The sequence below is a fragment of the Vibrio sp. Y2-5 genome, from assembly GCF_014596725.1.
Lineage (GTDB): Bacteria > Pseudomonadota > Gammaproteobacteria > Enterobacterales > Vibrionaceae > Vibrio.
In genome coordinates this window covers 57,672-172,159 of record NZ_JACVEG010000006.1, presented here as the reverse complement: position 1 = coordinate 172,159, position 114,488 = coordinate 57,672, and the positions used below count along the sequence as shown (strand labels likewise).

Below are 114,488 nucleotides of genomic sequence, written 5' to 3'. Positions count from 1 at the left end.
GATACGGTGCTGTGCCTGCTGGCTTTTGCGGCAGTGGCGTAGGTTCGACAGCGATATCCATGTACTCATCAATTTGAGCCACTCGGTACATCTCTTTGTCACTAAAGAAGCTAAATGCCAAACCTTTACTTCCCGCTCTACCAGTACGACCAATACGGTGTACGTGGACTTCTGGGTCGCGAGACAGCTCAAAGTTGAACACAGCGTCTAAGTTATCAACGTCTAAACCACGTGCCGCCACATCCGTTGCAACCAGAATTGAGATACTCTTGTTGGCAAACTGAACCAAAGCTTGGTCACGTTCACGCTGCTCCATATCACCGTGTAGTTCAATCACACTAAAACCACGATGATGAAGCTCATCAGCCACATGCTGCACTTCACGTTTGGTATTACAGAACACCACTGAAGATTCAGGCTGGTACTTTAGTAACAAGGTTTCTAACGCATCGTCACGAGCATCGCTGCCTTCGACTTTATAGAAATACTGCTTGATGCTTGATGTGTCGTGAGTTGCCGCCACTTTAATCATCAGCGCATCATGCGTCACTTTCTGCGCGATCTGCTGAATTGAATCCGGATAGGTCGCACTAAACAATAGAGTCTGACGCTTAGCCGGAGCTTGATCAATGATCGCTTCTAGCGCATCTTGGAAACCCATATCGAGCATACGATCCGCTTCATCCAACACGAGAGTATTCAACTCACTGAGATCAATTCGATCTTTGCTTAGGTGATCAAGAATACGTCCTGGTGTTCCCACCAAAATGTGCGCGCCATGCTCCAGAGAACCAATTTGCGGCCCCATTGGCATGCCGCCACAAAGCGTCAACACTTTGATATTGTGAATAGTACGAGCAAGGGTACGAATATCGGTTGCCACTTGATCAGCCAATTCGCGAGTTGGACACAGTACCAATGCCTGAACTCGAAAGCGTTTTACGTCTAAGTTCGACAGAACACCCAGTCCAAACGCGGCGGTTTTACCAGATCCTGTTTTTCCTTGGCCAATGACATCCTGTCCTTTTAGAATCGCTGGCAACGATTGTGCTTGTATCGGCGTCATTTTTGTAAAGCCGATAGTTTCTAGGTTAGAAAGCAATTCTGGCTTTAGGTTTAAAGCCGAAAATGAAGTATCACTCAAGGGGACGTCCTTTGGTTATACGAAAAATTAAGGCGCCTATTATCAATGTTTTTGTGACAAGCACCAATGAATATTCGATTAATTTCAATTAGCGAGCTGGCACATCTGTAATGCTTTCTCCGCTTCTAACTGATAGATTGTCAAACACCAATCATAACAAGGAGTTTGTTGTAGATGCTTACTTGGCAATGCCTTCCATTTTCACAACTAACAACACAACAACTATACGAATTATTAAAGTTAAGAGTTGATGTCTTCGTCGTAGAACAAAATTGCCCTTATCCTGAGCTGGACAACAAAGATCATCTTGACGGTGTATTTCATCTTCTGGGCTACGACAACGATGAAATCGTTGCCTGTGCACGACTGCTAGCAAAAGGCGTCAGTTACCCGAGTATCAGTATCGGGCGAGTGGCGACCAAATCAGGGAAGCGGGGTTCAGGGTTAGGTCATAAGCTACTAGAGGAAGCATTGTTTCAATGTCAGCAAATATGGCCAAATGAAGAAATAGAAATCGGCGCGCAAGAACATTTGGCGGAGTTCTATCAACGACATGGGTTTGTAAAAACATCAGATATGTATTTGGAAGATGGGATCCCACATATCGATATGAAACGCACAGTTATCCCATCATAGAGAACAAATGCCGCAGTGGGCTTTATTTACTGCGGCCGAATCCACCTTCAGAGAGCTTAAAGAACATCACTGACTGACCATTACGCTCAAGCTGCAATATATCCAGATTGCCATCTTCCGCCAGCTTAAAACGGATAAGTTGACCTTGTTGAATATGGCTTAACGGTTTATCTGAACCTTCAATTTTAACTAGTGAATTCAAGTCACTCATCGGCAACTCGTTGATACGGAACACCTGAGAAAGCGTATCTCCTTTCTGTACCGTGTATTCGCGCCAAGCATTCGATTCCAACGGAGAACTGTTCGATGCCTTCTGTTCGCTTAATCCACGAGTATTGATATCCAGTTCCACACGCTTGTTAACCGGCTCAGCAGAATCTGAACTAGCGTTATCTGGGAATGGAATAAAACCAATAACTATCACTAAAGGTATCAACACCATCAGTGCCTTTTGATGAAACTTCGGTAATAGCGACCAAAAACGCTTCAAATTGTCGAGATAAGCCTGCCAATCAATAGCGTTCCACTTATCTTGAGCCAATGCAATGTAATCTGTCTGCTGCTTTTTCTTATGTCGACGGTTCATTTTTATCCGTTCCTTTACTTCGTAGACTCAGTATAAAAACTCAAGAGCCATGAGTATAGAGCCTCACCCGGTTATCTAATAAAGCTTTACACAATCTTGAAGATTTTTCTTTGGGATCTGCGCTTAGTCACACCTTATATGCACAAGTCACCGCAACACAACCGTTCAGTTAGAGTTTATCAAACGAATTGGGTTCTGGCGTTTCATCACTAGCTCGAAACTGGTATCCTTTGGACTTTGTTTATCTTAAAAAGAGTGACATTTATGTCTGAAGTTAAATTTGAAACCGTTGAGCAGAAAGCTAGCTACGGTATCGGTCTACAAATGGGCCAGCAACTAGCAGGTAGTGGCCTAGAAGGTCTTAACGTTGACGCTATTGCTGCTGGTATCGCAACTGCGCTAGTTGGCGACATGCCAGCTATCGAAGTAGACGAAATCAACAAAGCTCTACAAGCAATGCACACTCGTGCAGAAGAAGCTCGTCAAGAAGCAGCAAAAGTAGCTGCAGCTGAAGGCGAAACTTTCCTTCAAGATAACGCGCTACGTTCAGAAGTGACTGTTCTAGACTCAGGTCTACAGTACGAAGTAATTACTGAAGGTACTGGTGAAATTCCATCAGCGGACAAACAAGTACGTGTTCACTACCACGGTGAGCTAGTAGACGGTACTGTATTTGATAGCTCAGTATCTCGCGGTCAACCTGCTGAATTCCCAGTAACTGGCGTAATCAAAGGCTGGGTAGAAGCTCTACAAATGATGCCTGTTGGCTCTAAATGGAAACTGTACATCCCTCACGACCTTGCATACGGCGAGCGTGGTGCAGGTGCAGCGATTCCTCCATTCGCAGCTCTAGTATTCGAAGTAGAACTACTTGCTATTCTGTAATTCAGAATGTTGCGAAATATGATTGTTAAAGCGACGCTCAGCGTCGCTTTTTTTATCTAGACTTAAGATATTCAACTTTATTCGTCCGCGAGAATCAGAATGAAAAAATCCATCATCATCACAGTGCTTGCTAGCACTATTTTCACATCCCCTAGCTACGCATTCTTGGGCAAACTCAGTGAAAGTAACGATCTCTCAAGTATGGTTAGCAGTACTTTATCTCAAACTGAATCTAACTCGGCTTTACTGACACAAATTACCAGTCAGCTACCGGTTTCTGAGACACAAGCCGCAGGAGGTGTTGGTAGCTTATTGGCTCTTGCTCAAAACCAACTTTCAGACTCTAACAGCTCTGAACTGGAATCGTTGTTGCCAGGGCTAAGTCAACTAACCAGCCTGTCAGAATCGAGCAATGCATTTGCCAAAATTGCCGATATGGAAGCAGTGAATAAAGTGTTCAATAAACTCGGATTAGATTCGAGCATGGTTTCTCAATTTGCCCCACTGGTCTTGCAATACTTAACCAGCCAAGGCGCATCTTCAGATTTGTTGGGTTCACTAGGCTCTCTGTGGCAATAACTCTATCCGCTAGCGCGTCACATAAACACATTTGTGACGCGTTTATTACTGCATAGAAAACAAACAAACTTCTTCTTGTCTGTTGCCTAATCTGTGTGCAATTCTTTTATTTTCCCCAAGGACGAGTAAAAGAGTAATGAAAGACGAGACTTTAGCTATCCACTTCGGTTACGAGACCGATCCCACGACTAAATCAGTGGCAACACCTATCTATCAAACTGTCGCCTACGAATTTGATAACGCTCAGCACGGCGCTGACCTGTTCAACCTAGCCGTCGCTGGCAATATCTACACTCGCATCATGAACCCAACCAATGATGTACTAGAAAAACGTATGGCAGCTTTGGAAGGCGGTATTGCAGGTCTGGCTGTTAGCGCGGGAAGTGCAGCGATTCATTATGCAATTCTGACCTTGGCTCAAGCAGGCGATAACATTGTTTCCACACCGCAACTCTATGGCGGTACTTACACTCTGTTTGCCCACATGTTCCCTAGCATGGGGATTGAAGTTCGTTTTGCCAAAGATGATAGTCCTGAAAGCCTAGCTGCATTGATCGATGAAAAAACCAAAGCCGTTTATTGTGAATCTATTGGTAACCCAGCAGGGAATATTGTTGATTTAGAACGAGTAGCGGAGCTCGCACACGCGCAAGGAGTTCCAGTTATTGTAGACAACACCGTTGCTTCACCTGCCGTATGTAAACCAATTGAGTTTGGTGCAGATATCGTGGTGCATTCATTAACCAAGTATGTAGGTGGTCACGGCACTACACTCGGCGGAATGATCATTGACTCGGGTAAGTTCCCTTGGACTGAACATAAAGAACGCTTTCCGACCTTAAATAACCCTGAACCGTCATACCATGATGTGGTGTATACCGAAGCTTTCGGACCAGCAGCATTTATTGGTCGTGCTCGTACCGTACCACTTCGCAACACTGGCTCTGCCATGTCACCTATGAACGCGTTTATGTTGATGCAGGGCTTGGAAACGCTGTCACTGCGCATGGAGCGTCATTGCGAAAACGCACTAAAAGTGGCTCAGTATCTGCAAAACCACGACAAAGTGAGCTGGGTGAGCTACGCAGGGTTAGAAGATTCAAAATTCTACCCACTTGCTCAGAAATACATGAAAGGCAAACCTTCCGGAATTTTATCTTTCGGCTTAAAGGATGGATACGATGCCGGTGTTCGCTTCTACGATGCTCTGAAGATCTTTAAACGTCTAGTGAATATCGGTGATGCAAAGTCACTGGCTTGTCATCCTGCCTCAACGACACACCGTCAGTTATCGGAAGCCGAGCAGAAACAAGCTGGCGTTTCTCCAGAAATGATTCGTCTGTCTGTCGGCATTGAGCATATTGATGACATTATCGAAGATTTAGAACAAGCGTTGAATGCTTAACGAAGACTACACAAGATAACAGTGTTCCCTGTGAAAGCAGGGATATTGTTCACTTCTACATATTGGTTTATTGGATTCTGGCCTTTACAGCAATGACCAAATCTAAACGTGTAGGCAGGAGAATGGCGGTTATTCTTATTCGTAAAACAAAGAACAATCATCTCAAATTTCAGGCACAAAAAAGCCGAGCATAAATGCTCGGCTTTCTGTTTAGCGAACTTACTGATTACTCAGCAGCAGCTTCTGCTTCTGGACGATCTACAAGCTCAATGTAAGCCATTGGAGCTTTATCGCCAGCACGGAAGCCAGCTTTTAGGATACGAGTGTAACCGCCCTGACGAGCAGCAAAACGTGGACCTAGTTCGTTAAATAATTTTGCTACAACTTCGTTATCACGAGTGCGAGCAAATGCAAGACGACGGTTAGCAACGCTGTCAGTCTTAGCTAGTGTAATCAATGGCTCAACTACGCGACGTAGCTCTTTTGCTTTTGGCAATGTAGTCTTGATAACTTCATGACGTACAAGAGAGCTAGCCATATTGCTGAACATCGCTTTACGATGTGAGCTGTTGCGGTTGAGTTGACGACCACTCTTACGATGGCGCATGACCTAATCCTTCTAACTATTATCGATTAATCTTCAGCGATAGACGCTGGCGGCCAGTTTTCTAGGCGCATGCCCAGAGAAAGACCACGTGATGCAAGCACGTCTTTAATCTCAGTAAGAGATTTTTTACCAAGGTTAGGCGTTTTAAGTAGCTCAACCTCAGTGCGCTGTACTAGATCACCGATGTAGTGAATCGCTTCTGCTTTCAGACAGTTAGCAGAGCGAACTGTTAGTTCAAGATCGTCTACAGGACGGAGTAGGATCGGATCGAATTCCGGCTTCTCTTCTTTCTCTTCAGGTACACGTACATCACGTAGATCTACGAACGCATCCAATTGTTCAGCAAGAATAGTTGCTGCACGACGGATTGCTTCCTCAGGTTCTAAAGTTCCGTTTGTTTCCATATCGATAACAAGCTTGTCTAAGTCAGTACGCTGTTCAACACGAGCTGCATCAACCGAGTAAGCAATTTTGTCTACTGGGCTGAAAGTCGCATCTACAAGCAAACGACCGATTGGACGCTCATCTTCTTCAGTATGGATACGGGCTGAAGCTGGAACATAACCACGACCACGTTCTACTTTAATACGCATAGCGATTTCAGCATTGCTATCTGTTAGATGGCAAATAACGTGTTCTGGGTTAGCGATCTCTACATCACCATCATGGGTGATGTCACCTGCAACCACAGGGCCCGAGCCTGATTTGTTTAGTGTAATGAACACTTCATCTTTGCCTTCGGCAACGCGAACAGCCAAACCTTTAAGGTTTAGTAGGATTTCAAGAATATCTTCTTGAACGCCTTCTTTAGTGCTGTACTCATGAAGTACGCCTTCAATTTCTACTTCTGTTACGGCACAACCCGGCATAGAAGATAGTAAAATACGGCGAAGTGCATTACCAAGAGTGTGGCCAAAACCACGCTCTAATGGCTCAAGAGTTACTTTTGCGTGTGTCGTGCTGATCTGTTCGATGTCAACAAGACGTGGCTTAAGAAATTCTGTTACAGAACCCTGCATTGTGTCCTCTCTTTAGTTTAAACCTTACTTAGAGTAAAGCTCGACGATCAATTGTTCGTTGATGTCAGCTGATAGATCAGAACGTTCAGGCAAACGCTTGAAAGTACCTTCCATCTTGCTCGCATCTACTTCAATCCAAGTTGGTTTTTCGCGTTGTTCTGCAACTTCTAGAGCAGCAGCGATACGTGATTGCTTTTTAGCTTTTTCACGGATTGTAACAACGTCGTTAGCCGCAACATTGAAAGAAGGAACGTTTACAACTTTACCGTTAACTAGGATAGCTTTGTGGCTAACTAGCTGACGTGCTTCTGCGCGAGTTGCGCCAAAGCCCATGCGGTAAACTACGTTATCTAGACGACCTTCTAGAAGCTGAAGTAGGTTTTCACCCGTGTTGCCTTTAAGGCGAGCAGCTTCTTTGTAGTAGTTACGGAATTGTTTTTCTAGTACGCCGTAGATACGACGAACTTTTTGCTTCTCACGAAGCTGAACGCCGTACTCAGATAGACGACCGCGACGAGCGCCGTGTACACCTGGTGCGTTCTCAATTTTACACTTGGTATCGATCGCGCGTACACCAGACTTAAGAAATAAGTCAGTGCCTTCGCGACGGCTAAGCTTAAGCTTAGGACCCAAATATCTTGCCATGATCTTTCTCCAATGTTCCCAGAAACGTTATACGCGACGTTTCTTAGGTGGACGACAACCGTTATGAGGGATTGGTGTCGCATCAACGATGTTAGTGATACGGAAACCAGCTGCGTTCAGTGCGCGAACAGTAGATTCACGACCTGGACCAGGACCCTTAACCATAACTTCCAAGTTCTTTAGGCCGTATTCTTTAGCCATTTCAGCACAACGTTCTGCAGCAACCTGTGCAGCGAACGGAGTAGACTTACGAGAACCACGGAAACCTGAACCACCTGCAGTAGCCCATGCTAGAGCGTTACCTTGACGGTCAGTAATAGTCACGATTGTGTTGTTGAAAGATGCGTGGATATGCGCTACGCCATCAGCAACTTGCTTGCGTACGCGCTTACGTGCGCGTGTTGGTTGTTTAGCCATTGTACTTACCCTTCCCGATTATTTCTTGATCGGCTTACGCGGACCCTTACGGGTGCGAGCATTGGTTTTAGTACGCTGTCCACGTAGTGGTAGACTGCGACGATGACGAAGACCACGGTAACAACCAAGGTCCATAAGACGCTTGATGTTCATGGAAACTTCACGACGTAGATCACCCTCTACAGTGTATTTAGCTACACCATCACGCAGTTGATCGATCTGCTCTTCAGTTAGTTCACTGATCTTAACATCTTCAGCAATACCCACTTCAGCAAGAATAGCTTGCGAGCGAGTTTTACCGATGCCGTAGATCGCAGTTAATGCGATAACAGCATGCTTTTGATCAGGAATGTTAATGCCTGCTATACGGGCCACTATTCACTCCTAGGTACTTTATATAAAGAATTATCCGCAGCAAAGCCCGTAGAGGATACGCTGCGGCATACTACTTCTTTTGCACGCAAAAGGTAGGCCGAGGAATATACTCGACCAACCTTTAATTTTCAAGTAAAAATTTCTGCTAATTAGCCTTGGCGTTGCTTGTGCTTTGGCTCACTGCAAATCACGCGAACGACACCGTTACGCTTGATAACTTTACAGTTACGGCAGATTTTTTTAACGGAAGCACGAACTTTCATTGCTAAACTCCGTAAATCTAACCTGAAGGATTATAGTCGAATTATCGACCGTAGCCTTTCAGATTCGCTTTTTTCAACACAGACTCATATTGATTGGACATCATATGTGTCTGAACCTGTGCCATAAAGTCCATGATTACAACAACTACGATTAGTAGTGATGTTCCGCCGAAATAGAAACGTACGTTCCATGCGACCATCATGAACTCAGGGATCAGACAGATAAAGGTAATGTATAACGCACCCGCTAAGGTTAAACGTGTCATTACTTTATCGATATATTTCGCTGTCTGTTCTCCTGGGCGGATACCGGGTACGAATGCACCTGACTTCTTCAAATTATCTGCTGTTTCACGTGGGTTAAATACCAACGCTGTATAGAAGAAACAGAAGAATATAATCGCTGCTGCATAAAGCATTACATACAGAGGTTGACCTGGGCTAAGAGCTAAAGACACATCAGTTAACCAACCAAATGTGCTGCTCTCACCGTTCTGACCAAACCACTGAGCCAGTGTTCCTGGGAACAGGATAATACTTGATGCAAAGATCGCAGGTATTACACCAGCCATATTAATTTTCAATGGCAAGTGTGTGCTTTGCGCTGCAAAAACTTTACGACCTTGTTGACGCTTCGCATAGTTAACGACGATTCGACGCTGACCACGCTCCATGAAAACAACGAAGTAAATAACAGCAAAAGCAACTACCGCAATCAACAACAGAAGAAGTACATGCAGTTCACCTTGACGCGCTTGCTCGATAGTATGTCCGATTGCTGAAGGCAATCCAGCAACAATACCTGCAAAGATAAGTAACGAAATACCGTTACCAATTCCGCGCTCTGTAATTTGTTCACCTAACCACATTAGGAACATGGTGCCAGTTACTAAACTCACGGTAGCAATTAGGGTAAACATGGTTTGGTCGATAACGACCAGATTGTTGACCATGTTTGGTAGACCTGTTGCGATACCAATAGCTTGGAATGTTGCAAGTACAAGCGTGCCATAACGCGTATATTGGCTAATCTTACGACGGCCTGCTTCACCCTCTTTCTTGAGTTCCGCTAACGCTGGATGAACTACTGTAAGCAATTGGACAACAATAGATGCCGAAATATACGGCATAATGCCCAATGCAAAGATAGATGCACGCGAAAGAGCACCACCGGAGAACATGTTAAACATTTCAACGATGGTACCTTTTTGCTGTTCGAACAAATCGGCAAGTACAGCTGCGTCAATACCAGGAATCGGCACAAAAGAGCCCGCTCGGAATACTAAAAGTGCACCAATTACGAATAATAAGCGCGATTTTAACTCACCCAAGCCGCCCTGAGCACTACGAAAATCTTGTCCTGGTTTCTTAGCCATCTGTACCTCAATCCTCGAGATTATGCCTCGATTTTACCGCCTGCAGCTTCGATTGCAGCTTGCGCGCCTTTAGTTACACGCAGACCTTTTACAGTCACTGCCTTGCTGATCTCGCCAGAAAGAACAACTTTAACAAACTCGATGTTCTTTGTAACAACGTTTGCAGCTTTCAAGCTGTTTAGATCAACCACGTCACCTGTTACTTTCGCTAGCTCAGCTAGACGAACTTCAGCAGACACTAGGCTCTTACGAGAAGTGAAACCGAATTTAGGTAGACGTTGTTTCAATGGCATCTGACCGCCTTCAAAACCTGGACGAACTTTACCGCCTGAACGCGACTTTTGACCTTTATGGCCACGGCCACCAGTTTTACCTAGGCCTGAACCAATACCACGGCCAACGCGCTTCTTAGAAGGCTTTGAACCAGCAGCTGGTGCTAGAGTATTCAAAAACATTATGATTACTCCTCAACTTTAACCATGTAGTAAACCTTGTTGATCATACCGCGTACACACGGAGTATCTTCAAGTTCTACTGTATGGTTGATTTTACGAAGGCCTAAACCGCGCAAAGTAGCTTTGTGCTTAGGTAGGCGACCAATTGAGCTTTTAGTTTGAGTTACTTTAATAGTTGCCATTGTGTTCTTACTCCGAAATAGATTCAACAGTTAGACCACGCTTAGCAGCAACCATTTCTGGTGACTTAACGCTAGCTAGAGCATCGATCGTTGCACGAACGATGTTGATAGGGTTCGTTGAACCGTATGCTTTAGATAGAACGTTATGTACACCTGCAACTTCAAGTACTGCACGCATCGCACCACCTGCGATAACACCCGTACCTTCTGCAGCTGGCTGCATGTAAACTTTAGAGCCCGAGTGACGACCTTTCACCGGGTGGTGAAGAGTGCCTTCGTTAAGCGCGATCGTAGTCATGTTACGACGTGCTTTTTCCATTGCTTTTTGAATCGCAGCAGGTACTTCACGAGCTTTGCCGTAACCGAAACCTACACGACCATTACCGTCACCAACTACAGTTAGTGCAGTGAAGCTCATGATTCGACCACCTTTAACCGTTTTAGAAACACGGTTAACAGCGATTAATTTTTCTTGCAAATCATTCGCTTGAACTTGTTGTTCTTTAGCCATCTTCCAACCCTACCTTAGAATTTCAGACCAGCTTCGCGAGCAGATTCTGCTAGCGCCGCTACTCGACCGTGGTATTGGAAACCAGAACGATCAAATGCAACAGCTGTTACGCCTTTTTCAAGAGCGCGCTCAGCAACAGCTTTACCAACTGCCTTAGCTGCATCAACGTTACCAGTGTATTTAACTTGCTCACGGATCGCTTTTTCTACAGTAGATGCTGCTGCGATAACCTCAGAGCCGTTAGCTGCAATCACTTGTGCGTACACGTGACGAGGAGTACGGTGTACTACTAGGCGAGTTGCACCCAGTTCTGCAATCTTACGACGTGCACGTGTAGCACGACGGATGCGAGATGCTTTCTTATCCATAGTGTTACCTTACTTCTTCTTAGCTTCTTTAGTACGCACATTTTCATCTGCGTAACGAATACCTTTACCTTTATAAGGCTCAGGCGCGCGGTAAGAACGAATGTCAGCCGCAACTTGACCAACTACTTGCTTATCAGCACCAGTTAGTACAATTTCAGTTTGGCTTGGACACTCGGCTTTAATACCCGCTGGCAACTCGTGCTCAACAGGGTGAGAGAAGCCTAGAGTTAACGCTACAGCGTTGCCTTTCATAGCAGCACGGTAACCAACACCCTTAAGAGTTAGCTTCTTAGTAAAGCCTTCAGTAACACCAACAACCATGTTGTTTACTAGTGCACGAGCAGTACCTGCTTGTGCCCAAGCATTAACGACACCTTCTTTAGGGCCGAATGTTAGGTTGTTTTCAACTTGAGCGATCACAACTGCATCATTAAGAACGCGAGTTAATTCACCCTTAGCGCCCTTCACAGTGATCTCTTGACCGTTCAATTTCACCTCTACGCCAGCTGGAATAGCGACAGGTGCTTTAGCAACACGAGACATGTTCTACTCCTTAATTATGCTACGTAGCAAAGGATTTCGCCGCCTAGACCTGCTTTACGAGCAGCACGGTCAGACATAAGACCCTTTGACGTTGAAACAACAGCAATACCAAGACCACCCATTACAGAAGGTAGTTCGCCTTTCTTCTTGTAAACACGAAGACCAGGACGTGAAACACGTTTGATTTGCTCAATTACTGGTTTAGCTTGGAAATACTTAAGAGTGATTTCTAGCTCAGGTTTTGCTCCGCTTTCTACAGCGAAGTCTGCGATGTAACCTTCAGCTTTAAGTAGTGCAGCAATTGCAACTTTAAGCTTTGAAGAAGGCATTTTTACAGCAACTTTGTTTGCTGCCTGACCGTTACGAACACGGGTCAGCATATCCGAAATCGGATCTTGCATGCTCATAGTCTTTACTCCAAATGATTAAGTGGCAATTACCAGCTAGCCTTACGAAGTCCAGGAATCTCGCCTTTCATGCAAGCTTCACGAACTTTGATACGGCTTAGACCGAATTTACGTAGGTAACCGTGTGGGCGACCAGTTTGGTTGCAACGGTTGCGCTGACGTGATGCACTTGAGTCACGTGGAAGAGTTTGCAGTTTAAGAACCGCATTCCAACGATCTTCTTCTGATGCGTTTACATCGCTGATGATAGCTTTTAGCGCTGCACGCTTTTCAGCGAACTGTGCTACTAGCTTCGCGCGCTTAGCTTCGCGCGCTTTCATTGAATTTTTAGCCATAACAGTAACCCGTCACCTTACTTGCGGAATGGGAAGTTAAAGGCAGCCAGCAGAGCTCGGCCTTCCTCATCGGTAGCAGCAGACGTCGTGATAGTGATATCAAGACCGCGTACTCGATCGACTTTATCATAGTCGATTTCCGGGAAGATGATTTGCTCGCGAACGCCCATGCTGTAGTTACCGCGACCGTCAAAAGACTTAGCGCTAACACCACGGAAATCTCGTACACGTGGAAGAGCGATAGAAATCAAACGCTCCAGAAAATCCCACATGCGCTCGCCACGCAAGGTTACTTTACAACCAATTGGGTAGCCTTCACGGATTTTGAAACCTGCAACAGATTTACGCGCTTTAGTGATTAGTGGCTTTTGACCAGAGATCGTTGCCATATCAGATGCTGCGTTTTCTAGCAGTTTCTTATCGTTGATTGCTTCACCAACGCCCATATTGAGGGTGATTTTCTCAATTCTAGGGACTTGCATGACGCTTGTATAGCTGAACTGTTTGGTCAGATCAGCGACTACAGACGACTTGTAGTAATCATGCAGTTTCGCCATAGTAGAACTCCAAATTACTTCTATTAGTTAGAAACGATTTCGTTGTTAGATTTAAAGAAACGTACTTTCTTACCATCTTCGAAACGGAAACCGATACGGTCAGCTTTACCAGTAGCTGCGTTGAAGATTGCCACGTTAGAAACGTCGATCGCTGCTTCTTGCTCTACAACACCACCTTGGATGCCTAGTGCAGGAACAGGTTTCTGGTGTTTCTTAACAAGGTTAATACCTTCTACGATAACTTTACCAGTTGCTAGTACCTTAGTTACTTTACCTTTCTTGCCTTTATCTTTACCAGCAAGAACGATTACTTCGTCATTACGACGGATTTTAGCTGCCATCTTTTTACGTGCTCCTTACAGAACTTCTGGAGCCAGTGAGACAATTTTCATGAATTTCGCATTACGAAGTTCACGTGTCACTGGACCAAAGATACGTGTACCGATAGGTTGCTCACTGTTGTTGTTTAACAGTACGCAAGCGTTACGGTCGAAGCGAATGACAGAACCGTCTGGACGACGAACGCCTTTACGGGTGCGAACTACCACCGCCTTCAGTACATCACCTTTCTTAACTTTACCGCGAGGAATTGCTTCCTTAACAGTAACTTTAATGATGTCGCCAACGTGGGCGTAACGACGGTGAGAGCCACCCAGAACCTTAATACACATTACGCTGCGAGCGCCTGAGTTATCAGCTGCGTCCAGCATACTTTGCATTTGGATCATGTTAGTGCTCCGCTAAATATTAAAAAACTAGACCCATCTCGGGTCGGGCTGCCTCTTTAAAGGGACGCGAATTGTACCACCCTTTTTTTATATTGGGTAGTCAAAAAATAAACGGCCCCAAAATTATTTTTGGAGCCGTTTATTCAGTCAGAAAAAACTAATTAAATCTTAGCTTTCTCTAGAACTTTTACCAAAGTCCAAGATTTAGTCTTAGACAGTGGACGACACTCTTTGATTTCAACTAAGTCGCCTAGGCCACATTCGTTGTTTTCATCATGTGCGTGTACTTTAGTCGTGCGCTTAACGAATTTACCGTAGATTGGGTGCTTTACGAAACGCTCGATAGCAACAGTGATAGACTTGTCCATCTTGTCGCTAGTAACACGACCTTGTTGGGTACGAATTTTGTCGCTCATTATGCGCCTGCCTTCTCAGTCAAAACAGTTTTCACACGTGCGATATCACGGCGGACAGCTTTCAGAGTATGAGTTTGCTGTAGTTGACCAGTCGCAGCTTGCATACGCAAGTTGAACTGCTCTTTAAGCAACGCTAATAACTCAGTGTTAAGCTCTTCAACGCTCTTTTCGCGTAGATCTTGTGCTTTCATCACATCACCTGCTTAGTTACAAATGTAGTCTTGAATGGCAGTTTACGAGCCGCTAGGCGGAACGCTTCACGTGCCAATTCTTCAGGTACACCATCAACTTCGTACATAACCTTACCAGGTTGGATTTGGGCTACCCAGTACTCAACGTTACCTTTACCCTTACCTTGACGAACTTCAAGTGGTTTTTCAGTGATTGGTTTGTCTGGGAACACACGGATCCAGATTTTACCTTGACGCTTAATGTGACGTGTCATCGCACGACGTGCCGCTTCGATTTGACGAGCAGTTAGGCGACCACGGCCTACAGCTTTCAAACCAAAAGAACCAAAGCTAACTTCAGTACCTTTTGCTAGACCACGGTTACGACCAGTATGAACCTTACGGAACTTAGTACGTTTAGGTTGTAGCATCTGTCGACTCCTTACTTACGGCCTTTACGCGGTTTCTTCGCAGGCTTATCAGCCTTAGGCTCAACAGCGTTTGCAGCTGGCATACCACCAAGGATTTCGCCCTTGAAGATCCAAACTTTAACGCCGATTACACCGTATGTGGTGTGAGCTGAAGAAGTTGCGTAATCAATGTCAGCACGTAGAGTGTGTAGAGGCACACGGCCTTCACGGTACCACTCAGAACGTGCAATTTCAGCACCGCCTAGACGGCCACTTACTTCCACTTTGATACCTTTAGCGCCTAGACGCATAGCATTTTGTACCGCACGCTTCATAGCACGACGGAACATAACGCGACGCTCTAGTTGAGACGCGATGCTATCAGCCACTAATTGACCGTCTAGCTCAGGCTTACGTACTTCAGCGATGTTGATTTGCGCTGGTACACCTGCAATTTTAGCTACAGCTGTGCGTAGCTTCTCAACGTCTTCGCCTTTCTTACCGATAACAACACCAGGACGAGCAGTGTGAATAGTCACACGGATGCTCTTCGCTGGACGCTCGATAACGATACGTGAAAGAGACGCTTTTGACAGTTCTTTAGTTAGGAACTGACGTACCTTGAAGTCGCCGTCTAGGTTGTCAGCGAAATCTTTGGTATTAGCAAACCATGTAGCATTCCAAGGCTTAACGATGCCTAGACGAATACCATTAGGATGTACTTTTTGACCCATTGCTTACTCTCCTAGTCTCTTAGCGATCTGCGACAACCACAGTAATGTGGCTTGAACGCTTCAAGATACGATCCGCACGGCCTTTAGCACGAGGCATAATACGCTTCATGATAGGGCCCTCATCTACGAAGATTTTAGCGACACGTAGATCGTCAATGTCAGCACCTTCGTTATGTTCCGCGTTAGCGATTGCTGACTCAAGAACTTTCTTAACTAGCTCAGCAGCTTTCTTGTTGCTGAATGTTAGAAGTTCTAGAGCTTGGTCAACTTTCTTACCGCGAATTTGATCTGCAACTAAGCGAGCTTTCTGAGGCGAAATGCGAGCAAAGTTATGTTTAGCTAATGCTTCCATCATCTACTCCTTAACGCTTCTTAGCTTTCTTATCCACGACATGGCCGCGGTAAGTGCGAGTTGGTGCAAATTCACCAAGTTTGTGACCGATCATCTCGTCAGTTACGAAAACTGGAACGTGTTGACGACCATTATGGACAGCGATGGTCAAACCGATCATTGTAGGAATGATCATTGAACGACGGGACCAAGTCTTAATAGGCTTTTTGTCTCCGCTTTCCACCGCTTTCTCTACCTTCTTCAGCAAGTGTAGGTCAATAAATGGACCTTTCTTGAGAGAACGTGGCATGGCTTATCCTCTTAAATAGATTACTTATTGCGACGACGTACGATGTACTTGTCAGTGCGTTTGTTGCTACGAGTTTTGTAGCCTTTAGTTGGCATACCCCAAGGAGAAACTGGGTGACGACCACCAGACGTACGGCCTTCACCACCACCATGTGGGTGGTCAACCGGGTTCATTACCACACCGCGAACGGTAGGACGAACACCACGCCAACGGCTTGCACCAGCTTTACCTAATTCACGTAGCATGTGCTCTGCGTTGCCTACTTCACCGATTGTTGCACGGCCTTCAGACAATACTTTGCGCATCTCGCCAGAACGTAGACGGATAGTTACGTATGCACCGTCGCGAGCAACGATTTGAGCATATGCACCAGCCGAACGAGCTAGCTGACCACCTTTACCAGGCTTAAGTTCAACGTTGTGTACAGTTGAACCTACTGGGATGTTACGCATTGGAAGTGCGTTACCAGCTTTGATTGGTGCATCAGCACCAGACTGGATAGCATCACCAGCTTTAACACCTTTAGGTGCAAGGATGTAACGACGCTCACCGTCTGCGTACAGAACTAGAGCGATGTTTGCGCTACGGTTTGGATCGTATTCAAGACGCTCAACTTTCGCTGGAACACCATCTTTAGTACGTTTAAAGTCAATCACACGGTAATGATGTTTGTGACCACCACCGATATGACGAACTGTGATACGACCGTTGTTGTTACGACCACCGTTCTTAGAGTTTTTCTCTAGAAGAGGTGCGTAAGGCTTACCTTTGTGTAGGTCAGCGTTAACAACTTTAACAACGTGACGGCGACCAGCCGAAGTCGGCTTACATTTAACAATAGCCATTTTTCAACTACTCCTGTTATTCCGCGCCGCCAACAAAGTCAAGATCTTGACCTTCGTTCAAAGTAACGTACGCTTTTTTCACGTCTGAACGACGGCCTTGGCGTAGCCCTTGACGCTTGGTCTTACCCTTAGTGATAAGAGTGTTTACAGACTTAACTTCAACTTCAAATAGCTTTTCTACAGCTGCTTTGATCTCTTTTTTAGTAGCATCGATAGATACTTTGAAAACGATAGTGTTCGCTTTCTCAGCAGCCATAGTTGCTTTTTCAGAGATGTGCGGTGCACGTAGAACTTTTAGTAGACGCTCTTCACGGATCATGCCAGCATCTCCTCAACTTGCTTAACTGCATCAGCAGTCATAAGAACCTTGTCAAATGCGATTAGGCTTACTGGGTCGATACCAGAAACGTCACGCACGTCAACTTTGTATAGGTTACGCGCAGCTAAGAATAGATTCTCGTCTACTTCACCAGTAACGATTAGAACATCGTTAAGTTCAAGTTCTTTCAGCTTAGCTGTTAGCTCTTTAGTTTTTGGTGCTTCTACTGAGAAGTTTTCAACAACGATTAAACGCTCTTGACGAACTAGCTCAGAGAAAATGCTCTTCATAGCACCACGGTACATTTTCTTGTTTACTTTTTGGCTGTGATCTTGTGGTTTCGCAGCAAAAGTAACACCACCTGTACGCCAGATTGGGCTACGAATTGTACCAGCACGCGCACGGCCAGTACCTTTTTGACGCCATGGCTTAGCGCCACCGCCAGAAACTTCTGAACGTGTTTTTTGAGCACGAGTACCTTGACGAGCACCTGCTGCGTACGCAACAACTACTTGGTGTACAAGAGCTTCGTTAAACTCACGTCCGAAAGTAGTTTCGGAAACAGTTAGTGCGTTAGCACCTTTAACCATCAATTCCATTACTTACTCCTAGACGTTATGCTTTAACTGCTGGTTTGACGATAACGTTACCGCCAATTGAGCCAGGGACTGCACCTTTAATAAGAAGCAGGTTGCGCTCAGCATCAACACGAACGATCTCAAGGTTTTGAGTCGTTACACGCTCAGCACCCATGTGACCAGACATTTTTTTGCCTTTGAACACGCGACCTGGAGTCTGACATTGACCGATAGAACCAGGAGCACGGTGAGACAAAGAGTTACCGTGAGTCATATCTTGAGTACGGAAGTTCCAACGTTTTACAACGCCTTGGAAGCCCTTACCTTTAGAAGTACCAGTAACGTCTACTTTTTTGATTTCGTTGAAAAGTTCAACAGTTAGTTCAGCACCAACTTCAAACTCTTCGCCGCTTTCTAAGCGGAATTCCCAAAGACCACGACCGGCTTCAACACCTGCTTTCGCAAAGTGACCAGCTTCTGGCTTTGAAACGCGGCTAGCTTTCTTAGCACCAGCAGTTACCTGGATAGCTGTGTAACCATCGTTTTCAAGAGTTTTAACTTGAGAAACGCGGTTCGCTTCAACTTCCACAACTGTTACTGGGATAGAAACGCCTTCTTCAGTAAATACGCGGGTCATACCCACTTTACGTCCGACTAGACCAATCATTCTTCTAATCTCCCTTAACCTAGGCTGATTTGAACATCAACGCCAGCAGCAAGATCAAGACGCATTAGAGCATCAACAGTCTTGTCAGTTGGTTCAACGATGTCGATCAGACGCTTGTGAGTACGAATCTCGTACTGGTCACGTGCATCTTTGTTTACGTGTGGAGAGATAAGAACAGTGAAACGCTCTTTACGAGTAGGTAGTGGAATAGGACCACGAACCTGCGCGCCGGTACGCTTAGCTGTTTCAACGATTTCCGCTGTAGAAGCATCGATTAGTTTGTAATCGAAAGCTTTTAGGCGGATACGGATGCGTTGGTTCTGCATGAGACAGAGCTCCAATAATTAAAAATTACACAAACAATATCGCCACTCAAACTCGTATAAGACGAGAGAATGCCGATTGATTTATGTGAAACCGTAGTACCCTAATTGGGCACATTGTCAGCTAATAGGTGATTAACCTTGGCTATCTAAAAATAGACAGCAACGAGCTAAATTTTTATTAACTGCGAACATAAGCAGAGTATACATTACCCGTTAAATCCTAAGATTCTTCGGCTCCTCGCCGCTCATTGGTTCACAACTGGCTTAACCAGTGCGCTGCATTATACAGATCACAGTTTCACTTGCAAGGGGTGTTTGAAAATTAAACGGAGGAAATTTGAGCAGCTGGATAGGTGGAGAGTTGAAAATAACGTCATCCCCGCGAAAGCTGGAATCTTGTTACAGCACACGTAATCAGCTTAAGTGTGCTTTTCCAGCTCCCAGATAAATGCTTACGCATTTTCTGGGATGACGCTATTTGCATTTCGAGTTATTTCGCTGCCGCAATACGTTGGCGTACGGCTTCAAACAAACAAACTCCCGAAGCGACAGAAACATTTAGACTTGATACCGAACCCGCCATAGGGATTTTAATCAATCCGTCACAGGTTTCACGAGTTAAACGGCGCATACCATCACCCTCAGCTCCCATAACGATAGCCAGCGGTCCCGTTAATTTGCTTTGGTAGATATCGTGAGTTGCTTCACCAGCTGTACCGACAAACCAAACGCCCTTTTCCTGCATCGCACGCATAGTTCGCGCAAGATTGGTTACACGAACTAAAGGCACGGTTTCTGCTGCCCCACAAGCCACTTTACTCACTGTTGCCGTCATTGGTGCTGACTTATCTTTCGGTACGATAACCGCCACCACACCCGCAGCATCAGCATTACGTAGACAAGCACCTAAGTTATGCGGATCGGTAACACCATCAAGTACTAGGAACAGCGGATTTTCATGTTGATCAACTATCAAATCCAAGTCGTGCTCATTTAGCTGCTTCGCTGGTTTCACTTTAGCAATGACACCTTGGTGGTTAGCACCTTGAGCTTTGTCATCAAGAACTTTACGGTTCATTTCTTGAATCGACACGCCTAGACGAGCAAGTTCATTCAGAACTGGCAGTAATCGGTCGTCCTGACGACCTTTCAGTACATAAGCTTCCACAAAACGAGCAGGGTCTCGTTCTAACACCGCTTTTACTGCGTGGATGCCATAAATTAATTCGTTACTCATGAGTTACCTATTTGTTCTTTTTTGCTCTTGCTTTGCCAGCTTGAGCTCGAGCTTTCTGTTTACGAGATTTAGCGGATTTACTCGTTTTATCTTTTTGCTTTCCACTACCGTCATCTGGACGTTTAGTGGGTTCAATCATTGGTACTGCTTTACTACCAAGGTTTGCAGCCGCTTTTTTGCCTTTCGCTTTAGCTTTCGATTCTGTCGCTCGTTTCTTAGCAGTCTTACCAGCGCCGCGTAGCTTACGACTTGTTTCAACGATTTCAAAGTCAATTTGTCTATCATCAAGGTTCACTGACAACACTTTTACTTTGACTGAATCGCCTAAACGGTAAGTATTACCAAACGACTCACCGATAAGTCTTTGACCAATCGGGTCAAATCGGTAGTAGTCATTCGCTAAGGTAGAAATATGGACCAAACCATCAATGTGCAGATCGGCTAAACGAACGAAGAAGCCAAAGCCAGTCACATTCGCAATGACGCCTTCCAATTCTTCGCCTACATGGTCTTGCATGTACTCACATTTGAGCCAATCGGACACTTCACGCGTCGCATCATCTGCACGGCGTTCAGTCATTGAACACTGCTCACCGTAGTAGTTCATATCGTCAAATGAATAGTGGAAGCCACCTGTTGGCGTCCAACGGTCTTGGTTACGCCCTTCATGTTTGGCAATTAGATACTTAATCGCACGATGCAACAATAAATCTGGATAACGACGAATCGGCGAAGTGAAGTGAGCATAACGTTTCAACGCCAAACCGAAGTGACCCGCATTATCTGGGTTGTATATCGCTTGCTTCATCGAGCGCAGCAACATAGTTTGAATCAGCTCTTTGTCTGGTCGCTCGCCGATCTGTTGCATCAAATGTGCGTAATCGGTTGGCGATGGCTCAAGACCACCAGACAGCTCTAAACCTAACTCACCTAGGAAATCTCTGAAGCCCATCAGACGCTCTTCGCCCGGAGTTTCATGAATACGATATAACGCTGGCTCTTTTGCTTTTTCCACCAGAGAGGCAGAAGCAATGTTTGCCATGATCATGCACTCTTCAATCAGCTTATGAGCGTCATTACGGATAAGTGGCTCAATACTGTCAATCTTACGATCTGGAGTGAAAATAAACTTGGTTTCAACCGTTTCAAACTCAATCGCACCACGCTGCTCACGCGCCACTTTCAGCACTTGATACATTTTATGCAGTTCTTCAAGGTGCGGAACCAAATCACGGTAACGCTCGCGTAGCTCTTCATCACCTTCTAAGATCTCGTGAACTTTAGTGTATGTGAGGCGAGCGTGTGAATTCATCACCGCTTCATAGTGCTTATAACCTGATAACTTACCGCTTTCAGAAATGGTCATTTCACACACCATACACAAGCGATCCACTTGCGGGTTCAATGAACATAAGCCATTTGAAAGCACTTCCGGCAGCATAGGCACAACTTGTGACGGGAAGTAAACCGAGTTACCACGGTTAATCGCTTCTTTATCTAACGCGGTATCAGGGCGAACGTAATAGCTTACATCAGCAATCGCTACCCATAAACGCCAACCGCCGCCTTTCTTCGCTTCACAGAAGACCGCATCATCAAAGTCTCGCGCATCTTCACCATCAATAGTAACCAGAGGAAGTTCACGTAGATCTACTCTCCCTATCTTCGCTTCTTCTGGAACCTCTTCACCTAAACTTGCTACCTGTTTTTCAACTTCCTCTGGCCATACATGAGGGATTTGATGGGTACGGATGGCAATTTGTGTTTCCATTCCCGGAGCCATGTTTTCACCCAGAACTTCAACCACAGTGCCCATCATACCGCGACTACGTGAGCCTCGGTCTGTAATCTCAATCACCACAACATTACCCATACGAGCACCGCTTCGCTGCTCATTAGGAATCAAAATATCCTGATGAATACGTGAGTCATCTGGCACAACATAAGAGTAACCATGCTCAAAGAAGAAACGGCCGACGATTTGCGTTTTACGCTCTTCCAATACACGAACTAAGCGCCCCTCTTTTCTTCCGCGCTTATCCGTACCTGCAGGTTGAACCAATACGTAATCACCATGAATGATGGTTCTCATTTGATGATGAGGTAACAAAATGTCATTGTCTTTGTTGGTGTTGCCCTCTGGACGAACCCAACCATAGCCATCTTTGTGACCAATCACATACCCTTTAATTAGCTCTAGTTTTTCAGGCAGTGCGTAACATTGACGACGAGTAAAGATGAGCTGCCCATCTCGCTCCATTGCACGAAGACGACGACGCAGACCTTCATACTGATCTTCGCCGGTGAGTTTTAATGCTTCAAACAAATCGTTGCGATTCATTGGTACATTGGCTTGAGTTAAAAATTCGATGATGAACTCACGACTTGGGATCGGATTTTCGTAATTATCGGCTTCGCGATCCGCAAACGGATCAATATGGGTGGAATCAGACATAGGCAGACCTACTTAAAGTAAGAGGGGAATTAAAGTATATCCTACTGCGTGATTAAGCTTAAGGATAAAAAGTGAGTAATACTAATAAGATAGTTCTGTTGCACTATCTTTGAAGTAATAAAAGTGAAATACGAAGAGAAAGGTATGGAATTCATGCCCCACCTCAGAGGTTGAACATGAACCTATAAATGTGTTTACAGAATGAATTAACGAGCTTTTTACCAGAATGTTTCACGACGCTTTGCGCGCGCAATGATGTTCTCTGGCATACGCATCTCTAAACCCTGTCGTAAGATATTGATGCGGTTGTGCACTCTTTGATCTGCGGTAGCCGAGTTGTAGAGCCAGCGATAAGCATCCTCATAGTCCAGAGGGCTACCGTAATCTCTTAATAGTAATTCCGCCAGCTGAATACGGGCATTCAAATTCCCCATAGATGCAGCTTCACGTAAATATGGTATAGCGCGCTCTTTATCTTGCTGCACTAATGTTCCACGCGAATAGTAACGGCCCAGCTGCTCGAGTGCGGTCGGCAAACCTTGATGGGCAGCATTTTCCATGTAATACAAACCGAGCTCGACATCCTGATCGACACAGACACCCCACGCCAACATATCGCCATACAAAAACTCGTATGACGGTAAATTGATGCGAGTAGCACGTGCAACAATATCTTCCACCAACTGACAATTGTCGGCTTTGACTCGTTCCAGATGCTTGTTTTCTTCAATCAATTTTATGAGTTCAGCTTCTGTATAAATTGGTACAGGCTCCCCCACATCGGTCACAGCTGCGTGACTAAACGAGGAATGCAATGCCAATAACAGAGAAGCTGCCACCGTTCGTAGCTTCATACATGCACTCTTACTTAATTCCGATAGCCACACAACACCGCTTATTGAGTATAGCGTTATTACGCATAATGGCTGGTTTGATTTTTTATCGGCGCTTAAGCGGATCTCTTTAGGTCAATCTTGTAAATAATCGGCAATTAATTGCCATCGACGTACAAAATACCATCACTTGCGGCATAAAAAAACCGGCTCAGTGAGCCGGTTTTTTCAATAATCGTCTAAATTACACGCTGAATGGGTGCACTTTGATGATAGTTTCGTTACGGTCTGGACCTGTAGAAATGATGTCTACTGGAACGCCAGTTAGTTCTTCAATACGCTTGATGTAATCAAGTGCCGCTTGAGGAAGCGCGTCGATAGACTTAGCACCGAACGTTTTTTCAGACCAACCAGGCATGGTTTCGTAGATTGGCGTTACGTTATCGTACGCGTCTGCAGCCATTGGTGATACTTCAAGAACAGAACCGTCAGCCATTTGGTAACCAGTACAGATCTTGATCTCTTCTAGACCGTCTAAGACGTCTAGCTTAGTCATACAGAAACCTGTAATTGAGTTGATTTGAATTGCACGACGCATAGCAACAGCATCGAACCAACCGGTACGACGTAGGCGACCAGTTGTTGCACCAAATTCAGCGCCTACAGTACCCAGATGCTTACCAACAGGATCTTGCTTGTCCTGACCGTCATAAAGTTCAGTTGGGAAAGGACCAGAACCTACACGAGTACAATAAGCTTTAGCGATACCAAGGATGTAACCAAGGTGACGAGGACCGAAACCAGAACCCGCAGCAACACCACCAGCAGTCGTGTTAGAAGACGTTACATATGGGTAAGTACCGTGGTCGATATCAAGTAGCGTACCCTGAGCACCTTCGAACATAATCTTGTCGCCACGCTTACGCGCTGCATCAAGTTCGTCAGTTACGTCGATAACCATTGAAGTTAATAGGTCTGCATAACCCATTGCTTGCTCAAGTACTTCTTCGTAGCTCACAGGTTCAACTTTGTAGAAGTGCTCTAGCTGGAAGTTATGGAAAGACATCACTTCTTTTAGTTTCTCAGCGAATGCTGCACGATCGAATAGGTCACCAACACGTAAACCACGACGAGCAACTTTATCTTCGTAAGCAGGACCGATACCACGACCAGTCGTACCAATTGCTTTATTACCACGAGCAGTTTCACGCGCTTGGTCTAGAGCAATATGGTATGGAAGAATTAGAGGACAAGCTTCAGAAATGAAAAGACGCTCTTGAACAGGAACACCACGGTCTTCTAGACCTGTCATTTCTTTGATTAGTGCATCTGGTGAAAGTACAACACCGTTACCGATAATGCATTTCACGTTATTGCGAAGGATACCTGATGGAATCAAGTGAAGAACTGTTTTCTCGCCATCAATAACTAGAGTATGGCCAGCGTTGTGACCACCTTGGTAGCGAACCACATATTTTGCATCTTCAGTTAAAAGGTCTACGATTTTACCTTTACCTTCATCACCCCATTGGGTGCCAAGAACGACTACGTTATTACCCATCTTTCCAAATCTGATTACTAGTTAAAAATGGATTCTAGCATCGAATTTGATTCGTTGCAGTCATTTTTTAGGCAAAAAATAGTCGAATAAAGTCGTGCGCAGTCATTCTCGTTTTTCAGAGTAAAACTCAATCATCTGCATATATTTTGACGAGTAGATCACCTTTAATATCAATGCTCGCCCGATACATTCCTAAACTATTCATCGCAAAGTGAATTTCACCATTCGCGTCAACAGCAATCAGTCCACCTTCACCGCCCATTGCTTTTAAATCACCCTGAATAATGTGCTCACAGGCGGTGTGAATATCTTCTTGCAAATAGCGCATTCTCGCAGCGACATCTGATGCTACCATTTTGCGAATGAAGAACTCGCCCATTCCCGTGGTCGATACAGCAACATTGCCATTTTCTGCAATAGTACCAGCACCAATGATTGGCGAATCTCCAATACGGCCGTACTTTTTGTTGGTAATGCCACCGGTACTTGTCGCCGCCGCCAAATTGCCTTGCTGATCAAGCGCCACGGCTCCAACCGTTCCAAATTTTTTGTCATCTGGGTATTTAGCTTCAGAGAGAGCAAACAGACCTTTTTCTTTCATAGATTGCAGCTGTTCATAGCGACGGTCAGTAAAGAAATAATCTTGTTCGGTATACTCATAACCTAAACTGAAAGCGAACTCTTCCGCCCCCTCACCCATTAATAGGACATGATTGCTTTTCAACATCACATCACGAGCGAGTTCAATAGGATTTTTTATATGACGAACACCCGTTATAGCGCCCGCATTCATCTCTCGCCCATGCATTACAGAAGCATCCATCTCAACCATTTCTTTATTGGTTAATACCGACCCCTTCCCTGCATTAAACTGAGGCGCATCTTCCAACACTTTAACTGCCGCGACCACAGCATCTAAAGCATCGCCTCCTTGAGCCAGAATGGCATGCCCAGCTTTGACCGATTTTTCTAACGCTGTTTCTATTTCCGCTTTGAGTTCATCACTCATTTGTTCACGCAAAATGGTTCCAGCACCACCGTGAATCGCGATAGAAAAAGGTTGCGGCATAAAGAGTCCTTATAAAAAACGATAATAAAAAAGCGTGAACCGAATACTCGACTCACGCTTTCTTTTATAGAGCTAGGCTGTATTTATAGCAAGCCCACAGCACTGGTTAGTGGCAGTGACCGCCGCCACAACAACCATCTTTGTGGTCGTGGTCATGATCGTGACCATGGCCACCACAGCATTCGTGGTCATCATGATCGTGACCGTGACCACCACAACCACCCGCTTGGTGTACATGGCCGTGCTCAAGTTCTTCAGCAGTTGCTTCGCGAGTAGCGACAACTTCTACATCGAAAGTCAGAGTGTGACCAGCAAGCATATGGTTGCCGTCAACAACAACTTCGTCGCCATCAACTTCTGTAATTTCTACAGGGATTGGACCTTGATCAGTATCCGCTAGGAAACGCATACCTACTTCGATCTCGTCAACACCTTGGAATACGTTTGCAGGAACGCGCTGCACAAGATCTTCGCTGTGCTCACCGTATGCATCTTCAGGTGCGATAGTTGCAGTGAACTTGTCACCTGCTACTTTGCCTTCTAGCTCTTTTTCAAGGCCAGTGATTAGGTTGTTGTGACCATGTAGGTAATCAAGTGGTGCTTCCACTGTGGATTGGTCAACAACGATGCCATCTTCCAGTTTTACTTGGTAAGCAAGGCTTACAACCACGTTCTTTTCAATTTTCATAACGGCTCCAGGGCGGTTTTGGTGCTTCTAGACACATTAAATCATGTCTAAAAATAATCTAATGATGGATATTATGGGGATCGTGAGCAGAAACTCAATTATTCCGGCTTAAAAATACCGATCATTTGCTCTTGACCGTGTTCACTTTTCTCTACAGCTTTCGGTTTACGCTGTTCTGAATAATCACATTCAACGCATTCTACCAGCTCTATGTTGTTCTCTATCCACCAGCGTAAGGTATCTTGAGCTTTACAACTCGGACAGCTTGCCCCTGCAATAAAGCGTTTTTTTATATTCACGTATTGGTTCCTACTACTTACTTGTTCTTTTAGTCTTTTTCCCAATAGCTACGAGACTGCTTATCGCCATCCATCTCGCGGCCAAAAATTTCTTCCAACTCTTTACGAGCTTCTTTGGCTCTTAAATTAAGCTGCTTGCCTTCATTGTGTTGAGGTAGTAGCTCTTTCAGCATTGCCATGTCTAACTTGCGAAAATGGGCTTCCGCTCTTTTTGCCTCATAAGGATGCATACCTAATGAGATTAGCGTTTGTCGGCCAAGGTCTAGTGCACCTAGGAAGGTTTCGCGAGAGTAGCGCTCAACACCGTGATTCATCAGTTGGTAAGCTTCCACCCGGCTACGAGCTCGAGCCAATATTTTTAACTTGGGGAAATGATGCTTACAAAGCTCAACGATTTTCACCACTTCATCAGGGGCATCGGTACAGATAACAATCGCCTCGGCTTCATCGGCTCCCGCCGCTCTCAATAACTCAAGCTGAGTAGCGTCGCCATAGAATACTTTATATCCGTATTTACGGAGTAATTTTATTTGGCTGGCGTCACTCTCTAATACGGTAATTTTGATCTTGTTGGCATACATCAAACGACCAACAATTTGCCCAAAACGACCAAAACCAGCAATGATAACTCTCGGTTCTTTATCGTAAACATCCGACGTTAACGTTTCATCATCGGAGCTATTCAAGTTACGAGCGAACCAGCGGCTTTGAGCAGAAAGTAATAGCGGTGTAGTCACCATAGACAAGCTCACCACGACCAATAAAAAGGCAACTTGCTCAGATTGGAGTAGACCTTGGCCACTCGCCGCAGTAAAGATGACAAAAGCAAATTCGCCGCCTTGACTCAAAATCGCAGCCATGCGACTACGTGCTTTCGCCCGCGCACCAGAGAATCGAGCAAGCACATAAAGAAGCAAACCTTTGACTGTCACCAGAGCGATCACAGCCAGCAATATGCTTAATGGTTCAAGAGCCAACAACCCTAAATCAACCGCCATTCCGACAGAGATAAAGAACAGGCCAAGCAACAAGCCTTTGAAGGGCTCGATAGCAATTTCCAGCTCGTGACGGAACTCACTTTCGGCCAACAGCACCCCAGCTAAGAAGGTACCAAGCGCCATAGACAAACCTAATTGCTGCATCAACAGAGCGATACCAATCACCAGCAGTAGCGCAGCAACGGTAAACAACTCTCGCACACCACTTAATACGATGTAGCGAAACAGAGGGCTCAGAAGGTAATGACCACCCACCAATAAACCGACAATGCCACATAACATCCACACAACATCAAGCCAGCTTCCGCCAGTATTGCCCGCCAGTACGGGTAACAACGCCAGCATAGGAATGACCGCGATATCTTGGAATAGCAGAACAGCAAAACCGGATTGCCCCGTTTCCGTTCGAGTTAAACCTCTTTCTTCTATCACGCGTAATGCAATTGCGGTTGAAGAGAGCGCTAACCCCATGCCAATAACTAAACTGCTTTGCCAGCCGATACCCAGCAACGAAGTCAGGCTGGCAATCACAGCGGTCGTCACCACAACCTGCGCGCCACCCAATCCCAAAATTGGCCCACGCATTTGCCACAGTTTTCTCGGATTTAGCTCTAAACCAATCAGAAACAGCAGCAAAACCACGCCAAACTCAGCAAAGTGCATGATCGCTTCAACATCGCTGATTAAGCCCAATCCCCAAGGTCCGATGATCACACCCGCCAGTAAATACCCCAGAACAGAACCAAGCCCTGCCCTTTGCGCTAAAGGTACTGCCACCACAGCTGCGGTAAGGAAAACGGCTGTGCTTTGTAGAAAATCACTGCTTACTTCAGCCATGATGCTCTCCTTGCTCAGCTAAAGGGTCCAATAACCACTGTCTATAGGCTTCTGCGTGTTGATATCGCTCAATGTCACTAACATTGCGTGACCAATACAGCACCATGGGGTCTATCCATTGCATACGACACAATGCCGCTGTCAGCTCAAATGGTTGTAAAATGTCTTTCAACGGATAACGGTTATAGCCCTTCTCACCAAAAGCATCGATGTTACCGCCAGTGGTGATGACACTACGCCAGACTTTACCCCGCAGCGCACTTTTGTTACCAAAGGCGAATCCTTTTGCCAGTATTCTATCCATCCATTCCTTAAGTAGCGCCGGACAGGAATACATATACAAAGGGTGCTGAAACACAATCACATCATGCTCTAACAAGCGCTGGCGCTCAGCTTGAACATCGATGAAAAAGTCTGGGTATGTGGCATAGAGATCAAGAATAGAGACGTGCTCAAGTGAAGAGATCTTTTTAATCATCACTTGGTTTGCAATGGAGTGATGTGGCTCAGGGTGAGCATAAATCACTAATACTTTAGGCTTTTGTAAAGCAGACGGCGTATCTTGTGTCATTCCTTGACGGCACTCCGTAACGTTATCAAATTGGTAACTGTTGCTATACCCAAACTAGTTGGAGTTGCAGCTAGGCGGCAAGTGAGTGAGTCCCCATGAGCATAGATAACTATGTAATTGGGGTGAACGAACGTAGCCAACACCGCTGCACCTTCAAGTAGGAAGGGCATTAGCATCATAACGTAAATTGCATAATGATCGACATTTATCCTCGTTGCCCCTACTATTCTGGGCGAAATCTCAACGGCAACTCTATTAATAGCTAAAACAAATTTATGATTATCTTCTCGGACATCCAACTACTACGTGGCGGAAAACCTCTGCTCGACCAAGCATCAGCAACCATCAACCCAGGCGACAAGGTGGGTTTAGTGGGTAAAAACGGTTGTGGTAAATCCACCCTGTTTGCCCTCTTGAAAGACGAACTGTCTATTGATGCTGGCTCATTCAGTAAACCTGCTCAGTGGGAACTGGCTTGGGTAGCGCAAGAAACGCTGGCTCTAGAACGCAGTGCTTTGGAATACGTTATCGATGGCGACCGAGAATACCGAGATTTAGAACGTCAGCTTGGTGAAGCAGAAATTGCAGACAACGGCACACTAGTAGCTGAGCTGCATGGCAAAATCGAAACCATTGGCGGTTACAGCATCCGAGCTCGCGCTTCAGAGCTACTGGACGGTTTAGGCTTTAGCCAAGAACAGATGTCATGGAACCTGACTCAGTTTTCAGGTGGCTGGCGTATGCGTCTCAACCTTGCACAAGCACTGATTTGCCGCTCTGATTTGCTATTGCTCGATGAACCAACTAACCACTTAGATTTAGATGCCGTGATGTGGTTAGAGCGCTGGTTACAAAGCTATCCGGGAACTTTGATTCTGATTTCCCACGACCGAGATTTCTTAGACCCGATCATCAACCGTATCATTCACATTGAGAATCAGAAGCTGAATGAATACACGGGCAACTACTCTTCGTTTGAAAATCAACGCGCGCAAAAGATGTTGCAACAACAAGCTATGTATCAGAAGCAACAAAAGCAGATGAGCCACATGCAGAGCTACATCGATCGCTTCCGTTACAAAGCGTCTAAAGCTCGCCAGGCGCAAAGCCGGATTAAAGCTTTAGAACGAATGGAAAAAGTGTTGCCAGCACAGTTTGATAACCCATTCAGTTTTGAGTTTCGCGAACCGTCTGCACTGCCAAACCCAATCTTGATGATGGATGACGTGAGTGCGGGATACGACGATAACCTTATCCTAGAGAAGATTCGTCTTAATCTCGTTCCGGGCAGCCGTATTGGTCTGCTTGGTCGTAACGGTGCGGGTAAATCAACCCTAATTAAGCTGTTATCCAATGAACTGACTCCGCAAGGTGGTGACCTATCCTACTCACAAGGGGTGAAAATTGGTTACTTCGCGCAGCATCAGCTTGAAACGCTTCATCCAGAAGAGACACCTTTGCAACACATGATGCAAATCGCGCCAGAGAAAAACGAACTAGAACTGCGCAACTATCTTGGTAGTTTCGGTTTCAACGGCGATAAAGCGCTAGAGAAAGTTGGACCGTTCTCAGGCGGTGAAAAAGCGCGTCTCGTGTTGGCACTGATTGTATGGCAGAAGCCAAACCTGCTATTACTTGATGAACCAACCAACCACCTAGACTTGGATATGCGCCAAGCTCTCACTCTTGCATTGCAAAGTTTCGAAGGCGCAATGGTTATCGTCAGCCACGACCGCTACCTACTGCGTGCCACAACCGATGATTTGTACTTAGTTCATGACCGTCAAGTGGCACCTTTTGATGGTGATTTAACGGATTACTACAAATGGCTTCAGGATCAGCAAAAAGCAGAACGCAAAGAGCAACAAGCTCAAGCAGCACCAAAAGACAATGCTAACAGTGCTGCAGCGAAGAAAGATCAAAAACGCCGTGAAGCAGAACTGCGCAAGCTTACTGCACCAATTCGCAAAAAGCTGACACAACTCGAAGCGAAAATGGATAAGTTGAATGCCATTGTTGCGGACTCTGAACAACAATTATCGGAGTCCTCACTTTATGATGCAGAAAACAAAGCTAAACTTAATCAAGTTCTCGCAACCCAAGCTAAGGCTAAATCCGAACTCGAACAGATCGAAATGGAGTGGATGAGCGAGCAAGAGACGCTGGAAGAAATGGAACAGGAGTTCAACAGTCAATGAACCAAGAGCACGTCAGAATTTCACTCACGTTGGAACGACTATGGCAATTCAGCTTGCAGTACTACAGCGTTCGAGAAGTCAAAGAGGCGTGCTTACACCTGCAAAACCACTATAACGGCAATGTAAATTTACTCTTGCTGCTCAAATGGCTTGATGAGCAGCAAGTCGCGTTTCTTGAACAAGATTGGCAAACGGTTATTGAATGCATCGGACGCTCGGAAACACTGTTGCATAGCTATCGAGAATTACGCCGAAAATTGAAAACCACTCTGAGCGACACCCTTTATCGCGAAGCGCTGCAATTTGAATTGCAGTTGGAAAAGCAACAACAGTCCGACTTAGTGGACTGTATCAATAGCCTAACATTGATAAATAACGAAGACGCACCGCTTACTCAACGTTACTGTCGACAGTTGGGTGCAGAAAACCTCTCCCAACAGTTTGCCAAACCTGCACCAAAAAACTGAACCTTCCCGCTTGTTTAATTGGGTATATACTCAATATAAACAGACCACTTGAGTTGCAGTCACTATAACTGCAGCATTAACTTGGCAAAAAATGTATTAATTTAATGGTTAGCCGATGACTCAGTTTGTTGCCGCTACAGGCTTGAAGAACCCACATTTACAGACACTAGTTCCGCGCTTTATTCGTAAGAAAGCGCTGTTTGAACCCGTCTGGCAAACACTCGATACACCTGACGGCGATTTTCTCGACTTAGCGTGGAGTGAAGATGCACACAGTAAAAGCGCAGCGAAGAAACCCATTTTCATCCTATTTCATGGTCTGGAAGGTTGCTTCTATAGCCCTTATGCCAATGGCTTGATGCAAGCTTTTGCTCAAGATGGCTGGTTATCGGTCATGATGCACTTCCGTGGTTGCAGTGGTAAGCCTAACAATCTCGCGCGCGCATACCATTCCGGAGAAGTGGAAGATGCCCGTTTTGTTCTGGAATATCTGAGAGAGCAGTTTCCGAATCGCACTGTCGTCGCAACCGGTATTTCACTGGGTGGAAATATGCTGGTGAACTACTTGGCCGATTACAATGAAGACCCAATCGTCACCGCGGCAACCGTCGTTTCTGCACCATTGGATTTAGCAGCCTGTGCGCAACGTATTGAACACGGTTTTTCAAAAATCTATCGCCGTTATTTAGTCTCATCACTTAAAAATAGTGCGATGAAAAAGCATCACCTGCTCAAAGGTGAGCTAGGGCTTTCCTATCAGAGTATTAAACGCGTCACTCACCTCAGTGATTTCGATGACCTAATCACAGCGCCACTGCATGGATTTAAAAACTCGCAAGACTATTACGAGAAGTGCTCTGGCATTAACAAACTACAACAAATTAAAATCCCCACTCAGATCATCCATGCTAAAGACGATCCATTTATGAATGAGTCTGTGATTCCCAAATTTATCCTACCTGACAACATCGACTATCGCTTGTTTGAGCAAGGCGGACACGTTGGTTTTGTATCCGGAAGCATCCTAAAACCAGAATTTTGGTTGGAAAAAGCGCTGCCTGCTTATTATGAAAGCCTAAAAGACGCTCAGGATTAAACATTCGTCAGCAATCAAGACATTCACGCGCCAGTTAACAGACTGGCATGCGTTATATTTATGAAACAACATTAAGTAGAATTACGAGCAAGTTATGATTATACCTTGGCAAGATATTGCACCAGAAACATTGGAAAACCTCATCAGTGAATTTGTGCTCAGAGAAGGCACGGATTATGGTGAAGTTGAAGTTTCTCTGGCGCATAAAATCGACCAAATTAAAGCATTACTGAGGAGCGGTGATGCGGTGATTGTGTATTCTGAACTACACGAAAGTGTTGATATCAAAGTTAATAATCGATAATCAGTGACAATTGAAATTCCATGTTATAGTGGCTTCAACTCGGGCGATGAAGTGATTTCAGCGCCTTATTTTAGGATTTTTGGACAAGGTTAGTCATGTCAGCAAAACACCCAATTATTGCCGTTACCGGTTCATCAGGTGCAGGCACTACTACAACGTCAGAAGCATTCCGTAAAATGTTCAATATGATGAGTGTTAAGCCCGCTTGGGTTGAAGGTGATAGCTTTCACCGCTTCACTCGTCCAGAAATGGATATTGAAATCCGCAAAGCTCGTGAACAAGGTCGCCATATCAGCTATTTCGGCCCTGAAGCCAATGATTTTGGCGCGCTAAGCGAGTTTTTCCGTCAATACGGTAAAGCAGGCACAGGCCAAATCCGACGCTATCTGCACACCTTTGATGAGGCCGTACCTTATAACCAAATGCCCGGAACATTCACTCCGTGGCAGGAGCTTCCAGCCAGTACAGACGTGCTTTTTTATGAAGGGCTACACGGTGGAGTGGTCGATGGCGAGGTTAATGTGGCACAGCATGTCGATTTCCTGATTGGCATGGTACCTATTGTTAACCTTGAGTGGATTCAAAAGTACGTTCGTGACACCCGTGATCGTGGGCACTCACGCGAAGCCGTCATGGATTCGATAGTTCGCTCGATGGATGACTATCTCAACTACATCACACCACAATTTTCGCGCACGCATATTAACTTTCAGCGGGTTCCGACGGTAGACACATCCAATCCACTGAATGCCAAAGGCATCCCTAGTCTGGACGAAAGTTTTGTAGTTATTCGCCTACGTGGCATTAAAAATGTCGACTTCCCATACCTACTTGCAATGATCGATGGCTCATTTATGTCCCGCCATAACACCATTGTGGTTCCGGGCGGAAAAATGAGTTTTGCCATGGAATTGATCGTAAGGCCAATCCTACAGCAGCTCATTGAAACGGGGAAAATCGGCTAATCGAAACAAGGTTTATACGTTTAGTTTCGATACCGTGACCATGTGCACATTTTTGCGTAAAAAATCAAGGTACGGACACGATTAAAATCAAGAAAATGTCGCTGAAAAAGGATACTATTCTTAACCGAAACACAAGATAGCTTGCAGCGACCATAAAGTCCTCTTATTCTAGTAAACCTATTTTAAGCTTTGCTAAATAATATGGATAGCAGCAAGCGTACCCTGCAGAGGAAGTGAGATATTATGGTTCTAGGTAAACCTCAAACCGACCCAACATTAGAGTGGTTTCTTTCACATTGTCACATTCATAAGTACCCTTCAAAAAGCACGCTGATTCACGCGGGCGAGAAAGCAGAAACTTTGTACTACATTGTTAAAGGTTCTGTTGCGGTACTGATTAAAGATGAAGAAGGAAAGGAAATGATCCTTTCTTACCTAAACCAAGGTGATTTCATCGGTGAACTTGGCTTGTTTGAAGAAGGTCAAGAGCGTACAGCATGGGTTCGAGCTAAATCTCCATGTGAAGTTGCAGAAATTTCATTTAAGAAGTTCCGTCAGCTTATCCAAGTTAACCCAGATATTTTAATGCGTCTTTCTGGTCAGATGGCTCGTCGTCTACAAGTAACAAGCCAAAAAGTTGGTGACCTTGCGTTCCTAGACGTAACAGGCCGCATTGCACAAACGCTTCTTAACCTAGCGAAACAGCCTGACGCAATGACTCACCCAGACGGCATGCAGATCAAGATTACTCGTCAAGAAATCGGCCAAATTGTTGGCTGTTCTCGTGAGACAGTAGGTCGTATTCTGAAGATGCTTGAAGAGCAGAACCTAATTTCAGCTCACGGTAAGACTATCGTTGTGTACGGAACTCGTTAATAGCTAACGCTATTACACAAATTCAAAAGCCACCTTCTGGTGGCTTTTCTTTTTTCTGCTCGACTAACACATAAAGCTCGATGATCTACGGCACTCAACTAGGCCAGAGATTTACTATCGGTACTTTCAAAAATCTTATCAGCAGATGCAGCAACAAACCCCGTATACAGTTCACCATTTGCCATCGCATAACGCTTCGCAAACTCGTAGAAACCTCCTGGAACCACTTCTGTACGGTCATTGAAAGTGACAGGCACTTTATCAGCCATGGTGGATGACTGCTCAAGTAGCACTTCTGGCGTACCCTTTACTTCGCCACCCGATTCGTTGATGGTAAAACCAGCACCACGCAAATGGTCATTCACTTGTTTTACTTCAGTAAATGCCTTGAGCTGGTTTACGTTAACCGTAAAGTGGTTAGCACCATAGCCGTGTGCCGCCAACCAAGAAGCGTATTCGCTCTCTTCCGCCAGCAACTGGTAATCTGCAAAACTGATGTCCCACAAACGTCCACCATACAGGAAGGCATCACCTTCGAGCTTGGTCGCATCTACTTGCTCAACCAGCTTCGCAACTATCTCTTGTAGCTGTGGTGAACACTCTTCAACTTTCAGTTCACTAATAAATACTTTTGGCTGAAGCGGATCAGGATGTTCAAAGTGTTTAGCAACCAGTTTTTTGCTTTCAAAAACATAGTCACCGCAATCTTTGTAGCCGAGCGCTAAGAAAGGTTTTGCTAACGTTTCTAGACCAAGAGGAGCAACGTTGAAGGTACGTAGTGCAATATGGTCATTAATTAGCGCTTCGTCTTCTTCTAACAAGCGATGAACTTTATCAGCGGAAGGACAAAGGCGAGTGATGTAATCATTCCACAATGATTGAAACAGAACTTCTGGTGTCATATTGCCTCCTTGGCTTCATGAACACGACGTATTGGATTGGAAAAGAGGCTAACTAGAGCCGGTTACTATTCTTTTATAGATTTAAGTCGTTATTGGTTTTCAGGTTTAAACAAACAGGCTTCACCTTGCGATGAAGCCTGAATAACTTTGTTATAGCTCAACACCTGGGCTTAGTGTCGCTGGAAGCTCGGTTGCAGAACCTTCCATTGACGCCATTGGGTATGCGCAGTAGTCCGCTGCGTAGAATGCGCTTGGGCGTAAGTTACCCGAAGCACCCGGACCACCAAATGGCGCATCACCACTTGCACCCGTTAGCTGACGGTTGCGGTTCACGATACCTGCACGAATATGGTCAACAAAGTATTCCCACTCCGCATCCTCTGTTGTCACTAAGCCAGCAGACAGACCAAAGCGAGTATCGTTAGCCAGCTCAACCGCTTGCTCTAGAGTTTGGTAGCGCACCAATTGCAGTAGTGGGCCGAAGTATTCTTCATCAGGTAGTTGCGCGATTGGCGTAACATCAATGATACCCGGTGATACGAACGCAGCACCTTTACTTTGCGCTTCAACAAGGCTGTTACCGCCCAAAGACTGTAGGTTAGCTTGGGCATTAAGAATGAAGTCCGCTGCCGCTTTGGAGATTTGAGGCCCCATAAATGGTGCCGGCTCAGCAAATGGCTGATCCATGCGCAGCTTCTTCGTTGCTTCTACTAAGCGAGCAACCAACTCATCGCCTTTCGCACCCACAGGAATGTATAGGCGACGCGCACAAGTACAACGTTGACCAGCACTGATAAATGCAGATTGAATAATGGTGTAAACCGTTGCGTTCAAATCACCAAAATTCTCAGAAATCACCATTGGGTTGTTACCACCCATTTCTAGCGCCAGCATCTTGTCTGGTTGACCAGCAAACTGGCGATGGAGAATGTGCCCTGTGTTCGCACTACCCGTAAACAACAAACCATCAATTCCTTTAGACTGAGCCAGAGCAATACCTGTCTCTTTGCCGCCTTGAACTAGGTTGATGACTCCTGTTGGTAAACCAGCAGCTTCCCAGAGTTTCATAGTCACTTCCGCCGTCCACGGCGTTTGCTCGGATGGCTTGAACACCACGGTGTTACCCGCTAGAAGAGCAGGAACAATATGCCCATTAGGCAAGTGGCCAGGGAAATTGTAAGGGCCGAATACCGCCATAACACCCAGAGGGCGGTGACGCAGTACGATTTGGTTGCCCGCAGCTTCACGCACGGTTTCGCCAGTGCGGTCATGGTAGGCACGAATAGAGATAGCAATCTTGCCAGCCATCGCAGCCGCTTCAGTGCGAGTTTCCCAAATTGGTTTACCCGTTTCTTTCGCGATCACTTCTGCAATTTGCTCACTGTTCTCTTTAATTTTTTCCGCAAAAGAGAGAACCACTTTCTCTCGCTCTGCGAAAGGCAGTTTTTTCCAGCGAACAAATGCATTGCGAGCAGAAGCAACAGCATCTTCTACTTGCTCTTGCGTTGCACTTTGACCTTGCCAAATCACTTCATCGTTATATGGGCTTAAAGAAGAAAGCGTTTCACCTTTGCCTTCTAACCACTGTCCTGCGATCCACTGAGTCATAACGTGTTCCTTAAATTCTTTTACTGAGCCAAAATTCGAATAAAGTCGCCATTATCTACTTTCAGTGCATTCGCTACTTTTGGAGAGATAATTGCGCTGCCGTTTTCACGGTTGAATGCTGCTTTTGCGGCGGTCGCTCGAAAGTTTTCAAACGATGTATTACAGATTAAAAAGTCTTGCGAGCTTGAGTGTTCAGCAACGATTACCTTCACTCGAACTGAGTTGCGTACCGAGTCGATATTGTTAATATCACACTCCACGCTTGGGCCCGCATCAAAGATGTCAACATAGTTGCGACAGGTAAACCCTTCTTTTTCCAACAGCTTAAGAGCAGGACGGGTTTTTTCATGCACCTGCCCTATCACCTGCTGTGCTTCTTTGCTGAGCAAGTTGATATATATCGGCAGCTTAGGCATCAAATCGGCAATAAAGCCTTTCTTGCCAATACCAGTCAGATAATCAGCCATAGTGAAATCAATGGAGAAGAAGTGTTCTTGCAGCCATTGCCAAAATGGTGAGCTGCCATCCTCATCCGAGACACCACGCATCTCAGCGAAAATGGTCTTAGAGAATCTATGTGGATGTTCAGCCATCATCAAAAATCGGCATTTAGACATCAGTCTGCCGTTGAGGCCTTGACGAAACTCAGGGCGTAAAAACAATGTGCAGATTTCTGAACAACCCGTGTAGTTATTACCAAAGGTCAGTAACTTAACCACGTTGTTTACATTCAGCTTTGCTGAGGAATGCACTATGGTGCTGATGTGATAGGAATAAAACGGAACATCCCAGCCGACAGCGGCTTCAATCCCTGTTGTCCCAGCCACTTCACCCGTTTCTGAATCAAAACCGACCATCAGGTAGCCTTCATCCGATGGTGAAGTGACATCTGGTTTAGTAAAGCTGTATTCAGAATGTTTAATACGGTTGGTTAACAGTTCTTCGTTAACAGGTAATGAAGTGAAACCATGACCAGATTCAACAGCACAGGTGTGCAACGCGTCGTAATCCGACATAGAGATTGGGCGTACAACTAGCATCAATACTTCCCTCCAGATGCATTTAGGGCCTAATCATTAGGCCCTTATAGGCTCACAAAATAGAGTGAGCCTTATAGCTTAGTTTTTACATAAGAGATGCGATTGCTTTATCCAAGCGCGCTAAGCCTTCTTCAACTTCTTCTTTTTCGATAATTAATGATGGTGTCATACGTACCACGTTTGCACCCGCCATCAGAATCATTAGACCTTGTTTACCAGCGGCAACAAGAATGTCACGAGCACGACCTTGCCACTCTTCAGTCAAAGCAGCACCAAGCAGTAAGCCTTTACCACGAACTTCAGAGAACACGTTATATTTCGCATTGATCTTCTCTAAACCTTCACGGAACAGAGCTTCACGCTCGATAACACCCGCTAGAGTTTCAGGCTGGCTAATGATGTCTACAACCGCTTCTGCTACTGCACAAGCTAATGGGTTACCACCGTAGGTAGAACCGTGAGTACCCGGTTTGAAGTGCTCTGCCAGTTCAGTTGTCGTTAACATTGCACCGATAGGGAAACCACCACCAAGAGACTTAGCGGTACTCAAAATATCAGGAGTAATACCTAGACCTTGATAAGCGAAGAAGTGACCAGTACGGCCATTACCTGTTTGTACTTCATCAAAAATCAGTAGCGCATTGTGCTTATCACATAATTCACGAACAGTTTGAATGAACTCAGGTGTTGGAGACACAATACCGCCTTCACCTTGAAGAGGCTCGATCATCACAGCACAAGTACGGTCTGAGATGTGTGCACGCAGCGCCTCAACATTGTTGTACTCAAGGTGAGTAATATCACCCGGTTTTGGACCAAAACCATCAGAGTAAGCCGCTTGACCACCAACAGTTACTGTAAAGAAAGTACGGCCATGGAAACCTTGTTTAAATGCGATGATTTCAGATTTTTCAGGACCGAATTTGTCAGCAGCATAACGACGAGCTAGCTTCAGTGCCGCTTCGTTTGCTTCTGCACCAGAGTTCGAAAAGAACACTTTTTCTGCAAAGCTGACTTGTGTCAGTTTCTTTGCCAAACGCAGTGCAGGTTCATTTGTCATAACGTTACTTAGATGCCAAAGCTTGTTACCTTGTTCCGTCAACGCTTTAACCAACGCAGGGTGACAATGACCTAAACAACTCACAGCGATACCACCAGCAAAGTCAATGTACTCATTGCCTTGTTGATCCCATACTCGTGAGCCTTGTCCCTTAACCGGGATGAATTCCATCGGGTTGTAACAAGGTACCATTACCTCATCAAACAGACCGCGTTCTACATTAATTTCAGTTGTCATTGTTCGTCCCTTCTCGATACCGCATGCTTTGTAGATCGTCGACCTAACTACAAAAGTATAAGCTTGAAATTTTGTATTGCATTTCAGTTAATGCAGCATTGTATTTACAAATTATTAACCATTTCAATAGTGATTTATCCTTTACCAGCCTTTTTCAGGCTAATAAATGACACCACCGTTGAGTATTTATGCAACAAGCCATCGCTTTTATGAAGTATTTTCTTTATTCCGTCACAAAATAATTGCTAGAAACCTATAGGGGATAAGGAATTAGACTAAATCGAGATGAAATATCACGAATAAAATTTCATCAGAAATAAATCGTGTTTTTGATATTAAGAAAATGAAGAATAGTGATCGCGGTCAGGAAAAGTTTACTTATTTGCTACGGAAATTTGCTGTAACAGCGGTAATTGCTCCAGATACAAAGGTTATTCAGTAATTAGACCTGAAAATACCCTCTACCTCCGACAAACAATTGTATTTGCAGGCCGCTGGTTCTAGCGACGCAGAAAATTGGCTAGCAGCTCGTGACCTTGTTCTGTCTTTATCGACTCAGGATGAAACTGAACAGCATCAATCGGCAAGCTCTTATGTTGATACCCCATGATTTCATCCAAACGACCATCAGGTAGCTCAGTCCATGCGGTTAATTCTAAGCATTCTGGTAAAGAATCTGTTTTCACGACCAAAGAGTGATAACGAGTAACGGTAAGAGGGTTGTTCAAACCGGCGAAGACACTTTTGCCTGTGTGTTTAATCGGCGAGGTTTTCCCATGCATCACTTGACGAGCACGAACCACTTCACCACCAAAGACCTGTGCTATTGCTTGGTGCCCCAGACAAACACCCAGTATCGGTAATTTTCCAGCAAAGTATTCAATCGCTTTTAAAGAGATGCCAGCCTCATTGGGTGTACAAGGACCTGGAGAGATAACAAGATGAGTAGGTTTCAAGGCTTCAATCTGGTCTAAGGTAATCTCATCATTACGGACAACTTTCACGTCAGCACCTAACTCGCAGAAATACTGGTACAAGTTATAGGTAAAAGAGTCATAGTTATCGATGATGAGTAGCATAAGCCCAATTATCTGTTGCAATGAAAACACCCCGCATTCTACGAATCCACTGCTAAGATTCAATCAATAAGTTTACTCCTGTTACATTGACAATCGCTCACTGCGCACACTTTTTGAACAATTTACTCCTATCCAACATTAATTAGCTAACATTAAATTAGATAATTCTAATTAATAAAAAGGACGAGAGCATGAAAAGGACAATAGTTATCGGTGCCGGTTTAGGTGGTATGTCAATCGTGTATGAACTCAGACAAAAGCTGCCCAAAGACCATGAAGTTATGATCATTAATGAAAGTGAAGAGTTTCACTTTATTCCATCAAACCCTTGGGTTGCGTTAGGCGAAAGAAAAAAAGAACAGGTCGTACTCGATCTCAGACCTTATGTGGATAAATTCAATATCCCATTCAATACCTCCGGTGTTGCTGAGATCTTACCGAAGGAAAAACGCTTAATTACTGGAGATGGTAACGAATACCACTATGACTATCTGGCTATTTGTACCGGTCCTAAGCTGGCATTTGAAGCTGTAGCAGGAGCCGGACCGGACAACGGATTTACTCATTCGATCTGTACTGTCGACCACGCGGTCAAATCGCATCAGGCTTTAGAAGAACTGGTTAAAAACCCCGGACCTGTGCTTGTTGGTGCATTGCAAGGCGCAAGCTGTTTCGGCCCGGCTTACGAATACATCCTCTCTCTGGAAACTCATCTGCGTAAGCTTAAAGTAAGAGACAAAATCCCCATTACCTTTGTTACCAGCGAACCTTATATCGGTCACATGGGGTTGGGTGGCGTTGGTGACTCAAAAGCACTTATGGAACATGAGTTCCGTGAACGCGGAATTAAATGGATATGTAATTCTAGGGTCAAAGAGTTTGAATCGGGTATGGCGCATATCGAAGAGTTGAATCGCAAAGGCGAAGTGGATTTTGAGCATAATCTGCCTTTCTCAATGGCAATGTTCTTGCCTCCATTCAAAGGCTCTCCAGCTGTAGCAGCGGTTCCTGAATTGTGTAATCCGAAAGGCTTTGTAATTACAGATCAGTTCCAACGCAGCCCTGTTTATCCAGAGATTTTTGCCGCGGGTGTGTGCGTAGCCATTCCACCATTGGAAGAGACTCCTGTACCTGTTGGTGCACCAAAAACGGGCTTTATGATTGAATCCATGACCACAGCGATTGTGGAAAATATTCTTAGCTTGGAAAAAGGTGAAGAAATGCATACCAAACCTACCTTAAATGCACTGTGTTTGGCAGACATGGGGGATAAAGGCGCTGCGTTTATCGCTCTTCCACAGAACCCTCCGCGTAATACCAACTGGACCTCAATGGGACAATGGGTACACGTTGCGAAAATTGCTTATGAGAAATACTTCCTCTACAAAGTGAAAAAAGGCACCAGTGAACCTATCTATGAGAAGTACATTCTCAAAGCGGCTGGTATTACTCGAACTAAAGAATAAGCTCAATAGGCTAGATAAAACAAAGGCCAGCAAATGCTGGCCTTCTGACTTTTTAAACCGATTATCGGTGCAAAACAAAACTAGTATGGACGAGCTACAAAACCAACTGCGTCATACACTTTCTTCAGTGTTTGCAGTGCTCGAGCCGATGCTTTTTCCGCGCCCTCACGCATAACACTGTTTAAGTATTCGCGATCGTTACGGATACGAGCATATTCCGCCTGTACAGGTTCAAGCATAGCAACCAAAGCTTCGCCAACATCTTTCTTAAACGGACCGTACATTTCAACACCTGCATACTCTGCTTCAATCTCAGCAAAAGTTTTACCTGTTGCTGCAGAGTACAAACCCATTAGGTTAGAAATACCCGCTTTATTCTGCACATCGTGTGCGATACGAGGCGGTGTTTCTGTATCGGTTTGTGCTTTGTTGATCTTCTTGATGATTGACTTAGGATCTTCCAACAAAGTAATTACGTTTTTACGGTTATCATCTGATTTAGACATCTTCTTCGTCGCATCCTGCAAGCTCATCACACGAGCATTCACCGTTGGGATGTACGGCTCTGGAACCGTGAAAATAGGTGCTTCTGGAGAATAGATGTTGTTAAAACGCGTTGCGATATCACGCGCTAACTCTAAGTGTTGCTTCTGGTCACTGCCCACTGGAACTTGGTGCGCACCATAAAGCAGAATATCAGCTGCCATCAGCACCGGATAATTAAATAGACCAGCGTTCACATCATTAGCGTAACGTGCTGATTTGTCTTTAAACTGAGTCATACGGCTCAGCTCACCCATTTGGGTGTAACAGTTCAATACCCAACCCAGTTGAGCATGCTCCGGTACGTGAGACTGAACAAAAAGCGTGCTCTTCTTCGGATCAACACCAACTGCCAAACAAATCGCCAATGCGTCCAAAGTTGCCTCATGCAGAGCTTTAGGATCTTGGCGAACCGTAATTGCATGTAAATCAACAACGCAGTATTGGCAATCATAGTCGTCCTGCATTTGTTGCCATTGACGTAGAGCACCCAAGTAGTTACCGATACTTAGTTCGCCGGATGGCTGAACACCACTCAATACGATGGGTTTGCTCATGGGTATGATTTCCTTGTTACTAATAAGAATAAAGGTCTAACAATCTAATGCGCTGATTCGGTCTATACCTGATTATTTCAGCGCGATTTAGCAGTGTACTCATTAACGAGTATTTTTCTAGTTTAGAAAATGGTTTTTATGCTGAAACTGCAACGATATCGAGTAATTGTGCAATATCATCAGCGACAAAATCGGGCTGCGCATTCGCAATTGGCTCACCGTGGTTGTAACCGTAAGTTAAACCAAACGACGCGCAGCCAGCGTTTTTCGCCGCTAGGATGTCGTTTTTAGAATCTCCAACCATCAGCATTTGACTGGCATCCACCTGATGTTTTTCTAACAGCCAGTTTAAAGCCATAGGATCAGGTTTTTTGTTTGGGAAAGTGTCACCACCAATCACGTCAGTAAAATACTGTGCAATATTGTGTTGTTCTAACACATGAGGAACAAACTTTGATGGTTTGTTGGTGACCAATGCCAAAGTGAATCCGGCTTGATGCAAAGACGCCAAAGTCTCTTTTACATTGCTGTAAAGGTGACTCAGTTTGTGCCCTGTTTTTTCATAAAAATCATCAAACAGCTCACGAGCTTTTGCATGTACATCTTTATCCAATTCAGGATCGATCACTAGGCTGCGGCTTAACGTTCTGCCAATAAGAATATCAGCTCCGTTGCCAACGTAATCTCTCACTTCAACTTCAGTGACACCAGGGTAACCTAACGCTTGTGCAGCTTGGTCAGCTGCAACGGCTAAATCTGGAACGCTATCTAATAAAGTGCCATCTAAATCAAAAGCTATCAGCTTAATTTGGTTCACTATCTACTTCCCTAACTTTCTCTTTCTATTATTAATTATTTTTCAACACGAGCCAGTTCAGCGCGCATGTCATCAATAACCGCTTTGTAATCTGGTTGGTCAAAAATAGCTGAACCCGCAACAAACATATCTGCACCAGCTTCAGCAATTTCACGGATGTTTTCCACTTTAACGCCACCATCTACTTCCAAGCGAATGTCACGACCACTTTCATCAATCAACTTACGTACCGCGCGAAGTTTATCCAAAGTGTGTGGAATGAATGACTGCCCGCCAAAACCTGGGTTTACTGACATAAGCAGAATCATATCCACTTTATCCATCAGGTAATCCAAGTGACTTAATGATGTCGCAGGGTTTAAAACCACGCCCGCTTTACAGCCGTGTTCTTTAATCAGTTGCAGTGTGCGGTCAACGTGCTCTGAAGCTTCCACATGGAAAGTAATCATTGATGCGCCCGCTTTAGCAAAATCAGGGATGATGCGATCGACTGGCTTTACCATCAAATGCACGTCGATTGGAGCGGTAATGCCATAGTCACGCAGAGCTTTACAAATCGGTGCACCAAAAGTCAGGTTAGGTACGTAGTGATTATCCATCACATCAAAGTGCACAACGTCAGCACCCGCTGCGAGTGCTTTTTCGACATCTTCTCCCAGACGAGCTAAATCTGCGGAAAGAATGGATGGAGCAATGAGAAAATCTTTCATACCTGACCTCTTAGGCTTATTGAATGCAAGCTGAACACAATGTGTGCGTCATTCTACCTAAGGGTGGCTGGAGATCCTAGCGTTAAGGTTTTTTCGTTTATCGAAGAAGAGATCTGGTAAGAAGAGACTTAGGGAAGATTTGTAGAACGAAACCTTCCCGTACTTTTAACGGCTAATCGCGATAGTTAACGACCCGCTTTGAACAGAGCCAGCAGTTCATCCACTTTGTTACGTCCAGATCCATTGCGACTAATGGTACGCTTCACTTTAACCACATTTAACTGTGCTCCGTGGTACAAACGGCGAGTCAAAATGGTATCGTGATTAGAAATCAAGACTGGGATATTACGTTCCGTGGCAGTTTTCTCTGCGATATCCGCCAAAGCCGCCTGGTCATCTAATGTAAAACCAGCCCCTGCATACGAAGTGAAGTTCGCCGTGTTTGACAGTGGCGCATACGGTGGATCACAGTAAATCACACTGTTGCTACCCGCTTTACGGAATGTCTCTTCGTAGCCTGCACAGATAAAGGTGGCTCTTTGCGCTTTCTGAGCAAAGAACTCCAGCTCTGATTCAGGGAAGTAAGGTTTTTTGTAAGAACCAAATGGAACGTTGAATCCGCCTTTTTTGTTGTAACGACAAAGACCGTTAAAACCAAAGCGGTTCATATATAAGAATGCCAATGAGCGGTACAGAACATCATCAGTACGATTAAACTGCGAACGCACATCGAGATAGAACTCTTTGCGATTGTTTTCCGCCACAAACCAACGTTTGGCTTCTGAAATGTAGTGCTGTGGATTCTCTTTTAGCAGATTGTAGAGATTGACCAAATCTGGGTTGATATCCGCCAACAGATAGTGCTTATATTCTGTGTTCAAGAATATAGAGCCTGCACCAACAAATGGCTCTACCAACTCTTCAGCAGATGGCAAGTGGCGTTGTATGTCTTCGACTAGGCCATATTTACCACCAGCCCATTTCAGAAAGGCACGCTGCTTTTTCATCTACTGCTCTAATTCTTTACCACAAAAATAAGGCTGCGAAATGTAACACATTTTATGAGCGAGCTCAGGTTTATTTCGCACGATCTATCTCTCTATGCACTTGGCTTAAAGATTTTGCCCAAGGACCCAGTTGTTGCAAAGGTTTCGACAAGGTTTCAACCGCATCTCTTGCCAACTGAATGGTTGGATAGTTGCTGTAAGTAATGATGTACCATTCCACATCATTTCTTAATGTCGGGTAAACATTGACTTTGCCTTGTAGCTGATACTGATTGATAAAGCGCTGCGCATCAGGAAGCGAATTTACCGCAGCCAATTGCAAGGTATAGCTACGAGGAGACATCGCTTTTAACTCTTCACGTGCAAACGAGAAGGTAATTTTCACTTCAGGTGGATTCTCTGCCGCTGGTGCGACTTGAGTCTCAGCTTGTTTAGGTTGTTCGATATCTACCGTCTGCGCTGGTGTAGATGTTTCAGTGGTTTGAGATCCAGAGGTTTGAGGAACCGCACTTTCTTCCACTAGATTATCAATCTTCGAAGTGTCGACGTTTTCTGGTTTACCTTCTAGCAGCGCATCAACAACATCAGACGTGATAACAACGCGTTGTTGTTCGTCATCTGACATACCCACGCCCTGTTTATCCTCAACAACATCTGGAGGAAGCGCACCAGAATCATCAGTAGCACCATTGCTTGTTAGAGTAGACGAGTTACTGTCGGCTTCGTTGTTCGTGTCCACCGTCTGACTATCTTCATTCAGCGTAGGAATAACCGTTTGTTCTTTTGTCAGTGTCAGTTGCTGCGCTTTGTCGTCTGGGGAAGGTTGTGATAACCACCACCAGTAACCACCACCAATCAATAGAATCAGTGCCAGTACCAGTAGCGCGGCTTTCATTGGCGAGCCAATGATTGAACGAATCACAATACGTTTTTCCATTTTCTGTTCTCCCAGCGCCATAATTTCTCCCGGTAAGTTTTTCACTTTTTTATAAGCAGCTCTTACGCGGCGTTCATGTTCATCATCAACATAACGCATAACTCGTTGTTCAAACAAGCGATCTGCTTCATCACGGCTTAAAAGTTCAACTTCTAAATCAACTGGTTTATGTTCCTGTCCGTAGCTTAAACGCGTTAGAACGGCGTCTAAACCGGTAGACTGCGCGAATAAGACTACGTTCACTGTCCATAATGGATTGGTTTGAGATTCTAAGATCCACATCCACAATTCAGAGACCAAAGTCTCAGACAACAAGTGCGCATCATCAATCACAACCACGATGTCGCATTGCGTCTGATCGAACAGGTGTGAAAAACTTTCGACTAGAGAGTCTTTGGGATTGAACAGAGATTCAGAGCTAAGCTGAGAGAGAATGGTGGTACGGCGTTGTTCGTCGTCTTGATTAGGATGACACATGAGCAAAGACTGATTCTTGTCATTTGCCCACGCTTCAAGGTAACGCTGTGCCAGCCAAGACTTACCTGCACCTTGGCTACCACAAACATTGATTAAATTTGAGCTAAAACGAGTAAGAAGCTGCAAACGCTCCAGTAACTCGGTCTGAGAATCTAACTCCAGTACATGTGCCAAATTCATCGTTCATCCTAAAGGAAAACAGCATTACCCTGAAGTAAGCACCCCTATAGGGTGCGGCAATAATCTATCGCCTGCTCAATAATGGTTTCCGGCACACCTTTCACTACGTCAGAAGTACCAATGCTAGTTGGTAATACCAAACGTAACTCACCCGCTAGTACTTTCTTATCGCGCATCATGTGTTTCATGAAGTCTTCGAAAGACATACTTTCTGGGGTTTGTACCGGCAATTTTGCTCTTTTAAATATAGATAAGATTCGTTCAACTTGTTGTTCGGTAATTAAACCTTGTAGTTGGGCAGTTTTCGCCGCCATCATGGTACCGGCAGAAACAGCCTCACCATGTAACCAATTGCCATAACCCAGTTCCGCTTCAATCGCGTGACCGAATGTATGACCTAAATTCAACAATGCACGAATGCCTGACTCTTTTTCATCTTGAGCAACAACTTCTGCTTTAATCTGGCAACAACGAGCAATCGCATACGTCAGAGCTTGTTCATCCAACGCATAGAGTTCATCCATATGTTGTTCTAACCAAACGAAAAAAGCTTCGTCGTAGATGATACCATACTTGATCACTTCAGCCATGCCTGCGGCGAATTCTCGCTCAGGAAGAGTGGCAAGACAGTGGGTATCGATGATAACCGCTTTCGGTTGGTAAAACGCGCCGATCATGTTTTTACCCAGAGGATGGTTAACTGCGGTTTTGCCACCAACAGAAGAGTCCACTTGAGAAAGCAAGGTGGTAGGTATCTGAATAAAATCGACACCACGCTGGTAACAAGACGCAGCAAAACCAACAAGATCGCCAATAACGCCACCGCCTAAAGCAATAATCACCACATCTCGGCTGTAATTATGCTCAAGCAGGAAGCTCAAAACCGTATTGAACGTCTCTAAGGTTTTGTATTTTTCACCATCAGGCAATTCTAAGACAGAACTGATACAGCCTTTCTGGTCGAGTAACGCTGTGATCTTATCCGCATACAATGGCGCCACTGTATGGTTAGTGATAACAACGACTTTTTGTTTTGGGGAAAGAGAAAGAAGAGCCGGATCATTAAATAATCCGGCACCAATTGAGATTGGGTAGCTACGTTCACCTAAGCTGACCGTGATCCGTTCCATGGTCTGCACTCCAATAAAAAGAACAAATTAATGTTCTTCTAGCATTTTTACGATCTGGTTGGCTACCACTTTTGCACTTTGATCATCTGTACGTACGGTAATATCCGCGATTTCTTCATACAGTGGGTTACGATCATCAGCGAGACTTTCTAAAACTTCTCGCGGGCTATCCGTTTGTAGCAAAGGACGCTTTTTGTCGCGGTTTGTGCGAGCAAGTTGCTTTTCAATGGTGGTTTCTAAATATACGACAATACCACGTGCAGATAGGCGGTTACGGTTTTCTTTGCTCAATACAGAGCCACCACCCGTCGCTAAAACGATACCTTGTTGTTCGGTGAGATCGTTAATCACAGTTTCTTCGCGCTTGCGGAAACCTTCTTCACCTTCAACATCAAATACCCATGCGATATCTGCACCAGTGCGCTCTTCGATCACTGTATCAGAGTCTAAAAACTCCATATGCAGTTGTTGAGCAAGATGTCGACCAATTGTACTTTTGCCGGCGCCCATAGGACCGACAAGAAAAATATTGCGTTTCTCAGCCATGTTTAGCAGTAATTTACAACGTTAATTCAATGACATCGCCACAAAATTCGCCGGACATAAGTCAACGATAGGAATGCTTGTGGCACCTATTCCTCACAGATATTTCGTGATAAGACCCGAAATTATCTAGATCTGCTGGCACTAATGCAACTTTAATTTTCTTTGATAATGAATAAACGCGATAAGTTATTGAATAACCACCTTAGGCGTAACAAAGATTAGTAGTTCACTTTTTCCCATTTTTTCGTAGCTTCGACGGAATAAAGCGCCTAATAGAGGGAGATCGCCTAATAAAGGCACTTTCTCAACCGAGCGGGTTAAACTGTGCTGAAAAATACCACCCAATACAACCGTTTCGCCATTATTGACCAATACCTGAGTACCGATTCTTTGAGTATTAATGGCAACCGCTTCACCAGTACCTGTTTTTACGACATCTCCTACACGGTCTTGGGTCACACTGAGATCGAGAACTAACCGATTATCTGGCGTTATTTGTGGTGTTACCATTAAACTCAGCACCGCCTTACGAAACGAAACCGTCGTTGCTCCGCTGGAAGACGCTTCTAAATAAGGCAATTCCGTTCCCTGTTCGATATACGCTGGCTTCTTATTGGTAGTAATCAGTCTCGGGCTGGAAATGATTTCGGCTTTAGACTCTCTTTGCAAAGCAGAAAGCTCTAAGTCTAACAGTGTGTCAGCCCCTAACTTCGCAACTTGGAAAGCAATACTTGATGCGCCAGCGGTCGTTGCAGCTAAATTCACATTCAAAAAATCGTCTAACGGAATCATGCCTTTTCCACTATCACCACCTTCTCCATCACCAGAATCATACATGTCCGAGACAAACAGATTACTTTCAATACTACCGCCAGAAGTATGGCTACCATTGGTTGAAGTGAATCCCCAGCGAACCCCAAGCTCTTCTAAGTCGCCTTCATTAACGGTCACGATACGGGCTTCGATCTGAACCTGTTTTACGGGCACATCCAAAGACTTAACGATGTCTCGAATCACGTCTATGTTTTCTGGTAGTTCGCGAATCAATAACGCATTAGTTCTTTCATCAATACTGATAGAACCTCGCTCAGAAAGCATGGTCAGAGCCCCTTCACCATTAATCATCTCGGCAATATCCGAAGCTTTAGCAAAGCTGATTTTAATGATGTCGGATTGTAAATCACCCAGTGCCTCTTCCATTCGAGCCTTTTCCAGTTCTTGCTGCTCACGCAGATCCAGCTCACTTTTAGGGGCAACTAAAATCACGTTACCATCGATTCGTTTGTCCAAGCCTCTCGCTTCAAGAATAATATTGAGCGCTTTTTGCCAAGGTACCCCATCCAATCGCAACGTCATGTTCCCTGCCACCGAATCAGAAACAACCAAGTTGAAACCGTTATAATCAGCAATAAGCTGTAATACGTTACGAACAGGGATATCTTGAAAGTTAAACGAGATAGGCTTGTTGTCTTGTTCTAACAACAGTTTCTGGTCTTGTTTCGGTTGTGGCTCAGACTTACGGATCACCACCTCTAAAACATTCTTATTTAACTGGTAGTCGTATTGGTAATCCCCTTTCACTTTGACCTCAAGAAGACCATTTGATTGCTGACGAAACACTTCAATCGTATCGACAACCGTTGCGAAATCAGACACATCCAGCACAAAGAGTTTGTCATCTGACACGAGGGTGTTTAACAGCTCAATGTTCAATCCGTTCTTGGTTTTCGCCACATCAACGACTAACGATGCAGAGTCTAGCTCAATGATGATAACCGCCGCTTTATCCGCGTTTATCTTGAAATCAATGTTGTTCAGACGGTTGGGAATCGTATTATCGTCACTTGCCAGTACAAAAGTTGCGAAACAAAAACATGTGGTTACCAAAACACGCCTAAGAGCGTGAAATCCTTTTTGAAGCCATTTATTCATGATCGTTTTCTCCACAATCTACTTCAGAGCCAGCTTGATGCTGCGCTGATTCCAACACCCTAAGCCATCAGGTAAAGTCTCTTTGATTAACAAGTACTGCTTGGTGACCTCAGATACTTTTCCATGATTGATGCCGATGTATTGCCCTTTTGCTACGTACGCCAGCTTTCCTTCCGGAGTCAGAATCAGTGCCGAAGTGCTTTTGCCATTGCTCATTACGCCTTTAAACTTGAGTTGGCTTAGCGCAAAGCTTTCTAGTGGGTCCTTTTGCTTACGCAGTGTTGGTTGCCAACAGTCTTTTTTCGCTTTAGGTTGATTTTGAGTCACCGCTTCTCTTGGCAATTCGAAAGGCTCTCGAACCTTAGTGTTCACATATAAGAAAGCCTCAAAAGGTTCGATTGGCTGCTGTGGAATGATCTCCTTTCGCGCTTGAAGCGTGACTTGTTCGATATAGTCTGAAAGTGAATCTTCATTAGCCTGACACCCCACCAACCCCATACATATCAAGATCCAACAAAAGGATTTATTGCTCATTGCTGACCTCCTGGGGTAGCCGTATCCGGCTGATATTGATAGGTAAAAGCTCGTACATTGACTCTCAATTTCTGACTGTCTTGACTGGCTCGTTGAAAATCGACGTTCTCGAAATAGATAATCCTTGGCAACTGCGCAATGGCTTGTGAAAACTGACCAATATTGTGGTATTCGCCGGTTAGCTCTAGGTTCAAAGGTAGGCGGGACAAAAATGCTTGCTGTTCTTTTTCACCCCAATCCATACGAGTGAAACCCAGTTGATGTTTGATGCCGAGCTCATTCACCGCTGCCAACATACTGGCCAACTCTTTCTGCTCAGGTAATTGCTGAAGTAAATAGTCATAACGCTCTGACAGTTGATCGAGTTGAGCTTTGAGTTGTGGCAGAGTCGCAGCTTTATGAGCTTTTATACGAATGGTGGATTTTAGCGTTTGCTCTTCTTCTATAAGGGCATTCAAATGATCTTGCTTAGGAACAAGATAAAACCAATATCCCGCGCCTTGAATCAGCACCATGATAAGTAACAACAGGACAAACTGTGGAAAACGTGGCCAATCTAATATGTCGTCAAGCTCCAGGCTCTTAAAATCACCCATTCGTCACCTCCTGTAGAGGCGCTATATCTTTCGCTTCCATATGGAACGAAAACGACACTTGAAAGCTCTGAAACTGTTTACCAAATCGATAACTGCCAGACACAATAGAATGCATTTCAACATCAGAGATATAAGAAGAGTTTTCTAGCAAATCCAACATTGTCGCTAGTCGCGCAGTACTATCACTGATCCCTTTAAGTTCAATGTTGTGATCGTTCATACTCATTTGGTCTACGTACACCCCCTGCGGAATAAGGTGCGGAATCAGATCCATAAACTGAGTGGTTTTGTTGCGCTTTTTCTGCAGTGATTCAACCATATCAAAACGTACCATCAGGTCCTGATACGCTTTTTCTACTCGCTTAAGAGAATTGATTTGCCTATCCAGATCGACGATATGTTGGTTTAAAAAATCAACACGGCTTCTTTGCCGAGTAGCTTGATCATCAACATACCATCCGGCCGCCCATTGCATAGCAACAGCGAAACTCACTGCCAGTAACGAGATATGAATGAAACGCTGCCTGTGAGCCTGCTTTTGAGCTTCTCGCCATGGAAGAAGGTTAATGCTATGCAGCATGTTCCACCTCCAACCAATGGATTCCCCGTAAGGCAAGCCCTGCAGCCGTGGCAAAAGCCGTTGCAGGCAATTCTGAACCGTGACGCTTACTCACTTTGTTATGAAATACGCTAAAGGGGTCCAGCACTCCACACATAAGGTTGACCTTCTCAATCAACGCACTTTGTATCGCTGCGATATTGGCGCCACCGCCAGTTAGCCAGATCCCACTAAGGCTTGTTGCACCGTTCACAGATATGAACAGTTGAATTTGTTTAGCAATCTTGTCGGCTAGCTCATGAACCTTATCTTTTAATACAACAGAATCTTCATTTTCTGATTGAGTCGATACCTGAGATATACCCTCGGCAATCTGCTTATAGAAAGGTGCTTTGTTGGCAAAATCTAAACACAAAGTAGTCTGAGTATGACCGACATCCACCAGCAAGCAATCTGTGCGAGCATAAGTTTTACTGAACAGTTGCCACAACTGAACTAAAGCATGAGTCTGCACTTCAGCCAGAATCGGCTTGAAGCCCGCTTTTTCCAAAGCAAGGGTACGGCTTTCTACAACGTCTCGCTTAGTGGCATACACTTGGTAGGCTGCTATATTATTTTTACTGGTCTTTGCCTCAGCCGTTGCATGCTTAATTACCGGCACAAAATCGAGACTGACTTCTTCCATCAAGTATGGCGACTGATGAGAAAATGCTTGATGAATAGCAAACTCGCGTTCATTAGGCTCTAGTTCGCTATCTATTTGTAATACTTTACTAATTACTGTGTTATCGGGGATGGCAACAACAACTTTTCGACTAAATAGAGGTAACCCCTTTTTTAGTTCTTTGAGTTTCTTTACAATTTTCTGATAAACCAAAGCATGGTTATCAGCGAAAATATCGTCAGCAACTCGTATTTCCTTATAACCTAACAGCGTATACTTACTGCCTGCAGGTTTTAGGACCACTGCTTTAATACTATGGTGGCCGATATCGACACCCATAACTAATGATTGAACCATATAGCTCTACTCCAATAAGAAAGCTCCGCTCATTACGCCTATTAAATGGGGAAATAAGCGGTAACTACTTTTGAGAGCTAAATTTTTAGCTTAGAGTACTAGGGTTTGCATTAAGGCAGCCTCTACTAAACAGGGATTCTCCGGTGAAGTTCATAAAGCGTTTAATAATTTTTTCATTGATTTGCACAGCTCTTGGAGTCAGTACAATTTTTGGTTTCTATTTATATGTAAAACCAGAGTTGCCTGATGTCGCCACTTTGCGAGATGTAAAACTCCAAACTCCAATGCAAGTCTTTAGTAAAGATGGCAAGCTCATCGCTCAGTTCGGTGAGAAGCGTCGTATTCCTCTTAAACTGGAGGAGATGCCGAAAGAGTTGATAGAAGCCATCATCGCAACCGAAGACTCTCGTTTCTATGACCACTACGGTTTTGACCCGATTGGTATTACCCGTGCGGCATTTGCGGTTGTCGCATCGGGCAGTGCTTCTCAAGGTGCAAGTACCATAACCCAACAGTTGGCTCGTAACTTCTTCTTGTCTAATGAGAAGAAAGTCATGCGTAAAATCAAAGAGATTTTTATCGCAATCCATATTGAACAGCTACTGTCCAAAGACGAAATCCTTGAGCTATATCTGAACAAAATCTATTTGGGCTATCGTTCATACGGTGTTGGTGCTGCCGCGCAGTCTTACTTTGGTAAAGAAGTAAAAGATTTAAGCTTAGGTGAAATCGCGCTTATCGCGGGTCTGCCAAAAGCGCCGTCAACGATGAACCCGATCTACTCTTTAGAACGCGCAACCAACCGTCGTAACGTGGTTTTGGCGCGTATGCTTTCTGAAAAGTACATCACTCAAGAGCAGTATGAACAAGCTCGTGCCGAGGTTTTACCAACCAAGTATCACGGCGCAGAAATTGAACTAAATGCTCCTTATGTGGCGGAAATCGCACGTGCGTGGATGATTGAACGCTATGGTGAAGATGCTTATACCTCAGGTATGAAAATTTACACTACGGTAGATTCTAAACGCCAACAAGCCGCCAACTTAGCCGCGATTCACAACTTGATTGCGTATGATGAACGCCACGGCTACCGCGGTGCAGAAAAAGAGCTGTGGAAATCAGGCCAAGCGGCTTGGACTGAAGAACAAATTGTTAAACATCTTAAAAACGAACCGACTTATGGTGAACTTTCACCAGCAGTTGTTCTTAACACAGAAGCTAAATCAGCCACGGTTTGGGTTAAGAACCAAGGTGAATTCACTATTGATTGGAATAACTTGAACTGGGCTCGTCGCTTCATTACTGACGATCGCCAAGGTCCTCTGCCAACCAGTACCAAAGAGATCCTAAAAGCGGGTGAACAAATCTGGGTTCGCAACGTTTCTGAAGATGAATCTGAAAATCCGGTTTGGCAGCTAAGCCAAGTTCCGAATGCCAACACAGCTTTTGTTGCAATGGACCCAGAAAACGGTTCAATTGAGGCACTTATCGGCGGCTTTAACTTTGTTCACAACAAATTTAACCGTGCCACTCAATCGGTTCGCCAAGTAGGTTCAAGTATTAAACCGTTTATCTATGCCGCTGCTATAGATAAAGGATTAACACTGGCAACACTTATTAACGATGCGCCGATTAACCAGTGGGATGAAAGCCAAGGTACGGCATGGCGTCCTAAGAACTCGCCACCGACATACGGAGGTCCAACGCGTGTACGTATCGGTTTGGCGCAGTCTAAAAACGTAATGGCCGTTCGCGTACTGCGTGAAGTAGGCTTGGAAGATACTCGTCAATACCTGACTCGCTTTGGTTTTGATATCGACCAACTACCAAAATCTGAAACCATTGCGCTTGGTGCTGGCAGTTTAACACCTGTAAAAATGGCGCAAGGTTATTCTGTATTTGCCAACGGTGGTTACTACGTTGAGCCGTACTACATTCAAAAAGTAGAAGACCCATACGGTAAATTAGAATTTGAGGCCGAGCCTACAATTGTTTGTCGTCAAAACTGTCCAAAAGCTGCAAACGAGTTTGATGAGCAAGACGCTGAAACTCACATTGCTAAACAAGTTATCTCCGAACAAACGGCGTTCCTTGTTCGCGAAATGATGTACAGCAACATTTGGGGTGGCGGTAACTGGGCTGAAAAAACCGGTTGGAACGGTACAGGTTGGCGTGCTCAAGCACTCAAACGCAGAGATATCGGTGGTAAAACAGGTACAACAAACGACTCTAAAGATGCTTGGTATAACGGTTATGCTCCGGGCATTGTCGCTATTGCTTGGGTAGGCTTTGATGAACACAGCCGAAACCTAGGTAAGACCATACCAAATCCAAACATCGAAGATGATGTGTCGGGCGCTGAAGCGGGTGCGAAAACAGCTCAACCAGCATGGATTGAGTTTATGAGCCAAGCTCTAGAAGGTGTACCTGAACAAGAGAAAGCATTGCCGAACAATATTGTTCGTGTACGTATTGACCGCGATACAGGCTTACTGACGAACAAGCAGGATGAAACCTCAATGTTCGAGTATTTCTTAAAAGGTACTGAGCCAAAAGAGTACGTTCAAGAAAGCCTATCTGGTGATATTTACTCAAATAGCGGTGGCGACGAGTTGTTCTAGACAACTCTGCTACATCAAAGAAAAAAGAGGCTTAACAGCCTCTTATTTTTTATGCAAAGTATCCTAGTTAGGCTTGAGCTTCTAAGGTTTCTTTCATTGACTTAGCTAAGGTTTCAAAGCGCTGGCGTAATGGTGAACCCGGTCGATAAGCAACCACAAGCCGACGTGATGGCTCAGGGTTTACTGCTTTTATATAGCAGACACCATCTTTGATTTTTTCTTTAGGTAATGAAAGCTTAGGCAGTAAGGTGATACCCGCGCCTGCGGCAACCATATTGCGTAATGTCTCTAAACTAGTGGCTTTAAAGCGATCATCATCTTTTGCGCCTGCCGCAAAGCAGAAACCTAACGCCTGATCTCGTAAGCAATGCCCATCACCCAGCGCTAACACGGTTTTACCGTTAAGATCCAACATGTCGACTTCATCTCGAACAGCCCAAGGATGATCACAGGGAACGGCGATACTCATAGGTTCGTCGTAAACATCAATCTCTTTGAACTGAGCCGTTTCATCCACTGAAGCCAGAACTAAACAGTCCAACTTTCCATCCTCCAATTGTTGCACCAACTGATGGGTTTGAGCTTCATGTAGAAATAGCTCCAGCTCTGGAAAATGTTCTTTTAGCGATGGCACAATTCTAGGCAACAAATAAGGGCCAAGTGTCGGAATAAAGCCAATATGCATGGGTCCTGTCATTGCACCTGTCTGCTTACTCGCCATGTCTTTGAAGGTTTTTACTTCACTTAAGATTCGCTTGGCCTGATCGACGAGTTGCAAACCTGACTCGGTAAAGAGCACGCGCCGGCTGCTTCGCTCCAGTAAAACAGTGCCCAGTTCATCTTCCAATTTACGAATCTGACCACTTAGTGTTGGCTGACTAACAAAACACGCTTCTGCTGCTTTGCGAAAATGTTTGTGCTCAGCCAACGAAACCAAATATTCAAAGTCACGAATATTCATTATTCACCCCGATAGAATTGAACTATCAAAACCATAACATCAACTGAGTTGGTCTATCAAAGATTTTGTTACAAATTTAATCTATTTAACGATAATGAGGTTAAACTCGAAATGGTGATTTGATTAAGGTAAGAAAGATGGCTTGCAATAACTGCCAACAGAATTGGTTCTGGAAAAAGATAGGTAAATGCCAGCGCTGCATGGACCAACTCACCGTTTTGTCTGTCCTATGCTGGGTGGTGTGGTTTTTCTTCTTTAAGCAAAATCCTCGCAGTATCGAATCCATCACATTGATGATCGCAGGCTTTGCCTTCAACGCATTACTTTTTCTCCACTTATGGATGAAGTTCATCGTTCTTCCTTGGCGCAAACGGCAAGGGAAAGATGATTAAACACTTTTGAAACAACATCAATGAGTCACAGTTTTATGGCGGAGAGAAAAATGGCTGCTGTAGAAAAGAAAAAAGCCCTAAAATCAACAATTGTTTTAGGGCTCTCTTAGATTTTTCTAAGAAAAAGCAGTGGTATTAAAGTAGACCGTGCTTTTTCTAATTGGTTCCGGAAAATTTTGATCTTTTTTCGATCTTATTCTCCGGGCTTAAGATTCAATAGCTTATGCAACTTTCATCTTAGTAATCAGTTGCTCTGAAACATTCACTTCAAGCGCGACTTCATCACAAGCATGTTGACGAGGGCACTTCTCGCAGTCTTTCAGTACTTTCTCAGGCAACAACGTTTTTGACGTTGGAATGAAGTCTAGCTTCATAAAGAATTCAGGAGTACGAGTCAGTACGAACACTTTCTTGATCGCCATTTGACGAGCTTTACTTACCAGGTATTGAACAATCGCCGTACCTTGCCCTTGACCTTGCCAACCCGCTTCAACGCCGAGTGAGCGAATTTCAGCTAAGCCAGAGTCATACACGTAGAGAGAAGCACAGCCTGTGATTTCACCATTGTGTTCTGCCACAGCGAATGAACCAATATCACGCACAATTTCATTACGAGAGCGCGGTAGGTTTTCCCCCATATTCGCCCAGTAAGTCACCATGCCTTCGAGTGCTTCGATGTCTGTTAAACGAGCAGGACGCACCTTAACAGATGTAGCATCTCGTTTAGATAAACGCGACTCTGCTTGTTCTACTGCGTAAGCGACCTGATGCGGTGCTACACCACCCAGAGCGCTACGTTTCTCTAAACAAGACTCAATGGTCAGAATCGCATAAACGTCGTCTTCAATCACTGGAGAGAAGGCTTTTAACTCTTCTAGAGTCAGCTCTTCCAGCGCGCAGCCTTTGGCTATGGCAGCAACCACAGTGACACCTACGATATGGTGCGCTTCACGGAATGGAATGCCTTTCGCAACTAGGTAATCCGCTAGCTCAGTTGAGTTTGCATAGCCTTGTTTCGCCGCTTCCAGTGTACGTTCACCGTTCACTTTGATGCCTTCAAAGCACAGTGCCGCCATTTCCATACAATCATTCCAAGTATCCAAAGCGTCAAACAGACCTTCTTTGTCTTCTTGCATATCTTTGTTGTATGCCAGTGGTAGCGCTTTAACGGTCATCATCATGCCCGCCAACGAACCGTAAACACGGCCGGTTTTACCACGGATAAGCTCTAGCGCATCTGGGTTTTTCTTTTGTGGCATCAGCGACGAACCAGAAGTCACTGTATCCGCTAATTCGATAAAGCCCGACTCACCTGAGTTGTAGAAGATCATGTCTTCAGCCAGACGAGAAAGGTGCAGCATAGAGATAGAAGCGACAGACATCAGTTCCATCACGTGATCACGGTCTGATACGGAATCGAGTGAGTTACGTGTCGCACGACGGAAGCCAAGGTTATGAGCCAGCTTTTCACGATCCATTGGATACGCAGTACCAGCAAGAGCACCCGAACCTAACGGACAAGTATCAAGACGTTTAATCGCATCACTCACACGTGAATAGTCACGCTCAAACATCTCAACATAAGCTAAACACCAGTGAGCAAAAGTCACAGGCTGAGCACGTTGCAAGTGGGTGTAACCCGGCAGCACTGTGCCTTGATGCTCTCTAGCTACAGCAACCATTTTGCTTTGTAGACGGTCAAGTGCGATCAGCAGTTGTTGACCTTGTTGACGACACCAAAGTTTTAGGTCGGTCGCGACTTGGTCGTTACGTGAACGGCCAGTGTGAAGTTTCTTGCCTAAATCACCGACTTTACCGATCAGCTGCTGCTCTACCCATGAGTGGATATCTTCAGCATCTGAACGAAGAATTTGTTCTGGGTCTTCCATCACTTCAAGCTTGAGTTCATTCAATGCTAACTCAAGTTTTTGCTGCTCGTCTTCACTCAGAACGTTGACAGAAAGCAGAGCTTTAGACCACGCAATAGAACCCACAATGTCTTGTTCAGCCAATCGGTAGTCAAAGCGTAATGAATCATTAAACTCTTTGAATCTCGTATCTGCTGCTTGGGTAAATCTTCCGCCCCATAATGCCATTGTGCTTCTCCTGCATCTAATTCCTTGGTTAATTGACCAAAGAATACTTCATTTCTGCCAGTGTTTATAAGTTATAAATAAGGATCGCGCATCTGCGATCCTCATCATTTTATTATTTTAAGATGGGCTCCCTGAATGAGAGCCTCTTGATTACTTCTTCGCTTCGTTCAATGCTTTGATACGGCTAGCCAAAGAGTAAAGACGGATAAAGCCGCCTGCATGGCTTTGGTCGTAAACTTCGTCAGCACCGAAGGTTGCAAACTCTTCTGAGTACAAGCTATTTTCAGAACGTTTCTGCGTTGCTGTTGCTTGACCTTTGTAAAGTTTGATCACCACTTCGCCGTTAACGTCTTCTGCCAGTGCATCTGCCGCTGCAAATACTGATTTACGTAGCGGAGTGAACCAACGACCGTCATAAACTAGGTGAGACGCTTTGATACCGATTTCTTCACGGAATTCAAATGAAGCTTTATCTAGTACAAGTTGTTCAACGGCACGTAGAGCTTCCATCATGATAGTGCCCCCCGGAGTTTCGTAACAACCACGAGACTTCATACCTACTAGACGGTTTTCAACGATATCGATACGGCCAACACCATGTTTCACACCTTTTTCATTCAGTGCGATAAGTGCTTGGTATGGAGAAAGTTCTTTACCATCTACAGCAACCACTTCGCCTTTTTTCACTTTCAGAGTAACGTATTCAGCTTCGTTTGGTGCTTGCTCAGGGTCCACAGTCCATGCCCAACAATCATCGTTTGGTGCATTCCACGTGCTTTCTAGTACGCCACCTTCAGTAGAGATATGCCACGCGTTTGCATCACGAGAGTAGATCTTAGTCAGTGATGCTGCACATGGGATATTACGCTCTGCTAGGTAATCCAGACACTCTTCACGGCTCACTAGATCCCATTCACGCCAAGGAGCAATTACGTGTAGATCCGGTGCTAGCGCTGCGAATGCGCCTTCGAAACGAACTTGGTCGTTACCTTTACCAGTACAGCCGTGAGCCAGTGCATCTGCACCTACTTTACGCGCCACTTCTACTTGTGCTTTTGCAATCACAGGACGAGCCATAGAAGTACCTAGCAGGTATTTGCCTTCGTAGTAAGCGCCTGTTTTCAATGTTGGGTAGATGTAGTCTTTTACTAACTCTTCTTTCAGGTCAACGACGTGACACTCTGAAGCACCAGAAGCGATCGCTTTTTCTTCAATACCAACTAACTCTTCTGCACCTTGGCCAACATCAGCAACGAATGCCACTACTTCACAACCATAGTTTTCTTTCAACCATGGGATGATAACTGATGTATCTAGACCGCCAGAGTAGGCTACGACAACTTTTTTGACTTGAACTTTGCTCATTTTATTTCTCCAAATATCTGGCTCTGCACTTGGCGGTCAGGGCTCAGGATTCTTTTAAATTCTTTATTTAAATTCTTTAATAGCTATTTCTAAATGATTACTGAGGTAAAAATTGAGTACCGATACTTTCACCTGCAAACAACTTGGCTAGCTTTTCTGGATAACGCCATGTCGCGACTTCAATCGGACGACCAAGCTCTTTCGCTGCATCCAATGCGGCATTTACTTTTACGATCATGCCGTCGGTAATCACTTTACCTTCAATTAAGCTGTTTGCTTTTGACTCATCAAGCGTTGCAATCAGATGACCTTTGCCATCCAGTACACCGCTCACGTCAGATAAAAGAACTAACTCTGCACCGAGTGCACTAGCAACAGAGACTGCCGCTTGGTCAGCATTTACGTTCATCATTTGACCATCTTTTGTCAGGCCAATTGAACTGATAATAGGAACTACGCCAGCTTCTAGCAGAAGCTTAGTCACAGTGCCATCACCCGCCGTTGATTTACCGACAGCACCCAGTTCAGGATCCAGCTCTTCTACAACACATAAACCACCATCAGCCAGACATAGACCCACAGCGTTTAAGCCATCTTTAATTGCCTGACCTTGTAACATCTTGTTTGCTGTGCCAGCTAGGGCACCAGCAATCACACCAATTTGGTCGTAAGGAGTTACACGTAGACCGTCTTTTTTAACGGTTGGTAACTGCAACTTCGCCATAAGGTCATCCACAAGGTAACCGCCACCGTGCACGATAACAATTCGTCGTTGAGCTTGGGTTTGATACTGTGCGATTGCGCTAAAAAGCTTACTTAGCGTCTCTGAACAAGACAGAGCTGCGCCGCCTAACTTAATCACCAATGGATCTAGTTTTGTATCCGTCATATATAACCCTTACACCAGAGCTGTAAGCTCATCGAAACCGTAGTGAATGTTTAAACATTGCATCGCTTGACTCGATGCACCTTTTAATAAATTGTCGATTGCTGATACAACAATGACATGTTCGCCCTGCACTTTCCAACCGATATCGCAAAACGGAGTTAATTCAACATCTTGGATACGTGGTAAAGAATCCAAGCGTAGACGCACAGCAGGTTTACTTTGGTAAGCTTGAGTGAATGCTTGATTCACTTGTTCAGCCGTAACACCTTGTGCCAACTTCATCGTGATAGTGGCTAAGATACCGCGTTTAAAATTGCCTAAATGTGGTGTAAAGATCACTTCACGACCAAGGTGAGTGGCAATTTCTGGCTGATGACGGTGGGTAAACACGCCATAAGGCTGCAAGCTCACTTCACAGAAGCTGTTAGTTAGTGTCGCTTTACGACCAGCTCCCGATACACCACTGGTCGCATTGATCACAGGCCACTGTTGTACATCTAACAAATCACTTTCAATCAGAGGTTTAATCGCTAGTTGAGAAGCGGTTGGGTAACAACCTGCTACAGCAATCAATTGACTCTGTTTGATATTTTCTAGGTTCCACTCAGCTAAGCCATAAGCGGCTTTTTTCAGCCAGTTAGCATGCTGATGTTCAAAACCGTAGAATTGAGTATAGAAACTCTCGCCATCAACACGGTAAGCACCAGAAAGGTCGAAGACTTGGCAGTTGTTAGCCAGAAAAACAGGTGCGATATCATGGCTAACTTCATGAGCAGTAGCAAGAAACACCACGTCACACTCTTGTGCAACTTTTTCAACATCCACTAAAGGTTGTACTGGTAAATCAAGCAAACCAGATAGCTTGCCGTGCAACAGACCAATTGACTTTCCTGCATCAGCGCTGTTGGCTGAAACGTATAAACCTGATAGCGTGAGCTCAGGGTGTTTGTGCACCATAAGAGCCAGTTCTGCTCCGGTATAACCGCTTGCGCCGATGATAGTGGTTTTTAACATCTCAAAACGTCCTAAATCGAGTAAAAAATCGACAATTAAAAGTGACTATAAATATTTAATTTTGGCACTTTTATCGGTTTTTTATTCACTAAAAGTGATTTAATATGTGTTTTACAGTTTCAACGTAATTCTGTCAATAGTAGGAGCAAATAATATATGCAATTGCCAAGTTTCCTTGAGGTTTATGAAGGTCTTATTTCAACCTCATCCATCAGCTCCACCGATAGTCGTTGGGATGAAGGCAACGAACAAGTCATTTCCAAATTGGCGGACTGGTGTAGTGCGTTAGGCTTTCAAGTGGACGTGGTCCAAGTTGCTCCGGGAAAACAAAACCTGATCGCTAAAAAAGGCGAAGGTGAAGGCGGCTTATTGCTATCTGGCCACAGCGATACCGTTCCTTTCGACGAGGGTCGATGGAACTTCAATCCCCATGCATTAACAGAAGCAAATAACCGCTTTTATGGTTTAGGCACAGCGGATATGAAAGGCTTCTTTGCTTTTATTTTAGAAGCTGTGAAAAAAGTTGACTGGAGCAAACAGAAAAAGCCTCTCTATATATTAGCAACCTGTGATGAAGAAACAACCATGCTCGGCGCGCGTCATTTCACGCAAAATACGCCATTCAAACCGGATTACTGCATTATTGGTGAGCCAACCAGCTTAGTGCCTGTTCGTGGTCATAAAGGACATGTGGCGAATGCTATTCGTGTCACAGGGAAATCAGGCCACTCTTCAAATCCGGCACTAGGCGTGAATGCGATTGAAATCATGCACGAAGTGCTTTATGCACTAATGCAACTGCGCGACAAATTAGTCAAAGAGTATCACCATCCCGGCTTTGATATTCCAAGCCCGACCTTAAACCTAGGGCATATCCACGGTGGCGATAGCCCAAACCGTATCTGTGGCTGCTGTGAACTGCATTATGATGTTCGCCCACTCCCCGGTATTAGCCTTGATGGCTTAGATAACATGCTGCGTAGCGCGCTGACTCAAGTTCAGGAGAAATGGCCAGGGCGAATCGAGATCGAACCGCTACACGAAGCTATCCCTGGTTATGAATGCCAGCATGACCATCCTTTTATTGCCGGGATCAGCGAAATTACTGGCGTAGAAGCTCAAACGGTTAACTACTGTACGGAAGCGCCATTCTTACAAGAAATTTGTCCAACTCTGGTAATGGGACCGGGTTCTATCGACCAAGCTCATCAGCCTGATGAATTTTTGGCCTTCGAGTTTATCGACCCGACAATTAATATCCTTTCTAAAGCAATGTACAAGTACTGCTTCTAGTTGGCGATTTTTAACTCACAAACAACAAGACACTCAACATTATTAACAATGTGATTAGGGTCTTGTTGTTTTGTAAGAAAATTCCAACAATTCACTTAAATCTAGCAAACTTACATTTCATATATACAGGCAAAACTGGCAAAGATATCACCAGCATCATTTGACTAGACTGGGCAAACTTAGATAAATTGTCTCTCTAACAAGGACACAGGATGTAATTTTTTTACAAGGCAGGATGACAATGAACGAACAATACTCTGCACTCAAAAGTAACGTGAGCATGCTCGGGCATCTATTGGGTAAAACCATTCAAGATGCAGATGGCGACGTTATTTTAGAGAAAGTAGAAACCATCCGTAAGCTTTCAAAATCTGCCATGGCAGGTAATCAAGCGGATCGGAATCTACTGATTGAAGAGATAAAAAGCCTTCCCAACGAGCAATTAACCCCAGTGGCTCGTGCTTTTAACCAATTTTTGAATTTGACCAATATCGCTGAGCAATACCACACCATTTCACGTCATTGTGAAGAGAACGTGTGTGAACCAGATGCAATCCATGCTCTGTTTTCAAAACTCAGCCAAAATTCTATTAGTAAACTCGATACCGCACAGGCACTGCGCGAACTCAACATTGAGCTGGTATTGACCGCTCACCCGACAGAGATCACTCGTCGTACCATGATCAACAAGTTGGTAAAAATAAACGAGTGTCTGTCTAGACTCGAGTTAACTGAACTCTCTTCTAAAGAACGTCGTAAAACTGAACGCCGTCTAGAGCAATTAATTGCTCAAAGCTGGCATTCAGATGTCATTCGTCAACAACGTCCAACACCATTAGATGAAGCCAAATGGGGCTTCGCTGTTGTAGAAAACTCTCTATGGCAAGCCGTGCCTGAGTTCCTACGTGACCTCAATGAACGTGCAAAAGAGTACTTGGGCGAAGGTCTACCACTAGACGCTCGTCCTGTTCATTTCTCATCTTGGATGGGTGGTGACCGAGATGGTAACCCATTTGTGACTCACACCATTACTCGTGAAGTGTTGCTACTTTCTCGTTGGAAAGCCGCTGACCTTTACCTAGGCGACATCAATGAACTGGTTAGCGAACTCTCGATGACCAAATGCAGTGATGAGCTACGCCAACTTGCGGGTGAAAATGAACATGAACCGTATCGTGCCATTCTAAAAGGCTTACGCTCACTGCTCCAAGAAACTCTCGAAGTTCTGGATGCAAAAGTACACGGTGAGAAACTGCCTAAGAAAGCACCACTTCAAGACATCAGCCAGCTTTGGGACCCACTTTACGCGTGTTATAAGTCTCTGCATGAGTGCGGCATGGGTGCCATCGCTGACGGTTCACTACTAGACACTTTACGTCGTATCAAAGCATTTGGTGTTCATTTGGTTCGTCTTGATATCCGTCAGGAAAGTACTCGCCATGCGGATGTTCTGTCTGAGCTGACTCGTTACTTAGGCATCGGTGATTACAATCACTGGAGCGAACAAGACAAGGTTTCATTCTTAACCAATGAATTAAGCTCTAAGCGCCCTCTTCTTCCTCGTGATTGGCAGCCTTCTGAACAAGTTCAAGAAGTTCTTGATACCTGTAAGATCATTGCTGCACAACCACGCGCAGCGTTTGGTGCTTATGTCATCTCTATGGCTCGAACTGCTTCAGATGTACTTGCCGTGCACCTATTGCTTCAAGAAGCCGGCTGTCCTTACCGTATGGACGTATGCCCGCTGTTCGAAACATTGGAAGACTTGAACAACGCTGAAGACGTTATCAAGCAATTGATGAGCATCGACCTATACCGTGGCTTCATCCAAAACCACCAAATGGTGATGATCGGTTATTCAGATTCAGCGAAAGATGCGGGCGTAATGTCTGCTGGCTGGGCGCAATACCGTGCAATGGATTCACTGGTGAAAGTGTGTGACCAAGAAGGTATTGAACTGACTCTATTCCATGGCCGTGGCGGTACAGTCGGCCGTGGTGGTGCGCCAGCACACGCGGCACTGCTTTCTCAACCGCCGAAGAGCCTTAAAGGTGGTCTGCGTGTAACCGAGCAAGGTGAGATGATTCGCTTTAAACTTGGTTTACCAGAAATTGCCGTGAACAGCTTCAACATGTACGCAAGTGCCATCCTTGAAGCAAATCTATTGCCACCACCAGAGCCAAAACAAGATTGGCGTGACTTGATGGATGCGCTTTCTGAAGTGTCTTGTGAGGCTTATCGTCAAGTTGTTCGCGGGGAACCTGATTTTGTTCCTTACTTCCGCCAAGCAACACCTGAACTAGAGCTAGGAAAATTGCCTCTAGGTTCTCGTCCAGCCAAACGTAACCCGAATGGTGGCGTAGAGAGCTTACGTGCAATTCCTTGGATCTTCTCTTGGAGTCAAAACCGTTTAATGCTTCCTGCATGGTTAGGGGCTGGTGAGGCGATTCAGTTCTCGATTGATAAAGGTCACCAAGCCCTGCTCGAAGAAATGTGTCGTGAATGGCCATTCTTCTCAACTCGCCTTGGTATGCTTGAAATGGTGTACAGCAAATGTAGCGTTGATTTGGCGCGTTACTACGATGATCGCCTAGTTGACGAGAAGCTCCGCCCACTCGGTCAGCGTCTGCGTGAACAGCTACAAAAAGACATCAAAACGGTGCTAAATGTAGAGAACAACGAGAACCTGATGCAAAGTGATCCTTGGGGGCAGGAATCCATTCGTCTGCGCAGTATCTATGTAGAACCATTGAACATGTTACAAGCAGAACTGCTGTACAGAACTCGTCAAACGGAAACTCCAACGACAGAATTGGAAGAAGCATTGATGGTAACTATTGCTGGCATCGCCGCAGGTATGCGCAATACAGGCTAATTGACAGCACATTATTTTGCATAAAAACCAAAAGGTCGCAGCTTTGCGGCCTTTTATTTTGCTTGAAGATTTTATTGAGAATAATATCAGTTTTTTGGGTCAAATCGTCCTTGTATTCTACTTTATGCTTATTATTTAGATATACTACTGCACCTCTGCGATACCAACACTAATAAAAAGAGATCGTAGCGAGGTATGCATACGCATAACTACCTCTAGGTGATAAACGGCTTTAAAGGTGACATGAACAGCACACTTGTGCTGAATTTGCTTAAGTTTTCTAACCATTCAGTTTTTTAACTATTTAAGTTAAAAAAACGTGCCAACAGAAGCACAAATGATAGTTAAGCAATTTTAAAACTTACTTAACCACTTTGGATAAAAAGACATGTCATTACCACACGTAATTCTCACTGTTCTAAGCACACGTGATGCGACGGGATACGACATCACAAAAGAATTTTCAGCAAGTATTGGTTACTTCTGGAAAGCCAGTCATCAACAAGTTTACCGCGAACTAAACAAAATGGGCCAACAAGGTTTGGTTACTTGTGTTTTGGAGCCGCAAGAAGGTAAACCAGATAGAAAAGTCTATTCAATTACAGAGTCTGGCCGTAGTGCATTGGGCGAATGGTTTGAGCAACCAACAGCTCACCCAACTGTACGAGATGAATTTAGCGCTAAGCTTATTGCTTGCTCTGTTCAACCGTCAGCACCTTTTAGAACTCAACTAGGTGAACTGGTTGAAGAATCTCGCAAGCTTGTTGCGCACTATCAGGAAATCGAAGCTGCCTACTACGCAACACCTGCGGTATTAGACAAGCAACAACGTTTAGAGCGTTTAACACTGCGTCGTAATCTACTTCTTCGTCAAACTTGGATTGAGTGGGCTGAAGAAGTAATGGCTGAGCTTGACGCTATTGGCTAATACGCCGACGTCATACTCACTCTGATAAGATAAAGAAAAGGGATAATGCCGTGCATTATCCCTTTTTTATTCTTTTGTTTTGTACAGTAGGCTATATGCCATCCCCACCGGTAAATGTCTGTACTCGACCATTAAATTGCTGATCCATATCGAAAGACGGTTTCTCCGACTTAGGCCGACCGACAATTCGAGCAGGAACACCAGCAACCGTCGTGTGTGGAGGAACGGCCTGAAGTACCACTGAGCACGAACCAATTTTCGCACCCTCGCCCACTTCAATATTACCCAGAATTTTCGCACCCGCTCCAATCATCACACCTTCACGGATTTTCGGATGACGGTCACCGCACTCTTTACCAGTACCACCAAGGGTCACGTCTTGAAGAATGGAAACGTCATTTTCAACTACCGCCGTTTCACCAATGACAATCCCTGTTGCGTGGTCAAGCATGATACCTCGACCAATACGTGCTGCTGGGTGGATATCCACTTGGCAAGCAACAGAAATCTGGTTTTGCAGATAGGTAGCCAATGCAACGCGTCCCTGTTTCCAAAGCCAATTGGCAACTCGGTATCCTTGCAAAGCATGATAACCCTTGAGGTAAAGCAGTGGCATTGAATACATAGAAACCGCTGGGTCACGATTAACGGTCGCACAAATATCGCAGGCCGCGGATTCAGTAATACTCGGATCTGCGGCAAAAGCTTCTTCAACCACTTCACGCACTGCCATGGCTGGCATTGAAGCAGTATTTAATTTGTTTGCAAGAATATAGCTCAAAGCCGAAGCCAAGCTATCATGCTTAATGATGGTTGCATGATAAAAGCTGGCGAGCATTGGCTCTTGTTCAGACTGTTCGCGAGCTTCCTTAACGATGGTCTGCCAAACTTTTTCTTTTTCGCACAATTTCATTGGTTTATGTGTCCCGGACGTTCATTCAAAGTCAGGTCTGTATTTATAGTAATAGCGAGTGAGATCCTGACCTACGATACAAGGTTAACGTTCCGCTTTTTTATCTCGCGCAAGCAAGTCTTGAGCGGCTAAGCGTGCATCCTTTCCTTGATACAATACTTGATAAATTTGTTCAACTATAGGCATTTCAATCCCCATACGCTGAGCAAGCGCCCACACTTCTTGAGTATTTCGATAACCTTCAACGACTTGGCCGATTTCCACCTGAGCAGTATCGACATCTTTGCCTTGACCCAACGCTAAACCAAAGCGACGATTTCGAGACTGGTTGTCAGTACAGGTCAACACTAAGTCACCTAAACCAGCCATCCCCATAAAGGTTTCTGCTTCAGCGCCTAAAGCAATACCTAGTCGAGTCATTTCAGCAAGACCACGAGTAATTAATGCTGTACGAGCATTGGCACCAAAGCCAATACCATCCGACATACCCGCACCGATCGCGATAACGTTCTTGACTGCACCACCAAGCTGCATACCAATGAAGTCGCTGTTTGCATAGACTCGGAAAGTTTTACTACAGTGGATTTTTTCTTGCAGGTCTTTCACAAATTGTGAGTCTGGGGACGCTACTGAAATGGCTGTAGGCATTCCCATTGCTAGCTCTTTGGCAAACGTTGGTCCAGATAACACAGCTAATGAATGGTTATCACCAATCACATCATGAGCGACATCTTGCAAAAGTCTGCCTGTTTGGGGTTCCAATCCCTTAGTTGCCCAACACAATCGAGTGTCAGGACGCAAATACGGTTTTAAACTTTTCAGTACGATACCAAACACATGGCTCGGAACAACCACCAGCAGATCACGACACGCTTCCACTGCTTTTTTCAAATCAGATTCAACAATCAAAGAGTCAGGGAAATCAATACCCGGTAAAAACGCTTGGTTAGCGCGATCAGCCTGCAATTTAGCCATGTGCTCTTCTTCATGTCCCCAAAGAACAATGTTAGCGCCATTACGTGCTAATGAAATTGCCAGAGAGGTTCCGTAAGAGCCGGCACCAATAACTGTCATGGATACCGTTTTACCGTAAGCATTATTTACTTGTGCGTCTGTCATTGTTCCGCCCGATGAATAATCGTTTGTTAACACTAATTTTATACCCAAAGCTCAATATGCCAATCCTACTTAGGATCGGGCTAATGATTTGACTAAGCTTGGGTCAAAATAAAAATGCACATCGTACTCATCAAGTACGCTGTGCATTCATTGCCACGAATGGCTACATATTTAAACCGCTATTGCCTTAAGCTTCAGCGCTTTCTGTACCTTGACCAGCAGCTTGCTGTTGCAGGTAGTTCATGAACAATGCATCAAAGTTAACTGGTGCTAGGTTCAGTTGTGGGAAAGTACCTTTAACCACTAGGCTAGAGATAGTTTCACGAGCATATGGGAATAGGATATTCGGGCAGAATGCACCTAGACAATGTGCAAGCTGGCCTGCATCCATATTCTCAACAGTGAAAATACCACCTTGTTGAACTTCACACAGGAACGCTGTTTCTTCATCATTCTTAACCGTTACTGTTAAACGTAGAACAACTTCGTAAACGCCTTCACCCAGTTCACGGCTTTGAGTGTCTAAGTCCAATTTTACATCTGGATTCCACTCTTTTTGGAACATTACTGGAGAGTTTGGCGCTTCGAAAGAAACATCTTTTAGGAAAATACGTTGAATTGCGAAGTTCTGTTGTACGTCTTGTGTTGCTGCTTCAGCCATTTTTGAGTCCTTAATACTGATAAATTCCGGTCAAGGTTGATACCTTGAGACTAACCGAGAACGTTCTGAATCACGAGGCTGAGACACCAATCCGTGGAAAACATCACATCTCTTTCAATCAAATGCTGCCTTTTTAGACAGCACTTCAAATCGGTTATGGGCGTTATTTCTTACCACGAACAAGCGGAAGTTTTGCATCAATCCAGCCTGTAATACCGTTTTTAAGAACACTTACGTTCTCAAAACCAGCTTTAGTAAGTAAATCTGCACTCTCACGAGCCGTTTGCCCCATCTTACATACCACAATGATTGGGTCAGATTTATGACTTTCAAGCGCCGCTAGGTTATTGGCTTTGATATCAGTAGGTAAAATGTGAACTGAGTCAGTAATGTGACCACGTTTGAATTCATCTTTCGCGCGAATATCAACGACAACACCATTCTCGCGGTTTAAAAGCTGAGTCACTTGCGGTGCGGTGACCTCTTTATATGTAGCTGTTGCAGATTTATAAATATTTAAAATCAACGCAACTAAAATACCGACCCAAGCTAGTGATAGGATCATATTTTGTTGGAAAAACTGAATGTATTCTTGCATGTCCTGCGCTCTTACCGTTGTATATCAAAAAATGGTGGATCAAAATCAGACAAGGAGTATAACGAGGTTAAACGCCTGACGCGAGTAGTTACCACGGATAATCCTTGGCTTGTGTCATGGTTTCAGCTTCTTTCCCCACATTTAAGGCAATGTGAAGCAAACTACGCTCGTGGGAAAGGAAATGCCGTCACTTTATCAATATGGTCTTCACCCAACGCCAGCATAATCAAACGATCAATGCCTAAAGCAACACCCGCACATTCTGGCAACCCCGCTTCTAAAGCCGCTATCAGGTGATAATCGATAGGTTGTTCCTCTAATCCCATCTGTATACGCTTACGGTTATCTTGCTCAAAACGCGCCAACTGTTCTTGCGGGTTATCCAGTTCATGGAAACCGTTCGCCAGTTCAATCCCTTTAAAATAGACTTCAAAACGATCAGCCACTCTAGGATCTTGGGGACTGATTTTCGCTAATGCCGCTTGAGATGCTGGGAAGTCGTAAACAAACACTGGTACTTGTTGCCCGATGTGCGGTTCAACTCCAATGCTAAACAGAAGCTGCAACAACGTATCTCTGTCTTCCTCGGGTTCAGCGATATCACTTAACCCTAACTGCCCCGCCACTTTCTTTAGTTCTGTCATAGAACCTTCAAGCGGACAAACCTTCAGCACCGTTAAAAATGCATTTTGGTATGTCATACGCTCTGCGGCACCCACTTTGAGTACCCGTTGCAACAGGTCGTCCATTTCATCCATCAAATCATGATGGTCAAAGCCAACACGGTACCACTCCAGCATAGTGAACTCTGGGTTGTGATAACGCCCATTCTCTTCATTACGGAACGCTTTATTAATTTGATAAATGGAGCCACTACCTGCTGCCAGTAACCGCTTCATATGAAATTCCGGACTCGTCATCAGATGCAGACGACGGCCTTTTGCATACTCAGGACCGACAAATTCTGTTTGAAAGGTATGTAAGTGGATATCCGTCACCGTAGCGTGGCTCATTGCTGGAGTGTCAACTTCCAGAACATCTCTCTGTGCAAAGAAATCACGAATTGACGCTAAGAGTTGTGCACGTTGTTGAAGTTGCTCTATTGATGCGGTTGGCATCCAATCTGACTTGTTCATTTAGTCATTCACATAATCAAGGTTGAATCGATTTTACCTTTTCAGATCAAAATACAAAACCCAAACGTGATTCTAATCACACAAGATAAAATTTTTATGCTTATGCTTGCACTACCGAAGCAAAAACCCAACAGAATCAATTTTTTCGTCCCTGACCTCTCCTAAACTGGGTCTACCACTTTATAAGTGGACTTGGTTTGAATCGGAGACACTGCAAACCTTCAGCGTTCACCGAACAACCCCCTAATATAACGAGGAATGAGCACCATAGCTCATCATCAACATACAATACACTGGAGGATAACTGTGCAGACAATTACCACAGATATCGCAGTCATCGGCGCAGGTGGTGCGGGTCTTCGTACTGCAATTGCAGCAGCTGAAGCGAACCCAAACCTAGAAGTTGCCTTGATATCTAAAGTTTATCCGATGCGTTCTCATACGGTAGCCGCAGAAGGCGGTTCCGCTGCAGTTATCAAGGAAGAAGACAGTCTAGATAACCACTTCAACGACACCGTTGGTGGCGGCGACTGGCTATGTGAACAGGATGTTGTGGAATATTTTGTAAAAAATTCCACTCGTGAAATGATTCAAATGGAGCAATGGGGCTGCCCATGGAGCCGTAAAGAAAATGGCGAAGTCAACGTTCGTCGTTTTGGTGGTATGAAAGTCGAGCGTACTTGGTTTGCGGCGGACAAAACTGGCTTCCACATGCTGCATACACTCTTCCAAACTTCCATTAAGTATCCTCAAATCAAACGATTTGATGAGTATTTTGTTGTCGACCTTTTGGTTGTTGATGGTGAAGTTCAAGGGCTTGTTGCTATTCACATGTCTGAAGGTGAATTAGTTCTTATCAAAGCAAAATCGGTTGTATTAGCAACGGGTGGCGCTGGCCGTGTTTATCACTGTAATACTAACGGTGGCATTGTAACTGGCGACGGTATGGCAATGGCATATCGCCACGGTGTGCCTCTACGTGACATGGAGTTCGTTCAATACCACCCAACAGGTCTACCGGGTACTGGTATTCTCATGACCGAAGGTTGTCGTGGTGAAGGCGGTATTATCGTCAATAAGAATGGCTACCGTTACCTGCAAGATTACGGCATGGGTCCTGAAACACCTGTGGGTCAGCCGAAAAACAAATACATGGAACTGGGTCCTCGCGACAAAGTTTCACAAGCATTCTGGCACGAACAGCAAAAAGGCAACACCATCAAGCACCCACTTGGTGATGTAGTGCATCTCGACCTGCGCCATTTAGGCGAAGAGTATTTGCAAGAGCGCCTACCGTTCATTTGTGAACTGGCAAAAGCCTATGTAAACGTAGACCCAGCAAAAGAGCCAATTCCAATTCGCCCAACCGTGCACTACACCATGGGTGGTATTGAAACCAACGGCCAATGTGAGACTCGCGTTAACGGTCTGTTTGCCGTGGGTGAGTGTGCATCTGTGGGTCTTCACGGTGCAAACCGTCTGGGTTCTAACTCACTGGCAGAATTCGTGGTATTTGGTCGCGTTGCGGGTGAACACGCCGTGAAACGCGCGCAAGAATTCAAAGGCTGGAACGATAAAGCTATCGAAGAACAGGTGAAAGCGGTTGAAGCTCGTATTCAAGCACTGCTAAACCAAGAAGGCGATGAAAACTGGGCAGATATCCGTACTGAAATGGGTCATACCATGGAAGCGGGTTGTGGTATCTACCGTCAAGAAGACTTGATGCAAGAAACCATTGATAAACTTGCCGAGCTTAAAGAGCGCTACAAGAAAATCAGCATCAAAGATAAAGGTAAGGTGTTCAACACTGACCTGCTTTATGCGATTGAAGTTGGCTACGGTCTAGAAGTAGCAGAAGCAATGGTTCACTCTGCTCTACTACGTAAAGAATCTCGTGGTGCCCACCAGCGTTTAGATAACGGTTGTACCGAGCGTGATGATGAGAACTTCCTAAAACACTCACTTGCGTTCTATCAAAATGGCGATGCGCCGAAGATTGATTACAGCCCTGTCACCATCACTAAGTCTCAACCTAAAGCACGACTCTACGGTGAAGCTGCAGAAAAAGCCGCAGCAGCAGAAGCGGCGCAAGAAGCAGGTGCAAGTGCGGAGGATCAAGAATAATGGCAAATCGTATTCAAAAAGTAGAGATCTTACGCTACGACCCAGCGAAAGATACCGAACCTTATCTACAAAAATTTGAAGTGCCTTTTGACGAAACCATGTCAGTACTGGATGCCATCGGTTATGTGAAAGACAACTTAGATAAAGAGCTTTCATACCGCTGGTCTTGCCGTATGGCAATTTGTGGTTCATGTGGCGTTATGGTCAACGGCGTACCAAAACTGGCGTGTAAGAGCTTCCTTCGTGATTACCCGAATGGCTTAAAGATAGAGCCGCTAGCGAACTTCCCGATTGAAAAAGATTTGATTGTCGATATGACTCCATTTATCGAACGTCTAGAAGCGATCAAGCCTTACATTATCGGTAATGACCGTACACCTGAAGATGGTCCAAACAACCAAACACCTGAGCAGATGGCAAAATACAAACAGTTCGCTGGCTGTATTAACTGTGGTCTGTGTTATGCAGCGTGCCCTCAGTTTGGTCTTAACCCAGAATTTATCGGTCCTGCTGCACTGACATTGGCTCATCGTTATAACCTAGATTCTCGTGACAATGGTAAAGCTGAACGTATGAAGCTTATCAATGGTGAGAATGGAGCATGGGGTTGTACTTTTGTCGGTTACTGCTCTGAAGTATGTCCTAAACATGTCGACCCAGCAGCGGCGGTAAACCAAGGTAAAGTGGAATCGTCAATGGACTTCGTAATTGCAATGTTGAAACCTGACGGTTCAACAAACAAAGTGGAGGGCTAAGGATGAGTAACCGTAAACCTTATGTTCGTCAGATGAAACGTACTTGGTGGAAGGATCATCCTTTCTATCGCTTTTACATGGTACGTGAAGCAACTGTTTTGCCGCTTATTCTTTTCACCCTGTTCCTGACCGTAGGTTTGGGTGCATTGGTTAAAGGCCCTGAAGCTTGGAATACTTGGCTTGCATTTATGGCAAATCCTGTCGTTATCGCAATCAATATTGTTGCGCTGGCAGGTAGCCTATTTCATGCGCAAACCTTTTTCAGCATGATGCCGCAAGTGATGCCAATTCGCATCAAAGGCAAATTACTGGATAAGAAAATCATCGTATTGAGTCAGTGGGCCGCAGTTGCCTTCATCTCTCTCATTGTTCTGATTGTGGTGTAAGGAGCTTATTGTGATTAATACCAATCCAAAACGTTCAGATGAACCTGTATGGTGGGGGCTGTTTGGTGCTGGCGGTACTTGGTTTGCCATGATTACCCCAGTCACTGTGTTCGTATTAGGTATCTTGGTCCCGCTAGGCATTATTGATGCTGAAGCATTGAGCTATGAACGTGTCACAGGCTTTGCGACCAGTATTATTGGCGCACTGTTCATCATTGGTACTCTAGCTCTACCAATGTGGCATGCGATGCACCGTGTTCACCACGGTATGCACGACCTAAAATTCCACACAGGTATCATCGGAAAAATCGCCTGTTATGCATTTGCCGGATTTATCACACTGCTTGCAGTCGTATTTATTGGAATGCTAATGCTCTAATGGAAATACAACAGGCTTATTGAAACCAATAGCCTGTTCTACAGATACAAAAAGACCAGCTATCTCAGCTGGTCTTTTTTTGTATTCAATAAGTTGTACGAGAAATTCCAGTACAAACTAAAGCAATACTTATTTTACGCGGCTTACGTATTCGCCACTACGAGTATCCACTTTCACGACTTCACCGATTTGGATGAATAGAGGTACACGTACAACAGCACCAGTTGCTAGCGTTGCTGGTTTACCGCCAGTGCCTTGAGTATCGCCTTTCAGACCAGGGTCTGTTTCAGTCACTTCTAACTCAACGAAGTTTGGTGGAGTAACAGAAATTGGGTTACCGTTCCAAAGTGTTAGAGTACAAGTATTGTTTTCTACCAACCACTTAGCGTTGTCACCCACAGCTGCAACATCTGCGGCAATCTGTTCAAACGTTTCATTGTTCATAAAGTGGTAGAATTCACCATCTGTATATAGATAATCTAAGTCGATATCCATAACATCAGCTACTTCAACAGAGTCACCAGACTTAAACGTCTTCTCTAGAACTTTGCCAGAAAGCAGTTTACGGATTTTTACACGGTTGAAAGCCTGACCTTTGCCTGGTTTTACATACTCGTTTTCGAGAATGACACAAGGCTCATTATCAAGCATAATTTTAAGACCGCCTTTAAATTCATTCGTGCTAACAGTAGCCATATTTCCTCTTACATTCTTCGAGTTAAAATCAATGCCGCACATAATAACCCGAAAAGTCGATTCTGTTGAGCAAAACTGGATCAAACAACTAGCAAATACTGTCTCAGATCCCGTTACTTTGCTCAATCAGCTGGGTATTGATCCCACGCCTTGGCAAGAAGGCTTCGCCGCACGCAAGCTATTTGCTCAACGCGTACCGCAAAGTTTCGTCAGTAGAATGGAAAAAGGCAACCCGTACGATCCATTGTTGCGCCAAGTTTTACCATTGAGCGAAGAGTTTGAAGTACACCAAGGTTATTCAAACGACCCTCTTTCAGAGCAGAACAATGACATCCCGGGACTACTGCATAAATACCGAAACCGCGCGCTAATGATCGTGAAAGGCGGCTGTGCGATTAACTGTCGTTACTGTTTCCGTCGTCATTTCCCTTACGAAGACAACAAAGGCACCAAATCGGTTTGGCAGCAAAGCTTGGATTACATAGCCAAGCATCCTGAACTGAATGAAGTGATTCTCTCTGGCGGTGATCCGTTGATGGCAAAAGATCACGAGCTCACTTGGCTGATCGATAAGATCGCAGCGATCTCTCACATCAAGCGCCTGCGTATTCATTCTCGCTTGCCTGTGGTTATCCCTGCGCGTATTACCGAAGAGCTGGTAAACACACTGGCACAGACCCGCTTGCAGGTAATACTTGTCACTCATATCAATCATGCTAATGAAATCAACCTTGAGTTAAAGCAGCAAATGGCTCGCCTGCGTGCCATTAACGTGACCCTCCTCAATCAGGGAGTGATGCTAAAAGGGGTGAACGACTCGGTTGAAGCTCAGGTGGATCTGAGTGAAAGCCTGTTTGATGCGGGTATATTGCCTTACTACATCCATGTGTTGGATAAAGTGCAGGGCGCGGCTCACTTCTTTATTGACGATCAAACTGCGAAAGCCATCATGGCTGGCGTTATTGAACGTGTCTCTGGTTATTTAGTACCAAAACTCACCCGAGAAATAGGTGGAAGAAGCAGCAAAACACCGCTCGATTTACATCTGGAATAGCAATTAGGGTCTAAGCCCCTAATTGGAATAAATGTTTACCCGATACCCCTCACTCTGTTCTTGAGCCACAAAATCCACAAAGTGATGAATCGCATCTAAAGCGTCTTCTTCATGGTGAGTCACATAGAGCAATTGGCTGATATTTGCAGAAGCTATCCGATTTAGCGCTCTGAACACTAACTTGCGGTTGAGGAAATCCAACCCTTGATAAGGTTCATCCAAAATCATCAGTGCGGGCTGCTTAATTAAGGCTCGACCAATTAACAGTAGTCGCTGCTGTCCGTAATCCAGATTTCGAAAACCCACTTTTTCAAACTGGCTCATTTCTAACAGCTGCAACCACTCGCGAGCATAGAGAATCTCTTTCTTGCTCGGCTGCTGATAAAGACCAATTGAGTCGTAGAATCCGGAAATCAAAACTTCGAGAGCGGTGCAATTAACTCGATATTGAAGATGCAAAGCCGAGGAAACCACGCCGATATGGCGTTTCACATCCCAGATAGTTTCACCGCTGCCTCGTTTCATGCCCAACACAGTCACGTCATTACTGTAACACTGGGGATGATCGCCAAGAATGAGTCCGAGCAATGTGCTTTTACCACAACCATTAGGGCCTCGTACTTGCCAATGTTGCCCTTGCTCAATCTGCCAGTTCACACCGGAAAAAATTTTGGCATCCACGTACTCCACCGTGACATCATTCATTGTCACTAATGGATTGGGATATTGATGTTGCGACTGGTGTGTTTGCAAAAGCTCGAACATCGCATCGCTTTTTTGCTCAGATAACGCCAGCATCTGCGCCATTACAGGGTGGTTCAGCCACTCTTCACGGCTTAATGTTTGAGCTAGTTTATGCTCATCAAATAAGGCCACATGCGTGATAAATGATGGTAACTCGTCTTCACGGGATGTGATGATAACCAGTTGAATATGGTTTGCACACTGCTGTAACAGTTCAGAGAGATGTTGACGGTGCGCAATGTCTAAGCCGGAATAAGGCTCATCCAAGATCATCATCTGTGGTTTTAACGCAAGCGCACGAGCAAGCATCACTCGGCGTGTTTCACCTGTGGAAAGCTGACGAAACCCACGAGTTCTAATGGCTAACAAATCCGTTGTCGCTAATAGCGACTCGAGTTCATCACCAGTACAACCCGTTTCTGCCACCAGATCTTCCACCGTTGAACCGTAGTCAATGCGATCCATAAAATCGGTGTCATCTTTTTCCAACTCTAAATCCAGCAAGCGCTGCTGTTCATGCAAAGAGACACAGGCAATTTTATCGGGAAGATCAGAGACCTCACCTTGCTGAGGCTGCAACTCGCCAGTCAGCACTCGCACCAGTAGCGATGCCGCATGGCTATGGGTTGAAAACATCCCCCAGTGCTCTCCGGCTTGTAACTGCCAGTTATCTATAACCAAAGATACCGATTCTGTTTGATGTTTAAGCTGCTGAATTTGCATTAGTCACCTTCCATGGAAAACCAATCTTCATAGTGCATAACTTAGCGGCTAATTTCTAGCTATCCGAAAGTCTGAGTTAATTAAAATAGAAGAACCAAAGCGACCATTGAATGAATTTAGTCCAATAAAAAAGGCAGAATATGTAAACACGTTCTGCCTTTAAGATGTTTATGCTCGACCTAACTATGAGGTCTCGTCAGCATAAGGGTAGATTACATCATACCGCCCATACCGCCCATGCCGCCCATATCAGGCATTGCTGGTGCATCTTGTTTAGGAAGGTCTGTAACCATAGCTTCGGTTGTGATCATTAGACCTGCAACCGATGCTGCGAACTGTAGTGCGCTACGAGTCACTTTAGTTGGATCAAGGATACCCATTTCAATCATATCGCCGTAAACGCCTGTCGCCGCGTTGTAACCGTAGTTACCTTCACCAGCTTTAACGTTGTTAGCAACCACAGATTCTTCTTCACCAGCGTTCTTAACGATTTGACGAATTGGCGATTCCATAGCACGAAGTGCAACGCGGATACCGACGTTTTGCTCTTCGTTGTCACCAGTAAGCTCTGTTAGCATTGAAGCTGCGCGGATAAGTGCAACACCACCACCAGCTACAACACCTTCTTCAACCGCTGCGCGAGTCGCGTGTAGAGCGTCTTCTACGCGGTCTTTCTTCTCTTTCATCTCTACTTCAGTTGCTGCGCCAACTTTGATAACTGCAACACCGCCTGCTAGCTTAGCAACGCGTTCTTGTAGTTTCTCTTTGTCGTAGTCTGAAGTTGCTTCTTCGATTTGTTGACGAATTTGAGATACACGACCTTTGATCGCGTCTTCTTCGCCAGCACCGTCGATGATAGTTGTGTTTTCTTTCGTGATAGTCACGCGCTTAGCTTGACCTAGATCTTCTAGTGCTGCTTTTTCTAGCTCAAGACCGATCTCTTCAGAAATCACTGTACCGCCAGTTAGGATAGCGATGTCTTGAAGCATAGCTTTACGACGGTCACCAAAACCAGGTGCTTTAACCGCTGCTACTTTCACGATACCACGCATGTTGTTCACAACTAGCGTTGCTAGTGCTTCACCTTCAACATCTTCTGCGATGATAAGTAATGGGCGAGAAGCTTTTGCTACACCTTCAAGAACAGGAAGTAGTTCACGGATGTTTGAAACTTTTTTATCAACCAATAGGATGAATGGGTTGTCTAGATCTACGCTACCCGCTTCTTGGTTGTTGATGAAGTATGGAGATAGGTAACCACGGTCAAATTGCATACCTTCAACAACGTCTAGTTCGTCTTGAAGAGCTTGACCTTCTTCAACAGTGATAACACCGTCGCGGCCTACTTTTTCCATTGCTTCTGCAATGATGTTACCCACACTTAAATCAGAGTTCGCTGAAATAGTACCAACTTGAGCAATCGCTTTAGTATCTGCACACGGTACAGATAGCGCTTTAAGTTGTTCAACGGCTGCAATTACTGCTTTATCGATACCGCGCTTAAGATCCATTGGGTTCATACCCGCAGCAACCGCTTTAAGACCTTCGTTTACGATAGATTGCGCTAGTACAGTCGCTGTTGTTGTACCGTCACCCGCTGCATCGTTTGCTTGAGATGCAACTTCTTTAACCATTTGTGCGCCCATGTTTTGGAATTTGTCTTCCAATTCAATTTCACGAGCAACAGATACACCATCTTTAGTGATAGTTGGTGCACCGAAAGATTTGTCTAGAACTACGTTACGACCTTTAGGGCCAAGAGTTACTTTTACCGCGTCCGCTAGAATGTTTACACCTTCTAGCATTTTTACACGTGCGTCATTGCCAAACTTTACGTCTTTAGCAGCCATGTTGTATTTCCTCTTAAGAATTCGTTTATTGATAAATGATAGAGCGAACTTTTAGTTCTTTCAGAACATAAGAGCTCAGAGCAATTACTCAACGATTGCTAGAATGTCGCTTTCAGACAGAATAAGAACTTCTTTGCCGTCGATCTTTTCTGATTTTGTGCCGTAGCCTTCAGCAAAAATCACAGAATCGCCAACTTTTACGTCCAGTGGAAGAACTGTACCGTTTTCTAGAATGCGGCCTTTACCGACAGCAAGCACTTTACCGCGCGTTGATTTTTCCGCAGCAGAACCAGTAAGAACAATGCCACCAGCAGACTTAGATTCAACTTCTTGGCGTTCAACGATAACTCGATCATGTAATGGACGAATATTCATCGGTCGTCTCTCCTGATTAGATTTCCATTTGGTTAATAAACACTGATTAATAAATGGGTCACCAGACCCAAACAGCTTGTGAATGATATGTGGGGGATACTCAATGATATCCCAAGGGGCAAACGCGAAAAAAATGTGACGAAATTAACGATTCAATGGAGAAGTACTCTAATTAACCTCAGAGCTACCACCCGATAAAAAGATTCCCCCCAAAAAAACCGGCAGATGAAAATAGCCGAAGAGCAATGACCAACCCAATCATCAGAATTCGAGGGCATAGTAAATAATTTGCTTTATTAAGAACTGAATTCATAATAAGCAGTGTCTAGAGAGGGAAATAATGAAAACTATCGATAGGATTTTGCACACCATCAAACGCGAAGGTGCTGTTACTGCCAAACAACTTGCTGATGATCTTTCCATTACCACAATGGGCGCTCGCCAACATCTGCAAAGTTTGGAGGAAGACGGAATCTTGTCGTTTCATGATGTGAAAGTCAAAGTCGGTCGCCCTACTCGACACTGGTCATTAACCAAACAAGGACATGATCAATTCGCCGACAGGCACAGTGAACTCACTATCCAAGTAATGGATGCGGTAGAGCATATCTTTGGCAAAGAAGGGCTCGCCAAAGTGGCCGCTGAACGAGAAGCTCAAACCTTATCGACATATAAAAAAGCACTGGCTGATCTCTCGGATATCGAAGAAAAACTGAATGCTTTAGTCACCTTACGCGAGCGAGAAGGTTACATGGCGGAGCTAGAAGCAACAGAGCAAGGTTTTATCCTGATTGAAAACCACTGTCCTATCTGCAAAGCGGCAACTCGCTGCCCTAACCTGTGTCAATCAGAACTCAATGTATTTCAGCACTTGTTAGGACAAGACTATCAAGTCGATCGCCAAGAGCACATTATCCAAGGTCAACGCCGTTGTACTTATCTCATCACCAAAGTCGCTTAAATGGCTTCGCGTTCGTCAATTTGTCTTAAATTCGAGAATTGGGATTTTCCCCGCACCTCGCTAAAAATCCTCGCTTAAGCTTATAGTGTTGATTAATTCATCACTAATTTGTTCTCTCCGCCTTCATACGATCCATCACAGCGATTCAATGAGGTGGAAATCGAAGAGGAGCCTTTTATGCCCCAACCTCAGTCGCAACCATATCAACAAGAACTTCCTCCATTTGACGAACTCGTTGCATTGGCAAAGCAAAATCCGGAGGCTTTCTCTCAATTCAAACGCCAAATGTGTGAAGAAATGATTTCGTCAGCTTCACTGAATATGCAACAAAGATTAAGAGCACAACAAAGTCACATTGATTTAGTTGTAAGCCAGTGTAAAAACCCCAATCACATTAACGTCATTTTGATGCGGGAAATGACCATTCAAATGGAGAAATTCCGTGATGCCTTAGAAGGCGAAGTTTCTCAACAACAAGCCGTTGTTATTCCTTTCAGACGCAACAATGACGATGAATGGCGCTAAGAAATAAACGTAAAGAACACAAAAGGGAGCCTATGCTCCCTTTTGTTGTTAATTCCAGATGTAATTAAACTGGCTCTTTGCCGAATCGGTTGTCACCATGAGTACCTTTCATAAAACCACACTCAATCAAAATCCAGCACCCACAAACCAAAGCGGCGATAGAGATAATGGTTTCATACAGCATGGGTTCATTCGCAGTCAGAGCATTCTCGCCAACTGGCACACTCATACGCCCAATAACCAAAGGTATATTCAGCAGTAACCACCAACTGTTTTTGTCTCTGTCATGCCATCGTTTAGCGGTGATTGCTAAATCAGGAATCAATATCAGCAGTAAAAAAACGGGCAAAATAAGCGAAGCAAATCCAGGAAATAGCCGATTCACACCGACAACAAAGCCAAGGATCATGGCATAGTAGCAACAGTTCCAAATCCAATAAGTCTGACGTCCTATTCGGCCTTGGAAAGAAAAGAGTAAAGTGGTTATTGGCATCAGTGTTATCCGTATTAACTTTTATCCATTAATGACTTTCATAAAGCAGTCTTTATCCATATCACGAATATCTACTGTCAAACTGTAGATATGACTCGCCTGAGATACCAGCACATCCATGAGTTGTTGAGATAATTCTCGTTTTTGCACCGGAGTTCTTCCCTCCAACAACTCAAATTGAACATGGATAAAGTCTTCGCTATCCGCGACATCACCAACCAGCCAGTGATGGCAGCGTAAGGTACGAGATTTTACTGAGCTTGTTTCGAAAAGTCCGCTGTTTAACGCTACTTGATGTAAATCTTCGAGTAATCCCTGAACATTGATTCGCTCTTCAGCAGAGTTGGAGTATTCCAGCACTAAATTGGGCATAGTCACTTCCTTTGTTTATCTTCCACTATAATTGACACTCAGTAATAACAAGGTAACGGATAAAAACCGAGTATAGACGGTCGATTATGTCAGAGGGATCACGGCGAATGAGGTCTAAGCAGTACTCAAGATCCAAGAAAGTCATGACCCTAGTCATGATTTGCTAAATTTTATCTGCTATATTCAGTCGCAATCACATTTCGTTTATATTTTTATAGACTTTCATTTTTTAGATATTGGAGATCTTTCTATGCGTCGTCCTGTCGTAATGGGTAACTGGAAACTAAATGGCAGCAAAGCAATGGTAACTGAGCTGCTAAATGGCCTTAATGCTGAACTTGAAGGTGTAACAGGTGTTGACGTAGCAATCGCTCCACCAGCGCTATACATCGATCTAGCTGAGCGTCTAATCGCTGAAGGTGGCAACAAAATCATTCTTGGTGCACAAAACACTGACCTAAACAACAGCGGTGCTTTCACTGGTGATATGTCTCCAGCGATGCTAAAAGATTTCGGTGCTACTCACATCATCATCGGTCACTCAGAGCGTCGTGAATACCACAACGAATCTGACGAGTTTATCGCGAAGAAATTCGCTTTCCTAAAAGAGAACGGCCTAAAACCTGTTTTCTGTATCGGTGAATCTGAAGCTCAAAACGAAGCTGGCGAAACTGAAGCGGTATGTGCTCGTCAAATCAATGCTGTTATCGATGCATACGGTGTTGAAGCGCTAAACGGTGCTATCATCGCTTACGAACCAATCTGGGCTATCGGTACTGGTAAAGCTGCAACTGCAGAAGATGCACAACGCATCCACGCTTCTATCCGCGCGCTAATCGCAGCGAAAGATGCAGCAGTAGCTGAGCAAGTAATCATCCAATACGGCGGTTCTGTTAAACCAGAAAACGCTGAAGCTTACTTCTCTCAACCAGACATCGACGGTGCTCTAGTGGGTGGTGCATCTCTAGATGCTAAGAGCTTCGCGGCTATTGCTAAAGCAGCAGCGGCAGCAAAAGCTTAATCTAAGCTTCCAAAATATCTAAGGCCAGCATTGCTGGCCTTTTTCATATCCCTGAAACACCCAACCAGACTGGGTAGTCCATAACGTCAAGATAGAGTATTCTAGCTACTACTTTATCGCCAACCTGTTGTCTTTATGCACGATAAACACGGCCTGCTTTCTGCGCCCATTCCCACTGTATTGCGTCAAATGACGGTACCGATGATATTCGGCTTAGTCGCGATTCTGATGTTCAACCTCGTCGATACTTTTTTTATCTCTTTACTGGGTACAGAAGCGCTCGCAGCGATCAGTTATACCTTTCCGGTTACCTTCGTCGTCAACTGCATTACGATGGGCATTGGCATTGGCTTATCAACCAATATCGGGCGATTACTCGGTCAAGGCTCGGCAAGCAATGCTGCCCGCTTCTCCAGTCACGGTATTCTGCTGGCTATCGTTTTGGTAATTGCCGCCTCTTCAATGGGTTTTATCACCATAAAACCGCTGTTCTTATTGCTCGGCGCAAAGCAAGAACTTATCCCGCTTATCGAACAATATATGCAGGTCTGGTATCTCACGATCCCGCTCTTGGTTGTCCCTATGACAGGAAACAGCGTGATTCGAGCAACGGGAGACACCAAAACACCAGCGAAGATCATGATGTTGGCAGGCATAATCAACGGCGTATTAGACCCTATGCTTATTTTTGGCTATGGGCCGTTTCCTGAACTTGGAATCCAAGGTGCAGCCATTTCAAGTGCATTTTCTTGGCTGGGCGCTCTGATTTGCTCTTTCTATATACTGATTAAGCGAGTGAAACTGCTTGCGGTTCCGCATTTGCCGAGTCTGTATAAGGATTGGAATCAAATCCTGAAGATAGGTACGCCTGCTGCGCTTTCAACAGCGATGAATCCAATATCCGGCGCGTTACTCATGATGATGCTCTCTAGCCATGGTACGGCTGCTGTGGCGGCTTACGGTGCGGCACAGAGAATAGAATCGATTTTAATTCTAGTGTTGATGTCTCTGACTTCTTCTCTGACACCTTTTATGGCGCAAAACCTGGGTGCCAACAATCCCTCCCGAAGTTTCGCAGGGTTATTCATTAGTTTGAGGTTTTCCCTGATCTTCCAGTTAATGATATTCGTCATGATGGTGCCGCTAAGCATTCCGCTTTCAAAATTGTTCTCGCAAGAAGCGGCGGTACAAGATTTACTTTGGCACTATTTGCTCGTGGTACCTTTCAGTTACGGCTTTCAAGGGGTGGTGATGATGCTTATCTCTGCCCTCAATGCGCTCCATCTACCGATTAAAGCTTTCCAGTGGAGTTTTATGCGTCTGTTTGTCTTCACTCTTCCCGTAGCTTGGATAGGTTCTGAAATCTATGGCATTGAAGGTCTATTTATCGGGATTGCAGCAGGGAACATAGCAGGTGGATTACTGGGTTATCTCTATGCGCTTTGGCTGAGAAAAACCCATTGTGTTGAAGCTTCACCAAGCGAAAACTCAGCGTCTTAAAATCTTTTATCGCCGTTGAGCTCAGCGGTAAAACAACAAAGCCGACGCAAGGGCGTCGGCTTTGTTGTTTTATCATTGAAGATTACAAAATATCATCTTCTTCAATCACGTCTTCTTCAGTATCAAGATCGACGTTCAGTGGCTCTTGAGACAGGATTACGCCAGTATTGTCGGCATACAGGTAGTCTTCAGGCAGGAAGGTTACGCCACCGAAATTCACCGGCACATCCACTTCACCAATACCTTGGCTGTTTGCACCAACTGGAATGGCAGCCATCGCTTGAATACCAATACTCATGTCTTCCAGTTCGTCCACTTCGCGCACGCAACCGTAAACAACGATACCTTCCCACTCATTTTCTTCCGCAAGCGCTGCTAACTCAGCATCAATCAGAGCACGACGCAGTGAACCGCCACCGTCAATAAGCAGCACACGTCCCACGCCATCTTGCTCTAGCGTTTCACGAATCAGCCCATTGTCTTCAAAACACTTCACTGTTGTGATTTGGCCTGCAAACGATGCACGACCACCAAAGTTACTAAACATAGGTTCTACCACATCAACTTGATCGATGTAGATATCACATAGTGCAGAGGTGTTGTATTCCATAGCCTTGCTCTCTTTACGAAAAGTCTTCCAACGAGTATATCGGGTGACGAAGCCAATGCAATGATACAGCGCAAATTAACTTGTCAGAGTTTGAGCGATAACCACGCCAACAAACAATAAGTTAGTAATCAAAGAACACTTAACAATCACCGGTAGCATAGGTGCGATCTGTGCAGGCTTTTCACTTTGCCACACATCTCGGCCATGTTTCGTCACAAAAATCAGGCTAAGCAAGAAAGGTAGGCTAATCCACAGCGGCTTACCTTGCATAAGGAGATAGGCGCCGAAAGCGATCACCGCACCTGATAAAAGCAGGAAGTGATATTTCTTTGCTCTCATCTGCCCTAAACGTACAGGAACCGTGCGTTTGCCACATTCAGCATCATTTTCTATGTCTCGCATGTTGTTGACGTTAAGTACAGCAACCGCCATCAAGCCGCAGCCCAGCGATGGTAAAAACAGACTCCAGTCTATATTGCCTGTATGAAGAAAATATGTCCCCGAAACCCCGAGCAAACCAAAGAACAGGAAAACGGATAAATCACCTAACCCCAGATAACCATAAGGTTTGTTGCCTACGGTATAAGCAATTGCCGCCAACATGGCCAACACACCTAAACCAATAAATGCAAGAATGCTTTGCAGGCTATCCAGAGCATAGAAAACCAACATTAATCCAGCCACAACTGTCATCAACACATTGATAGCAATTGCCTTCTTCATGTCACTCAAACTCACAGCACCAGACTGTATCGCACGCATAGGACCAATACGTTTTTCGTTATCTGTCCCTTTTACGGCATCGCCATAATCGTTGGCTAAGTTGGACAAAATCTGCAATAGAGTCGCGGTCAGCAGCGCCAGAAAAGCGATCGGCAAAGAGAAGTGTCCAGAAGAAAAAGCTAAAGCACTTCCGGTAAAGATCGATACTAAGGCGAGAGGGAGTGTTTTCGGTCGCGCAGCATCAAACCATATTTGCAGAGAGTTGTTCATGATTATGCTAAGTAGTTCAAACAATGTTGCCAGTATATACCCAAAGCGCGTGTGGTGTCAGCGGGCTCCGCATCCTTGGTTTAGAACGAGACACAAGCTATAAAAAAGCCCGCTTCAATTTTAGCGGGCTTTTTGGTGTTTACAGAATGAAGCGACTTAAATCTTCGTCGGCGACTAACTCACCGAGTTTGCTCTTCACGTAAGTCGAATCAATGGTGAGTGATGAGCCAGACTGATCGGTTGCATCGAATGAGATTTCATCCATCAGACGCTCCATTACCGTGTGCAGACGGCGAGCACCGATATTCTCGGTGGTTTCATTCACTTGCCACGCAGCTTCAGCGATTTGCTTAATACCGTCTTCGGTAAACTCGACATTTACGTCTTCCGTTTTCATCAGTGCGATGTATTGTTCAGTCAATGACGCTTTTGGTTCCGTCAGAATGCGTTTGAAATCATCACTAGAAAGCGCTTCAAGTTCTACACGAATCGGTAGACGACCTTGCAACTCTGGAATCAGATCTGATGGCTTCGCCACTTGGAATGCACCTGAAGCAATGAACAGGATGTGGTCAGTACGCACCATGCCATGTTTAGTCGAAACCGTACTACCTTCGATGAGTGGTAGTAAGTCACGCTGAACACCTTCACGAGAAACATCAGGACCAGACACTTCACCGCGTTTACAGATTTTATCGATTTCATCGATAAACACGATACCGTTGTTTTCAACGCTGTAAATCGCCTGCTCTTTCAATTCGTCTTGGTTAACAAGCTTGGATGCTTCTTCTTCCGTTAACGCTTTAAAGGCATCTTTGATTTTCAGTTTACGTTTCTTCTTAGTGTCACCCGCTAAGTTTTGGAACATACCCTGAAGCTGGTTAGTCATCTCTTCCATACCTGGAGGCGCCATGATTTCCACGCCCATTTGCGGAACAGCAACGTCTAACTCAATTTCTTTGTCGTCTAACTTACCTTCGCGTAATTTCTTACGGAATACCTGACGAGTATTTGAACTCTCTTCATTTTGTTCGGCTTTGCCCCAAGCATCACGGGCAGGAGGAAGAAGAGCATCAAGAATACGTTCTTCGGCCAACTCTTCAGCTCGGAATTTTACTTTTTCGGTGGCTTGTTGATGAGTCAGTTTTACCGCCACATCCGTCAAATCGCGGATAATGGTTTCAACTTCTTTACCAACATAACCCACTTCTGTGAATTTAGTCGCTTCTACTTTAATGAAAGGGGCATTCGCCAGTTTCGCCAAACGACGAGCAATTTCTGTTTTACCTACACCAGTAGGGCCAATCATTAAAATATTTTTGGGAGTTACTTCTACGCGCAAGCTCTCTTCAAGCTGCATACGGCGCCAGCGGTTACGAAGAGCGATCGCTACAGCGCGCTTAGCTTTATCTTGACCGATGATGTGGCGGTTAAGTTCATGAACAATTTCACGAGGAGTCATTTCAGACATAATGAATTCCTTTAATTCTAATCACACTGTTTTATGCTTGGTCTTTAGCGATGAGCTCTTGTGGTATTTCCAGCTCTTCGATGGTGTGGTGATGGTTGGTGAAGACACAAATGTCTCCAGCAATGTTTAATGCTTTTTCCGCAATTGAACGGGCGTCTAAATCTGTATTTTCAATCAATGCAATCGCTGCTGCTTGAGCGAAGTTACCACCAGAACCTATGGCAATTAAATCATGCTCAGGCTGAACCACATCACCATTACCTGTAATGATCAAAGATGCCGTTTCATCAGCCACCGCCAGAATCGCTTCTAAACGACGTAATGCACGATCACTACGCCAGTCTTTTGCCAGCTCAACCGCAGCTTTGGTTAAATGACCTTGGTGCATTTGCAGCTTACTTTCAAAGCGTTCAAATAGCGTAAATGCATCCGCTGTACCGCCTGCAAAACCAGCTAATACTTTGTTGTTGTACAAACGACGAACTTTCTTCGCGTTGCCTTTCATTACTGTATTGCCGAGCGATACTTGCCCGTCACCTGCGATGACAACTTTATTGTTACGACGTACAGATACGATGGTAGTCACGAGAGGGCCTCTTAATTATTTTCACGATGGAGATGCAAGTTATATGAGGATAAGAGGAAAAAAAATCAAGGGAGAGAGAAAGCAAAACGCCCAGATCATTGCTAACTTTGTGGTTAACTGACTGGGCGTCTTCCAATTTTTAACAGGTCAATTTTCAGTGAAAGAATCTACTGCTGTTCTTTCCAAATTGCACAAGGCTCGATTTTCGCGCGTTGCAATTTGTGTTTTTCACGTTCTGCATCACGCTTAAATTTGTAAGGCCCTAACACTACTCGGAACCAACTGCTGTCTTCTTTCTTACGAATTTTACTGTTGATCCCTTGGAACGCGATATCCAGCTTACGTGCTTCTGCTTGCTGCATGCTCTTGTAAGCACCGCACTGCATAATATACGGAATATCTGAGACTTCTTGCTCTTTCGGTATCACTTCAATTTCTCGATTTGGCAGAGTATCCACATAGTCCCACTTCTCAGTTGGCGGTGGTGGAATGGTCTCAGTTTTCTTTGGTTTTTGCTTAGGCGCTGGTTTCACCACCACAGGTTTAGGCGGTTCAGGATCATTACTCAAGGTATACAAACCATAGCCAAATAGGCCAGCGACAACGATAGCAAGCAGTCCGCTGCGCCAAGGTTTTCGACGAGAGGTGGTTTTCTTTGGGGTCGGCTTTTTCTGACTACGACCGCGTCTTACATAATCTTTATTAGCCACTGGAAATGTTCAATAGTTATAAAATCTGCCCACATGTTAAAGCAGTTTAAAGCGAGATAACAGAGTATTCACGGCAGCACTGTACTTCGTACTGCCATCAACTTGTCAAACTTAGTGAGAACGAGGCGGAGCGGCACTCTCACGTACAATCAAATGCGTTTCCAATAAACGAGAACCCGCTTGAACATCATGACCACGCAACAACTCCAACATCATTAGCATCGCCTGACGACCAATCTCATATCGAGGCTGAGAAATAGTTGTTAACGGTGGATCGCAATATTGTGAGAATTGAATATCATCAAATCCAACAACAGAAAGATCTCGTGGAATACGTAAACCTAAGCGCTTTGCTTCCTGCATGGCGCCGATTGCCATAGTGTCGTTGTGACAGAAGATAGCTGTTGGAGCATCTGGTAACGAAAGCAATTGACGCACCGCCTTCACACCCGACTCAAAAGTAAAATCACCATAAGTGGTATAAGTCGGATTCATCGATATACCCGCTCTACGCAAAGCTTGCTGATAACCTTGATGGCGGAATTGGCAAAGTGTGGCACTTTCTGGACCCGAGATTTGAGCAATGCGCTTATGCCCAAGTTGAGTCAGATAATTTACAGCTTCAAATGCAGAGGTTAGGTTGTCGATGTGAACCGTTGGCAACTCCAGTTCCGGAGCAAATTCACAAGCCATGACCATTGGTGGAAGATTCTTCTGCTCAGGCTTGCTCACATCAAATGGCAAATCTGTACCTAATAGCAGCATACCGTCCGCTTGTTTAGTAAAGACTAAGTTAACAAATGAGCTTTCTCGTTTCTTTTGCTGACCACTATCCCCCAGCAAAACAAGATATCCATGCTCCATTGCCGCATCTTCAATACCACGAATGATTTCTGTGAAATAAGGGTCACAAATATCCGGGACAATCGCTACGATCGTTTTGGACTCATTTCGACGCAGATTTCTCGCTAAAGAATTCGGTGAATAGCCAGCTTCTAAAACCGCTTCTTCTACGCGTTTGCGAGTCGAAGACGATACTTTCTCAGGATTCATCAGAGCTCGCGACACCGTCGCGGTCGATACGCCAGCAAGCTGGGCAACATCCTTCATTGTCGCCATGTCAAATAGCCCTCTTTTCTATTCCTTTGTTGTGCCTAAGCAAACTGCGCTTAAACACCTTTTGTAATTATGTTAATGGCGCATAAATTGTTGGATACACACCTAGCCTTCCAGTGAGAAAAACACATTTCACAAAACGAAAACGATTCACTGAAGAAATTGTACCGTTAGTCTATTCATTTCTAAGCAGAAAGTTACGGTCAAATTAACAAAATTTGCACTACAAGCGTGATTTTTATCACATTAGAGAATCTTTATATAGTACAGCATATTCAGCGCACAAATTTAAGCCATATTAAAGTTGCGAAATTAGCTTAAATCTTGTGGCTCTATGTCCAGAGTCCAGCGAACTTTGCTCGCTAATGGCAGCATTGAGATGGCGGGTTTGGCGCTCATCAACAATTTTTGCATTACCGATCGGGCTTCCGTTTGCAGCAGAAGTTGCCAGCGATATTTTCCGGCTCGTTTGGCCAATGGAGCAGGCGTTGGCCCTAAAACCATACAGTGCTGATCAAACAGCGGATGAGCTTCCAAGGTTTGACGCACTTGGCGTAGAAAATCTTCCACCATTTGCGATTGGTTTGCTTCCGCTCGGAACAGGGTTAAAAACGTGTATGGCGGTAGCATAGCCAGTTTACGCTCAGCCAAAGCAGTCAAAGCAAAATGGTGATAGTCACGTTGCAGTAGGTCTTGCAAAAGACTGTGTTCAGGATGGTGAGTTTGCAATATGACCTCACCGGGCTTACTCGCGCGTCCTGCACGTCCTGCGACCTGAATAAATAACTGCGCGAGTCGCTCAGATGCACGAAAATCACTGCTGTAAAGTGAACCGTCCACATCCAGTAACGCTACCAATGTAACATCCGGAAAGTGATGGCCTTTGGCCAGCATTTGGGTGCCGATTAAAATTTTATACTCGCCTTTACGTATCGACTGCAATGCCGACTCTAGACTGCCCTTACGGCGGGTACTATCCCGGTCAATGCGAATGGTTTTGTATTCAGGAAATAGATCCGCCAGTTGCTTTTCTAGCTGCTCAGTACCAACGCCTACGGTGACTAATTGCGTTGAACCACAACTCTGACACTGATGCACAACCGGTCGCTGTGATCCACAATGGTGACAACGCATTTCATTGCTGTACTGATGGAAGGTGTAATAAGCATCACAACGCTGACAGTCTGCAATCCAACCACATTCGTGACACATCAAAGCAGGTGAAAAACCGCGACGATTGAGAAACAACAGAACTTGGTTGCCTGCCGACAAATGACGACGCATGTCGGCAATCAAAGGGGCAGATAAGCCGCTTTCCAGATATAAACCTTTTACGTCCAACACACGGTTGCGAGTGGGTACAGCTACACCCGCACGTTCAGTCAGTTGTAAATGGTGATATTTACCGGTTAACGCATTATGTAACGTTTCTAATGCTGGCGTTGCAGAACCGAGTACAATCGGAATCTGTTCTTGGTTGGCACGCATCACGGCGACATCGCGAGCATGATAGCGCAGGCTATCTTGCTGCTTATAGGAGCTGTCATGCTCTTCATCGACAATAATAATGCCGAGTGACGCAAACGGCGTTAACAATGCGGAGCGCGTACCTATCACAATGCCAGCGACCTTATCCCGCGCTGATAACCACGCATTTAAGCGCTCAGTATCATTGAGCCCAGAGTGAACCACTTCCACTGGCACATTAAAACGTTTCCTAAAGCGGTTGATGGTTTGTGGTGTTAAACCGATCTCAGGCACAAGCACTAGAGCCTGTTTTCCTTGTTCCAGTACAGGCTTAATCAGATTGAGGTAAACCTCAGTTTTACCAGAGCCAGTGACCCCTTCAAGAAGATAACAACCAAAACCTTTGTTGCTGTTGACCGACGCAATCGCAATAGCTTGCTCTTGGTTTAACTTAGGTTTTTCAACATCCGCTTCAATTTGCTGAGGCCATGCTTTGAATTGTGGTTTTTTCTCACTAACTTCTATCCAGCCCTTTTCTTGCAATGTTTTCAGCGTGGTGGCACTGACTTCTTCTTCCAACAGTGAAGAGTGAGACACAGGACCAGACGCAAGAAGGTTCATCACCTGAGCCTGTTTGAAGGCTCGACCAAAGCCTTGCATCATTTTGTCTCGACCGCTTGGCGTTATCTGCCACTCTTTACAACTCGCAAAATCTGCAGGCTTCCCTTTTCGTAACGCACTTGGCATCGCGTTAGCAAGAGTATCGCCCAAAGGGAATTGATAGAACTGACTGCACCACTTCAAAAGTGAATAGAGTTTGTCTGACCAAAGAGGTTGAGAATCTAAGACTTCTTTGATCGATTTAAGCTGTTCTAGTGAAAACTCTGATTCCTGCGCAAATTCAGTCACAACCCCAACAAGCGTCTGACGGCCGAAAGGTACAGATACCCGCCCACCAATAATTGGAAACAGATGACTGGGAATGAGGTAGTCAAACTGTTTGTCTAGCGGTACAGGTAGTGCAACACGAGCTATCGTTGGGCGCATAATTACTTTAGAGGGCAAAAATCAAAGAAAATACAGTCTACTGGATGATGCCATGAAATTCGAGCAACTAAAGTGGCGAAAATAACAGCGAAAGCGGTTGATCAGTCACTCAGGATTCATTAATATATCGCGCCTTGATGAGACGCTTGTAAGAACGCTCTTCAAGTGTCAGCAATTATTTATTAATTTACGTGTGGTGTCCGGCATAGACTCGGATAGCGACACGGCCTAATTTGAGGTTATCCCATGAAAACTGGTATCCACCCAGAATACAAAGAAGTAAACGCGACTTGCTCTTGTGGCAACTCTTTCGTTTTCAACTCTACTCTAGCTAAAGATTCTCTTCACCTAGACGTATGTGACAAGTGCCACCCATTCTACACTGGTAAGCAACGTAACGTTGATACTGGTGGTCGTATCGATCGCTTCAACAAGCGTTTCGGCGCTCTATCTAGCAAGAAGTAATTTTACTTTACGCAAAGATTTAAAAAAGGACGCTACGGCGTCCTTTTTAGTTTCCGCTTTCTTCAGCCAGCCAGATGTCGAACTCAAGATAATCTGGTCTTAGGAGCTCTATTTCTCACGCATCAAAACTATGCAGATCCATTGACATACTCTAGAATGAGTGGCCTTAACAAAAACAATAAGGCTCCACCCCAATGTCCAATAATGATCGCCATGAACTCAACGAGGAAGACGCTTTTCGTCAACAAGCCCTCGACTACCACGCTCTACCGACTCCAGGCAAAATTGCCATCGCTATCACAAAACCAGCAGATTCAGCAAAAGACTTAGCACTGGCATATAGTCCAGGTGTTGCTGAACCCGTTCGCGAAATCGCACAAAGCGTTGATAACGTTTATAAATACACAGCCAAAGGCAATACCGTTGCGGTTATTTCTAACGGTACCGCCATTCTTGGTTTAGGTAACCTTGGACCTATGGCTTCAAAACCCGTCATGGAAGGTAAGGCTCTACTGTTCAAGCGCTTTGCAAACCTAGATTCCATCGATATCCAAGTAAAACACCGTACTATCGATGAGTTTGTTGACACCGTTGCCAACATCGCCGATACCTTTGGCGGCATCAACCTTGAAGATATTAAAGCGCCCGACTGTTTTGAAATTGAACGTCGTTTGATTGAACGTTGCGATGTGCCGGTTTTCCATGATGATCAACACGGTACTGCGATTGTTACCGCAGCAGGCATGCTTAACGCGATTGAACTGCAAGGCAAAGAGCTACGTGAATGCACTATCGTGTGTTTGGGTGCAGGTGCTGCAGCAGTCGCGTGTATGGAACTGCTGATTAAATGCGGTGCTATGCGTGAAAAAATTTACATGCTTGACCGTAAAGGTGTCATTCACACTCGTCGTGATGATATCAATGAATACAAACAGTTATTTGCCAACAACACAGACAAGCGCACATTGGAAGATGTCATTAAAGGTGCCGATCTGTTCTTAGGCGTTTCAGGCCCTAACCTGCTAACAGCAGATGAACTCAAATTGATGGCAGATAAACCTGTGGTGTTTGCTTGTTCAAACCCAGATCCTGAAATCAAACCAGCACTGGCTCACGCTGTACGTGATGATTTGATTATGGGTACAGGTCGAAGCGACTATCCAAACCAAGTCAACAACGTGCTTTGTTTCCCATTTATTTTCCGTGGTGCGTTAGACGTACGTGCGAAAGTGATTAACGATGAAATGAAGTTGGCTGCCGTTGCGGCAATTCGTGAATTGGCGAAAGAGCCAGTACCAGCAGAAGTATTGAAAGCTGCGGGTGTGGACTCACTCACTTTCGGCAAAGAGTACATCATCCCTAAACCGATGGATCCTCGCTTGCTGCCACGTGTTGCAAAAGCAGTCGCTCAAGCGGCTATTGATTCTGGTGTTGCGCGTATCGGGATGCCAGAAAACTACATGGCGAACTAGTTTCGAGCCTGATGGTTCAATCACTCGCCAATGCATAGCATCAAAAAAGCCCTGACTCGTATCAGGGCTTTTTATATCTATCTGCACAATTAGGCGGAAAAACAGATTATCGGCAACAATTAGTCGTCGTAAGCCTCGAACTCGATGCCCATTTCTGTCATCAGTGCTTTCACTTCGGCTGGAATATCATCCGGACGATCTTTACGTAGATCTTCATCTGTTGGCAGTGGCTGACCAGTATACGCGTGCAAAAACGCCTCACATAAAAGCTCACTGTTGGTCGCATGACGCAGGTTATTGATCTGGCGGCGAGTACGCTCATCTGTGAGTATTTTCAATACCTTAAGAGGGATTGATACGGTGATTTTTTTCACCTGCTCACTTTTTTTCCCATGCTCTGCATAGGGGCTTATATATTCACCGTTCCAGTCTGCCATTGCGCACCTTCATTGTTCGAATTCGAGTAATAATTTCAAAGGCTAGATTTTAGCGGGATTTACCGCCATAAGCAAAGACATATAGACGTCTAGAAGTGTTGACGTCTTAAAATTAGATAAGTAAAGTATGATGCAGTTCCCCAATATAGACGAACACATGTATTCTTACTGTGAATTTGGATGTCTATTTAAGAGTCTCAGGAAAGGAAACACTCATGACCAAACGCAAGCCATCAACAATCGCAGTTCGAACCGGAATTGAATCAGATACTCAATTCCACGCCGTCGTTCCACCTATTTACTTATCGACTAACTACGGCTTCCCTGCGTTTGGCGAAGTTCCACAATACGACTATACCCGCTCTGGCAATCCTAACAGAGGTTTGTTGGAAAAGGCGTTGTACGAACTAGAGAGCGGTGAAGGCGCAGTCGTAACCAACTGCGGCACTTCGGCTTTGAACCTGCTTGCGTCAACATTTCTTGGCCCAAACGATTTAATTGTCGCGCCTCATGACTGCTACGGCGGAACTTACCGTTTATTCAACACTCGTTCTAATAAAGGTGATTTCAAGGTTCAGTTTGTAGATCAATCTGATGAGCAAGCGCTAGCAGTGGCTTTGGCGAAAAAACCAAAACTGGTTTTGTTAGAAACACCGTCTAACCCGCTCGTGAGAGTGGTTGATATCGAAAAAATCTGCCAACAAGCAAAAGCGGTTGGTGCTTTGGTGGCTGTCGACAATACTTTCTTAACGCCTATATACCAACAACCACTTACGCTTGGCGCTGATTTTGTCATTCACTCAACGACCAAATTTATTAATGGTCACTCAGATGTCATTGGCGGCGTAGTGATCAGTAAAACCAAGGCTCATGCTGAAGAGCTTGCTTGGTGGGGAAATTGTATTGGCGCAACGGGCACACCATTTGATAGCTATATGACGCTGCGTGGTATTCGCACCCTAGGTGCACGTATGCGTGTGCATGAGGAAAGTTCTCTGCAAATTTTAGATTATTTGAAATCTCAATCATTGATTAAAACCATATATCACCCTAGCCTGCCAGAACACCCTGGACATGAGATTGCGAAGAAACAGCAGCTTGGTTTTGGTTCTATGCTCAGTTTTGAGTTTGCAGGCAGCTTTGAGCAACTAAAATTCTTTGTAGGCGAGTTGAAGTTCTTCTCACTTGCAGAATCGCTTGGCGGTGTGGAAAGTTTAATTTGTCACCCTGCGAGTATGACTCACAGAGCTATGGGTGAAGCCGCTCTTGCTGAAGCGGGTATTTCTCAGCTGTTGTTACGTTTATCGGTAGGTTTAGAAGATGCTTCCGATCTCATCGCTGATTTGGATCAGGCCTTTACCAAAGCTAAGGAGAAGTTTTAATGACGGTTTTACGCCAACTACATAAATTTGGTGGCAGTAGCTTAGCGGATCCTGAATGTTATTTACGTGTAGCGAACATTCTAAAAGAGTACTCACAGCCAGAAGATTTAGTGGTTGTCTCGGCAGCAGGCAAAACTACCAACAGCTTGATTGCATTTCTAGAAGCATTGAACAAAGACGGCCGTGTCGCCCATGAAACATTGCAGTCGCTGCGTCAATTTCAATGCAAACTGGTTGAAGATTTACTTGAAGGCGAAGTTGCAGATAACTTGCTGACGCAAGTGAATGGCGAGTTCATCCGCTTGGGTGAATTGACCGCTCCGCTGACAAAAGCGGAACAAGCAGCCGTTCTTGGCCATGGTGAAGTATGGTCTGCTCGTCTGTTAGCGGCATTACTCAACCAAAACAACTTACCTGCAGTCTCTCAAGACGCTCGTGAGTTTCTCCGCGCCGAAGCGGGCACACAACCAGAAGTGGATCGCTCACGCTCTTATCCACTTCTTACGAAAGTATTGGCACAGCACGCACATCATCGCATCGTGATTACCGGTTTTATGGCACAAAATGACAATGGCGATACAGTTCTGCTTGGCCGCAATGGTTCTGACTACTCAGCAACTGTTATTGGTGCCTTAGCCGATGTTTCTCGCGTCACGATTTGGAGTGACGTGGCTGGTGTTTATAGCGCAGACCCTCGCATCGTCGCTAATGCTTGTCTGCTGCCTTTGCTGCGTTTAGATGAAGCAAATGAACTGGCTCGCCTTGCCGCCCCTGTGTTGCACAGCCGCACACTACAACCTGTGGCTCAAAGTGCAATGGAACTTCAACTGCGCTGCAGCCATAAGCCAGAATCAGGCTTAACCAAAATTGAACGCGTATTAGCTTCTGGCCGAGGAGCCAAAATCATTACCTCCTTGGATGAAGTGCTGTTGATTGAACTTGAATTCGGTCACAGGCATGATTTCGCCCGTATTTACGCTGAGACACTTGAGAAGCTAAAACGCGAGCAACTTGAACCTCTCGCTTTTGAAGCTCAAGCGGACCAGCACACGCTGCGCTTAGCTTACACCGCAGAGATAGCTTCTGGCGCTTTGTCATACCTGCAAGATATTGCGACAGCAGCAGACATCAAATTGAAAGAAGGCTACACCTTAGTCGGTGCTGTCGGAGCCGGTGTCACCAAAAATCCAAACCACAGTTACGGTTTCTATCAACAGTTGAAGAACGCGCCTGTTGAGTTTATCTGCGAAGCCGAGTCAGAACTGAGCTTGGTTGCGGTACTTCGCCAAGCACCCGTAGAGAAACTGGTGGTGGGCGTACACAATCAGATTTTCCAAGCTCAGAAACGCGTTGCGCTTGTCCTATGTGGTAAAGGCAACATAGGTTCTAGCTGGTTAAAGCTGTTTGCAGAACAAAAAGAAGAGCTTGAAAAACGTCGTGGTATGAACTTCGAGCTAGTTGCCGTCGTAGGTAATCAGACTTACTGGTTTGACCCACAAGGCATAGACCCAGAGACAGTGCTGAGTCGTTATCACGATGAAGCGATCCCAAACGAGGACAATAGCTGGCTGTACAAAGTTGGCAAGCTGCAAGGCTATGACGATGCTATCGTACTCGATGTCACTGCGAGTAAAGTTCTGGCGAATCAGTATCTGGATATCGCAGAACAAGGTATGCACCTTATCTCTGCCAATAAAGTAGCGGGGTCTGCATCGACTGAATACTACAACCAAGTCAAAGACGCCTTTGCCAAAATCAGCCGTCATTGGCTGTACAACGCAACTGTTGGGGCGGGTTTGCCTATCAACCACACCGTTCGCGATTTACGTGAAAGTGGCGATGAAATCACAGCGCTGTCAGGCATCTTTTCTGGCACTCTGTCTTGGCTATTCCAACAATACGATGGCTCAATTCCGTTTAGCGAGCTGGTGGATCTCGCATGGCAGCAAGGACTGACTGAACCGGACCCCCGTAACGATTTAGATGGTTCAGACGTCATGCGTAAGCTGGTTATTCTCGCTCGTGAATCCGGTTTAGAAGTTGAACCTCAGAGCATTCGCGTTGAGTCTTTGGTTCCAGAAGAACTGCGTGATATCTCGTTGGATGACTTCCTCGACAACAGCCAGTTACTCAATGAACGATTGGCTGAGCGTCTGGCTAAAGCACAAAAGCAAGATAAAGTGCTGCGCTATGTAGCTCGTCTGGAGAGAAACGGTAAAGCAAGCGTCGGCGTTGAAGCTCTGGAAAAAGATCACCCACTGGCAAACTTATTACCATGTGACAACATCTTCGCCATCGAGAGCCGTTGGTATAAAGATAATCCGCTGGTGATTCGTGGACCAGGGGCTGGTCGAGAGGTGACCGCAGGTGCAATTCAGTCTGACCTCAACCTTCTTTCCAGCTTCCTATAGCTTTATAAAACTCGCCGTAACTGGCGAGTTTTATTGTTTTATCGCTAGCAAATTATCTCAATACAGAATATCACTCGAAGTTGTCGGCTTTTGATATGAAAAACCACCTTTTTGCATTTAACTTAGTTGAAATAGCTTCACGATCAACATGAGAAAAATTCATAATAGTTAAGTTGACATTAAAACGTATTCAATACATTCTGTAGCCATATAGACGTCTAAACGTCAATTTGAACGAATATCAGCGTTTGTAGTGCAAGCTACAGGGAGAAGAAAGATGGGATACACACACGCAGGCCATATTGACGCTTTAAATCAGAATATTTCTGAACTTTCTAACATTAATGTGTCTTTTGAGTTTTTTCCGCCAAGTTCAGAAAAAATGGAAGAAACCTTGTGGAATTCCGTACATCGTCTGAAAACTCTTCAACCAAAGTTTGTTTCGGTAACCTATGGTGCAAACTCTGGCGAACGTGACCGTACCCATTCGATCATCAAAGCAATAAAAGACCAAACAGGTCTTGTTTCTGCGCCGCATCTGACCTGCATTGACGCTTCTCGTGAAGAGCTGATCAACATCGCTGATGATTACTGGGCAAACGGCATTCAAAACATTGTTGCTCTGCGTGGTGACATTCCTCCTGGCGGCGGAAAACCTGAAATGTACGCATCCGATCTGGTTGAGCTACTGAAATCTCGCCACGATTTTGATATCTCAGTCGCGGCATTCCCAGAAGTGCACCCTGAAGCAAAAAGCGCTCAAGCAGATTTACTGAATCTGAAACGTAAAGTGGATGCAGGTGCGAACCGCGCCATCACTCAGTTCTTCTTCGATGTAGAAAGCTATCTGCGTTTTCGTGACCGTTGTGTTGCAGCAGGCATTGATGTGGAAATCGTACCGGGTATTCTGCCAGTGTCTAACTTTGCTCAAGCATCACGCTTTGCTGCGCAAAATAATGTGAAAGTACCAAGCTGGATGGCAAAACAATTCGAAGGTTTGGAAGACGACCCTGTGACACGTCAACTCGTCGGTGCCAGTCAGGCAATCGATATGGTTCGTGTTCTATCACGCGAAGGCGTAAAGGACTTCCACTTCTACACGCTAAACCGTGCAGAAATGACTTACGCGCTTTGTCATACTTTAGGTGTTCGCCCTACTCGCTAATATCGAAACAAGCTGTGCTCGCTAGATATTCAAAACATAAAAAAACGCCGAGAACATTCGGCGTTTTTTTGTTTGTGAAAAGCGCAGGCTTATTCAACGTCATCCATTTTGCCAAGCAGGTTACGAATGCGTTCTTGCCATTGGTCGTGCTCTTGTTGGATTTGTTGTGCTTTTTGAATAGAAGCTTCGTGGTTTGCTTTCAACTCATTCGCTTCTTCAACTAGTTTTTGCTTCTCTTCTTTAAGCTCTTCAACTTCCATTTGCAGTAGAGCGATTGTGTCAACCGCGGTTTGGATTTTTGCTTCTAGTTGTTCTAGTACTTCAAAAGACATGGTACTTACCCTTTATTGATTCGGTTGAAATGGACAAAACGTCACTGATTGCCCCATTCTACTCAGCCCAGCCCAGAGAAACACTCACTATATTCGATCTTTTTCGCTATTCGCTTAAAAAAACAGCGCAATTTTACCTTACGCTAACTTTGATCCCAGAAAGTGACTACAGCTCGATCGGAATACATCCAGTAACGTGTTAAATCTCACTATCTTTTGATCCAATACAACTCTCCGCTAGGCTAATTAGCAAACGTTTTCCTACTATTATGTTAGAATGCCGCCCAAAATTATCCCCTATCGTTCTGAGTTGGAGTGAAAATGAAACGTGATTTAGCAATGGCTTTTTCCCGAGTCACAGAAGGTGCTGCACTAGCCGGTTATAAATGGCTTGGTCGCGGTGATAAAAACGCTGCTGATGGCGCTGCCGTAGAAGTCATGCGCACACTACTGAATCAAACAGAAATCCAAGGCGAAATTGTTATTGGTGAAGGGGAAATCGACGAAGCGCCTATGTTGTTCATCGGTGAAAAAGTCGGTTTAGGTGGTGATGAAGTCGATATCGCGGTTGACCCAATCGAAGGTACTCGTATGACGGCGATGGGTCAGTCGAATGCACTAGCGGTTCTTGCGGCTGGTGAAAAAGGCAGTTTCTTGAAAGCGCCCGACATGTACATGGAAAAACTGGTTGTTGGTCCGGGTGCGAAAGGCTGTATCGATCTGAATAAACCGTTGAAAGAAAACTTGGAAAACATTGCTCAAGCTTTGGGTAAATCACTTGATACGCTTGTGGTTACTACTCTTGCAAAACCTCGTCACGACGCGGTAATAGCTGAAATGCAGCAAATGGGGGTTCGCGTATTTGCAGTGCCAGACGGTGACGTAGCGGCTTCTATTTTAACATGTATGCCTGACAGCGAAGTCGATGCGATGTACTGCATCGGCGGTGCACCTGAAGGTGTGGTTTCAGCTGCTGTTATTCGTGCTCTTGACGGCGATATGCATGGGCGTTTGCTTCCTCGCCATCAGGTGAAAGGCGACACGGAAGATAACCGAATCTGGGGCGCAAGAGAGCTTGAACGTTGCAAACAAATGGGTGTTGAAGCTAATGTGGTTCTGAAGATGGAAGATATGGCACGCAGTGACAATATTATCTTCTCAGCGACAGGTATCACTAAAGGTGATCTGCTAGAAGGTATTTCGCGTAAAGGTCATATTGCGACAACAGAAACACTCCTCGTTCGTGGCCGTTGCCGTACTATTCGTCGTATCAAATCGATTCACTACTTAGAGCGTAAAGACGCAGAAATTCGTGACATTATTCTCTAAGAATTAAGCATAAAAAAAGACCGCATTAGCGGTCTTTTTTGTGTTCAATTTTGTCTGCAAACGTTGCTTAGAATAATTCTTCAGCCACTTTGTACAGATCGTTACGAACTGGACGACGCATGTTTTCAATCGCATCGATGATGTCATGGTGAACCAATTCTTCTTTTTGGATACCAACACAACGACCACCGTGGCCTTCCATTAATAGGTGAACCGCGTAGTTACCCATACGAGAAGCCAATACACGGTCAAACGCTGTTGGTTTACCACCACGCTGGATGTGACCAAGAATGGTTGCGCGAGTTTCACGGTTGGTCGCTTTCTCGATCTCTTTCGCCAGTACATTGGCATCCACCATCAACTCAGTAAGAGCGATGATTGCATGCTTCTTACCTTTTTTGATGCCGTCTTGAATGTTTGAAATCAGGCTATCCATATCTAAACCTGTTTCAGGAGTAATGATGTACTCACAGCCACCTGCAATTGCCGATGTTAGAGTTAAATCACCACAGTGACGACCCATGATTTCTACGATAGAAATACGTTGGTGAGATGAAGAAGTATCACGTAGACGGTCAATAGATTCGATAACAGTGTTAAGCGCTGTTAGGTAACCGATAGTGTAATCAGTACCTGCGATATCGTTATCAATTGTGCCCGGAAGACCGATACATGGGTAACCCATTTCAGTCAGCTTCTTCGCACCCATGTATGAACCGTCACCACCGATAACAACAAGCGCTTCGATACCGTGCTTATTCAAGTTTTCGATAGCTTTCTCACGTACTGCAACTTCTCTAAACTCTGGGAAGCGAGCTGAACCTAAGAAAGTACCACCACGGTTGATTACATCAGACACACTTGAACGGTCAAGTTGCTTGATGCGGTCTTCATACAAACCGTGGTAACCGTCGTAGATACCATAGACTTCAATGCCTGCGCTTAACGCTGTACGTACTACACCGCGAATTGCTGCGTTCATGCCCGGAGCATCGCCACCACTAGTCAAAACACCGATCTTTTTAATCATGATCACCCTCAATTTTTTGAAATTTGTATAGCTATTTTTGGCGCTGCCCGAAAGTGTATTCGAACAGCAGAATCTTGTAATTATGTTTGTATGTTAGAAAAACTAACTTGCTTAGCATGCGCTGCTATAAAGCTTTTTACCCCGAAACAGTATTACAGTTTTGCACTATTGCATCGTTGATTCACATCAGATTCGTGCATTTTATTCATACCGCAAAAAAATATAGTCGATCTGACAAGCTTTGTCGCTACCACGGTTGAAGTTTTTGCTTCTTCTCAGGGCCAAACATTAAAGAGTACGGATCTTGGTGAATCAAGACATCCGCACTCGGAAACGCCTTGCATAATTTGTCATCAACAAGGTCTGCAATTCGATGCGCTTCAATCAAAGGCATCTTGTCATCCAGCTCTAAGTGTAGCTGAATAAATCTCACTGGACCTGACATGCGAGTTCTCAGGTCATGAACCCCCATAACCCCTTCGACAGAAAGCGAGATCTGGCGTATCTGTTCTCTTTCTTCTTCAGGAAGCTGTCTATCTAATAAGGTTTGAATCGCTTCTTGCACCATTTTATAAGCACTGAATAGGATAAAACAGCCGATACCAATTGCAAACACCGCATCGGCTTGTGTCACACCAAACCAGCTTAGGCCTAATGCAATCATAATAGCGCCGTTCATATATAGGTCTGATTGATAATGCAGTGAATCAGCAGCAATGGCCTGACTGCCGGTTTTCTTAACCACATGGCGTTGAAAGAGTACCAGACCAAAAGTCACGATGATCGCTAATAAGCTGACGTAAATACCGTACTCAGGGGTTTGCAATTCGTGAGGTCGGAAAAAGCGATCGACACCATTAAGAATAAGGAAGCAGGCCGAACCTGAGATAAACATAGCTTGAGCGAGCGCCGCCAACGATTCCGCTTTGCCATGGCCAAACGCATGCTCCCTATCGGCAGGCTGAAGTGAATAGCGCAACACAACAAGGTTTACCACCGAAGCTGCAATATCCAACAGAGAATCAATGAGCGATGCCAACAAACTCACCGAGCCAGTCACCCACCAAGCCGCAACTTTAATGATCAAAAGTAAGGTTGCAACACAAGTGGCTGTCCACGCAGCAATAGTAACTAAACGTGCGTATTCCTTTTTCATAACGTCTTACCTTAACAAACAATGCGTTGATTATACCTAAAAGTGTTCAGGATGCTTGTTTGAGAATCAAAATAGTCACAGGTTTAACCAGACGAGAAAAGGCAGCCGAAGCTGCCTTTAAATCACTGCACGCATTCAATGCGTGACTTATTACATCATAGGTGCCATGGATTGGCCTTGAGAACCACCACGCATCATGCCTTGCCCGCGTGGACCTTGACCACCTTTTCCACCTTGACCTTTAGGACCACCTTGTCCAAACAACACACATTCGTTCATACGGTCTTGTTGAATTGATGCCAGTTTTGTTTTTTGATCCGCAGTTAAAACATTCATCATTTCGTTACGGTGCTGCATCATAGCGACACGTCGCTCTGCGCGAAGTTGAACCATTTGTTCTGCCAACTTTTTCGCTGCGGCTTCATCGAAATTTGATGACATCACCAAATCGCGTTCTTGCTGTTTCAATGCACGCATTTCAGAATGTTTACCATTGCGCTGTGCACGCATAGCATCGCGTTGTTTTAGACGAAGCTCTGCCATTTTTGCTTTCTGCTCGGGAGTGACATTCAGTTGGGCAAACACTTGTTGGTTCATCATGCCACCACGTCCACAATCACCACCAAAATCTCGCCCTTGGCCTTTACCGCCACCAGCCGCAAACACGGCTGCAGAGCCTAAAGTCATCGGTAGAACAACAGCTGCAAGGATCATTTTTTTTGCCAGTTTCATAATCTTTTCCTTCTCGTTTGGACTTGAATCGGCTGCCTGTGCAGCGCTTAAATTTATAATACGACTTGGCATGTAAAGCAGTGTTTGAGAAGCGTAAATAATCGTAAAGGGCGAGTTTAGCGATGATCCTAAAGGACAATTCACAGTACACTATATTCAGCAACTACCGTTTACCTTAAACGGCGGTTGGAAATATACGATGGATTGGCAATTCGTAATTTTTTGAGGTAACCATGGCACATATCCTATTAATTGATGACGACACAGAGCTAACCAGCTTGCTGAAAGAAGTTTTAAGCTATGAAGGGTTTGACGTATCCGAAGCTAATGATGGAGAAGCAGGGCTACACGCGGTCAATGATAGTGTCGATTTAATTTTGCTCGATGTCATGATGCCTAAACTCAACGGCATGGAAACGCTGAAAAAACTACGCGAAAAATGGCAAACCCCCGTACTGATGCTCACTGCTAAAGGTGAAGAGATTGATCGCGTAATAGGTTTAGAGTTGGGAGCGGATGACTATCTGCCCAAGCCGTTCAGTGACCGAGAGCTATTAGCTAGAATCCGTGCCGTGCTGCGCCGGACTCAACAACATCAGAACAAACATTCAGACATGATTGAATGCCAAGACATTCAGGTATTTCCCGGCAAGCAAGAAGCCTACTGCCAAGGAAAATTGGTCGACCTTACTTCTACTGAGTTCGCACTGTTGGCTCACTTTGTTCAAAACCCGGGCAACACCATCACCAAAGAAGATCTGAGCCTTGATGTACTGGGCAAAAGGTTAGCCGCTTTTGACCGAGCCATAGACATGCATGTCTCTAACCTTCGTAAAAAATTACCTGAACGCGCAGATGGAAAAGCTCGAATAAAAACACTTCGAGGGAGAGGTTACCTAATGGTGTTGGAGGATTAATGCGTTTACCAACGTTCAACAATCTTTATGGGCGCATCTTTGCAATATTCTGGCTCACTATGTTTTTGGTGTTGCTGGCCGTATTGGCTATTCCACATTTAGACCCACGTAAGTCTCGCGACTTACCGCCAGAAATGCTTCAACGCATTGTTATTCAGAAAGAGATGCTCGAAGATCGTTTCAGAAACGAAAACAACCTCACGCGAATTCTAATGTTCCTTGAGGGAAATGGTAACCGTGGCCTTGGGCCAATGAAGCATAATGAAGACCGAGATGAGCGGCCACGCTTCTTTGTGACCGACTTAGACGGCAATGTGTTAACCGCCCGAGAGCGTCCAGATTTCAAATATAAAGCTCTACAAAACTTTGTGACCAGTATTGAATCCATAGATAAGCCACAGCAACGCCTGTATGGACGATACATGATTGCCGGCCCCGTACCTGTGGTTTTCGCACAACAAGATCTACTGCTCTATGTTGGTTTCCGTTGGGACGAACCACCGCCGTTATTACTGCAGTTGTTTGATAAACCAGTACAACTACTACTGGCCGTAATGTTGGTCAGCACTCCATTTCTATTATGGCTGGCTTGGGCACTGAGTAAACCAGCACAACGTCTGGCACAAGCCGCCCAGCGAGTCGCGCGTGGACAATTTGAAGCCGACCCAGCTCTTGAGAAAGGTACGATGGAATTTCGTCAGGCTGGTCGCAGTTTCAACCAGATGGTAGAAGCCGTAAATCAAATGATTTCAGGACAACAGCGCTTACTGTCTGATATCTCCCATGAATTGCGTTCTCCCCTTACTCGCTTACGCATGGCAAATGCGCTGGCAACCCGAAAACAAGGCTCCAGTAGCGAGCTAGAGCGAATTGATACCGAAGCTCAGCGCTTAGAGCAGATGATTGGCGAATTGCTCGCACTGTCGAGAATGCAGACCAACAGCCACTTAAGCCGTGAAGAACAACCGTTGCGAAGCCTTTGGGAAGAATTGCTCCACGATGCGAAGTTTGAAGCAGAGCAGATGAATAAAAAGCTGCAATTTGATGATATTCCTGATGCTATTATTTCTGGCAACCCCAAATTGTTAATGAGTGCGCTAGAAAACATCGTTCGAAATGCGATTTACTACAGCAAAGAAACCATAGTTGTGCGCTTTTCTGCCACAGAGAATCACGTAACCGTTTCGGTAGAAGATGATGGTGATGGTGTACCTGATGACGAACTGCCACAAATTTTCCGCCCGTTTTATCGCGTTTCAACCGCGCGGGACCGACACAGTGGTGGTACAGGTTTAGGTTTAGCTATTACCGAAAGTGCGATTCGTCAGCATAGTGGAGTCATCGAAGCCAGCCGCAGCCCACTCAATGGCTTAAAAGTTCAGTTCACTTTGCCTATCTAATCAAAATTCAGTGTAACTTGTGATTTAAGGGGGGAGAGATTTATACTCGCCCCTTATTTAATCGTCCCACCACAAAAGATTAGGTCTTGTGACCTCACAAACCTAGTAAGGAAATTAACCGTCATGTTTGATATTGCCCTGTACGAGCCAGAAATCGCCCCTAACACAGGAAACATAATTCGTTTATCCGCAAACTGTGGTGCGAACCTTCATTTAATTGAACCTCTTGGTTTTGATTTAGAAGAGAAAAAAGTACGCCGTGCAGGTTTGGATTACCACGACCTAGCACGAGTAACTCGGCACAAGGACTATCAAGCTTTCCTTAACTACCTAGAAGAGCGTGGCCAATACCGTATTTTCGCCTGTACCACCAAAACGACAGGGCATCACGTAGATGCAAGTTTCCAGAAAGGTGATGTACTGCTTTTTGGTCCTGAAACACGCGGACTTCCGGCCGAGGTGATCGAGAGTCTACCAATGGAACAGCGTATCCGTATTCCAATGATGCCAGACGCCCGCAGCCTGAACCTGTCTAATGCGGTTGCTATCATCGCGTTTGAAGCTTGGCGACAAATGGGTTTTGAAGGCGCACTGTAAATTCGCAGTCCGCTGCTCATAACTGCAAAACCGATAGATCAAAAAAGCTCTGGCGAAAACCAGAGCTTTTTAATGCATGATGCAATATTTAATGAAGGCGATGATTTGAGTCTTGGTCATCATCGTCTTTTTTTTCAAACTCGCCATCGAAGGTATGCCCCTGATGAGAATCATGGGGACGGTATGGGTCACGTTCAAAGTGGCTGGAATGGAAACCTCCTGACAGATTTGAAACCACCACTTTACTCATTAAATATTTAGCAATGATTGCGCGTGGTGCTGGCAGCAAAACCAACATACCCATCGCATCCGTCATAAATCCAGGAGTGAGAAGTAACACGCCTGCAACCGCAAGCATTACCCCTTCAACAATTTGCTGAGCTGGCATTTCGCCGCGTTGCATGCGCTGCTGAACGGTGAGCAACGTCTGTAAGCCTTGACTTCTGACTAAAGAAGCCCCGACAAATGCGGTGATCAGAACCAAAGCGATCGTTGGCCACAAACCCAACATGCCACCGACTTGAATAAACAAGCCAATTTCAATAATAGGCACGGCAATAAATAAAATTAGTAAAATCGGAAACACGGCTCCTCCTTATTTTGCTACACCTTAGCGCCTACAATTAACCAGCGCAATGGAAAAGCGTCATAGGCTCGACTACCTTTTAAGTAGATTTTGAGCCAGAACAAAAACTATGAAGCGATTTGCCAGCACTATCAGAACCGGTACAGTGTTGTGGCTTGTGTTGTCACTAGTTCCGCTCGCCTATTACTTTCATCTATCCGAAAAAGCTCATCAGTTTTTTATCTCTCGTCTAGAAGCTCAAGGTCTGCAATTTCTTTCCTATGTAGACTCCAAGGCTCGAAGAATACACTCGCAAATTCAGCAGACCTTTTATGAGTTAAGCCATTCGTCTCTACTCAATGATTTCGCCGTGAACAGAGATCCTCAATTTCGTCATTACCTTGAAAGCCAGTGGTATTTGACAGCTTTTAATTCAACGCTGTTTTATCAATTACGTTTTATCGATAACCGAGGTTATGAGGTGATTCGAGTGGATTACATGCCCAACATGTCTCATCCCTATGTGGTACCCAATGACCGACTGCAAAACAAAAGCAATCGAGATTACTTCCTTTATGCTCAAAAACTCGCGAACGGAGAACAAGGGCACTATGGCATCGATTTAGAGTTTGAGAACAATAAACCCGTCATCCCCTACAAACCCGGATACCGAATCATTTATCCAATTATTGCCAACGCCGTCAGGCAAGGGTACTTCATTGCCAATCTTGATGTTATGGCCATTATCGAGCAGATCACCTCCAACAGCGAAAACCTAAATGTCGATTTCATTGACAATCACGGTTCGTACATGATTAGCAGCGACAAAAATAAATTGTTTGGAGACCTGATACAGACTCGAACTGAGAATAATTTAGCCTCAGAAAACAACGAAGTTTGGCAAGCAATTCAGCAAAACCAAAGCTCAGGCAATAGTCTGTTAACTGACAAAGGCTTATACATTTTCCAACGTTTCAGCACTCCATTGTTTGATTCACAAAATACGTTAACTATGCTGACCATGTACCCAACCACTGTCATTTCAAATTTGCTTTCTGAAAGAGCTAAGCAAATCAAAATTGAAGCCACTGTTATTTGGCTATTTCTCGGGCTTCTCTCCATTATGATTGCGATGTTTATGGATACATTTCGACGGATTAAGGCCGACCAAACCTATGCCGAATATGCGATAGAAAATAGTATGGCCGTAGTTGTCACCGATAAAAACATGAGAATACTGAGAGCAAACACTGGCTTTTGTAACTTGGTAAACAGCGATTTAGGTCTGTTACATGGTGGTAATATCGATGATTTCTTTAAGTCTCAAACGAAACAGAGCCAGATTCAAAGGCAACTTTCTATTCGAGGAGAGTGGCTGGGGCACCTGTCCTTATACACTACCGACAATAAAGAACTCATTTGCCAAACGGAAATACATGCAATTTTGGGGAAACTGAAAAACATTCAATACTATGTCTATTCCTTTAGTGATATTTCCGAGCATCACAACACGATTATCACACTAAAAGAACGTACAGAGCGCGACCCTGCCACATCGTTGTGGAACAAGAAAAAATTCGATCAAAGCCTTCAATATCAATGTCGCTTAAAGCAACGCTATGACAATCACCCGCCTTGCTGCCTCGCGGTACTTGATATCGATTTGTTCAAGCAAATCAATGACACTTTGGGACATACGGCGGGTGATCAAGTTATTTTGTATATAGCAAATCAACTGCGTATGGTGCTGCGGGATACCGATTTCATTGCTCGCATTGGCGGTGATGAATTTGCCGTTCTGATTCAACATACTGACATTGAACAAGCTAAAGAGCTGATGCAGCGAGTAACCACAGATATCAGTAACTGGACACTTTTTGATGTTACCGTCAGCGTTGGTCTGGCCGAAGTGACAACCGATTCAAACCAGACATTCTCAAATGCAGATCAAGCCATGTACCGTTCCAAACGTAAAGGTAGAAACTGCGTTTCCGTTCATGGCCAAGAAACTTTGAGCGTTTTAGAGTCTAACTCACCATAAACTTGTGTTTTACTGACATAAAAGGTGACGCAGCTACTATTTTTAAATTGGAACTTAAGTATTATACGTGCCTATATCAGGACGGTTTTCCAGCCAATTATTCTGATGAATGGATTCTTAATACAGATACGGCTTACTGTAATCAATATCAATAGCATTATTCTCTAAGGATCCAACTATGGCTACTCTCTTTGAAGCTACACAAACAGCTCAACCAGCCAATCGTATTGAAGAAGATCTACTAGGTCAACGTCACGTCCCTGCGGATGCTTACTACGGCATTCATACACTCCGAGCAATTGAAAACTTTAACATTTCCAGTGCAACGATATCTGATATTCCTGAGTTCATTCGTGGCATGGTCATGACCAAAAAAGCGGCCGCACTTGCAAACAAAGAGCTTGCCGTTATTCCAAAAGAAGTCGCGAACTACATCATTCAAGCATGTGATGTGATCCTTGAAACAGGTAAGTGCATGGATCAATTCCCGACCGATGTATTCCAAGGCGGCGCTGGTACTTCAGTCAACATGAATACCAACGAAGTCATCGCCAACTTAGCACTAGAGCTAATGGGCAAAGAGAAAGGTCAATATGAGTTCATTAACCCAAATGACCACGTAAACCGCAGCCAATCGACCAACTGTGCTTACCCAACGGGTTTCCGCATTTCTGTATACAACAGCGTACTTAAACTGATTGAAGCGATTGAGTACTTGAAGGGTGCGTTCGAACTGAAGAGCCAAGAATTCACAACGGTTATCAAGATGGGTCGTACACAGCTGCAAGATGCTGTCCCTATGACTGTTGGACAAGAATTCCACGCTTGGGCGGTCACATTGAACGAAGAAATTCGTGCTCTGGAATACACCTCTAAGCTACTGCTTGAAATCAACCTAGGTGCAACCGCAATCGGTACTGGCTTAAACGCTGCAAACGGATACCAAAGTCTAGCAGTAAAACACTTAGCAGAAGTTACCGGTTTAGACGTTGTTCCTGCTGAAGATCTGATTGAAGCGACTTCAGACTGTGGCGCATATGTAATGACACACGGTGCGTTAAAACGCCTAGCAGTAAAACTGTCTAAGATTTGTAATGACCTCCGTCTGCTTTCTTCTGGCCCTCGCGCTGGCTTAAACGAACTGAACCTTCCTGAACTTCAGGCTGGCTCTTCCATTATGCCGGCGAAAGTAAACCCTGTTGTTCCTGAAGTGGTAAACCAAGTGTGCTTTAAGGTTCTTGGTAACGACAACACGGTGTCTTTTGCTGCTGAAGGCGGCCAATTACAGTTAAACGTCATGGAACCTGTGATTGCTCAAGCAATGTTTGAGTCGATCTCACTGCTTTCAAATGCGTGTGTAAACCTTCGCGACAAATGTATTGACGGAATTACAGTCAATAAAGAAGTTTGTGAAAACTACGTGTTTAACTCGATCGGTATCGTGACTTACTTGAACCCTTACATCGGCCACCACGAAGGAGACATTGTAGGAAAAATCTGTGCTGAGACGGGTAAAAGTGTCCGAGAAGTTGTACTCGATCGCGGATTACTCACATCGGAAGAGCTAGATGACATCTTCTCTGTTGAAAACCTGATGCGTCCACAGTATAAAGCGAAGCGCTACGAATAAGTGATTCAAAGAAAAGGCTCTGATAAAGAGCCTTTTCTATAAAAGACTGTTTAAACAGTCGATAAAAATAAACGCAACGGACTGCAA

Annotated in this window: 121 protein-coding genes (1 of these 121 only partly in view); 36 read left to right on the top strand and 85 right to left on the bottom strand. The window is 44.8% G+C overall.

Annotated elements, in window-relative coordinates:
* Positions 1–1,144, bottom strand: the 5' portion of a protein-coding gene (dbpA, locus tag HUO09_RS15485; RefSeq protein WP_188234504.1) for an ATP-dependent RNA helicase DbpA. 239 nt of this gene lie to the left of the window's left edge; the window shows 1,144 of its 1,383 coding nt (coding positions 1–1,144); its start codon is at positions 1,142–1,144; its stop codon lies off the left edge, out of view.
* Positions 1,145–1,318: 174 nt separating this feature from the next.
* Between dbpA and HUO09_RS15480 the strand changes: the two genes are divergently transcribed.
* On the top strand, positions 1,319–1,780 hold the full coding sequence (locus tag HUO09_RS15480; protein WP_167411901.1) for a GNAT family N-acetyltransferase: 462 nt from the start codon (positions 1,319–1,321) through the stop codon (positions 1,778–1,780).
* A 22-nt stretch (positions 1,781–1,802) separates the two neighbouring features.
* Here HUO09_RS15480 and HUO09_RS15475 read toward each other — a convergent pair whose 3' ends face one another.
* The gene (locus HUO09_RS15475) at positions 1,803–2,366 is read right to left on the bottom strand and encodes a LysM-like peptidoglycan-binding domain-containing protein (RefSeq protein WP_188234503.1); all 564 of its coding nucleotides are present in this window, start codon (positions 2,364–2,366) and stop codon (positions 1,803–1,805) included.
* A gap of 264 nt (positions 2,367–2,630) precedes the next feature.
* Here HUO09_RS15475 and HUO09_RS15470 point away from each other — a divergent pair, with 264 nt between their 5' ends.
* The 3 genes from HUO09_RS15470 to HUO09_RS15460 all read left to right on the top strand — a co-directional run bounded on the left by HUO09_RS15470 (position 2,631) and on the right by HUO09_RS15460 (position 5,235).
* Positions 2,631–3,251, top strand: coding sequence for an FKBP-type peptidyl-prolyl cis-trans isomerase (locus HUO09_RS15470; RefSeq protein ID WP_167411903.1), 621 nt, complete (start codon positions 2,631–2,633; stop codon positions 3,249–3,251).
* Between the two features lie 99 nt (positions 3,252–3,350).
* The gene (locus tag HUO09_RS15465) at positions 3,351–3,830 is read left to right on the top strand and encodes a DUF2780 domain-containing protein (protein WP_167411904.1); all 480 of its coding nucleotides are present in this window, start codon (positions 3,351–3,353) and stop codon (positions 3,828–3,830) included.
* A 136-nt stretch (positions 3,831–3,966) separates the two neighbouring features.
* The gene (locus tag HUO09_RS15460) at positions 3,967–5,235 is read left to right on the top strand and encodes an O-acetylhomoserine aminocarboxypropyltransferase/cysteine synthase family protein (RefSeq protein WP_188234502.1); all 1,269 of its coding nucleotides are present in this window, start codon (positions 3,967–3,969) and stop codon (positions 5,233–5,235) included.
* A gap of 226 nt (positions 5,236–5,461) precedes the next feature.
* On the opposite strand, the gene rplQ is transcribed toward HUO09_RS15460, so the two are convergent.
* From rplQ to kefG, 37 genes are all read right to left on the bottom strand, one after another.
* A complete protein-coding gene (rplQ, locus tag HUO09_RS15455) occupies positions 5,462–5,842 on the bottom strand; it encodes a 50S ribosomal protein L17 (protein ID WP_167411906.1) in 381 nt (126 codons plus the stop codon).
* 26 nt (positions 5,843–5,868) lie between these two features.
* A complete protein-coding gene (locus HUO09_RS15450; RefSeq protein WP_102941158.1) occupies positions 5,869–6,861 on the bottom strand; it encodes a DNA-directed RNA polymerase subunit alpha in 993 nt (330 codons plus the stop codon).
* A 24-nt stretch (positions 6,862–6,885) separates the two neighbouring features.
* Entirely contained in the window at positions 6,886–7,506 is a 621-nt protein-coding gene (gene rpsD / locus HUO09_RS15445) for a 30S ribosomal protein S4 (protein ID WP_042485224.1), read from the bottom strand.
* Between the two features lie 27 nt (positions 7,507–7,533).
* Positions 7,534–7,923, bottom strand: a complete 390-nt coding sequence (gene rpsK / locus HUO09_RS15440; protein WP_001118870.1) for a 30S ribosomal protein S11 — start codon at positions 7,921–7,923, stop codon at positions 7,534–7,536.
* 18 nt (positions 7,924–7,941) lie between these two features.
* Positions 7,942–8,298, bottom strand: coding sequence for a 30S ribosomal protein S13 (gene rpsM / locus HUO09_RS15435; protein ID WP_005450559.1), 357 nt, complete (start codon positions 8,296–8,298; stop codon positions 7,942–7,944).
* Positions 8,299–8,447: 149 nt separating this feature from the next.
* On the bottom strand, positions 8,448–8,561 hold the full coding sequence (gene rpmJ / locus HUO09_RS15430) for a 50S ribosomal protein L36 (protein WP_000868186.1): 114 nt from the start codon (positions 8,559–8,561) through the stop codon (positions 8,448–8,450).
* Between the two features lie 41 nt (positions 8,562–8,602).
* Positions 8,603–9,937, bottom strand: a complete 1,335-nt coding sequence (secY, locus tag HUO09_RS15425; RefSeq protein ID WP_042485221.1) for a preprotein translocase subunit SecY — start codon at positions 9,935–9,937, stop codon at positions 8,603–8,605.
* 20 nt (positions 9,938–9,957) lie between these two features.
* Positions 9,958–10,392 (bottom strand): 50S ribosomal protein L15, encoded by a 435-nt coding sequence (rplO, locus tag HUO09_RS15420; protein WP_102941159.1) that lies wholly within the window; start codon positions 10,390–10,392, stop codon positions 9,958–9,960.
* Between the two features lie 5 nt (positions 10,393–10,397).
* Entirely contained in the window at positions 10,398–10,574 is a 177-nt protein-coding gene (gene rpmD, locus HUO09_RS15415) for a 50S ribosomal protein L30 (protein WP_000201159.1), read from the bottom strand.
* A gap of 7 nt (positions 10,575–10,581) precedes the next feature.
* On the bottom strand, positions 10,582–11,085 hold the full coding sequence (gene rpsE / locus HUO09_RS15410) for a 30S ribosomal protein S5 (protein ID WP_004728614.1): 504 nt from the start codon (positions 11,083–11,085) through the stop codon (positions 10,582–10,584).
* Between the two features lie 14 nt (positions 11,086–11,099).
* Positions 11,100–11,453, bottom strand: a complete 354-nt coding sequence (gene rplR / locus HUO09_RS15405; RefSeq protein ID WP_005435088.1) for a 50S ribosomal protein L18 — start codon at positions 11,451–11,453, stop codon at positions 11,100–11,102.
* 9 nt (positions 11,454–11,462) lie between these two features.
* A complete protein-coding gene (gene rplF, locus HUO09_RS15400) occupies positions 11,463–11,996 on the bottom strand; it encodes a 50S ribosomal protein L6 (protein WP_167411907.1) in 534 nt (177 codons plus the stop codon).
* 14 nt (positions 11,997–12,010) lie between these two features.
* Positions 12,011–12,403 carry a 30S ribosomal protein S8 gene (gene rpsH / locus HUO09_RS15395; protein ID WP_042485211.1) on the bottom strand — a complete coding sequence of 131 codons (393 nt, stop codon included), beginning with the start codon at positions 12,401–12,403 and terminating at the stop codon, positions 12,011–12,013.
* A gap of 29 nt (positions 12,404–12,432) precedes the next feature.
* The gene (rpsN, locus tag HUO09_RS15390) at positions 12,433–12,738 is read right to left on the bottom strand and encodes a 30S ribosomal protein S14 (RefSeq protein WP_042485209.1); all 306 of its coding nucleotides are present in this window, start codon (positions 12,736–12,738) and stop codon (positions 12,433–12,435) included.
* Between the two features lie 17 nt (positions 12,739–12,755).
* A complete protein-coding gene (gene rplE, locus HUO09_RS15385; RefSeq protein ID WP_042485207.1) occupies positions 12,756–13,295 on the bottom strand; it encodes a 50S ribosomal protein L5 in 540 nt (179 codons plus the stop codon).
* Positions 13,296–13,318: 23 nt separating this feature from the next.
* Positions 13,319–13,636, bottom strand: coding sequence for a 50S ribosomal protein L24 (gene rplX, locus HUO09_RS15380; RefSeq protein ID WP_042485205.1), 318 nt, complete (start codon positions 13,634–13,636; stop codon positions 13,319–13,321).
* 15 nt (positions 13,637–13,651) lie between these two features.
* Entirely contained in the window at positions 13,652–14,023 is a 372-nt protein-coding gene (gene rplN / locus HUO09_RS15375; RefSeq protein ID WP_167411908.1) for a 50S ribosomal protein L14, read from the bottom strand.
* A gap of 161 nt (positions 14,024–14,184) precedes the next feature.
* A complete protein-coding gene (rpsQ, locus tag HUO09_RS15370; protein WP_102941163.1) occupies positions 14,185–14,439 on the bottom strand; it encodes a 30S ribosomal protein S17 in 255 nt (84 codons plus the stop codon).
* Entirely contained in the window at positions 14,439–14,630 is a 192-nt protein-coding gene (rpmC, locus tag HUO09_RS15365) for a 50S ribosomal protein L29 (RefSeq protein WP_042485196.1), read from the bottom strand. The genes rpsQ and rpmC overlap by 1 nt, the downstream gene beginning before the upstream one ends.
* Positions 14,630–15,040 (bottom strand): 50S ribosomal protein L16, encoded by a 411-nt coding sequence (gene rplP, locus HUO09_RS15360; RefSeq protein WP_004728605.1) that lies wholly within the window; start codon positions 15,038–15,040, stop codon positions 14,630–14,632. Before rplP ends, rpmC begins: the two co-directional genes overlap by 1 nt.
* An 11-nt stretch (positions 15,041–15,051) precedes the next feature.
* On the bottom strand, positions 15,052–15,753 hold the full coding sequence (gene rpsC / locus HUO09_RS15355; protein WP_042485192.1) for a 30S ribosomal protein S3: 702 nt from the start codon (positions 15,751–15,753) through the stop codon (positions 15,052–15,054).
* Positions 15,754–15,772: 19 nt separating this feature from the next.
* Positions 15,773–16,105, bottom strand: a complete 333-nt coding sequence (rplV, locus tag HUO09_RS15350; RefSeq protein WP_167411914.1) for a 50S ribosomal protein L22 — start codon at positions 16,103–16,105, stop codon at positions 15,773–15,775.
* Between the two features lie 10 nt (positions 16,106–16,115).
* On the bottom strand, positions 16,116–16,394 hold the full coding sequence (rpsS, locus tag HUO09_RS15345) for a 30S ribosomal protein S19 (protein WP_042485188.1): 279 nt from the start codon (positions 16,392–16,394) through the stop codon (positions 16,116–16,118).
* A gap of 20 nt (positions 16,395–16,414) precedes the next feature.
* The gene (gene rplB / locus HUO09_RS15340) at positions 16,415–17,239 is read right to left on the bottom strand and encodes a 50S ribosomal protein L2 (protein WP_167411909.1); all 825 of its coding nucleotides are present in this window, start codon (positions 17,237–17,239) and stop codon (positions 16,415–16,417) included.
* A gap of 16 nt (positions 17,240–17,255) precedes the next feature.
* Positions 17,256–17,558, bottom strand: coding sequence for a 50S ribosomal protein L23 (gene rplW / locus HUO09_RS15335; RefSeq protein ID WP_167411910.1), 303 nt, complete (start codon positions 17,556–17,558; stop codon positions 17,256–17,258).
* The gene (rplD, locus tag HUO09_RS15330; protein ID WP_188234501.1) at positions 17,555–18,157 is read right to left on the bottom strand and encodes a 50S ribosomal protein L4; all 603 of its coding nucleotides are present in this window, start codon (positions 18,155–18,157) and stop codon (positions 17,555–17,557) included. The genes rplW and rplD overlap by 4 nt, the downstream gene beginning before the upstream one ends.
* A 16-nt stretch (positions 18,158–18,173) precedes the next feature.
* The gene (rplC, locus tag HUO09_RS15325; RefSeq protein ID WP_167413815.1) at positions 18,174–18,803 is read right to left on the bottom strand and encodes a 50S ribosomal protein L3; all 630 of its coding nucleotides are present in this window, start codon (positions 18,801–18,803) and stop codon (positions 18,174–18,176) included.
* Between the two features lie 14 nt (positions 18,804–18,817).
* A complete protein-coding gene (gene rpsJ / locus HUO09_RS15320) occupies positions 18,818–19,129 on the bottom strand; it encodes a 30S ribosomal protein S10 (protein WP_001181007.1) in 312 nt (103 codons plus the stop codon).
* A 490-nt stretch (positions 19,130–19,619) separates the two neighbouring features.
* On the bottom strand, positions 19,620–20,366 hold the full coding sequence (gene rlmB / locus HUO09_RS15315; protein ID WP_188234500.1) for a 23S rRNA (guanosine(2251)-2'-O)-methyltransferase RlmB: 747 nt from the start codon (positions 20,364–20,366) through the stop codon (positions 19,620–19,622).
* 7 nt (positions 20,367–20,373) lie between these two features.
* The gene (gene rnr, locus HUO09_RS15310; protein ID WP_188234499.1) at positions 20,374–22,821 is read right to left on the bottom strand and encodes a ribonuclease R; all 2,448 of its coding nucleotides are present in this window, start codon (positions 22,819–22,821) and stop codon (positions 20,374–20,376) included.
* A gap of 218 nt (positions 22,822–23,039) precedes the next feature.
* Positions 23,040–23,675 carry a tetratricopeptide repeat protein gene (locus HUO09_RS15305; protein ID WP_167412156.1) on the bottom strand — a complete coding sequence of 212 codons (636 nt, stop codon included), beginning with the start codon at positions 23,673–23,675 and terminating at the stop codon, positions 23,040–23,042.
* Positions 23,676–23,898: 223 nt separating this feature from the next.
* Positions 23,899–25,215: an adenylosuccinate synthase gene (locus HUO09_RS15300; RefSeq protein ID WP_167412157.1), complete on the bottom strand. Its 1,317-nt coding sequence runs from the start codon at positions 25,213–25,215 to the stop codon at positions 23,899–23,901.
* Between the two features lie 127 nt (positions 25,216–25,342).
* Complete coding sequence (locus HUO09_RS15295; protein WP_167412158.1) at positions 25,343–26,284, bottom strand: isoaspartyl peptidase/L-asparaginase family protein; 942 nt, start codon at positions 26,282–26,284, stop codon at positions 25,343–25,345.
* Between the two features lie 106 nt (positions 26,285–26,390).
* Entirely contained in the window at positions 26,391–26,972 is a 582-nt protein-coding gene (slyD, locus tag HUO09_RS15290; RefSeq protein WP_188234498.1) for a peptidylprolyl isomerase, read from the bottom strand.
* A 98-nt stretch (positions 26,973–27,070) separates the two neighbouring features.
* On the bottom strand, positions 27,071–27,271 hold the full coding sequence (locus HUO09_RS15285; protein ID WP_102962870.1) for a YheV family putative zinc ribbon protein: 201 nt from the start codon (positions 27,269–27,271) through the stop codon (positions 27,071–27,073).
* 29 nt (positions 27,272–27,300) lie between these two features.
* Positions 27,301–29,106, bottom strand: a complete 1,806-nt coding sequence (gene kefB, locus HUO09_RS15280; RefSeq protein ID WP_188234497.1) for a glutathione-regulated potassium-efflux system protein KefB — start codon at positions 29,104–29,106, stop codon at positions 27,301–27,303.
* Positions 29,099–29,677, bottom strand: coding sequence for a glutathione-regulated potassium-efflux system ancillary protein KefG (gene kefG, locus HUO09_RS15275; RefSeq protein WP_188234496.1), 579 nt, complete (start codon positions 29,675–29,677; stop codon positions 29,099–29,101). Before kefG ends, kefB begins: the two co-directional genes overlap by 8 nt.
* 275 nt (positions 29,678–29,952) lie before the next feature.
* On the opposite strand from kefG, the gene HUO09_RS15270 reads away from it, so the two are divergent.
* The 6 genes from HUO09_RS15270 to crp all read left to right on the top strand — a co-directional run bounded on the left by HUO09_RS15270 (position 29,953) and on the right by crp (position 35,583).
* Positions 29,953–31,875 carry an ABC transporter ATP-binding protein gene (locus HUO09_RS15270; RefSeq protein ID WP_188234495.1) on the top strand — a complete coding sequence of 641 codons (1,923 nt, stop codon included), beginning with the start codon at positions 29,953–29,955 and terminating at the stop codon, positions 31,873–31,875.
* Positions 31,872–32,342, top strand: coding sequence for a TIGR02444 family protein (locus HUO09_RS15265; protein WP_188234494.1), 471 nt, complete (start codon positions 31,872–31,874; stop codon positions 32,340–32,342). The genes HUO09_RS15270 and HUO09_RS15265 overlap by 4 nt, the downstream gene beginning before the upstream one ends.
* A gap of 115 nt (positions 32,343–32,457) precedes the next feature.
* Entirely contained in the window at positions 32,458–33,438 is a 981-nt protein-coding gene (locus HUO09_RS15260; protein WP_188234493.1) for a hydrolase, read from the top strand.
* A gap of 94 nt (positions 33,439–33,532) precedes the next feature.
* Entirely contained in the window at positions 33,533–33,742 is a 210-nt protein-coding gene (locus HUO09_RS15255) for a YheU family protein (protein ID WP_167412165.1), read from the top strand.
* Positions 33,743–33,837: 95 nt separating this feature from the next.
* The gene (locus HUO09_RS15250) at positions 33,838–34,707 is read left to right on the top strand and encodes a phosphoribulokinase (protein ID WP_042485131.1); all 870 of its coding nucleotides are present in this window, start codon (positions 33,838–33,840) and stop codon (positions 34,705–34,707) included.
* 243 nt (positions 34,708–34,950) lie between these two features.
* A complete protein-coding gene (gene crp, locus HUO09_RS15245; RefSeq protein WP_004728582.1) occupies positions 34,951–35,583 on the top strand; it encodes a cAMP-activated global transcriptional regulator CRP in 633 nt (210 codons plus the stop codon).
* A 98-nt stretch (positions 35,584–35,681) separates the two neighbouring features.
* Here crp and HUO09_RS15240 read toward each other — a convergent pair whose 3' ends face one another.
* The 5 genes from HUO09_RS15240 to HUO09_RS15220 all read right to left on the bottom strand — a co-directional run bounded on the left by HUO09_RS15240 (position 35,682) and on the right by HUO09_RS15220 (position 41,509).
* Positions 35,682–36,485, bottom strand: coding sequence for a DUF1338 domain-containing protein (locus HUO09_RS15240; RefSeq protein ID WP_167412166.1), 804 nt, complete (start codon positions 36,483–36,485; stop codon positions 35,682–35,684).
* 150 nt (positions 36,486–36,635) lie between these two features.
* Complete coding sequence (gene astD / locus HUO09_RS15235) at positions 36,636–38,093, bottom strand: succinylglutamate-semialdehyde dehydrogenase (RefSeq protein ID WP_188234492.1); 1,458 nt, start codon at positions 38,091–38,093, stop codon at positions 36,636–36,638.
* A gap of 20 nt (positions 38,094–38,113) precedes the next feature.
* Entirely contained in the window at positions 38,114–39,133 is a 1,020-nt protein-coding gene (gene astA, locus HUO09_RS15230; RefSeq protein WP_167412168.1) for an arginine N-succinyltransferase, read from the bottom strand.
* Positions 39,134–39,218: 85 nt separating this feature from the next.
* Positions 39,219–40,430, bottom strand: a complete 1,212-nt coding sequence (locus tag HUO09_RS15225) for an aspartate aminotransferase family protein (protein ID WP_188234491.1) — start codon at positions 40,428–40,430, stop codon at positions 39,219–39,221.
* Between the two features lie 500 nt (positions 40,431–40,930).
* Positions 40,931–41,509 carry an aminodeoxychorismate/anthranilate synthase component II gene (locus HUO09_RS15220; protein ID WP_188234535.1) on the bottom strand — a complete coding sequence of 193 codons (579 nt, stop codon included), beginning with the start codon at positions 41,507–41,509 and terminating at the stop codon, positions 40,931–40,933.
* Between the two features lie 191 nt (positions 41,510–41,700).
* Here HUO09_RS15220 and HUO09_RS15215 point away from each other — a divergent pair, with 191 nt between their 5' ends.
* Positions 41,701–42,975, top strand: a complete 1,275-nt coding sequence (locus tag HUO09_RS15215) for an NAD(P)/FAD-dependent oxidoreductase (RefSeq protein WP_188234490.1) — start codon at positions 41,701–41,703, stop codon at positions 42,973–42,975.
* 80 nt (positions 42,976–43,055) lie between these two features.
* Here the strand turns inward: HUO09_RS15215 and trpS are convergent, their stop codons facing one another.
* The 12 genes from trpS to pilM form a co-directional block, all read right to left on the bottom strand.
* Positions 43,056–44,075 (bottom strand): tryptophan--tRNA ligase, encoded by a 1,020-nt coding sequence (gene trpS, locus HUO09_RS15210; RefSeq protein ID WP_167412171.1) that lies wholly within the window; start codon positions 44,073–44,075, stop codon positions 43,056–43,058.
* A gap of 136 nt (positions 44,076–44,211) precedes the next feature.
* Positions 44,212–44,892: a phosphoglycolate phosphatase gene (locus HUO09_RS15205; RefSeq protein WP_167412172.1), complete on the bottom strand. Its 681-nt coding sequence runs from the start codon at positions 44,890–44,892 to the stop codon at positions 44,212–44,214.
* A 35-nt stretch (positions 44,893–44,927) separates the two neighbouring features.
* Positions 44,928–45,602: a ribulose-phosphate 3-epimerase gene (gene rpe, locus HUO09_RS15200; protein ID WP_102941187.1), complete on the bottom strand. Its 675-nt coding sequence runs from the start codon at positions 45,600–45,602 to the stop codon at positions 44,928–44,930.
* 185 nt (positions 45,603–45,787) lie between these two features.
* Positions 45,788–46,609, bottom strand: a complete 822-nt coding sequence (locus HUO09_RS15195) for a Dam family site-specific DNA-(adenine-N6)-methyltransferase (protein WP_167412173.1) — start codon at positions 46,607–46,609, stop codon at positions 45,788–45,790.
* Between the two features lie 70 nt (positions 46,610–46,679).
* Positions 46,680–48,203, bottom strand: coding sequence for an SPOR domain-containing protein (locus HUO09_RS15190; protein WP_188234489.1), 1,524 nt, complete (start codon positions 48,201–48,203; stop codon positions 46,680–46,682).
* Between the two features lie 44 nt (positions 48,204–48,247).
* On the bottom strand, positions 48,248–49,333 hold the full coding sequence (gene aroB / locus HUO09_RS15185; protein ID WP_167412175.1) for a 3-dehydroquinate synthase: 1,086 nt from the start codon (positions 49,331–49,333) through the stop codon (positions 48,248–48,250).
* A gap of 27 nt (positions 49,334–49,360) precedes the next feature.
* A complete protein-coding gene (gene aroK / locus HUO09_RS15180; protein ID WP_042485096.1) occupies positions 49,361–49,879 on the bottom strand; it encodes a shikimate kinase AroK in 519 nt (172 codons plus the stop codon).
* A gap of 186 nt (positions 49,880–50,065) precedes the next feature.
* Positions 50,066–51,811 carry a type IV pilus secretin PilQ gene (locus HUO09_RS15175; RefSeq protein ID WP_188234488.1) on the bottom strand — a complete coding sequence of 582 codons (1,746 nt, stop codon included), beginning with the start codon at positions 51,809–51,811 and terminating at the stop codon, positions 50,066–50,068.
* Between the two features lie 18 nt (positions 51,812–51,829).
* Complete coding sequence (locus HUO09_RS15170; RefSeq protein ID WP_188234487.1) at positions 51,830–52,345, bottom strand: pilus assembly protein PilP; 516 nt, start codon at positions 52,343–52,345, stop codon at positions 51,830–51,832.
* Complete coding sequence (locus HUO09_RS15165) at positions 52,342–52,941, bottom strand: type 4a pilus biogenesis protein PilO (protein WP_188234486.1); 600 nt, start codon at positions 52,939–52,941, stop codon at positions 52,342–52,344. The genes HUO09_RS15170 and HUO09_RS15165 overlap by 4 nt, the downstream gene beginning before the upstream one ends.
* The gene (locus tag HUO09_RS15160; protein ID WP_188234485.1) at positions 52,934–53,521 is read right to left on the bottom strand and encodes a PilN domain-containing protein; all 588 of its coding nucleotides are present in this window, start codon (positions 53,519–53,521) and stop codon (positions 52,934–52,936) included. The genes HUO09_RS15165 and HUO09_RS15160 overlap by 8 nt, the downstream gene beginning before the upstream one ends.
* Positions 53,511–54,521: a type IV pilus assembly protein PilM gene (pilM, locus tag HUO09_RS15155; RefSeq protein WP_188234484.1), complete on the bottom strand. Its 1,011-nt coding sequence runs from the start codon at positions 54,519–54,521 to the stop codon at positions 53,511–53,513. Before pilM ends, HUO09_RS15160 begins: the two co-directional genes overlap by 11 nt.
* A 143-nt stretch (positions 54,522–54,664) precedes the next feature.
* Between pilM and HUO09_RS15150 the strand changes: the two genes are divergently transcribed.
* The gene (locus HUO09_RS15150) at positions 54,665–57,142 is read left to right on the top strand and encodes a PBP1A family penicillin-binding protein (RefSeq protein ID WP_167412182.1); all 2,478 of its coding nucleotides are present in this window, start codon (positions 54,665–54,667) and stop codon (positions 57,140–57,142) included.
* A gap of 67 nt (positions 57,143–57,209) precedes the next feature.
* Here HUO09_RS15150 and oxyR read toward each other — a convergent pair whose 3' ends face one another.
* Entirely contained in the window at positions 57,210–58,103 is an 894-nt protein-coding gene (oxyR, locus tag HUO09_RS15145; protein WP_167412183.1) for a DNA-binding transcriptional regulator OxyR, read from the bottom strand.
* A 137-nt stretch (positions 58,104–58,240) separates the two neighbouring features.
* Here oxyR and HUO09_RS15140 point away from each other — a divergent pair, with 137 nt between their 5' ends.
* Positions 58,241–58,495 carry a DUF3624 domain-containing protein gene (locus tag HUO09_RS15140; RefSeq protein ID WP_167412184.1) on the top strand — a complete coding sequence of 85 codons (255 nt, stop codon included), beginning with the start codon at positions 58,241–58,243 and terminating at the stop codon, positions 58,493–58,495.
* 221 nt (positions 58,496–58,716) lie between these two features.
* Here the strand turns inward: HUO09_RS15140 and argH are convergent, their stop codons facing one another.
* The 4 genes from argH to argC all read right to left on the bottom strand — a co-directional run bounded on the left by argH (position 58,717) and on the right by argC (position 63,859).
* Positions 58,717–60,591, bottom strand: coding sequence for an argininosuccinate lyase (argH, locus tag HUO09_RS15135; RefSeq protein WP_042485068.1), 1,875 nt, complete (start codon positions 60,589–60,591; stop codon positions 58,717–58,719).
* 150 nt (positions 60,592–60,741) lie between these two features.
* Entirely contained in the window at positions 60,742–61,956 is a 1,215-nt protein-coding gene (locus HUO09_RS15130) for an argininosuccinate synthase (protein WP_188234483.1), read from the bottom strand.
* Positions 61,957–62,053: 97 nt separating this feature from the next.
* Complete coding sequence (gene argB, locus HUO09_RS15125; protein WP_167411147.1) at positions 62,054–62,845, bottom strand: acetylglutamate kinase; 792 nt, start codon at positions 62,843–62,845, stop codon at positions 62,054–62,056.
* A gap of 9 nt (positions 62,846–62,854) precedes the next feature.
* Entirely contained in the window at positions 62,855–63,859 is a 1,005-nt protein-coding gene (argC, locus tag HUO09_RS15120) for an N-acetyl-gamma-glutamyl-phosphate reductase (RefSeq protein WP_188234482.1), read from the bottom strand.
* Between the two features lie 156 nt (positions 63,860–64,015).
* Here argC and argE point away from each other — a divergent pair, with 156 nt between their 5' ends.
* From argE to HUO09_RS15105, 3 genes are all read left to right on the top strand, one after another.
* Positions 64,016–65,152, top strand: coding sequence for an acetylornithine deacetylase (gene argE / locus HUO09_RS15115; RefSeq protein WP_167411149.1), 1,137 nt, complete (start codon positions 64,016–64,018; stop codon positions 65,150–65,152).
* 241 nt (positions 65,153–65,393) lie between these two features.
* On the top strand, positions 65,394–68,027 hold the full coding sequence (gene ppc / locus HUO09_RS15110; protein WP_167411150.1) for a phosphoenolpyruvate carboxylase: 2,634 nt from the start codon (positions 65,394–65,396) through the stop codon (positions 68,025–68,027).
* Positions 68,028–68,415: 388 nt separating this feature from the next.
* Positions 68,416–68,955 carry a PadR family transcriptional regulator gene (locus HUO09_RS15105; protein ID WP_167411151.1) on the top strand — a complete coding sequence of 180 codons (540 nt, stop codon included), beginning with the start codon at positions 68,416–68,418 and terminating at the stop codon, positions 68,953–68,955.
* Positions 68,956–69,046: 91 nt separating this feature from the next.
* Here the strand turns inward: HUO09_RS15105 and cysE are convergent, their stop codons facing one another.
* The 5 genes from cysE to epmA form a co-directional block, all read right to left on the bottom strand.
* On the bottom strand, positions 69,047–69,868 hold the full coding sequence (gene cysE, locus HUO09_RS15100) for a serine O-acetyltransferase (protein ID WP_188234481.1): 822 nt from the start codon (positions 69,866–69,868) through the stop codon (positions 69,047–69,049).
* An 84-nt stretch (positions 69,869–69,952) separates the two neighbouring features.
* Positions 69,953–70,987, bottom strand: a complete 1,035-nt coding sequence (gene gpsA / locus HUO09_RS15095) for an NAD(P)H-dependent glycerol-3-phosphate dehydrogenase (protein WP_167411153.1) — start codon at positions 70,985–70,987, stop codon at positions 69,953–69,955.
* A 187-nt stretch (positions 70,988–71,174) separates the two neighbouring features.
* Entirely contained in the window at positions 71,175–71,648 is a 474-nt protein-coding gene (gene secB / locus HUO09_RS15090) for a protein-export chaperone SecB (RefSeq protein ID WP_167411154.1), read from the bottom strand.
* A 163-nt stretch (positions 71,649–71,811) separates the two neighbouring features.
* Complete coding sequence (locus HUO09_RS15085; protein ID WP_167411155.1) at positions 71,812–72,246, bottom strand: rhodanese-like domain-containing protein; 435 nt, start codon at positions 72,244–72,246, stop codon at positions 71,812–71,814.
* 161 nt (positions 72,247–72,407) lie between these two features.
* Entirely contained in the window at positions 72,408–73,382 is a 975-nt protein-coding gene (gene epmA / locus HUO09_RS15080; RefSeq protein ID WP_188234480.1) for an elongation factor P--(R)-beta-lysine ligase, read from the bottom strand.
* 306 nt (positions 73,383–73,688) lie between these two features.
* Between epmA and frdA the strand changes: the two genes are divergently transcribed.
* The 4 genes from frdA to frdD are packed head-to-tail and all read left to right on the top strand — an operon-like array spanning position 73,689 to position 77,026.
* Complete coding sequence (gene frdA / locus HUO09_RS15075; protein ID WP_167411157.1) at positions 73,689–75,506, top strand: fumarate reductase (quinol) flavoprotein subunit; 1,818 nt, start codon at positions 73,689–73,691, stop codon at positions 75,504–75,506.
* Positions 75,503–76,261 (top strand): succinate dehydrogenase/fumarate reductase iron-sulfur subunit, encoded by a 759-nt coding sequence (locus HUO09_RS15070; protein ID WP_167411202.1) that lies wholly within the window; start codon positions 75,503–75,505, stop codon positions 76,259–76,261. The genes frdA and HUO09_RS15070 overlap by 4 nt, the downstream gene beginning before the upstream one ends.
* 2 nt (positions 76,262–76,263) lie before the next feature.
* The gene (gene frdC, locus HUO09_RS15065; protein ID WP_188234479.1) at positions 76,264–76,647 is read left to right on the top strand and encodes a fumarate reductase subunit FrdC; all 384 of its coding nucleotides are present in this window, start codon (positions 76,264–76,266) and stop codon (positions 76,645–76,647) included.
* Between the two features lie 10 nt (positions 76,648–76,657).
* Positions 76,658–77,026, top strand: a complete 369-nt coding sequence (frdD, locus tag HUO09_RS15060; RefSeq protein ID WP_188234478.1) for a fumarate reductase subunit FrdD — start codon at positions 76,658–76,660, stop codon at positions 77,024–77,026.
* A gap of 129 nt (positions 77,027–77,155) precedes the next feature.
* Here the strand turns inward: frdD and efp are convergent, their stop codons facing one another.
* The gene (efp, locus tag HUO09_RS15055; protein ID WP_167411160.1) at positions 77,156–77,722 is read right to left on the bottom strand and encodes an elongation factor P; all 567 of its coding nucleotides are present in this window, start codon (positions 77,720–77,722) and stop codon (positions 77,156–77,158) included.
* A gap of 31 nt (positions 77,723–77,753) precedes the next feature.
* On the opposite strand from efp, the gene epmB reads away from it, so the two are divergent.
* The gene (gene epmB, locus HUO09_RS15050) at positions 77,754–78,776 is read left to right on the top strand and encodes an EF-P beta-lysylation protein EpmB (RefSeq protein WP_188234477.1); all 1,023 of its coding nucleotides are present in this window, start codon (positions 77,754–77,756) and stop codon (positions 78,774–78,776) included.
* Between the two features lie 18 nt (positions 78,777–78,794).
* Here the strand turns inward: epmB and modF are convergent, their stop codons facing one another.
* The 3 genes from modF to HUO09_RS15035 form a co-directional block, all read right to left on the bottom strand.
* Positions 78,795–80,243 carry a molybdate ABC transporter ATP-binding protein ModF gene (gene modF, locus HUO09_RS15045; protein WP_188234476.1) on the bottom strand — a complete coding sequence of 483 codons (1,449 nt, stop codon included), beginning with the start codon at positions 80,241–80,243 and terminating at the stop codon, positions 78,795–78,797.
* Between the two features lie 212 nt (positions 80,244–80,455).
* Positions 80,456–82,093, bottom strand: coding sequence for a chaperonin GroEL (gene groL / locus HUO09_RS15040; protein ID WP_188234475.1), 1,638 nt, complete (start codon positions 82,091–82,093; stop codon positions 80,456–80,458).
* Positions 82,094–82,177: 84 nt separating this feature from the next.
* Positions 82,178–82,468: a co-chaperone GroES gene (locus tag HUO09_RS15035; RefSeq protein ID WP_167411164.1), complete on the bottom strand. Its 291-nt coding sequence runs from the start codon at positions 82,466–82,468 to the stop codon at positions 82,178–82,180.
* Between the two features lie 340 nt (positions 82,469–82,808).
* Here HUO09_RS15035 and HUO09_RS15030 point away from each other — a divergent pair, with 340 nt between their 5' ends.
* Positions 82,809–83,429 carry a metalloregulator ArsR/SmtB family transcription factor gene (locus HUO09_RS15030; protein WP_188234474.1) on the top strand — a complete coding sequence of 207 codons (621 nt, stop codon included), beginning with the start codon at positions 82,809–82,811 and terminating at the stop codon, positions 83,427–83,429.
* Between the two features lie 177 nt (positions 83,430–83,606).
* Positions 83,607–83,954, top strand: a complete 348-nt coding sequence (locus tag HUO09_RS15025) for a DUF3135 domain-containing protein (RefSeq protein ID WP_167411166.1) — start codon at positions 83,607–83,609, stop codon at positions 83,952–83,954.
* 64 nt (positions 83,955–84,018) lie between these two features.
* Here the strand turns inward: HUO09_RS15025 and HUO09_RS15020 are convergent, their stop codons facing one another.
* Positions 84,019–84,447 carry a DUF805 domain-containing protein gene (locus HUO09_RS15020; RefSeq protein WP_167411167.1) on the bottom strand — a complete coding sequence of 143 codons (429 nt, stop codon included), beginning with the start codon at positions 84,445–84,447 and terminating at the stop codon, positions 84,019–84,021.
* A 21-nt stretch (positions 84,448–84,468) separates the two neighbouring features.
* Positions 84,469–84,819 carry a 5-carboxymethyl-2-hydroxymuconate Delta-isomerase gene (locus tag HUO09_RS15015; RefSeq protein WP_167411168.1) on the bottom strand — a complete coding sequence of 117 codons (351 nt, stop codon included), beginning with the start codon at positions 84,817–84,819 and terminating at the stop codon, positions 84,469–84,471.
* A 250-nt stretch (positions 84,820–85,069) separates the two neighbouring features.
* On the opposite strand from HUO09_RS15015, the gene tpiA reads away from it, so the two are divergent.
* Together tpiA and HUO09_RS15005 are read left to right on the top strand one after the other, a co-directional pair.
* A complete protein-coding gene (gene tpiA / locus HUO09_RS15010) occupies positions 85,070–85,840 on the top strand; it encodes a triose-phosphate isomerase (RefSeq protein WP_042484993.1) in 771 nt (256 codons plus the stop codon).
* Positions 85,841–85,975: 135 nt separating this feature from the next.
* The gene (locus tag HUO09_RS15005) at positions 85,976–87,340 is read left to right on the top strand and encodes an MATE family efflux transporter (RefSeq protein ID WP_188234473.1); all 1,365 of its coding nucleotides are present in this window, start codon (positions 85,976–85,978) and stop codon (positions 87,338–87,340) included.
* Between the two features lie 82 nt (positions 87,341–87,422).
* Here HUO09_RS15005 and rraA read toward each other — a convergent pair whose 3' ends face one another.
* From rraA to priA, 7 genes are all read right to left on the bottom strand, one after another.
* Positions 87,423–87,950, bottom strand: coding sequence for a ribonuclease E activity regulator RraA (gene rraA, locus HUO09_RS15000; protein WP_102953952.1), 528 nt, complete (start codon positions 87,948–87,950; stop codon positions 87,423–87,425).
* 75 nt (positions 87,951–88,025) lie between these two features.
* Entirely contained in the window at positions 88,026–88,943 is a 918-nt protein-coding gene (locus tag HUO09_RS14995) for a 1,4-dihydroxy-2-naphthoate polyprenyltransferase (RefSeq protein WP_167411170.1), read from the bottom strand.
* A 139-nt stretch (positions 88,944–89,082) separates the two neighbouring features.
* Positions 89,083–90,414 (bottom strand): HslU--HslV peptidase ATPase subunit, encoded by a 1,332-nt coding sequence (gene hslU, locus HUO09_RS14990; RefSeq protein WP_167411171.1) that lies wholly within the window; start codon positions 90,412–90,414, stop codon positions 89,083–89,085.
* Between the two features lie 31 nt (positions 90,415–90,445).
* Positions 90,446–91,000 carry an ATP-dependent protease subunit HslV gene (hslV, locus tag HUO09_RS14985; RefSeq protein ID WP_102941223.1) on the bottom strand — a complete coding sequence of 185 codons (555 nt, stop codon included), beginning with the start codon at positions 90,998–91,000 and terminating at the stop codon, positions 90,446–90,448.
* A gap of 167 nt (positions 91,001–91,167) precedes the next feature.
* Complete coding sequence (locus HUO09_RS14980; protein WP_167411172.1) at positions 91,168–91,710, bottom strand: SPOR domain-containing protein; 543 nt, start codon at positions 91,708–91,710, stop codon at positions 91,168–91,170.
* A gap of 111 nt (positions 91,711–91,821) precedes the next feature.
* Positions 91,822–92,829: a DNA-binding transcriptional regulator CytR gene (gene cytR / locus HUO09_RS14975; protein WP_167411173.1), complete on the bottom strand. Its 1,008-nt coding sequence runs from the start codon at positions 92,827–92,829 to the stop codon at positions 91,822–91,824.
* A 309-nt stretch (positions 92,830–93,138) separates the two neighbouring features.
* Positions 93,139–95,340 (bottom strand): primosomal protein N', encoded by a 2,202-nt coding sequence (gene priA / locus HUO09_RS14970; RefSeq protein ID WP_188234472.1) that lies wholly within the window; start codon positions 95,338–95,340, stop codon positions 93,139–93,141.
* Positions 95,341–95,586: 246 nt separating this feature from the next.
* Between priA and rpmE the strand changes: the two genes are divergently transcribed.
* The gene (rpmE, locus tag HUO09_RS14965) at positions 95,587–95,805 is read left to right on the top strand and encodes a 50S ribosomal protein L31 (protein ID WP_167411175.1); all 219 of its coding nucleotides are present in this window, start codon (positions 95,587–95,589) and stop codon (positions 95,803–95,805) included.
* A gap of 194 nt (positions 95,806–95,999) precedes the next feature.
* On the top strand, positions 96,000–97,277 hold the full coding sequence (locus tag HUO09_RS14960) for a malic enzyme-like NAD(P)-binding protein (protein WP_167411176.1): 1,278 nt from the start codon (positions 96,000–96,002) through the stop codon (positions 97,275–97,277).
* Positions 97,278–97,396: 119 nt separating this feature from the next.
* Here HUO09_RS14960 and metJ read toward each other — a convergent pair whose 3' ends face one another.
* Positions 97,397–97,714, bottom strand: a complete 318-nt coding sequence (gene metJ, locus HUO09_RS14955; RefSeq protein WP_042484962.1) for a met regulon transcriptional regulator MetJ — start codon at positions 97,712–97,714, stop codon at positions 97,397–97,399.
* Positions 97,715–97,929: 215 nt separating this feature from the next.
* Between metJ and HUO09_RS14950 the strand changes: the two genes are divergently transcribed.
* From HUO09_RS14950 to metF, 3 genes are all read left to right on the top strand, one after another.
* A complete protein-coding gene (locus tag HUO09_RS14950) occupies positions 97,930–99,096 on the top strand; it encodes an O-succinylhomoserine (thiol)-lyase (RefSeq protein WP_167411177.1) in 1,167 nt (388 codons plus the stop codon).
* Positions 99,096–101,507, top strand: a complete 2,412-nt coding sequence (locus HUO09_RS14945) for a bifunctional aspartate kinase/homoserine dehydrogenase II (protein WP_188234471.1) — start codon at positions 99,096–99,098, stop codon at positions 101,505–101,507. Before HUO09_RS14950 ends, HUO09_RS14945 begins: the two co-directional genes overlap by 1 nt.
* Before the next feature lie 277 nt (positions 101,508–101,784).
* On the top strand, positions 101,785–102,672 hold the full coding sequence (gene metF, locus HUO09_RS14940; RefSeq protein WP_188234470.1) for a methylenetetrahydrofolate reductase: 888 nt from the start codon (positions 101,785–101,787) through the stop codon (positions 102,670–102,672).
* An 89-nt stretch (positions 102,673–102,761) separates the two neighbouring features.
* Here the strand turns inward: metF and zapB are convergent, their stop codons facing one another.
* A complete protein-coding gene (gene zapB / locus HUO09_RS14935; protein WP_042484949.1) occupies positions 102,762–103,004 on the bottom strand; it encodes a cell division protein ZapB in 243 nt (80 codons plus the stop codon).
* Between the two features lie 321 nt (positions 103,005–103,325).
* On the opposite strand from zapB, the gene glpX reads away from it, so the two are divergent.
* Positions 103,326–104,333 carry a class II fructose-bisphosphatase gene (glpX, locus tag HUO09_RS14930; protein WP_167411180.1) on the top strand — a complete coding sequence of 336 codons (1,008 nt, stop codon included), beginning with the start codon at positions 103,326–103,328 and terminating at the stop codon, positions 104,331–104,333.
* Between the two features lie 67 nt (positions 104,334–104,400).
* On the opposite strand, the gene pfkA is transcribed toward glpX, so the two are convergent.
* The 3 genes from pfkA to HUO09_RS14915 all read right to left on the bottom strand — a co-directional run bounded on the left by pfkA (position 104,401) and on the right by HUO09_RS14915 (position 107,251).
* Positions 104,401–105,363: a 6-phosphofructokinase gene (gene pfkA / locus HUO09_RS14925; protein ID WP_167411181.1), complete on the bottom strand. Its 963-nt coding sequence runs from the start codon at positions 105,361–105,363 to the stop codon at positions 104,401–104,403.
* Between the two features lie 247 nt (positions 105,364–105,610).
* Positions 105,611–106,519 (bottom strand): CDF family cation-efflux transporter FieF, encoded by a 909-nt coding sequence (fieF, locus tag HUO09_RS14920; RefSeq protein ID WP_167411182.1) that lies wholly within the window; start codon positions 106,517–106,519, stop codon positions 105,611–105,613.
* A gap of 150 nt (positions 106,520–106,669) precedes the next feature.
* Entirely contained in the window at positions 106,670–107,251 is a 582-nt protein-coding gene (locus HUO09_RS14915) for a CpxP family protein (protein ID WP_188234469.1), read from the bottom strand.
* Positions 107,252–107,484: 233 nt separating this feature from the next.
* Between HUO09_RS14915 and HUO09_RS14910 the strand changes: the two genes are divergently transcribed.
* From HUO09_RS14910 to HUO09_RS14900, 3 genes are all read left to right on the top strand, one after another.
* Positions 107,485–108,168 carry a response regulator gene (locus HUO09_RS14910; RefSeq protein ID WP_167411184.1) on the top strand — a complete coding sequence of 228 codons (684 nt, stop codon included), beginning with the start codon at positions 107,485–107,487 and terminating at the stop codon, positions 108,166–108,168.
* Positions 108,168–109,568 (top strand): envelope stress sensor histidine kinase CpxA, encoded by a 1,401-nt coding sequence (gene cpxA, locus HUO09_RS14905; RefSeq protein ID WP_167411185.1) that lies wholly within the window; start codon positions 108,168–108,170, stop codon positions 109,566–109,568. Before HUO09_RS14910 ends, cpxA begins: the two co-directional genes overlap by 1 nt.
* 123 nt (positions 109,569–109,691) lie before the next feature.
* Entirely contained in the window at positions 109,692–110,165 is a 474-nt protein-coding gene (locus HUO09_RS14900; RefSeq protein ID WP_167411186.1) for a tRNA (cytidine(34)-2'-O)-methyltransferase, read from the top strand.
* Positions 110,166–110,253: 88 nt separating this feature from the next.
* On the opposite strand, the gene HUO09_RS14895 is transcribed toward HUO09_RS14900, so the two are convergent.
* Complete coding sequence (locus tag HUO09_RS14895; RefSeq protein ID WP_167411187.1) at positions 110,254–110,751, bottom strand: FxsA family protein; 498 nt, start codon at positions 110,749–110,751, stop codon at positions 110,254–110,256.
* Between the two features lie 109 nt (positions 110,752–110,860).
* On the opposite strand from HUO09_RS14895, the gene HUO09_RS14890 reads away from it, so the two are divergent.
* Positions 110,861–112,771 (top strand): sensor domain-containing diguanylate cyclase, encoded by a 1,911-nt coding sequence (locus HUO09_RS14890; RefSeq protein WP_188234468.1) that lies wholly within the window; start codon positions 110,861–110,863, stop codon positions 112,769–112,771.
* Positions 112,772–112,949: 178 nt separating this feature from the next.
* On the top strand, positions 112,950–114,401 hold the full coding sequence (gene aspA, locus HUO09_RS14885) for an aspartate ammonia-lyase (protein ID WP_167411189.1): 1,452 nt from the start codon (positions 112,950–112,952) through the stop codon (positions 114,399–114,401).
* The last annotated feature ends 87 nt before the right edge of the window (positions 114,402–114,488 follow it).

Excerpts from the sequence above, each read along its gene's own strand:
- groL (WP_188234475.1), bottom strand. The coding sequence starts at position 82,093 with ATGGCTGCTAAAGACGTAAAGTTTGGCAATGACGCACGTGTAAAAATG.
- crp (WP_004728582.1), top strand. The coding sequence starts at position 34,951 with ATGGTTCTAGGTAAACCTCAAACCGACCCAACATTAGAGTGGTTTCTT.
- rplE (WP_042485207.1), bottom strand. The coding sequence starts at position 13,295 with ATGGCGAAACTGCATGATTACTACAAGTCGTCTGTAGTCGCTGATCTG.
- frdC (WP_188234479.1), top strand. The coding sequence starts at position 76,264 with ATGAGTAACCGTAAACCTTATGTTCGTCAGATGAAACGTACTTGGTGG.
- HUO09_RS15300 (WP_167412157.1), bottom strand. The coding sequence starts at position 25,215 with ATGGGTAATAACGTAGTCGTTCTTGGCACCCAATGGGGTGATGAAGGT.
- rplX (WP_042485205.1), bottom strand. The coding sequence starts at position 13,636 with ATGGCAGCTAAAATCCGTCGTAATGACGAAGTAATCGTTCTTGCTGGT.
- cytR (WP_167411173.1), bottom strand. The coding sequence starts at position 92,829 with ATGGCGACAATGAAGGATGTTGCCCAGCTTGCTGGCGTATCGACCGCG.
- rplO (WP_102941159.1), bottom strand. The coding sequence starts at position 10,392 with ATGTTTTTGAATACTCTAGCACCAGCTGCTGGTTCAAAGCCTTCTAAG.
- HUO09_RS15480 (WP_167411901.1), top strand. The coding sequence starts at position 1,319 with ATGCTTACTTGGCAATGCCTTCCATTTTCACAACTAACAACACAACAA.
- rpsQ (WP_102941163.1), bottom strand. The coding sequence starts at position 14,439 with ATGAGCGACAAAATTCGTACCCAACAAGGTCGTGTTACTAGCGACAAG.
- HUO09_RS14960 (WP_167411176.1), top strand. The coding sequence starts at position 96,000 with ATGTCCAATAATGATCGCCATGAACTCAACGAGGAAGACGCTTTTCGT.
- HUO09_RS15190 (WP_188234489.1), bottom strand. The coding sequence starts at position 48,203 with ATGAATTTGGCACATGTACTGGAGTTAGATTCTCAGACCGAGTTACTG.
- rpsJ (WP_001181007.1), bottom strand. The coding sequence starts at position 19,129 with ATGCAGAACCAACGCATCCGTATCCGCCTAAAAGCTTTCGATTACAAA.
- cysE (WP_188234481.1), bottom strand. The coding sequence starts at position 69,868 with ATGAAATTGTGCGAAAAAGAAAAAGTTTGGCAGACCATCGTTAAGGAA.
- HUO09_RS15470 (WP_167411903.1), top strand. The coding sequence starts at position 2,631 with ATGTCTGAAGTTAAATTTGAAACCGTTGAGCAGAAAGCTAGCTACGGT.
- HUO09_RS14995 (WP_167411170.1), bottom strand. The coding sequence starts at position 88,943 with ATGAACAACTCTCTGCAAATATGGTTTGATGCTGCGCGACCGAAAACA.
- rlmB (WP_188234500.1), bottom strand. The coding sequence starts at position 20,366 with ATGAGTAACGAATTAATTTATGGCATCCACGCAGTAAAAGCGGTGTTA.
- metJ (WP_042484962.1), bottom strand. The coding sequence starts at position 97,714 with ATGGCAGACTGGAACGGTGAATATATAAGCCCCTATGCAGAGCATGGG.
- gpsA (WP_167411153.1), bottom strand. The coding sequence starts at position 70,987 with ATGACAGACGCACAAGTAAATAATGCTTACGGTAAAACGGTATCCATG.
- rpe (WP_102941187.1), bottom strand. The coding sequence starts at position 45,602 with ATGAAAGATTTTCTCATTGCTCCATCCATTCTTTCCGCAGATTTAGCT.
- trpS (WP_167412171.1), bottom strand. The coding sequence starts at position 44,075 with ATGAGCAAACCCATCGTATTGAGTGGTGTTCAGCCATCCGGCGAACTA.
- HUO09_RS15020 (WP_167411167.1), bottom strand. The coding sequence starts at position 84,447 with ATGCCAATAACCACTTTACTCTTTTCTTTCCAAGGCCGAATAGGACGT.
- aspA (WP_167411189.1), top strand. The coding sequence starts at position 112,950 with ATGGCTACTCTCTTTGAAGCTACACAAACAGCTCAACCAGCCAATCGT.
- rplF (WP_167411907.1), bottom strand. The coding sequence starts at position 11,996 with ATGTCTCGTGTTGCTAAAGCACCTGTCGCTATTCCAGCTGGCGTAGAG.
- HUO09_RS15105 (WP_167411151.1), top strand. The coding sequence starts at position 68,416 with ATGTCATTACCACACGTAATTCTCACTGTTCTAAGCACACGTGATGCG.
- rpsN (WP_042485209.1), bottom strand. The coding sequence starts at position 12,738 with ATGGCTAAAAATTCAATGAAAGCGCGCGAAGCTAAGCGCGCGAAGCTA.
- HUO09_RS15270 (WP_188234495.1), top strand. The coding sequence starts at position 29,953 with ATGATTATCTTCTCGGACATCCAACTACTACGTGGCGGAAAACCTCTG.
- HUO09_RS14910 (WP_167411184.1), top strand. The coding sequence starts at position 107,485 with ATGGCACATATCCTATTAATTGATGACGACACAGAGCTAACCAGCTTG.
- rplV (WP_167411914.1), bottom strand. The coding sequence starts at position 16,105 with ATGGAAGCATTAGCTAAACATAACTTTGCTCGCATTTCGCCTCAGAAA.
- rplB (WP_167411909.1), bottom strand. The coding sequence starts at position 17,239 with ATGGCTATTGTTAAATGTAAGCCGACTTCGGCTGGTCGCCGTCACGTT.
- rpsS (WP_042485188.1), bottom strand. The coding sequence starts at position 16,394 with ATGCCACGTTCTCTCAAGAAAGGTCCATTTATTGACCTACACTTGCTG.
- HUO09_RS15025 (WP_167411166.1), top strand. The coding sequence starts at position 83,607 with ATGCCCCAACCTCAGTCGCAACCATATCAACAAGAACTTCCTCCATTT.
- rpmE (WP_167411175.1), top strand. The coding sequence starts at position 95,587 with ATGAAAACTGGTATCCACCCAGAATACAAAGAAGTAAACGCGACTTGC.
- HUO09_RS15140 (WP_167412184.1), top strand. The coding sequence starts at position 58,241 with ATGGCTTGCAATAACTGCCAACAGAATTGGTTCTGGAAAAAGATAGGT.
- epmB (WP_188234477.1), top strand. The coding sequence starts at position 77,754 with ATGCCGCACATAATAACCCGAAAAGTCGATTCTGTTGAGCAAAACTGG.
- HUO09_RS15265 (WP_188234494.1), top strand. The coding sequence starts at position 31,872 with ATGAACCAAGAGCACGTCAGAATTTCACTCACGTTGGAACGACTATGG.
- efp (WP_167411160.1), bottom strand. The coding sequence starts at position 77,722 with ATGGCTACTGTTAGCACGAATGAATTTAAAGGCGGTCTTAAAATTATG.
- rplC (WP_167413815.1), bottom strand. The coding sequence starts at position 18,803 with ATGATTGGTCTAGTCGGACGTAAAGTGGGTATGACCCGCGTATTTACT.
- rplW (WP_167411910.1), bottom strand. The coding sequence starts at position 17,558 with ATGATCCGTGAAGAGCGTCTACTAAAAGTTCTACGTGCACCGCACATC.
- HUO09_RS15175 (WP_188234488.1), bottom strand. The coding sequence starts at position 51,811 with ATGAATAAATGGCTTCAAAAAGGATTTCACGCTCTTAGGCGTGTTTTG.
- metF (WP_188234470.1), top strand. The coding sequence starts at position 101,785 with ATGGGATACACACACGCAGGCCATATTGACGCTTTAAATCAGAATATT.
- rplD (WP_188234501.1), bottom strand. The coding sequence starts at position 18,157 with ATGGAATTGATGGTTAAAGGTGCTAACGCACTAACTGTTTCCGAAACT.
- HUO09_RS15130 (WP_188234483.1), bottom strand. The coding sequence starts at position 61,956 with ATGAGCAAAGTTCAAGTCAAAAAAGTTGTCGTAGCCTACTCTGGCGGT.
- HUO09_RS15035 (WP_167411164.1), bottom strand. The coding sequence starts at position 82,468 with ATGAATATTCGTCCATTACATGATCGAGTTATCGTTGAACGCCAAGAA.
- HUO09_RS14950 (WP_167411177.1), top strand. The coding sequence starts at position 97,930 with ATGACCAAACGCAAGCCATCAACAATCGCAGTTCGAACCGGAATTGAA.
- aroK (WP_042485096.1), bottom strand. The coding sequence starts at position 49,879 with ATGGCTGAGAAACGCAATATTTTTCTTGTCGGTCCTATGGGCGCCGGC.
- pilM (WP_188234484.1), bottom strand. The coding sequence starts at position 54,521 with ATGGTTCAATCATTAGTTATGGGTGTCGATATCGGCCACCATAGTATT.
- HUO09_RS15030 (WP_188234474.1), top strand. The coding sequence starts at position 82,809 with ATGAAAACTATCGATAGGATTTTGCACACCATCAAACGCGAAGGTGCT.
- rpsC (WP_042485192.1), bottom strand. The coding sequence starts at position 15,753 with ATGGGTCAAAAAGTACATCCTAATGGTATTCGTCTAGGCATCGTTAAG.
- astD (WP_188234492.1), bottom strand. The coding sequence starts at position 38,093 with ATGACTCAGTGGATCGCAGGACAGTGGTTAGAAGGCAAAGGTGAAACG.
- secB (WP_167411154.1), bottom strand. The coding sequence starts at position 71,648 with ATGGCTGAAGCAGCAACACAAGACGTACAACAGAACTTCGCAATTCAA.
- zapB (WP_042484949.1), bottom strand. The coding sequence starts at position 103,004 with ATGTCTTTTGAAGTACTAGAACAACTAGAAGCAAAAATCCAAACCGCG.
- oxyR (WP_167412183.1), bottom strand. The coding sequence starts at position 58,103 with ATGAATATTCGTGACTTTGAATATTTGGTTTCGTTGGCTGAGCACAAA.
- modF (WP_188234476.1), bottom strand. The coding sequence starts at position 80,243 with ATGCAAATTCAGCAGCTTAAACATCAAACAGAATCGGTATCTTTGGTT.
- ppc (WP_167411150.1), top strand. The coding sequence starts at position 65,394 with ATGAACGAACAATACTCTGCACTCAAAAGTAACGTGAGCATGCTCGGG.
- astA (WP_167412168.1), bottom strand. The coding sequence starts at position 39,133 with ATGCTAGTTGTACGCCCAATCTCTATGTCGGATTACGACGCGTTGCAC.
- HUO09_RS15215 (WP_188234490.1), top strand. The coding sequence starts at position 41,701 with ATGAAAAGGACAATAGTTATCGGTGCCGGTTTAGGTGGTATGTCAATC.
- HUO09_RS15160 (WP_188234485.1), bottom strand. The coding sequence starts at position 53,521 with ATGCTGCATAGCATTAACCTTCTTCCATGGCGAGAAGCTCAAAAGCAG.
- secY (WP_042485221.1), bottom strand. The coding sequence starts at position 9,937 with ATGGCTAAGAAACCAGGACAAGATTTTCGTAGTGCTCAGGGCGGCTTG.
- HUO09_RS15460 (WP_188234502.1), top strand. The coding sequence starts at position 3,967 with ATGAAAGACGAGACTTTAGCTATCCACTTCGGTTACGAGACCGATCCC.
- aroB (WP_167412175.1), bottom strand. The coding sequence starts at position 49,333 with ATGGAACGGATCACGGTCAGCTTAGGTGAACGTAGCTACCCAATCTCA.
- HUO09_RS15475 (WP_188234503.1), bottom strand. The coding sequence starts at position 2,366 with ATGAACCGTCGACATAAGAAAAAGCAGCAGACAGATTACATTGCATTG.
- glpX (WP_167411180.1), top strand. The coding sequence starts at position 103,326 with ATGAAACGTGATTTAGCAATGGCTTTTTCCCGAGTCACAGAAGGTGCT.
- argE (WP_167411149.1), top strand. The coding sequence starts at position 64,016 with ATGCAATTGCCAAGTTTCCTTGAGGTTTATGAAGGTCTTATTTCAACC.
- HUO09_RS15225 (WP_188234491.1), bottom strand. The coding sequence starts at position 40,430 with ATGACAACTGAAATTAATGTAGAACGCGGTCTGTTTGATGAGGTAATG.
- rpsK (WP_001118870.1), bottom strand. The coding sequence starts at position 7,923 with ATGGCTAAACAACCAACACGCGCACGTAAGCGCGTACGCAAGCAAGTT.
- rpsE (WP_004728614.1), bottom strand. The coding sequence starts at position 11,085 with ATGGCTAAAGAACAACAAGTTCAAGCGAATGATTTGCAAGAAAAATTA.
- rpmD (WP_000201159.1), bottom strand. The coding sequence starts at position 10,574 with ATGGCAACTATTAAAGTAACTCAAACTAAAAGCTCAATTGGTCGCCTA.
- argH (WP_042485068.1), bottom strand. The coding sequence starts at position 60,591 with ATGGCATTATGGGGCGGAAGATTTACCCAAGCAGCAGATACGAGATTC.
- priA (WP_188234472.1), bottom strand. The coding sequence starts at position 95,340 with ATGCGCCCAACGATAGCTCGTGTTGCACTACCTGTACCGCTAGACAAA.
- rpsD (WP_042485224.1), bottom strand. The coding sequence starts at position 7,506 with ATGGCAAGATATTTGGGTCCTAAGCTTAAGCTTAGCCGTCGCGAAGGC.
- HUO09_RS15195 (WP_167412173.1), bottom strand. The coding sequence starts at position 46,609 with ATGAAAAAGCAGCGTGCCTTTCTGAAATGGGCTGGTGGTAAATATGGC.
- HUO09_RS15005 (WP_188234473.1), top strand. The coding sequence starts at position 85,976 with ATGCACGATAAACACGGCCTGCTTTCTGCGCCCATTCCCACTGTATTG.
- cpxA (WP_167411185.1), top strand. The coding sequence starts at position 108,168 with ATGCGTTTACCAACGTTCAACAATCTTTATGGGCGCATCTTTGCAATA.
- pfkA (WP_167411181.1), bottom strand. The coding sequence starts at position 105,363 with ATGATTAAAAAGATCGGTGTTTTGACTAGTGGTGGCGATGCTCCGGGC.
- hslU (WP_167411171.1), bottom strand. The coding sequence starts at position 90,414 with ATGTCTGAAATGACTCCTCGTGAAATTGTTCATGAACTTAACCGCCAC.
- rraA (WP_102953952.1), bottom strand. The coding sequence starts at position 87,950 with ATGGAATACAACACCTCTGCACTATGTGATATCTACATCGATCAAGTT.
- HUO09_RS15250 (WP_042485131.1), top strand. The coding sequence starts at position 33,838 with ATGTCAGCAAAACACCCAATTATTGCCGTTACCGGTTCATCAGGTGCA.
- argC (WP_188234482.1), bottom strand. The coding sequence starts at position 63,859 with ATGTTAAAAACCACTATCATCGGCGCAAGCGGTTATACCGGAGCAGAA.
- rplQ (WP_167411906.1), bottom strand. The coding sequence starts at position 5,842 with ATGCGCCATCGTAAGAGTGGTCGTCAACTCAACCGCAACAGCTCACAT.
- HUO09_RS15240 (WP_167412166.1), bottom strand. The coding sequence starts at position 36,485 with ATGACACCAGAAGTTCTGTTTCAATCATTGTGGAATGATTACATCACT.
- HUO09_RS15305 (WP_167412156.1), bottom strand. The coding sequence starts at position 23,675 with ATGAAGCTACGAACGGTGGCAGCTTCTCTGTTATTGGCATTGCATTCC.
- HUO09_RS15220 (WP_188234535.1), bottom strand. The coding sequence starts at position 41,509 with ATGCTACTCATCATCGATAACTATGACTCTTTTACCTATAACTTGTAC.
- slyD (WP_188234498.1), bottom strand. The coding sequence starts at position 26,972 with ATGAAAATTGAAAAGAACGTGGTTGTAAGCCTTGCTTACCAAGTAAAA.
- rpsH (WP_042485211.1), bottom strand. The coding sequence starts at position 12,403 with ATGAGCATGCAAGATCCGATTTCGGATATGCTGACCCGTGTTCGTAAC.
- argB (WP_167411147.1), bottom strand. The coding sequence starts at position 62,845 with ATGACGGATACAAAACTAGATCCATTGGTGATTAAGTTAGGCGGCGCA.
- epmA (WP_188234480.1), bottom strand. The coding sequence starts at position 73,382 with ATGAACAAGTCAGATTGGATGCCAACCGCATCAATAGAGCAACTTCAA.
- HUO09_RS15255 (WP_167412165.1), top strand. The coding sequence starts at position 33,533 with ATGATTATACCTTGGCAAGATATTGCACCAGAAACATTGGAAAACCTC.
- HUO09_RS14945 (WP_188234471.1), top strand. The coding sequence starts at position 99,096 with ATGACGGTTTTACGCCAACTACATAAATTTGGTGGCAGTAGCTTAGCG.
- rplN (WP_167411908.1), bottom strand. The coding sequence starts at position 14,023 with ATGATCCAAATGCAAAGTATGCTGGACGCAGCTGATAACTCAGGCGCT.
- HUO09_RS14915 (WP_188234469.1), bottom strand. The coding sequence starts at position 107,251 with ATGAAACTGGCAAAAAAAATGATCCTTGCAGCTGTTGTTCTACCGATG.
- fieF (WP_167411182.1), bottom strand. The coding sequence starts at position 106,519 with ATGAAAAAGGAATACGCACGTTTAGTTACTATTGCTGCGTGGACAGCC.
- HUO09_RS15260 (WP_188234493.1), top strand. The coding sequence starts at position 32,458 with ATGACTCAGTTTGTTGCCGCTACAGGCTTGAAGAACCCACATTTACAG.
- HUO09_RS14890 (WP_188234468.1), top strand. The coding sequence starts at position 110,861 with ATGAAGCGATTTGCCAGCACTATCAGAACCGGTACAGTGTTGTGGCTT.
- HUO09_RS15085 (WP_167411155.1), bottom strand. The coding sequence starts at position 72,246 with ATGCAAGAATACATTCAGTTTTTCCAACAAAATATGATCCTATCACTA.
- tpiA (WP_042484993.1), top strand. The coding sequence starts at position 85,070 with ATGCGTCGTCCTGTCGTAATGGGTAACTGGAAACTAAATGGCAGCAAA.
- HUO09_RS15015 (WP_167411168.1), bottom strand. The coding sequence starts at position 84,819 with ATGCCCAATTTAGTGCTGGAATACTCCAACTCTGCTGAAGAGCGAATC.
- rplR (WP_005435088.1), bottom strand. The coding sequence starts at position 11,453 with ATGGATAAGAAAGCATCTCGCATCCGTCGTGCTACACGTGCACGTCGT.
- kefG (WP_188234496.1), bottom strand. The coding sequence starts at position 29,677 with ATGACACAAGATACGCCGTCTGCTTTACAAAAGCCTAAAGTATTAGTG.
- HUO09_RS15165 (WP_188234486.1), bottom strand. The coding sequence starts at position 52,941 with ATGGGTGATTTTAAGAGCCTGGAGCTTGACGACATATTAGATTGGCCA.
- HUO09_RS15465 (WP_167411904.1), top strand. The coding sequence starts at position 3,351 with ATGAAAAAATCCATCATCATCACAGTGCTTGCTAGCACTATTTTCACA.
- HUO09_RS15295 (WP_167412158.1), bottom strand. The coding sequence starts at position 26,284 with ATGCCGCAACCTTTTTCTATCGCGATTCACGGTGGTGCTGGAACCATT.
- rplP (WP_004728605.1), bottom strand. The coding sequence starts at position 15,040 with ATGCTACAACCTAAACGTACTAAGTTCCGTAAGGTTCATACTGGTCGT.
- HUO09_RS15170 (WP_188234487.1), bottom strand. The coding sequence starts at position 52,345 with ATGAGCAATAAATCCTTTTGTTGGATCTTGATATGTATGGGGTTGGTG.
- rpmJ (WP_000868186.1), bottom strand. The coding sequence starts at position 8,561 with ATGAAAGTTCGTGCTTCCGTTAAAAAAATCTGCCGTAACTGTAAAGTT.
- HUO09_RS15450 (WP_102941158.1), bottom strand. The coding sequence starts at position 6,861 with ATGCAGGGTTCTGTAACAGAATTTCTTAAGCCACGTCTTGTTGACATC.
- kefB (WP_188234497.1), bottom strand. The coding sequence starts at position 29,106 with ATGGCTGAAGTAAGCAGTGATTTTCTACAAAGCACAGCCGTTTTCCTT.
- rpmC (WP_042485196.1), bottom strand. The coding sequence starts at position 14,630 with ATGAAAGCACAAGATCTACGCGAAAAGAGCGTTGAAGAGCTTAACACT.
- HUO09_RS14900 (WP_167411186.1), top strand. The coding sequence starts at position 109,692 with ATGTTTGATATTGCCCTGTACGAGCCAGAAATCGCCCCTAACACAGGA.
- rnr (WP_188234499.1), bottom strand. The coding sequence starts at position 22,821 with ATGTCTGATTCCACCCATATTGATCCGTTTGCGGATCGCGAAGCCGAT.